This window comes from Pedobacter miscanthi, from assembly GCF_003315595.1.
GTDB classification, from domain to species: Bacteria; Bacteroidota; Bacteroidia; order Sphingobacteriales; family Sphingobacteriaceae; genus Pedobacter; species Pedobacter miscanthi.
The window spans coordinates 115,344-230,686 of record NZ_QNQU01000008.1 but is presented as its reverse complement, the minus strand read 5'-3'; the positions used below and the strand labels follow the sequence as shown (position 1 = coordinate 230,686).

Annotated in this window: 104 protein-coding genes and 1 other RNA gene (1 of these 105 only partly in view); 56 read left to right on the top strand and 49 right to left on the bottom strand. The window is 38.2% G+C overall.

Features of this window, described 5'->3' with window-relative positions:
* The 3 genes from DRW42_RS11345 to DRW42_RS11335 form a co-directional block, all read left to right on the top strand.
* On the top strand, positions 1-369 hold the 3' portion of the coding sequence (locus DRW42_RS11345) for a bifunctional nuclease family protein (RefSeq protein WP_113948946.1). It extends 246 nt beyond the left edge of the window; the window shows 369 of its 615 coding nt (coding positions 247-615); the start codon falls outside the window, past its left edge; it ends in the stop codon at positions 367-369.
* Positions 370-551: 182 nt separating this feature from the next.
* Complete coding sequence (locus DRW42_RS11340) at positions 552-1,931, top strand: nucleoside permease (RefSeq protein WP_113948945.1); 1,380 nt, start codon at positions 552-554, stop codon at positions 1,929-1,931.
* 17 nt (positions 1,932-1,948) lie between these two features.
* Positions 1,949-3,073 (top strand): DUF3667 domain-containing protein, encoded by a 1,125-nt coding sequence (locus tag DRW42_RS11335; protein ID WP_113948944.1) that lies wholly within the window; start codon positions 1,949-1,951, stop codon positions 3,071-3,073.
* A 232-nt stretch (positions 3,074-3,305) separates the two neighbouring features.
* Here DRW42_RS11335 and DRW42_RS11330 read toward each other — a convergent pair whose 3' ends face one another.
* The 12 genes from DRW42_RS11330 to DRW42_RS11275 form a co-directional block, all read right to left on the bottom strand.
* The gene (locus DRW42_RS11330) at positions 3,306-4,595 is read right to left on the bottom strand and encodes a citrate synthase (RefSeq protein WP_113948943.1); all 1,290 of its coding nucleotides are present in this window, start codon (positions 4,593-4,595) and stop codon (positions 3,306-3,308) included.
* A gap of 133 nt (positions 4,596-4,728) precedes the next feature.
* Positions 4,729-5,259, bottom strand: a complete 531-nt coding sequence (locus tag DRW42_RS11325; protein ID WP_113948942.1) for a DUF3347 domain-containing protein — start codon at positions 5,257-5,259, stop codon at positions 4,729-4,731.
* 434 nt (positions 5,260-5,693) lie between these two features.
* The gene (locus tag DRW42_RS11320; protein WP_113948941.1) at positions 5,694-6,245 is read right to left on the bottom strand and encodes a hypothetical protein; all 552 of its coding nucleotides are present in this window, start codon (positions 6,243-6,245) and stop codon (positions 5,694-5,696) included.
* Positions 6,246-6,394: 149 nt separating this feature from the next.
* Positions 6,395-6,916: an outer membrane beta-barrel protein gene (locus tag DRW42_RS11315; protein WP_113948940.1), complete on the bottom strand. Its 522-nt coding sequence runs from the start codon at positions 6,914-6,916 to the stop codon at positions 6,395-6,397.
* A gap of 116 nt (positions 6,917-7,032) precedes the next feature.
* On the bottom strand, positions 7,033-7,965 hold the full coding sequence (miaA, locus tag DRW42_RS11310) for a tRNA (adenosine(37)-N6)-dimethylallyltransferase MiaA (RefSeq protein ID WP_113948939.1): 933 nt from the start codon (positions 7,963-7,965) through the stop codon (positions 7,033-7,035).
* Positions 7,952-8,746 carry a PDDEXK family nuclease gene (locus DRW42_RS11305; RefSeq protein WP_113948938.1) on the bottom strand — a complete coding sequence of 265 codons (795 nt, stop codon included), beginning with the start codon at positions 8,744-8,746 and terminating at the stop codon, positions 7,952-7,954. The genes miaA and DRW42_RS11305 overlap by 14 nt, the downstream gene beginning before the upstream one ends.
* A 42-nt stretch (positions 8,747-8,788) precedes the next feature.
* Positions 8,789-9,151, bottom strand: a complete 363-nt coding sequence (locus tag DRW42_RS11300) for a hypothetical protein (protein ID WP_113948937.1) — start codon at positions 9,149-9,151, stop codon at positions 8,789-8,791.
* A 54-nt stretch (positions 9,152-9,205) separates the two neighbouring features.
* Entirely contained in the window at positions 9,206-10,300 is a 1,095-nt protein-coding gene (locus tag DRW42_RS11295) for an MBL fold metallo-hydrolase (protein ID WP_113948936.1), read from the bottom strand.
* 131 nt (positions 10,301-10,431) lie between these two features.
* Positions 10,432-11,988, bottom strand: coding sequence for a SusD/RagB family nutrient-binding outer membrane lipoprotein (locus DRW42_RS11290; protein WP_113948935.1), 1,557 nt, complete (start codon positions 11,986-11,988; stop codon positions 10,432-10,434).
* A 27-nt stretch (positions 11,989-12,015) separates the two neighbouring features.
* A complete protein-coding gene (locus DRW42_RS11285) occupies positions 12,016-15,315 on the bottom strand; it encodes a SusC/RagA family TonB-linked outer membrane protein (protein WP_158544329.1) in 3,300 nt (1,099 codons plus the stop codon).
* A 266-nt stretch (positions 15,316-15,581) separates the two neighbouring features.
* Entirely contained in the window at positions 15,582-16,736 is a 1,155-nt protein-coding gene (locus DRW42_RS11280) for a FecR family protein (RefSeq protein WP_113948933.1), read from the bottom strand.
* A 215-nt stretch (positions 16,737-16,951) separates the two neighbouring features.
* Positions 16,952-17,539 carry an RNA polymerase sigma factor gene (locus DRW42_RS11275; protein WP_113948932.1) on the bottom strand — a complete coding sequence of 196 codons (588 nt, stop codon included), beginning with the start codon at positions 17,537-17,539 and terminating at the stop codon, positions 16,952-16,954.
* A gap of 681 nt (positions 17,540-18,220) precedes the next feature.
* Between DRW42_RS11275 and DRW42_RS11270 the strand changes: the two genes are divergently transcribed.
* Complete coding sequence (locus tag DRW42_RS11270) at positions 18,221-19,237, top strand: LacI family DNA-binding transcriptional regulator (protein WP_113948931.1); 1,017 nt, start codon at positions 18,221-18,223, stop codon at positions 19,235-19,237.
* Between the two features lie 22 nt (positions 19,238-19,259).
* Here the strand turns inward: DRW42_RS11270 and DRW42_RS11265 are convergent, their stop codons facing one another.
* Complete coding sequence (locus DRW42_RS11265) at positions 19,260-20,177, bottom strand: helix-turn-helix domain-containing protein (protein WP_113948930.1); 918 nt, start codon at positions 20,175-20,177, stop codon at positions 19,260-19,262.
* 102 nt (positions 20,178-20,279) lie between these two features.
* Here DRW42_RS11265 and DRW42_RS11260 point away from each other — a divergent pair, with 102 nt between their 5' ends.
* Positions 20,280-22,349 carry a TonB-dependent receptor plug domain-containing protein gene (locus DRW42_RS11260; RefSeq protein WP_113948929.1) on the top strand — a complete coding sequence of 690 codons (2,070 nt, stop codon included), beginning with the start codon at positions 20,280-20,282 and terminating at the stop codon, positions 22,347-22,349.
* A gap of 28 nt (positions 22,350-22,377) precedes the next feature.
* On the top strand, positions 22,378-23,421 hold the full coding sequence (locus tag DRW42_RS11255) for an HmuY family protein (protein WP_113948928.1): 1,044 nt from the start codon (positions 22,378-22,380) through the stop codon (positions 23,419-23,421).
* Between the two features lie 306 nt (positions 23,422-23,727).
* On the opposite strand, the gene DRW42_RS11250 is transcribed toward DRW42_RS11255, so the two are convergent.
* From DRW42_RS11250 to DRW42_RS11235, 4 genes are all read right to left on the bottom strand, one after another.
* Entirely contained in the window at positions 23,728-23,907 is a 180-nt protein-coding gene (locus DRW42_RS11250) for a hypothetical protein (RefSeq protein WP_056096518.1), read from the bottom strand.
* A gap of 183 nt (positions 23,908-24,090) precedes the next feature.
* Positions 24,091-24,675: a biliverdin-producing heme oxygenase gene (locus DRW42_RS11245; protein ID WP_113948927.1), complete on the bottom strand. Its 585-nt coding sequence runs from the start codon at positions 24,673-24,675 to the stop codon at positions 24,091-24,093.
* An 89-nt stretch (positions 24,676-24,764) separates the two neighbouring features.
* Complete coding sequence (locus tag DRW42_RS11240) at positions 24,765-25,184, bottom strand: response regulator (protein WP_113948926.1); 420 nt, start codon at positions 25,182-25,184, stop codon at positions 24,765-24,767.
* Position 25,185: 1 nt separating this feature from the next.
* The gene (locus DRW42_RS11235) at positions 25,186-27,399 is read right to left on the bottom strand and encodes an ATP-binding protein (RefSeq protein ID WP_113948925.1); all 2,214 of its coding nucleotides are present in this window, start codon (positions 27,397-27,399) and stop codon (positions 25,186-25,188) included.
* Between the two features lie 145 nt (positions 27,400-27,544).
* On the opposite strand from DRW42_RS11235, the gene DRW42_RS11230 reads away from it, so the two are divergent.
* Positions 27,545-27,913, top strand: coding sequence for a response regulator transcription factor (locus DRW42_RS11230; RefSeq protein WP_113948924.1), 369 nt, complete (start codon positions 27,545-27,547; stop codon positions 27,911-27,913).
* Between the two features lie 3 nt (positions 27,914-27,916).
* Here the strand turns inward: DRW42_RS11230 and DRW42_RS11225 are convergent, their stop codons facing one another.
* Genes DRW42_RS11225 through DRW42_RS11220 form a run of 3 tightly spaced genes read right to left on the bottom strand, consistent with a single transcriptional unit; the run spans position 27,917 to position 29,279 of the window.
* Positions 27,917-28,723 (bottom strand): mechanosensitive ion channel family protein, encoded by an 807-nt coding sequence (locus tag DRW42_RS11225; RefSeq protein ID WP_113948923.1) that lies wholly within the window; start codon positions 28,721-28,723, stop codon positions 27,917-27,919.
* A gap of 23 nt (positions 28,724-28,746) precedes the next feature.
* Complete coding sequence (locus DRW42_RS28770; protein ID WP_158544328.1) at positions 28,747-28,899, bottom strand: hypothetical protein; 153 nt, start codon at positions 28,897-28,899, stop codon at positions 28,747-28,749.
* 11 nt (positions 28,900-28,910) lie between these two features.
* Complete coding sequence (locus DRW42_RS11220) at positions 28,911-29,279, bottom strand: SpoIIAA family protein (protein ID WP_113948922.1); 369 nt, start codon at positions 29,277-29,279, stop codon at positions 28,911-28,913.
* Between the two features lie 145 nt (positions 29,280-29,424).
* On the opposite strand from DRW42_RS11220, the gene DRW42_RS11215 reads away from it, so the two are divergent.
* Positions 29,425-30,543: an alpha/beta hydrolase gene (locus DRW42_RS11215; RefSeq protein WP_113948921.1), complete on the top strand. Its 1,119-nt coding sequence runs from the start codon at positions 29,425-29,427 to the stop codon at positions 30,541-30,543.
* Positions 30,544-30,649: 106 nt separating this feature from the next.
* Here DRW42_RS11215 and ku read toward each other — a convergent pair whose 3' ends face one another.
* Positions 30,650-31,420, bottom strand: coding sequence for a non-homologous end joining protein Ku (gene ku / locus DRW42_RS11210; RefSeq protein ID WP_113948920.1), 771 nt, complete (start codon positions 31,418-31,420; stop codon positions 30,650-30,652).
* A gap of 125 nt (positions 31,421-31,545) precedes the next feature.
* Between ku and DRW42_RS11205 the strand changes: the two genes are divergently transcribed.
* Positions 31,546-33,816 carry a glycosyltransferase family 4 protein gene (locus tag DRW42_RS11205; RefSeq protein WP_113948919.1) on the top strand — a complete coding sequence of 757 codons (2,271 nt, stop codon included), beginning with the start codon at positions 31,546-31,548 and terminating at the stop codon, positions 33,814-33,816.
* A gap of 360 nt (positions 33,817-34,176) precedes the next feature.
* Here DRW42_RS11205 and DRW42_RS11200 read toward each other — a convergent pair whose 3' ends face one another.
* Positions 34,177-35,643, bottom strand: a complete 1,467-nt coding sequence (locus DRW42_RS11200) for a glycoside hydrolase family 130 protein (protein WP_113948918.1) — start codon at positions 35,641-35,643, stop codon at positions 34,177-34,179.
* 158 nt (positions 35,644-35,801) lie between these two features.
* Between DRW42_RS11200 and DRW42_RS11195 the strand changes: the two genes are divergently transcribed.
* Positions 35,802-36,884: a sensor histidine kinase gene (locus tag DRW42_RS11195; RefSeq protein WP_113948917.1), complete on the top strand. Its 1,083-nt coding sequence runs from the start codon at positions 35,802-35,804 to the stop codon at positions 36,882-36,884.
* Here the strand turns inward: DRW42_RS11195 and DRW42_RS11190 are convergent.
* Positions 36,870-37,973: a metallophosphoesterase gene (locus tag DRW42_RS11190; protein WP_113948916.1), complete on the bottom strand. Its 1,104-nt coding sequence runs from the start codon at positions 37,971-37,973 to the stop codon at positions 36,870-36,872. The genes DRW42_RS11195 and DRW42_RS11190 overlap by 15 nt on opposite strands.
* 466 nt (positions 37,974-38,439) lie before the next feature.
* On the opposite strand from DRW42_RS11190, the gene DRW42_RS11185 reads away from it, so the two are divergent.
* Positions 38,440-39,642, top strand: a complete 1,203-nt coding sequence (locus DRW42_RS11185; RefSeq protein ID WP_113948915.1) for a DUF763 domain-containing protein — start codon at positions 38,440-38,442, stop codon at positions 39,640-39,642.
* 504 nt (positions 39,643-40,146) lie between these two features.
* On the opposite strand, the gene DRW42_RS11180 is transcribed toward DRW42_RS11185, so the two are convergent.
* Positions 40,147-41,145, bottom strand: a complete 999-nt coding sequence (locus DRW42_RS11180; protein ID WP_113948914.1) for a PorP/SprF family type IX secretion system membrane protein — start codon at positions 41,143-41,145, stop codon at positions 40,147-40,149.
* Positions 41,145-43,517: a gliding motility-associated C-terminal domain-containing protein gene (locus tag DRW42_RS11175; RefSeq protein ID WP_158544327.1), complete on the bottom strand. Its 2,373-nt coding sequence runs from the start codon at positions 43,515-43,517 to the stop codon at positions 41,145-41,147. Before DRW42_RS11175 ends, DRW42_RS11180 begins: the two co-directional genes overlap by 1 nt.
* A gap of 445 nt (positions 43,518-43,962) precedes the next feature.
* Between DRW42_RS11175 and DRW42_RS11170 the strand changes: the two genes are divergently transcribed.
* Positions 43,963-44,373, top strand: coding sequence for an organic hydroperoxide resistance protein (locus tag DRW42_RS11170; protein ID WP_113948912.1), 411 nt, complete (start codon positions 43,963-43,965; stop codon positions 44,371-44,373).
* Between the two features lie 125 nt (positions 44,374-44,498).
* Here DRW42_RS11170 and bioB read toward each other — a convergent pair whose 3' ends face one another.
* From bioB to DRW42_RS11145, 5 genes are all read right to left on the bottom strand, one after another.
* Complete coding sequence (bioB, locus tag DRW42_RS11165; RefSeq protein WP_113948911.1) at positions 44,499-45,500, bottom strand: biotin synthase BioB; 1,002 nt, start codon at positions 45,498-45,500, stop codon at positions 44,499-44,501.
* Between the two features lie 111 nt (positions 45,501-45,611).
* A complete protein-coding gene (gene mgtE / locus DRW42_RS11160) occupies positions 45,612-46,961 on the bottom strand; it encodes a magnesium transporter (protein ID WP_113948910.1) in 1,350 nt (449 codons plus the stop codon).
* Between the two features lie 83 nt (positions 46,962-47,044).
* Positions 47,045-47,296, bottom strand: a complete 252-nt coding sequence (locus DRW42_RS11155) for a type II toxin-antitoxin system ParD family antitoxin (RefSeq protein ID WP_113948909.1) — start codon at positions 47,294-47,296, stop codon at positions 47,045-47,047.
* 252 nt (positions 47,297-47,548) lie between these two features.
* Positions 47,549-48,670: a magnesium/cobalt transporter CorA gene (gene corA, locus DRW42_RS11150; protein WP_167437804.1), complete on the bottom strand. Its 1,122-nt coding sequence runs from the start codon at positions 48,668-48,670 to the stop codon at positions 47,549-47,551.
* A gap of 4 nt (positions 48,671-48,674) precedes the next feature.
* Complete coding sequence (locus DRW42_RS11145; protein ID WP_113948908.1) at positions 48,675-49,286, bottom strand: WbqC family protein; 612 nt, start codon at positions 49,284-49,286, stop codon at positions 48,675-48,677.
* Between the two features lie 55 nt (positions 49,287-49,341).
* On the opposite strand from DRW42_RS11145, the gene DRW42_RS11140 reads away from it, so the two are divergent.
* Positions 49,342-50,199 carry a lysophospholipid acyltransferase family protein gene (locus tag DRW42_RS11140; protein ID WP_341866229.1) on the top strand — a complete coding sequence of 286 codons (858 nt, stop codon included), beginning with the start codon at positions 49,342-49,344 and terminating at the stop codon, positions 50,197-50,199.
* Positions 50,200-50,203: 4 nt separating this feature from the next.
* Positions 50,204-51,217: a glycosyltransferase family 2 protein gene (locus tag DRW42_RS11135; RefSeq protein WP_113948906.1), complete on the top strand. Its 1,014-nt coding sequence runs from the start codon at positions 50,204-50,206 to the stop codon at positions 51,215-51,217.
* A gap of 147 nt (positions 51,218-51,364) precedes the next feature.
* Here the strand turns inward: DRW42_RS11135 and aroQ are convergent, their stop codons facing one another.
* A complete protein-coding gene (gene aroQ / locus DRW42_RS11130; RefSeq protein WP_113948905.1) occupies positions 51,365-51,781 on the bottom strand; it encodes a type II 3-dehydroquinate dehydratase in 417 nt (138 codons plus the stop codon).
* A gap of 60 nt (positions 51,782-51,841) precedes the next feature.
* Between aroQ and xerD the strand changes: the two genes are divergently transcribed.
* A complete protein-coding gene (gene xerD / locus DRW42_RS11125) occupies positions 51,842-52,741 on the top strand; it encodes a site-specific tyrosine recombinase XerD (protein WP_113948904.1) in 900 nt (299 codons plus the stop codon).
* A 427-nt stretch (positions 52,742-53,168) separates the two neighbouring features.
* Here the strand turns inward: xerD and prmC are convergent, their stop codons facing one another.
* Positions 53,169-54,020, bottom strand: coding sequence for a peptide chain release factor N(5)-glutamine methyltransferase (gene prmC, locus DRW42_RS11120; RefSeq protein WP_113948903.1), 852 nt, complete (start codon positions 54,018-54,020; stop codon positions 53,169-53,171).
* A gap of 81 nt (positions 54,021-54,101) precedes the next feature.
* Here prmC and ribD point away from each other — a divergent pair, with 81 nt between their 5' ends.
* From ribD to DRW42_RS11100, 4 genes are all read left to right on the top strand, one after another.
* The gene (gene ribD / locus DRW42_RS11115; protein ID WP_113948902.1) at positions 54,102-55,157 is read left to right on the top strand and encodes a bifunctional diaminohydroxyphosphoribosylaminopyrimidine deaminase/5-amino-6-(5-phosphoribosylamino)uracil reductase RibD; all 1,056 of its coding nucleotides are present in this window, start codon (positions 54,102-54,104) and stop codon (positions 55,155-55,157) included.
* Positions 55,154-56,020 (top strand): DMT family transporter, encoded by an 867-nt coding sequence (locus tag DRW42_RS11110; RefSeq protein WP_113948901.1) that lies wholly within the window; start codon positions 55,154-55,156, stop codon positions 56,018-56,020. Before ribD ends, DRW42_RS11110 begins: the two co-directional genes overlap by 4 nt.
* Positions 56,007-56,621 (top strand): IMPACT family protein, encoded by a 615-nt coding sequence (locus DRW42_RS11105; RefSeq protein ID WP_113948900.1) that lies wholly within the window; start codon positions 56,007-56,009, stop codon positions 56,619-56,621. Before DRW42_RS11110 ends, DRW42_RS11105 begins: the two co-directional genes overlap by 14 nt.
* A gap of 114 nt (positions 56,622-56,735) precedes the next feature.
* Entirely contained in the window at positions 56,736-57,596 is an 861-nt protein-coding gene (locus DRW42_RS11100; protein WP_113948899.1) for a nucleoside phosphorylase, read from the top strand.
* A 69-nt stretch (positions 57,597-57,665) separates the two neighbouring features.
* Here the strand turns inward: DRW42_RS11100 and DRW42_RS11095 are convergent, their stop codons facing one another.
* Both DRW42_RS11095 and DRW42_RS11090 read right to left on the bottom strand, forming a co-directional pair.
* The gene (locus tag DRW42_RS11095) at positions 57,666-58,061 is read right to left on the bottom strand and encodes a DUF1398 domain-containing protein (RefSeq protein ID WP_113948898.1); all 396 of its coding nucleotides are present in this window, start codon (positions 58,059-58,061) and stop codon (positions 57,666-57,668) included.
* Positions 58,062-58,063: 2 nt separating this feature from the next.
* Positions 58,064-59,113: an aldose epimerase family protein gene (locus tag DRW42_RS11090; protein ID WP_113948897.1), complete on the bottom strand. Its 1,050-nt coding sequence runs from the start codon at positions 59,111-59,113 to the stop codon at positions 58,064-58,066.
* A 76-nt stretch (positions 59,114-59,189) separates the two neighbouring features.
* Between DRW42_RS11090 and DRW42_RS11085 the strand changes: the two genes are divergently transcribed.
* The 4 genes from DRW42_RS11085 (at position 59,190) to DRW42_RS11070 (ending at position 63,379) form a co-directional block, all read left to right on the top strand.
* The gene (locus tag DRW42_RS11085) at positions 59,190-60,356 is read left to right on the top strand and encodes a galactokinase (RefSeq protein WP_113948896.1); all 1,167 of its coding nucleotides are present in this window, start codon (positions 59,190-59,192) and stop codon (positions 60,354-60,356) included.
* 64 nt (positions 60,357-60,420) lie between these two features.
* Positions 60,421-60,951: an RNA methyltransferase gene (locus DRW42_RS11080; protein ID WP_113948895.1), complete on the top strand. Its 531-nt coding sequence runs from the start codon at positions 60,421-60,423 to the stop codon at positions 60,949-60,951.
* A gap of 188 nt (positions 60,952-61,139) precedes the next feature.
* Positions 61,140-61,802: a YdeI/OmpD-associated family protein gene (locus tag DRW42_RS11075; protein WP_113948894.1), complete on the top strand. Its 663-nt coding sequence runs from the start codon at positions 61,140-61,142 to the stop codon at positions 61,800-61,802.
* A gap of 236 nt (positions 61,803-62,038) precedes the next feature.
* A complete protein-coding gene (locus DRW42_RS11070) occupies positions 62,039-63,379 on the top strand; it encodes an OmpA family protein (protein ID WP_113948893.1) in 1,341 nt (446 codons plus the stop codon).
* A gap of 177 nt (positions 63,380-63,556) precedes the next feature.
* On the opposite strand, the gene DRW42_RS11065 is transcribed toward DRW42_RS11070, so the two are convergent.
* The gene (locus tag DRW42_RS11065; RefSeq protein WP_113948892.1) at positions 63,557-64,855 is read right to left on the bottom strand and encodes a DEAD/DEAH box helicase; all 1,299 of its coding nucleotides are present in this window, start codon (positions 64,853-64,855) and stop codon (positions 63,557-63,559) included.
* 328 nt (positions 64,856-65,183) lie between these two features.
* On the opposite strand from DRW42_RS11065, the gene DRW42_RS28765 reads away from it, so the two are divergent.
* From DRW42_RS28765 to DRW42_RS11020, 10 genes are all read left to right on the top strand, one after another.
* Positions 65,184-65,345: a hypothetical protein gene (locus tag DRW42_RS28765; RefSeq protein ID WP_158544326.1), complete on the top strand. Its 162-nt coding sequence runs from the start codon at positions 65,184-65,186 to the stop codon at positions 65,343-65,345.
* Between the two features lie 611 nt (positions 65,346-65,956).
* A complete protein-coding gene (locus tag DRW42_RS11060; RefSeq protein WP_113948891.1) occupies positions 65,957-66,979 on the top strand; it encodes a S66 peptidase family protein in 1,023 nt (340 codons plus the stop codon).
* A gap of 385 nt (positions 66,980-67,364) precedes the next feature.
* Positions 67,365-68,660 carry a TolC family protein gene (locus DRW42_RS11055; RefSeq protein ID WP_113948890.1) on the top strand — a complete coding sequence of 432 codons (1,296 nt, stop codon included), beginning with the start codon at positions 67,365-67,367 and terminating at the stop codon, positions 68,658-68,660.
* Between the two features lie 45 nt (positions 68,661-68,705).
* A complete protein-coding gene (locus DRW42_RS11050; protein WP_167437803.1) occupies positions 68,706-69,899 on the top strand; it encodes an efflux RND transporter periplasmic adaptor subunit in 1,194 nt (397 codons plus the stop codon).
* Positions 69,899-70,645, top strand: a complete 747-nt coding sequence (locus tag DRW42_RS11045) for an ABC transporter ATP-binding protein (RefSeq protein WP_113948888.1) — start codon at positions 69,899-69,901, stop codon at positions 70,643-70,645. The genes DRW42_RS11050 and DRW42_RS11045 overlap by 1 nt, the downstream gene beginning before the upstream one ends.
* A gap of 12 nt (positions 70,646-70,657) precedes the next feature.
* Entirely contained in the window at positions 70,658-71,881 is a 1,224-nt protein-coding gene (locus DRW42_RS11040; RefSeq protein WP_113948887.1) for an ABC transporter permease, read from the top strand.
* Between the two features lie 45 nt (positions 71,882-71,926).
* Complete coding sequence (locus tag DRW42_RS11035) at positions 71,927-73,048, top strand: sensor histidine kinase (RefSeq protein WP_113948886.1); 1,122 nt, start codon at positions 71,927-71,929, stop codon at positions 73,046-73,048.
* The gene (locus tag DRW42_RS11030; protein WP_113948885.1) at positions 73,045-73,743 is read left to right on the top strand and encodes a LytR/AlgR family response regulator transcription factor; all 699 of its coding nucleotides are present in this window, start codon (positions 73,045-73,047) and stop codon (positions 73,741-73,743) included. Before DRW42_RS11035 ends, DRW42_RS11030 begins: the two co-directional genes overlap by 4 nt.
* Positions 73,744-73,773: 30 nt before the next feature.
* The gene (locus DRW42_RS11025; RefSeq protein ID WP_113948884.1) at positions 73,774-73,983 is read left to right on the top strand and encodes a DUF2683 family protein; all 210 of its coding nucleotides are present in this window, start codon (positions 73,774-73,776) and stop codon (positions 73,981-73,983) included.
* The gene (locus DRW42_RS11020; RefSeq protein WP_113948883.1) at positions 73,965-74,246 is read left to right on the top strand and encodes a Txe/YoeB family addiction module toxin; all 282 of its coding nucleotides are present in this window, start codon (positions 73,965-73,967) and stop codon (positions 74,244-74,246) included. The genes DRW42_RS11025 and DRW42_RS11020 overlap by 19 nt, the downstream gene beginning before the upstream one ends.
* Positions 74,247-74,506: 260 nt before the next feature.
* On the opposite strand, the gene DRW42_RS11015 is transcribed toward DRW42_RS11020, so the two are convergent.
* Together DRW42_RS11015 and DRW42_RS11010 are read right to left on the bottom strand one after the other, a co-directional pair.
* A complete protein-coding gene (locus DRW42_RS11015) occupies positions 74,507-75,823 on the bottom strand; it encodes a nicotinamide mononucleotide adenylyltransferase (RefSeq protein WP_113948882.1) in 1,317 nt (438 codons plus the stop codon).
* 374 nt (positions 75,824-76,197) lie between these two features.
* The gene (locus DRW42_RS11010; RefSeq protein WP_113948881.1) at positions 76,198-76,632 is read right to left on the bottom strand and encodes an Hsp20/alpha crystallin family protein; all 435 of its coding nucleotides are present in this window, start codon (positions 76,630-76,632) and stop codon (positions 76,198-76,200) included.
* 77 nt (positions 76,633-76,709) lie between these two features.
* Here DRW42_RS11010 and DRW42_RS11005 point away from each other — a divergent pair, with 77 nt between their 5' ends.
* Positions 76,710-77,192, top strand: a complete 483-nt coding sequence (locus DRW42_RS11005; protein WP_113948880.1) for an acyl-CoA thioesterase — start codon at positions 76,710-76,712, stop codon at positions 77,190-77,192.
* 89 nt (positions 77,193-77,281) lie between these two features.
* Here the strand turns inward: DRW42_RS11005 and DRW42_RS11000 are convergent, their stop codons facing one another.
* On the bottom strand, positions 77,282-78,685 hold the full coding sequence (locus tag DRW42_RS11000; protein ID WP_113948879.1) for an FAD-binding oxidoreductase: 1,404 nt from the start codon (positions 78,683-78,685) through the stop codon (positions 77,282-77,284).
* Between the two features lies 1 nt (position 78,686).
* Positions 78,687-79,055, bottom strand: a complete 369-nt coding sequence (gene folB / locus DRW42_RS10995; RefSeq protein ID WP_113948878.1) for a dihydroneopterin aldolase — start codon at positions 79,053-79,055, stop codon at positions 78,687-78,689.
* A 113-nt stretch (positions 79,056-79,168) separates the two neighbouring features.
* Here folB and DRW42_RS10990 point away from each other — a divergent pair, with 113 nt between their 5' ends.
* The 6 genes from DRW42_RS10990 (at position 79,169) to DRW42_RS10965 (ending at position 85,229) form a co-directional block, all read left to right on the top strand.
* Positions 79,169-80,359: an acyl-CoA dehydrogenase family protein gene (locus tag DRW42_RS10990; RefSeq protein ID WP_113948877.1), complete on the top strand. Its 1,191-nt coding sequence runs from the start codon at positions 79,169-79,171 to the stop codon at positions 80,357-80,359.
* Between the two features lie 2 nt (positions 80,360-80,361).
* Positions 80,362-83,010 (top strand): DUF3857 domain-containing protein, encoded by a 2,649-nt coding sequence (locus tag DRW42_RS10985; protein ID WP_113948876.1) that lies wholly within the window; start codon positions 80,362-80,364, stop codon positions 83,008-83,010.
* Positions 82,997-83,377: an SRPBCC domain-containing protein gene (locus DRW42_RS10980; RefSeq protein WP_113948875.1), complete on the top strand. Its 381-nt coding sequence runs from the start codon at positions 82,997-82,999 to the stop codon at positions 83,375-83,377. The genes DRW42_RS10985 and DRW42_RS10980 overlap by 14 nt, the downstream gene beginning before the upstream one ends.
* A 13-nt stretch (positions 83,378-83,390) precedes the next feature.
* A complete protein-coding gene (locus DRW42_RS10975; protein ID WP_113948874.1) occupies positions 83,391-84,203 on the top strand; it encodes a hypothetical protein in 813 nt (270 codons plus the stop codon).
* A 43-nt stretch (positions 84,204-84,246) separates the two neighbouring features.
* Complete coding sequence (locus DRW42_RS10970) at positions 84,247-84,462, top strand: hypothetical protein (RefSeq protein WP_113948873.1); 216 nt, start codon at positions 84,247-84,249, stop codon at positions 84,460-84,462.
* A 575-nt stretch (positions 84,463-85,037) separates the two neighbouring features.
* Entirely contained in the window at positions 85,038-85,229 is a 192-nt protein-coding gene (locus DRW42_RS10965; RefSeq protein ID WP_113948872.1) for a pinensin family lanthipeptide, read from the top strand.
* A gap of 103 nt (positions 85,230-85,332) precedes the next feature.
* Here DRW42_RS10965 and DRW42_RS10960 read toward each other — a convergent pair whose 3' ends face one another.
* The 4 genes from DRW42_RS10960 to DRW42_RS10945 are packed head-to-tail and all read right to left on the bottom strand — an operon-like array spanning position 85,333 to position 92,955.
* Positions 85,333-87,255 (bottom strand): lanthionine synthetase LanC family protein, encoded by a 1,923-nt coding sequence (locus DRW42_RS10960; protein WP_113948871.1) that lies wholly within the window; start codon positions 87,253-87,255, stop codon positions 85,333-85,335.
* A 2-nt stretch (positions 87,256-87,257) separates the two neighbouring features.
* Entirely contained in the window at positions 87,258-88,091 is an 834-nt protein-coding gene (locus DRW42_RS10955) for a thiopeptide-type bacteriocin biosynthesis protein (RefSeq protein WP_158544325.1), read from the bottom strand.
* Positions 88,092-88,098: 7 nt separating this feature from the next.
* Entirely contained in the window at positions 88,099-90,741 is a 2,643-nt protein-coding gene (locus DRW42_RS10950) for a lantibiotic dehydratase (protein WP_113948869.1), read from the bottom strand.
* 12 nt (positions 90,742-90,753) lie between these two features.
* Entirely contained in the window at positions 90,754-92,955 is a 2,202-nt protein-coding gene (locus DRW42_RS10945) for a peptidase domain-containing ABC transporter (RefSeq protein ID WP_113948868.1), read from the bottom strand.
* Positions 92,956-93,043: 88 nt separating this feature from the next.
* Between DRW42_RS10945 and DRW42_RS10940 the strand changes: the two genes are divergently transcribed.
* From DRW42_RS10940 to DRW42_RS10925, 4 genes are read left to right on the top strand one after another with little or no spacing between them, the layout of a single operon-like run.
* A complete protein-coding gene (locus DRW42_RS10940; protein ID WP_113948867.1) occupies positions 93,044-94,489 on the top strand; it encodes a DUF3526 domain-containing protein in 1,446 nt (481 codons plus the stop codon).
* The gene (locus DRW42_RS10935; protein WP_113948866.1) at positions 94,476-95,900 is read left to right on the top strand and encodes a DUF3526 domain-containing protein; all 1,425 of its coding nucleotides are present in this window, start codon (positions 94,476-94,478) and stop codon (positions 95,898-95,900) included. Before DRW42_RS10940 ends, DRW42_RS10935 begins: the two co-directional genes overlap by 14 nt.
* A gap of 36 nt (positions 95,901-95,936) precedes the next feature.
* Positions 95,937-98,192 (top strand): TonB-dependent siderophore receptor, encoded by a 2,256-nt coding sequence (locus DRW42_RS10930; RefSeq protein ID WP_113948865.1) that lies wholly within the window; start codon positions 95,937-95,939, stop codon positions 98,190-98,192.
* A 54-nt stretch (positions 98,193-98,246) separates the two neighbouring features.
* Positions 98,247-98,942, top strand: a complete 696-nt coding sequence (locus DRW42_RS10925; RefSeq protein ID WP_113948864.1) for an ABC transporter ATP-binding protein — start codon at positions 98,247-98,249, stop codon at positions 98,940-98,942.
* 140 nt (positions 98,943-99,082) lie between these two features.
* On the opposite strand, the gene lysA is transcribed toward DRW42_RS10925, so the two are convergent.
* Positions 99,083-100,255 (bottom strand): diaminopimelate decarboxylase, encoded by a 1,173-nt coding sequence (lysA, locus tag DRW42_RS10920; protein ID WP_113948863.1) that lies wholly within the window; start codon positions 100,253-100,255, stop codon positions 99,083-99,085.
* Positions 100,256-100,420: 165 nt separating this feature from the next.
* Here lysA and DRW42_RS28760 point away from each other — a divergent pair, with 165 nt between their 5' ends.
* A complete protein-coding gene (locus DRW42_RS28760; protein WP_158544324.1) occupies positions 100,421-100,585 on the top strand; it encodes a hypothetical protein in 165 nt (54 codons plus the stop codon).
* Between the two features lie 2 nt (positions 100,586-100,587).
* On the opposite strand, the gene DRW42_RS10915 is transcribed toward DRW42_RS28760, so the two are convergent.
* From DRW42_RS10915 to DRW42_RS10905, 3 genes are read right to left on the bottom strand one after another with little or no spacing between them, the layout of a single operon-like run.
* On the bottom strand, positions 100,588-100,821 hold the full coding sequence (locus tag DRW42_RS10915) for a type II toxin-antitoxin system HicA family toxin (RefSeq protein WP_113948862.1): 234 nt from the start codon (positions 100,819-100,821) through the stop codon (positions 100,588-100,590).
* Between the two features lie 17 nt (positions 100,822-100,838).
* A complete protein-coding gene (locus tag DRW42_RS10910; RefSeq protein WP_113948861.1) occupies positions 100,839-101,045 on the bottom strand; it encodes a 2-oxoisovalerate dehydrogenase in 207 nt (68 codons plus the stop codon).
* A gap of 19 nt (positions 101,046-101,064) precedes the next feature.
* Positions 101,065-102,378: an aspartate kinase gene (locus tag DRW42_RS10905; protein WP_113948860.1), complete on the bottom strand. Its 1,314-nt coding sequence runs from the start codon at positions 102,376-102,378 to the stop codon at positions 101,065-101,067.
* A gap of 261 nt (positions 102,379-102,639) precedes the next feature.
* Between DRW42_RS10905 and DRW42_RS10895 the strand changes: the two genes are divergently transcribed.
* Positions 102,640-104,376 (top strand): phospho-sugar mutase, encoded by a 1,737-nt coding sequence (locus DRW42_RS10895; RefSeq protein ID WP_113948858.1) that lies wholly within the window; start codon positions 102,640-102,642, stop codon positions 104,374-104,376.
* A gap of 171 nt (positions 104,377-104,547) precedes the next feature.
* On the opposite strand, the gene DRW42_RS10890 is transcribed toward DRW42_RS10895, so the two are convergent.
* Complete coding sequence (locus tag DRW42_RS10890) at positions 104,548-105,279, bottom strand: hypothetical protein (protein ID WP_147243724.1); 732 nt, start codon at positions 105,277-105,279, stop codon at positions 104,548-104,550.
* A gap of 397 nt (positions 105,280-105,676) precedes the next feature.
* Here DRW42_RS10890 and DRW42_RS10885 point away from each other — a divergent pair, with 397 nt between their 5' ends.
* From DRW42_RS10885 to rnpB, 9 genes are all read left to right on the top strand, one after another.
* A complete protein-coding gene (locus DRW42_RS10885) occupies positions 105,677-105,961 on the top strand; it encodes a hypothetical protein (protein WP_158544323.1) in 285 nt (94 codons plus the stop codon).
* Positions 105,962-106,200: 239 nt separating this feature from the next.
* Positions 106,201-106,971 (top strand): MbnP family protein, encoded by a 771-nt coding sequence (locus DRW42_RS10880; protein WP_113948855.1) that lies wholly within the window; start codon positions 106,201-106,203, stop codon positions 106,969-106,971.
* Positions 106,971-108,008: a cytochrome-c peroxidase gene (locus DRW42_RS10875; protein WP_244215245.1), complete on the top strand. Its 1,038-nt coding sequence runs from the start codon at positions 106,971-106,973 to the stop codon at positions 108,006-108,008. Before DRW42_RS10880 ends, DRW42_RS10875 begins: the two co-directional genes overlap by 1 nt.
* Positions 107,971-108,948 carry a transporter family protein gene (locus DRW42_RS10870; RefSeq protein WP_113948854.1) on the top strand — a complete coding sequence of 326 codons (978 nt, stop codon included), beginning with the start codon at positions 107,971-107,973 and terminating at the stop codon, positions 108,946-108,948. Before DRW42_RS10875 ends, DRW42_RS10870 begins: the two co-directional genes overlap by 38 nt.
* A gap of 11 nt (positions 108,949-108,959) precedes the next feature.
* Positions 108,960-109,391 (top strand): hypothetical protein, encoded by a 432-nt coding sequence (locus tag DRW42_RS10865; protein WP_113948853.1) that lies wholly within the window; start codon positions 108,960-108,962, stop codon positions 109,389-109,391.
* Positions 109,392-109,505: 114 nt separating this feature from the next.
* Entirely contained in the window at positions 109,506-109,766 is a 261-nt protein-coding gene (locus tag DRW42_RS10860) for a YHS domain-containing protein (protein WP_113948852.1), read from the top strand.
* A 200-nt stretch (positions 109,767-109,966) separates the two neighbouring features.
* Entirely contained in the window at positions 109,967-110,617 is a 651-nt protein-coding gene (locus DRW42_RS10855) for an SCO family protein (RefSeq protein WP_113948851.1), read from the top strand.
* 167 nt (positions 110,618-110,784) lie between these two features.
* Positions 110,785-111,207 carry a c-type cytochrome gene (locus DRW42_RS10850; RefSeq protein WP_113948850.1) on the top strand — a complete coding sequence of 141 codons (423 nt, stop codon included), beginning with the start codon at positions 110,785-110,787 and terminating at the stop codon, positions 111,205-111,207.
* Between the two features lie 170 nt (positions 111,208-111,377).
* Positions 111,378-111,774, top strand: an RNA gene (gene rnpB / locus DRW42_RS10845) — RNase P RNA component class A.
* Here the strand turns inward: rnpB and DRW42_RS10840 are convergent.
* Positions 111,774-112,652, bottom strand: a complete 879-nt coding sequence (locus DRW42_RS10840; RefSeq protein ID WP_113948849.1) for a polyphosphate kinase 2 family protein — start codon at positions 112,650-112,652, stop codon at positions 111,774-111,776. The two genes, rnpB and DRW42_RS10840, sit on opposite strands and share 1 nt — an antisense overlap.
* Before the next feature lie 143 nt (positions 112,653-112,795).
* Here DRW42_RS10840 and DRW42_RS10835 point away from each other — a divergent pair, with 143 nt between their 5' ends.
* The gene (locus tag DRW42_RS10835; RefSeq protein ID WP_113948848.1) at positions 112,796-115,252 is read left to right on the top strand and encodes a transglycosylase domain-containing protein; all 2,457 of its coding nucleotides are present in this window, start codon (positions 112,796-112,798) and stop codon (positions 115,250-115,252) included.
* Positions 115,253-115,343 lie beyond the last annotated feature (91 nt).

Below are 115,343 nucleotides of genomic sequence, written 5' to 3'. Positions count from 1 at the left end.
CTGGTTGACGGTGTTTTCTACGCAAAGCTGATTGCCAGTGATGGCAAAAACACCCACGAAATTGATGCCCGTACCTCTGATGCCATTGCATTGGCCGTTAGGTTTAATGCCATGATTTATACCTATGAATTTATCCTTGCTTCAGCAGGGATTGTAATCGAAGGAAATGATTTCCTTTTCCTTGAAAATATGGAATCTTTAACCAAAGAACCCGAAGCCGACGCGTTACCAAGTGCAAGCAAAGCCCAGGGATTTGGAGATCTTACTTTAGAAGAGTTACAGCAAAAACTGCAGGAAGCTATTGCCGAGGAAGCTTACGAGAAAGCAGCCAGGTTACGCGACGAGTTAAATAAACGCGGAACGTCTTAATTCCTCTTTAAAATATCCGGCAAAACAAATTCTATCAGATTTTTCCTAAAAAATCGACAAATAAAAAGCTAAATACCAAAATGGGCCAGATTGTGTAAAATAATTCATGCTCATTTTGGATTATCATTCAAAATAGTTCTATATTCAGCTTTTACTTTCAACAATCAAACTAAATTATTATTATGAATGTTAAGTTTCGCTTAACTATAATGAGTTTTATGCAATTCTTTGTATGGGCAGCCTGGTTAATTACGATTGCAAATTACTGGTTTGGTACCAAACAATGGGATGGCTCAAATTTTGGGGTTATATTCTCTACAATGGGCATCGCGTCGTTATTTATGCCAACCATAACCGGTATTATAGCCGATAAATGGATTAATGCAGAAAAACTCTATGCCATTTTACATATTCTTTATGCTGCAGCCATGTTCTATCTGCCACAGGTAGAAGATCCACATACTTTCTTTTGGGTAATATTAGTAGCCATGTGTTTTTATATGCCAACCATTGCGTTAAGTAACTCTATCAGCTATACCACTTTAAAAAATGGCAATTTCGATGTGGTAAAAAACTTCCCCCCCATCCGTGTATGGGGAACGGTAGGCTTTATCGCTGCCATGTGGCTCACCAATTTAACCGGTAATAAAGCCAGTGCAAATCAATTTTATATAGCAGGTATAAGTGCATTGTTGTTGGGTATATATTCTTTTACACTACCTGAATGCAAACCTTTAAATTTAATCAGCGAGAAAAAAACCTTTGCGCAAAAGCTGGGTTTAGAATCATTTAAACTTTTTGCCGATTATAAAATGGCGCTGTTTTTTATTTTCTCTATGTTTTTGGGCGCTGCTTTGCAGTTAACCAATGCCTACGGCGACGTTTTTTTAGATGAATTTAAATTATTCCCTGTTTTTGCCGAATCTTTTGTAATCAAATACTCTACTATTATTTTATCGATCTCGCAGATATCCGAAACACTTTTTATCCTTGCCATTCCATTCTTTTTAAAACGGTTTGGGATTAAATGGGTAATTGCAATTGCCATGTTTGCCTGGGTATTACGCTTTGGCTTATTCGCTTTTGGCGATCCATCAACCAATTTATGGATGATTATTACTTCCTGTATTGTTTATGGTATGGCTTTCGATTTCTTCAATATTTCGGGATCGTTGTTTGTTGAAACTTCTACCACGCCAAAAATACGTTCGTCAGCCCAGGGCTTATTTATGATGATGACCAATGGTTTTGGTGCCGTATTTGGAAGTTTAATATCAGGCTGGATGATCAGTAAATATTTTACCACCTATTATACCAATATCGGTTCCTTATCAAAATATGTAAATAGCGAGGCAGATAATGCACATTTGCTAAAATTTCTAAAAAACAAAGGAATCAGTGTATTGCAGAATGGTAACTTGAGCCGCGCCCTGGATGTAAAAGACTGGCACAATATCTGGCTGGCTTTTACCATTTATGTTTTAGTAATTGCGCTTGTTTTTGTGGTTATCTTTAAACACAAACATACCCGTGCAGAAGTAGAAGCCATAAACCATTTATAATTTCCGATTAACCTCTTATGTCAGCTGGTAAGTATAGAAAAGAACACAACTGTTTAAATTGCGGTTCTCACGTTGAGAAACATTATTGCAGCAACTGCGGTCAGCCCAATTTAGAATTAAAAGAAAGTTTCTGGACTTTTATTAGTCACAGCATTGCCCATTATTTTCATTTTGACAATAAATTTTTTCAAACACTTTCTCCCCTCCTCACCAAACCGGGCCAGGTTACGCTTGATTATTTAGCAGGTAAACGTGCAAGGTATATCAACCCGGTGAGCATGTATATCTTTGTATCCATCGTGTATTTTCTAGTCGTTTATTCCCCTAAAAAACATGTGGAAAAAGATGAAGAAGACGGTATAACTATAGAAAATAACGAAAAACACCAAAAAGTAGCCGACAGTGTAAAAAATGCACTTAAGCTCAATGGCGTATCTAAAGAAATTGCTGACCAGGCTACCAGATCAATCAACGATGCAATTAAGAAAAAAGAGTTTATAAAACTGGGCTTTGCCGATCAGGAAAAAGAGTTGAACAGACTTAGAGCTGAAAACACAAGGCTTAAATCTGATTCCATTGCCGATATGATTGAAGATTATAATGAGATCCATATCGAAAGGAACGATAGCACCTATTCGGCTTACCTGTTACGCCAAAAGAAACTTCCACCCGCTGAACAAGATAGTTGGTATGAAAAACTGATCAAAAAAAGAGCAATTACCATCGGCGAAAAATCGGAAGTTATCCAGGAAACCCTTGAACATAACCGGCCAAAACAATATTTCTTATTAATGCCTTTACTGGCCTGGTTTATTATGCTCAATTTCAGGAAAAACCACATTTATTATCTGGATCACCTGATTTTTACCATCCACGGGATGATGGTTTATTTTATCGTCTCAATTATTACCCAACCCATCATGAAACATATTTTTGGGGAGGATTCTGTAGTGAGTAGTATTATAGAAGTAGCTGTTACGGTATATTTGTTTTGGTATATGTTTAAAGCGCTTACCGTTTTTTATCAGCGTAAAACATGGAGCACTATCTTTAAAATATTCTGGATTTTAATTCTTTATGCAGTTGCATTTAAGTTATCGGAAATGGTAATGATCAATTTGATTTATTACGTAGCGACTTAATTCACAGTCGTAATCTCAACTTCATTAAATGAATCGTCATCTCGACTGAGAAGCAGCGAAACGGAGAGATCTATCTTGAATAGTCTCGTGATAGATTTCTCGACTGCGTTACACTCCGCTCGAAATGACGGCACGAGGAGAGCATCGCTACCAAAAAGAAAAATTAATAAAAATATACCCCACAAAAAAAACCACCCGATATTTTCGGGTGGTTTTTTTATGCTTAACTAAATTATTTTCTGTCTTTAAGCTCAACAAATTCTCTGTCTGTTTCGCCAACATAAATCTGGCGTGGACGACCGATTGGTTCTTTATTTTCATGCATTTCTTTCCATTGTGCAATCCATCCTGGTAAACGTCCTAAAGCAAACAGAACAGTAAACATTTCTGACGGGAAACCCAGTGCACGGTAAATAATACCTGAGTAGAAATCAACATTTGGATATAACTTACGATCGATGAAATACTGATCTGTTAAAGCGGCTTCTTCCAACTTTTTGGCAATTTCTAAAATCGGATCATCAATACCTAAGTTTTCTAAGATATCATCACATGCTTTTTTAATAATTTTAGCTCTTGGATCGAAGTTTTTATAAACACGGTGACCAAAACCCATCATGCGGAAAGGATCGTTTTTATCTTTTGCTTTTGCGATCCACTTCTCTGTATCACCACCATCGGCTTTAATCAGTTCGAGCATATCGATTACAGCCTGGTTAGCTCCACCATGTAGCGGACCCCATAATGCAGCGATACCGGCAGCAATAGAAGCATATAAATTACAGTCTGAAGAACCCACAATACGTACCGTTGATGCCGAACAGTTTTGTTCGTGATCTGCATGCAGGATCAACAGTTTGTTCATTGCATTTACAACAATCGGGTTTACATCATAATCTTCGGTACGCTGCCCAAATGTCATCCAAAGGAAATTGGTTACGTAATCGTATTTATTTTTTGGATAAATAAGCGGATGGCCCAATGATTTTTTATAAACAAAAGATACAATGGTCGGGAATTTAGCCAATAGTTTAATGATAGTTAAATCTTGCTCTTCTGCTGTTTGATTTGGCTTTAAACATTCAGGATAAAATGTAGATAAAGAGAAAATCAACGAACCTAACTGACCCATTGGATGAGACCTTGAAGGATAACCATCAAAGAATTTTTTCATATCCTCGTGGATCAGCGTATGTTTGCTGATATCAGCCTGTAAATCTTCCAGTTGTTTTGGCGTTGGCAGGTCGCCGTAAATAATCAGATAAATAACTTCTAAAAAACTCGATTTTGCGGCAAGTTCTTCAATAGAATAACCCCTGTATTTTAAAATGCCTTTTTCACCATCTAAAAAAGTGATTTTACTTTTTGTAGAACCCGTATTTTTAAAACCAGTATCTAAAGTTACAAAGCCTGTAAGATCTCTTAATTTCGAAATATCAATGGCCTTCTCGTCTTCTGTTCCTGTTATAACTGGCAATTCTATTGTCTTACCATCAACTTTAATCTCTGCAATATCTGACATATTATTGTATTGTGTTTATAGCTTTCTAAATTATATAAAATTAATATACATGCATAACAAATCTGTTAAATTAATATGAATAATTGGTCAAAATGACGTAACAATCATGCTTAATTTAACAAGCTTTAACATATTATTTCGCCTTGATCTCTTCGGCTACCCTACCACATTCGAGCATTTCGTTGCCATAGTAAGGATTACGGATTTCCTTTTCTGTTGATAACCAGTCTCCTCCGTCGCCTTTGTTCGCCATTGGACAGTGCTGAACATAAATAGTCCCTTTTTCAAGCTCTGCTCCTTTTAATAAGGCGATTAAATCAGCACTTAAAACCGTAAAATCTTTGCGCTGAGAAACCAGATCTTTGCTCGCTGCAATCTTACTGGCTACTGCCGCAGTTGGTTCGCAACCCTTATATGCAGCCAGGCTGTTTTGTAAGTGAACAGCTGATTTTTGGGCATTTGCCGCATCAGATTTTACAAGGGCATCTTTTAAAACCACATATTGGTTAAAAATTTCCGATTTCTGTTTATCCTTAATGGCAACCTCATTTTTAACGGCTACTGAATCTGTTTTTGTTGAATCTTTGCTTGTTGCAGTTTTTTGATTTGCCTGATTGCAGGCCATTAATGCGGTAAGTATGGCTATTCCGAATATTCTTTTCATCTTATTTGGTTTTCGGCTCAAAATAGCAATTTAAATGTTAAATCAATAAAAAAGTCCCGATTTTCATCAGGACTTTAAAAATATATGACAGAACACAGTTTTAACTAAATGTGATGTTAGATAAATAATTTAACCACAGATAAAATGGATACATCCGTGTTTATCTGTGTGCATCAGTGGCAAAAAAAACAGTTTCTACAGGAAGCAAAAAAAAGTCCCGGTTTCATCAGGACTTAAAAATATATGACAGAACACAGTTTTAACTAAATGTGATGTTAGATAAATAATTTAACCACAGATAAAATGAATACATGCAGATGTAAAATCCGTGTTTATCTGTGTGCATCTGTGGCAAAAAAGAAAAACATCTTCTACCTGAAGCAAAAAAAAGTCCCGATGAAAACCGGGACTTTTAAAATATTATGATGTGCTAATTATAATTTGAAATTATATCCCAGTCTGAGGTTAAACTGTCCTGTTTTCATGAAATATAGATCAGATGAACTATTGTTTACATAACCTTCGTATTTAATACCAAGATCTAAACCGTTTTTCCATTCATAACCTAAACCACCGGTGTAAATAAAATTCATATTAGCGCCTTCTTTAATGGCCAATCCTGAACCCAGTTCGGTTGCCAGGTACATTCTTTCGATCGGGAATACCCTAACACCACCCATTACTGGGATAAATTCGAATTTAAGCGGACTTCCTTTCCATTTTAAGCGGGTATAACCACCAGATGCCGTAACTGCCACAAACGGACTTAAATCATACTGAAGTTTTACATCTGCACCGTATCCATAATCCATTTCCGATTTGTCGGGGAATAAACCTCCGTTTACCCCAACACCTACTTTAAAAGCCATGTCGCTTCCGCTCGTCATAGGTTGCGTGGCATCCATTGTTTGTGCTTTTAAGTTTGATGTGGTTAAAATTGCAACTGCCGTTAAGCCGGTGGCAAAAAGTTTAGTAATTGTTTTCATTGTTAGATATTTTAAGTTATTAATTAAGGGTTTGATGTATATACGTTAAAATATCTTAACCGGATTTTTAAATTTTCATTTTTTTCAGAATGTTATGAAATAAAAAAGCCCCCTTAAAAGGAGGCTTTCAGTATTCAGGTGGATTAAGCTTACAAGCTAAATCCGTAAGCTAAACGCAGACCGAAAAATCCGGTGCTTGTTCCATTTTGTGCTAAACCTTCATATTTAACACCTAAGTCTAATCCGTTGCTCCATGCATAACCAACAGCCGGCGAATAAACGAATGAAGTTCCGCTACCTGATTTAGTACCAAAACCGGCACCTAACTCAGCTAAACCATAAACACCAGAACCAGAATCGTTAAAGAAATATTTAACACCTGCTTTAACCGGAATGTAACCATAATCTACACCATCAAAAGTTGTATTTCCAACGGTAAAATCTTTAGCAAATAAATGGGTATAACCTGCTGTAACCGGGATTGATAATTGTTTATCAATATCGAATTGATAGCGTAAATCAACTCCTCCTGCAAAATTGTAAGCGTCGCTGGTTGGGATACCTGCTGTTAGTCCTATTCCTAATTTTTGCGATTGTGCATTAGCATTAGTTGTAAAGAATAATGCCACTACAGCTGCTGAAGTAGCAATGATTTTAGTAATTGTTTTCATTTTAAGGATGATTTTGAGTTAAAACTAATATGCCACAACAAATACAAAGGTTGTGCCAAAAGGCCTTTTTCGAAGCTTTTTAACCTATAAACCAACTTTAATATGACCAAGGACAGTTAATTTTTCTGATCTGAAACTTTTTCTAAAATCCGCTGTTTTAAATGGTTCTGAGATAATGAGGCATTAAGCCAGATAATATGGGTACCGTCCTTTTCCATCTTCCTGAAAAATGTATTTTGCCTTTTGGCATACTGGCAAATGGCTATGCCAAGTTTAAGTTTCAACTCCTCTAAGGTGAGTTCTCCATCAAGATAATTTACGATAAACTTATATTCCAGTCCGTAGAAAACGAGCATTTCCTTACTGATCCCTTCTTTAAGTAGTTGTTCTACTTCTTCAATCAATCCTGATGCAAATCTTTCGTCCAGTCGCTTCAGGATTTTAGCCCTGGTAACCTCAACTTCATTCTTTAAACCAAAAATAATAGGTTTTATTTCTGGTCTTTCGATTGTTTCCAATTGATGGTCTTTTAAATAACCGGTTATTTCAATGGCCCTGATCAATCTTTTCTTAGAAGAAAGATCCACAACATGGTCAATAAGTTGACCATTGTTGTTTTGTAGCTTTAAAATCAGTTCCTCTTTCGATAGAAGATCCAGCTGCGCTCTTAATTCAAGATTCACCGGAACAGACGTAAAAGTTTGGTTCTGTAGCAGGCTATGGATGTACATCCCTGTTCCGCCACAGAGGATAGGGATTTTATTAAGAGCTGTAACCTTTTCAAAAGCCTGATAGAAATCATTTTTAAAAGCATCCACATGGTAACGTTCGCCGGGTTCTAAAATATCGATTAAGTGATAAGGGATACTTTTATTATTAACAGTATATTCCTGGAGGTCTTTTCCTGTACCAATATCCATGCGTTTAAAAATCTGGCGGCTATCGGCACTGATAATTTCTCCTTTTAAAGCTTCAGCAACCTGCACTGCAAGTTTTGTTTTGCCCGATGCAGTTGCCCCCATAATGATGATAAGGTTATGCTGTGCCATTAAATCTGAGAATGAATTTTAAACTTCCTGTATTAAATACTTCCTGACCCGCAACCTGATTATCTTTTTTAAGTCTACGATTTAAATTTACGTCCAAAATATAAACTTGTGGTTCTAAAACTGCGGTCTGTTCAAAACCTAGGGTAACATAAGCCTCTCCCGCCGACCAATCGCGGTCTGCATAGGTCATCACATCATTAGGCTTATGGGTTTCTGCGAAATAAGCAATTAACTTGCTTAATCCACCTGTGATAGAAAAACCAGCATTAACAGCGAAACGAATCAATTCTGCCGATCTGTAATTTTCGCTATGGTTCATTTTCCGTAAGGCTGAAAAGGTAGCTACGGCCACTAAATCTTCTTTTTCGAATAAACCTATTTTATACCGGCTGCTTACAGGCCCCTGCAGGTGGTTTTCTTCCAAAAAAGCATCGGCAACGGGTTTGGTTATTTTTGCAACTTTTGTTTTTCTGCCATGGATACGAATATTATTACCCATCAACGATTTTATCCTCGCTAAAACCTGGTCAGACCTGGTTTTCCATACATCTTCCCATAAATGAATGAGCTTAATCCCTTTTTGGAGGAATTTTTCCTGTAAATTAATCAGATCATCAGGTTTAAAGTGGTTTTGAACATCAACCAGATTAATAATCAAACTTTTACCGGTTTGAAGCAATTGAAAACCCTCTTCCAAAAAAAAATGGCATTCAATTTTTTGATTAGCGAGGGCTAAGCTTAATTGATGATGCCAGTTATGGTCAGGATTTAAAATATTCAATCGGAAGAAGGGTTATCTGCCACAAATTTAACCATCAGATTGTTAAATCCATTCTTTTTCTTTAAAGTTCGTATGAATAATCTCTACCAAAGTTTCTACTTCCTTTAATTTAGCATCATCCAAGCCGGTAATTTTTAATCCGGCAACATTTTCTCCGAACTGAACTAAATCCTGGTTTTTGGTTGTAAATTCGACAGTATTTACTTTAACTTCTACTTCGTTCCCATTAATGTAAACTCCTGTAAAATACCTTTCAGTCACTTTTTCACCATTCACTTCTACGTTTTTTTCACTGTAAAGATCATACCCGGTTTCTGAGTTTTCGTGCACAGTATAACCACGGGTTGCATATGGTTGTAAGCCTGCCCTAATGGTTTGAAAAATTTCTACAAGATCAGTTTTCATAATTCTTATTTGAGTTTAGAAATTAAACAGCATTAAGGCATTATTGTTTAGCTTTTATTTTATAAGCCACCAGTTTTCGGTCGGCAGATCGCCATCTAATTTTACAGTTTCGCCTAATTTTGGGGTAACCAGCGGAAGTTGTTTTGCTGAGGCAGCTAAAACGACACGTTTAATGGGTTCATCCCAGGGATGCATGGCCAGACTAAATTTACCCCAATGCACGGGCATCAGTACTTTTGCTTTTAAATCAATAGCGGCCTGTACGGTATCTTCGGGGAACATGTGGATGTAAGGCCAGTAGGCATTGTATTGCCCGCATTCTAATAAAGCAAGGTCGAAAGGGCCAAATTCTTCTCCAATTTTGGCAAAATGTGTATCGTAGCCTGAATCGCCACCTAAAAACAGTTTATAATTAGCCGTTTGCAATACAAAAGCCGACCAAAGTGTCTGGTTTCTTTTAAATTTTCTTCCCGTAAAATGCCTCGCGGGTACCGCAGTAAACTTCAAATGATCAGATAAGTTAATAGACTGGCTCCAGCTAAGTTCATTGATTTTCTCCGTTTTAATCCCCCATCTTTCCAAATGCGAGCCCACGCCGAGAGAGGTAACGATAGTTTTGGCCTGCGGGGCAATTTTTAAAATGCTCTGGTAATCCAGATGATCGTAATGATCGTGAGTGATGAGTAGTACATCAATATCTTTAAAATCTTCTGCTTTAACTACATCGGTTCCTTTGAAAGCTTTGCTGCCAATAAAAGAAAAGGGTGATGGTGTTTTGCTAAAAATGGGATCGACTAAAATCCTCGCCCCATCTACCTTGATCAGGTAAGATGAATGTCCGAACCAAATAATTTCAGGCGAAACGCTTTTAGAATTTCCGGCAATATCTGGTGTAACAAATGGAAGCGCTTTATCGGGCGATTTGTTTGGGTGTTGCTCAAAAAAGAAAGCCTTTAAAATTTTAAAAAAACTTACCCCTTCCGGCTGCATGGGGGTAAAAGACTGATTTTGTAATGCTCCATCACTATAAATGGGTAAATGGTGAATTCTATCCAGGCGCTGCCCCCTGGGCAAGCGGCCAAAAACAGGAAGGTTGGTGATGATCAAAAAAACGGTCACCAGAAAAATTACGATGTAAACTGCGGTCATTCAATTTATAATAAAGTAAAGGTTTGCCATTAAAAACGGCTTTCAAATATACATGACGTATGAACAGTTTTTTTACTTTAAATATTACAAAAAAAAATCCTTCCGGAAAAGGGAAGGATTTTTCAGTTCGATTATTTTAAAAGCCACATGGTGAGGTTCACATCATCGCTGCCACCGTACTGGCTGGCCACCGCAGCAGATAAATTTGCCGAATTATAACTCAGTTCGTTTGAAGGATAAAGCCATCTCAGCGGAAAATTGGTTGAGGGTGAATTTAAATTTGTTGATGAGTTAAGCTTGAATACGGGATAGCCTGTTCTTCTGTTTTCGAACCACCCCTGGTATTTATTACCCTGTAGAAAACTGGCAAGGTACTTCTGCGTAATTACCTGAGCAATTTGCTCTTCAGTTGTACCCGCTAAAGCTACCGTAGCCGGAAAAGCACTAATGTAAGCTGCATCCATCTTCATATTATGATTGTAATCAGAAAGATCGGGTGTGTACTGTGCTATAAATTTCATCGAATTGCTTATCCCGTTTGCGTAATACGTTTGTGCAGGGGTACCGGTTATCCAGCCGCGGATAGTGGCTTCGGCAAGTATAAACTGTAAATCCCAATAGTTAAAAACGCCAACAGGCTCGGCATTAACCAGGTTAACATACCTGAGGTTAATATCAGTATAATCTTTATTTACCCTCCTGGTTTGTAAGCTCGAAAAAGAATCGGAAGGCTCTACACTTGGATAAGCGGCAATATCGGATTGTGATATACCAGCGGCGATTTTAACCTGAGAAGGTTTAGCGTAATAAAAAAGCCTTCTGTCGTTTGTTGCTTTTAATGGCTCAAGCAACACGTTGGTTAACATGGTATAGTTAGATTTTACGAAGGAGTTGCCCGAACCTGCCGGAACATCGCTCCAGGGATAATTCTGACCTGCTGTGGCGTTATAAGCCAACGCAAAATTATCGTTATAATCCCTCATTAACGGCCGGTTAGCCACAATATCCTTAAAACGATCAATCACTTTTAAATCGGCATCACTTGTTTTTTTGTAAAGATTGATCAGTACATGCAATTCAAAACTATTGGTTAATCTTCTCCATTTATCGGTATTTCCGGCAAAAATAGGGTCGCCTTCGAAGTTCGAACCTGTTGCAAATAAATTATTCGCCTGGTCGAGTTCGTTTAAAATACCTATAAATACATTTTTCTGGGTATCGTACTTCGGTTGTAAAATGGCATCCGATTCACCTTTTACGGCATCGCTATAAGGAATATCGCCAACCTGCATCGTGGTCATAAAGAATTGCCAGGCACGAATAAAATGGCCCAATGCCTGATATGATTTTTTAAGTCCATCGTTAGTGGCATAATTTTCCATGGGTACGATATTGCGCAACAGGGTTATTCTGCTGAAATCGGTACGGCTGATTTTGTTATACTGAAAGTTCTCCTGCCCTTCTCCCCAGGTAAGATACTTGCTTAACAGGAAAGGTTGCATGAAAGATTTTGTAGAACTGATGTCGCTCCTGGTGATGTTTAATATCATACCGGTAGCCAACATGGCCGAGTTTACCTGTGTGGTTGCATTCGGATTGGTATTAATATCGTCGAACTTATTACAGCCATTGCTTATTAATGCTAAAGCTGGTAATAATAAGCTGTATTTTAAAAATTTACTTTTCATAAAATTCTCTTAAAAATCAATAAATAACTAGAAACCAACTTTTACATTAAAGCCAACCATGCGCATTGATGGTGAGTTTAGATTCTCGGTATCAACATCCGGATCAGAATATTTAAAATTGGTCCACATAAACAAATTCTGACCGGTTAAAGAGAAAGAAGCACTCTTTAAGCCTAAACTACTCGCCGTTTTTGACGATAAGCGGTATCCTACTGAAACTTCTCGGAGTTTAATGAAAGATTCATTCTGAACCCTTTTGTCGCCACCTCTATACCATTGTGCGTAATCCTGATAACCGATAGGTATGTCATTTACTGCGTATTTCCGGGTATCGCTGGTAATCTGTCCATATTTATCGTACGTAACCGTTCCCGATACCACTTTAACCCCCTGACTGATGTAATTATTCTGTCCCAAAACCACCTGGTTGTAACGGTAAATGTTATCGGTTTCGGGAGCAGTACCCGAATCGAACATCTTATCATAAACGTAGTTGTACATTAAGCCACCAATACGTCCGTCGATATTCAATCCTAACGACCAGTTTTTATAACTGAAATTATTGATAAAGCCAAAGCTGAAATCAGGATCTCCGTAACCCAGTTTTTTTACATAATCGCTCCAAACTGGTAGTCCGCTTTCGTTAATTACATTTCCCTGCGGATCTTTAAGCCAATAATTATCAGTATAGGTGTCTAACCTTTCTCCTTTCTTCACCCATAAATTATCAGCCGAATAAACCGGATCGAGGTTTACATAATAACGGTGCTGGTTAGACCAATTGAGGGTGGTGTACCATTCAAAATCCTTGTTTTTGATCACAGAACCATCAACGGTAATCTCAATTCCCCTTCTTTCATACGTTTCCTGGGTGTTAACTAATGTAGATGAGAAACCTGATGATGAGGGAATTGAGGTACTTACCTGTTGATTATAATAATATTTGTTAAAATATGCCACATCGAAATGCAACCGTTTTTTGAACATATAACCTGCTGCGCCGATTTCGTAGGTTCTTTGCGCGCTTGGTAATAAGCTGTTACCCAGTAATGAACCCGGATAACTGGCAGAATTTAGAGTGTTCCAGGCCGCAGTTGTGGTACTGTAAGTGCGGTTGTTTGCATACACTCCCAACGCGGTTTTAAATACGGCCCACGATCCGCGGATTTTGAACATATCGATTACTTTTGGCAGTTTAACCAATTCTGAAATCACGATACTCGAGCCGATTGAAGGATAAAAATAAGAGCGCGATTCTTTAGGCTGGGCCGAATTCCAGTCATTTCTCCCGGTAAAATCCACGAAAAATGCATCATTATAGCCTACTGAAGCCCTTCCGTACAAACTATTGATCTGCCTGGTACCATAACCCTGTGAAACAGTTGGCGCTTCTACCGATCCGGCCAGTGAATAAAACGTTGGTGAAATTAATCCGTTTTTTGTTGTTCCACTTAAAGATTCATCAATATAATAGTATACGGTTCCCCCTGCCAATGCATCGATTGAAAACTTATTTAATTTCTTTTTATAACTTAAAATTACATCATCGTTGGTACTAAAACCTTTTGAATCCTGTATCGAATACATACCTTTTGCATTCCAGCCGCTACCGTTTACGGCACCTCCCCTGGTAGAAAATATGTTCGCCGTTGGATTACGGAAGGTTGTTTTATTGTTATAGTTATCGTAACCTAAACGAACCAATAAGCTAAAATCATCGCTGATCTTATAATTTGCAGTAACATTGGCATTTACGGTATTGTTTTCTACACCATTTAGCTTTTCGTTGGCAATTAAATAAGGATTATCGTACCAGTTGGTATACATCCAGTTCTGGGTTTTGTAAGGTTCCTTCCAATAATCTTTGTAATCGCGGATATCGTATTCGGTACCGGTCCACATAATTAACTGATAAAGGTAACCCTGGTTGTTATAACCTCCTCCCCAGATCTGATCGGCCCAACGGCGGCTAACACCCATGTGACCTTCCAGTTTAAATTTATCACTCAGTTTCATCTCGCCCGACATGGTTAAGTTTACCATATTCAGGTTTTGGTTCGGAAACTGTCCTTTGTTATAGATATCATTTAAACCGATTCTGAAACTTCCGTTTTCACCTGATTGGGCAATGCTTAAATTATTGTTTAAGATCAATCCTGTTGACATAAAATTCTTCAGGTTATCCTTGCCTTTCGATGTTAGGAGCATATTATCTTCAAACTGTTTCGTAACGGGATTCCAATCTCTTGCAGTTTTGCCAACATCGAGCTTTGGTCCCCAAACATAATCGTTATCGATTACTCCATTTTGTCCTCGTCCATAAGAACTCTGCACCTCAGGTATGGCCAGATAACCTAACGAAGCCATAGTATTACTGTTTACATCAATGGTAAGTCCTTTGCCTGCAGCACCTTTTTTTGTGGTGATTAAAAGCACACCACCAGATGCCCTTGAACCATACAAAGCAGAGGCTGTTGGTCCTTTAAGGATATCCATACTTTCAATATCATCGGTAGGAATATCCCTCAAAGTAAGGTTTCCATAAGGTACCCCGTCTACTACCAGCAAAGCACTTTCGCCACGCAGTTCTACCGTTGGACGTGCATTAAATTCAGTCGAATTTTTGATTACCAGGCCAGAAACCCTGCCTGTTAACGAGGTAGCTATATCAACTCCTTTAACCGTTTGCAAATCTTTACCGGCAACTTTCTGTACGGCATAACCCAGCGATTTTTCGGAGCGCTTAATACCCAATGCTGTTACCACCACATCTGTTAGTTCGGTTGAAACGGGCTGTAGCGCAACATTGTAATCTCTGTTACTATCAATCGTAATTTCACGGGCATTATAACCCATGTAAGAAATTACCAAAGTAGTGCCGATATTGGCATTTACAGAAAATGAACCATTGGCATCAGTAGTGGCACCAACTTTTGTTCCCTTAACCATTATGCTTGCACCGATAATGGGCTGGCCATTTTCATCTACCACTTTTCCCCGGATGGTTTCGAAAAACAACTCCGCAACAGTTTCTGTATGCTTTTTGAGTACAATGGTTTTATCGAAAATTTTATAGCTCAGGGGCTGATCTTTGAAACACAGATTCAATACCTGCTCAATGGGCGCATTTTTTACATCAATGCTCACTTTTTGGGCATTTTGAAGTTCAAGATCATCATATAAAAAGACATATTTACTCTGTTTCTCTATCGACCTGAATATAACATCCATTGAAGCATTTTTCTGCTTCAGTGTAATGTTCTGGCTATAAACTCCTGCACTTACCTGGCAGAGGCCAGCCAATAAAAAAATTGCTGTTAGCTTCATCACCAATATCATTTGGTTTGATTTGCACCGCACCTTAAATACGGCGTTTAATAGGGTAAAAAAATTCATAAAACTGAATCTGGGTTTTAAACATTATAGCTTAGATAAATATTGTTTTCCTGTTGCGGATCTATCGGCACAGGTTGTGTCCTGAAAAGTCAGCTTAAAGTGGTACGAACACTTATGGCTTTTTTCGGGAATTTTAATTTGAATGGCTTTTAGTAATATTCTTTCATATTTTAATCGTTTATAGTTTGTGTTTGGTTTTATTTAGGGTTTACAGTGATCTGATTGTGTTCTACCTCGCAGTGAATGCCTGTATAAGAAAGCATCTCGATTAGTTTATCTACATTTACACTCCTCGGTATTTTGCCCGTATATTGTTTTGTTGGTATGGTACCATTGTAGCTAACGGTTGTATTATACCATCGCGAAACCTGCCGCATTACCGACCGGAGATCTGATTGTTCGAACTGGAAATAGCCGTTTTTCCATGCGATTATGGCATCCAGATCATTAATTTCCCTTATTTTGATTGCATCCCTTTTCCCGCCGATATTGGCCTGCTGACCTGGAGTGAGCAGTACTTTCTGGTTACCAGTTTTCATTTCAATACTTCCCTCCAGTAAGGTGGTGCGCTGGTATTCTTCGTCATCATAGGTATTTACATTAAAATGTGTACCTAAAACTTTTATGTCTGATTGATCGGTATGCACAATAAATGGTTTTGTTTTATTTTTACTTACTTCAAAATAAACCTCACCAGTAACCTCAACTTTACGCTCCTTGCCAACAAATGCAGCAGGAAATTTAACTGAAGAAGCTGCATTTAGCCATACCTCCGTTTCATCAGCCAGAATTAAATGATATTGTCCGCCTCGTGGTGTACTTACTGTATTCATGGCTGTTGCACTGACATTCGGATTACCAATAAAACGATAGAGCAGTTCGCCACTTTTTGTTTTAATGATCTTTACCCCCGATTGATCAGCAATCTGGCCATCAGCAGTTTTATTCAAAATCACTTTCGATCCATCGGCCAAAGAAAGTATGGCATTATCACCTCCAGGGATTATGTGAGTTTTAATTAGTTTGGAGCTAATTACCGGCGGATTTGATTCTGTTCTTTTTAAATAGAAATACAAACCAGCAGACAATGTAATTAAAACAACTGCTGCCCTAAAAAACCATGAAGAAAAAAGTTTTATTTGTTTTGGTTTGTTCACATCTGCCTGTACTTTAATTCTGGATTGAATATTACTGAAAGACTGGCTCTTAATTTCAGTCTCACTAAATGCCGATGGCAATAAATCTTCACCATTTACATGTTCATACCACTCCTCTACCAGTTTTTTTTCCTGAGGAGTAGCCGTTTGGTTGTTATACTTTTTGAGTAAATATTTGATTTCTTCTGTATTCAAAATACCTGCTTTTATAGGATTATACGTTTACCTGGTAAAAAGTACCATGCGAAAATTATTTTTTTTGAGTTTCCAATCGGAATCGTCATGCTGGCTCGATTTTACATCGGGATCAGCATCTTTCCTGCAAAATAGACCCTGAAATAAATTCAGGGTGACGACCTTAGACATTAAAAATATCTCTAGAGCGTACTTATAATTAAGAATACGGGGAATTATAAATGTTTGGCGATAAATAGTGTAAGCATTACCAACGAAGAATCGTAGGCTGTAACCCTTGTACGCAAACGTTTATAGGCCATTTGAAGCTGATTTTTTACAGTTTGTTCTGATAGTGATAAATCTTCGGCTATTTGTTTTATAGAAAGATCGTCTTCTTTTTTCATCAGGTAAATTTCCTGCATGCGCAATGGCATCCGGGCTATTTCGGCATCAATAACGGCTTTAAGTTCTTTTTCGAGGATACTGTTTTGCGAGTGCAAATCAGCAGGTACCACATCAGTTACAACACTTACCGCGTACCGTAAACGTACTTCGTCCTTTTCGTAAAGTTTTAATATTTTATTACGGAGAATGGCAAACAAATAAGCAAGTACACTGCCTTCGGCATCTAAAAGTTCCATTTTATCCCAAAGACCAACAAAGACATCCTGTACAAGATCCTGTGCAATATCCCTGCAGTGAACTTTTTTATAGGCCTGTTTATAAAGCGCATCCCAGTAAGCATCAAATACCAGCTTAAAAGCTTTATCTTTATTCAACTTTACCAAAAGAAAAAAATTACTTTCTAATTCTCCGTACATATACCCAGTTTGGAAACGACTAATAAGTTTTAAAAAAGGTGCAAATAAAGTGCATTAACATTAACCCTATATTAAGTTATCTATATCGGTTGGTTAAACTAAAAAAAGTCGCTTTAAGGTTAGAAGGGTTTCGGTTTGTACAGGGATCAGGATTGCGTTAAGGAATTTCGACTTTTATTCTTCTTTTTATATAATCATCAATTTGGTTAAAAAAATCTCTAAATCTAATTTTAACTATTTATCAGCACAATTAGATCAGTAAATGCGCACTTTAAAACAACTAAATTTATATCTTTGATATGGGTTAAACATATAGCTTAGATAACTTATTGTTTCCTGCCTGCAGGAAAAACCCATTTAACGGGAAGTGGTACGAACACTTCTCGTTTTTTTGTTTTAAAAACCCCTCAACCTGAGGGGAATTTTTGTTAATCATGGGGGGTGTTTCTTATCAATGCCTCATTATTTCTTTAAGTCCAGGTTCATTTTTAACCGTCAGGAATTGTTTTCTACCGATAAATTTGCTATTATTAATTTTCAGAATTTGGTATCGTTTTATGTCCCGAATGTATCGATATTTATAGGCTGGAGAAAAGAAATGAAGAAAAAAAACAACGCAAACGTTTGATTAATTTTGTATAAGTACAAGTTGAAGAAATTTAATGTAGTTTAGCAGTTAGAATGCAATCGAAACCAACAACCATAAAAGAAATCGCCAGAATTTTAAACATTTCTCCTTCGAGTGTTTCAAGGGGGCTGCACGATCATCCCAGTATTGGCGCGGTAACCAGGGAGAAAATCAAACAACTGGCAAAGTCTCTAAACTATGAGCCAAATAATGCTGCCATCCTTTTCCAGAAAGGAAAAACGTATACCATTGGCGTTATTCTGCCTGAACTATCGGAACATTTTTTCTCCATAGCCATTTCGGCCATTGAGGACGAGGCAATAAAAAAGAACTACACGGTTATTTTTGCACAATCGCACGATAATTATGAGCAGGAAGTTAAGCTCGTTGAAAAAATGAAAAATCAGCGTGTTGATGGATTACTGGTATCCATCAGTAAAGACACTTCCAAATTCGACCATTTTGAGAAACTGAACTCTTTTAATATCCCGGTTGTATTTTTCGACCGTATACCGCCTTTTAAAAATGTGCATTATGTGGCCTGTAGTTTAGAAAGTGCTACAATTAAAGCGGTTAATTACTTGCTTAAAAAAGGACACAGGAGCATTGGCATGATTAACGGACCAAATACACTCTATGCGAGTGAGGAACGTAAAGATGGTTACATGCAGGCCATTACCTTTAACCGTTTAAAATTCGATCCATCATTGGTGGTAAACTGCGATTTAACCGAACAGGGTACCATTGAGGCAGCAAACCAGTTTTTAAACCATAAAAGAAAACCTACTGCCATTGTTGCCTTTAACGATTATGTTGCACTTTTCCTGATCAAATATTTCAAAAAACTAAACGTAATTAATGATTTTGACGTAGTGAGTTACGCCAACCTACCGATTATCAGCTATTTGGATAATTCGCCAGTGGCATCTGTAGAGCAATATCCTTATTTACAAGGGCAAAAAGCTGCAAATATACTACTGGATCTAATCCATAGTCCGAATTCGGAAAACCAGGCTTATTACAACACTATCGTAGAATCAGACCTGATTGTAAATGAGGTGAAAGAGTAAAACAAACGTTTGCGCTAAGTTTTTAATTTTTATTTAAGCTTCCGGGCAAAATGTTGTACTTCTTTTTGAAGGCTGCAATAAAATGCTGTGCATTTTTATAACCAACTAAAAAAGCTACCTCATTAACGGTCTTTTTTTCCTTCGACAGGAAATAATGGGCCTTTTCCATCCTAATTTTATACAGGTAGCCAAATACGGTATGTCCAGTTAACTCTTTAAAACCTTTTTTCAGTTTATAGTCGTTAATTCCTGCTTTTCGCGAAAGTTCGATTAAGGAATTTGGCTTTTGCAAATCCTGCTCTACCAGCTGCTTGGCCAGCATAATTTTATTAATATCTTCCTGCTTAAAAGTAACCGCCTGCTTCTCTTCCCCCTGATGGAGGTATACAATAATCAGCTCAAATATCCTGGCTTCCAAAAAGAGGCGTTTTGCCCTTTCTTCGTGCCTATTATTAATGATATGCTGCAATATTGAATTGGTTTCGGGCTTGATTGATTGTACTCCATAAAGAATATTGGCCGTGGCATTTCCGGCGATCTTACTAAAATAGGTTTCGGTAAGTTGTATGTAAAGCAATTTTGCCGCTTCGGTTACCCTGAACTTAAAGGTATCAACACTACCCAGATTGAGATCTTGCTCGTTTGTAAGCAGTGGTGAATAATCCCCATGTTTATCGGCGTAATCGATTGCGCCGTTTAAGCAGAAAATAAATCCAATAGGCGCTTGCGAACATTCCAGTAAAAATACCTCAGTAGAAAGGGCATTAACATCTATTAAAACAATATGAATGCCTTTAAACCATTTTTCATTCAGCTGTAATGAAGCGGTTTCACTTTTCCACCGTACAACGTTTTCAGCAACAGCATCATTGCTATCGAAATTATCGGGATAAGTATTTTGGGAAATCAGCTTTCCACCTGCGGAGCATTTAAATTCCATATTGATTTAATCCGTTTAGCGGTATTAATTATCCGTTCAACGTTATCTGTTTTTGATGATTATGCACAAATTTGCACAATTATTTATAATTAGTCTAAATAAATGAGAATATATTTATTAATTGTCTTATCGCTTTGCGGATTTGTTACTGTAGCTCAGGAAAATAAAGTTGATACCACCAAGGCAAATGATTTGAAAGAGGTGGTGGTAACGGGTCAATACGGACCGCAAACTTTAAGAAATTCTGTTTACAACATCAGAACGATTAGTGCCGAAAGGATAAAACTAAGGGCTGCTACCAATGTACAGCAGATTTTGAGTACCGAACTGGGCTTTCGTTTCAGCAACGATTTGACATTAGGCACTACCGATGTTTCTTTAATGGGAATGACGGGCAGAAACATCAAGATTTTGCTTGATGGCGTGCCAATGGTAGACCGCTCGGATGCGAGAGAAAGTTTAAACCAGATCGATATCAATACCATCGATCATATCGAAATTGTAGAAGGACCAATGTCGGTGGTATATGGTACCGATGCTTTGGCTGGTGTAATCAATATCATTACGAAACGTGGTACCGGTAAATCCCTGTTAAATTTATCGGCAAGGGTGCAGGAAGAAACAGCCGGGAACGAATATGAAGCATTTTCGGGCAAAGGCAACCACATACAGCATATCAGCGCCAATTGGAAAAACAATAACTGGATCGTACTGGCAGGTTTTACACACAATGATTTCGGGGGCTGGAACCTGGCTTCGAAAACAGCTACCATTGCCGAAGTTAATGCCCTACCCAACCGCTGGAAACCAAAAGAACAATATTTGGGAAATACCAAAATTGCTTACCGGAATGATAATTTCAATATCTGGTATCGTTTAGACGGATTAAAAGAAGATATTGATGTGCGTTATGGCTTAAATCCGAATACTTATAAAGGTCTTTTACAAACCTATACCACTCACAGATATACCCAACAGCTTCAATCAGAATATAAAATCAGTAATAACCTTCAATTATCGGCCATTGCAGGCTTTACTAAACTCGACCGCGCAACTAAAACTGTGGTTCACGATTTTACCAATAATACGGAAGAATTATCAACCGGTGCAGGCGAACAGGATATTGCCAAGTTTAATTCAGCCATTTTTAGGGCAACAGCCGTTTATGTCCTCAATAATTCGATATCATTGCAACCGGGTTTTGAGTATAACCGCGATGCAGCCAGCGGACAAAGAATAAGCGGTTCGCCAGTAATTAACGATTATGCCGCGTTTATTTCATCAGAACTTAAACTAACCGATGGCATCAATATCAGACCAGGATTAAGGTTTATCAAAAACTCTATTTACGATGCTCCTCCGGTAATCCCCTCGTTAAACACCAAATTTACACTGACCAAAAACCTCGATCTGCGTTTGGCTTATGCAAGGGGTTTCCGCTCTCCTGCACTTAGGGAGTTGTACTACGATTTTGTTGATGCGAGTCATAACATTCTGGGCAACCCCAATTTAAAAGCAGAAGAATCGAACAGTTTTAACGGCTCTTTGGCATGGGCAGGCGTGCAGGTTAGGGATTTCCAGTTCCGTTCTACCCTATCGGCATTTTACAATGAGTTTAAAAACAGGATTGAATTTGGTTTTGATCCAACAAATCCGAGCATCACCACGCTGATCAACATTTCCAAATACAAAACAACGGGTGGCACACTGGAAAATACCTTAATCTTTAAAAACCTCCAGGCTACACTTGGAGTATCGTACATCGGAAGGTATAACGATTTGAACGAAAACGATAACCTGCAAACACCCGAATTTGCATGGGCTACAGAGGTAAACTCGAACATTACCTACACATTTACCAAACTGAATGGAAGCATAAGCCTGTTTTATAAATATACAGGCAGTTTACCAAGCTACCAGTTAAGCAGCAACAATACTGCGGCCACACTGGTAAAGGTTGGCGATTTCCATACGGCAGATTTAATGCTGAACAAAAACCTGTTCCGCTCTTTAACCATTAATGCAGGTGTTAAAAACCTGTTTAATGTTACACAATTAACCAATAGCTCAACAGCTTCGGGCGGTGCACATAGTACCGGCGGTGCAGCAGTACCCTACAGCTACGGACGCTCTTATGTACTGGGCTTAACTTATAACTGGGATAAACTATAATATTAAAACAACATTAATTACAATAAACATGAACAAATTAAACTCAATGATCGCTATCGCCCTTATAGCGGTAAGCTTTACAGCTTGTAAAAAAGATACAGATGAACCTATTGTGGTTGTTCCACCATCAGATGGCAGCACTTTAACGCTTAATGGTAAAACATCTGAATCTAACTATGCCAATATTGTATATGTGGACTTTAGCGCTGACAAACAAGTTACAGCTGACAGAAAGAGTTTTAATATAGGCTTAACTTCTGACGGAAAATTTAGGGTTGTACTTAATCCTTCGTATCAAACTACTGCCACAGCTACATCTAAAACGGATATTACAGCAGTAACAATAGCAGATCCAGGAACAGCGATTAACTTAAATCATGATATAACAGATCCACTTACCGTATCACTTGTTGATTATTGGGATGGAGACATTACCAAAACAGCTTTTGCTGAGGTGAGTGCTACAGATGCTGAAAACAAAGTGTACCTGTTAAGTTATGAAGGAAATAAAGATAAAGACAAATGGTTTAAATTAAAAGTTACCCGTAACGGTGCTGGCTATAAAATACAATATGCACGATTAGGTGAGACGACTATTAAGACTTTAGATGTACCTAAAAATTCTGACTATAACCTTGTTTTTGTATCCTTAGAAAATAACAAGATTATACAAGCTGAACCAGTTAAGGCCGGCTGGGATATCTCATGGAGTTACAGTACTTACAACTTTGGTTTAGGCTCTCCGTATTGGTTTCAGGATTATGTAGCAATCAATAACTTAGGTAACGTTACTGCTGCAAAAGTTTCTACTACTATAAAAACTTACGTTGCATTTTCTGAATCAGATATTACAGGATTAACCTTTTCAGCCCTAAGAGATGTTATCGGTTCTACCTGGAGAACTTCGCCCAGTCAAACCGGCGCAGGTGGAAGTGTTAAAACAGATGTTTTCTACATCGTAAAAGATTCTGCCGGCAACTATTATAAACTAAAATTCAACAGTTACATCGCAGGTGATGGTGGTGAACGTGGTAAACCGGTAATCGAATATAAATTGGTTAAAAAAGGATAATATCCTGAGAGACATCCGAAGTCTGATGCAATGTGCTTATTAGACTTCGGAAGTATGGATTAAAAAAATATGTTTTGTTAGTTGGATAAGAGCTCTCCGCGATGGGGAGCTTTATCTTTTTAGGGACTTTTGTGCGCTGCTTACTTACGAAGTCTGACGGGGCCAGAAGCCTGGTAGACTTCGTAAGTCTAGCCCGGGATAGATCTCTCTACTCCGCTATGCTCCGGTCGAGATGACGAACATTTATTATAAACGCAAAAAGGGCCCTGGCATACCAGAACCCTTTTTGTTTCTACTCGCGAAATATTATTTTCCAGAGTTTTTCTTTTCAGTTACTTCTGCACGGATTTCTTGTGCTAAAACTTTAAGATCTTGCATTGCTTTACGCACACGAGTACCAGCAGCTGCATTGCCAGCATTATAAAATTTTTCTACGTCTGCTTCAATAGCAGCAACAGCAGCTTTAACTTTTGAGAATTTTTCCATCGCTAATTGATGTTTTTAAGGTTTAAAAAATTTATTTTTTTCAATAATACATATTTACCTTGAATTAACAACAGAAAGCAAATATTTATTTGCAATAAGTTTTGCACATTTTCACAATCAAAAAAATGCCCTGACACTTATTACAGCCCCATTTTTTACAATTCAAAGATAAAATCTTATTACTTACACCAGCTGTTTAGACAACATGATCAGGTTATTGAAGGTTTGGTTTGCACTATTTATACAACGCTCATAATCAGCTTCCTCAACATGCTCATTTAACACAGAAATAAACTTTTTCCATTTTGTGCCCAGTTCCTCGCCGTAAACGCCATAATAATTCAGGCCATCTTCATGTGTTGCAAAATTCGGATTGGCCAAAATATGTCGTTTAATCATATTTCCGCCCAAGGTTGCACCTTCCAGCACATATAAAGCACCTAAAACCTCGGCTGTATTTTTTTGTGGAATGAACAATTCAAAATCCAAACCCGGCAGGGTTAAATTATCAATTCCCCAGTAGTTTAAATCTTTTTCCAGTGCCGAAAGTTTTAACCTGCTGTTCATTTCGAGCTCGGTAGCTATACCGGCATCGAGCATATTGGCCAGTTTGTTTTCTAATTTCTGGTGGATGATATAATTAACGGTTAATAGTTTTTTGTATTGATCGATGCTTAACGAATTGTTCATAATTTCATTTACAAACATCAAAGACTCGAGTGCTTTATGGTTTTCTGCAGTTTCTGTTTTTAATAAATTGGCAATCATACCGGGATAATATATTTTTTTAAAATTGATCTTAAAAAGAAAAGATCCGGATGTAATACCCGAATCTCTCTATAAATGTTTTATAAAATCTAATTTAGCCTTAAATGTTGGTTAAACCAAAAATCGTGAACGGAGTGCACACATTTCACCAGGTTTTCGTAACCGTCAGGTTTTGTTAAATAAGCATTCGCGCCAAATTCTATCGATGCCTTTACGTCATCCGGATTATCAGAGGTGGAAAATAAAATTACAGGTATAGTTTTTAAGTAAGGAATATCCCTGATAAACTTCAGCAAATCCAATCCTGATAAACCCGGAAGGTTTAAATCGAGCAGGATTAATTTAGGTTTAGTTTTACTATTGGCAAAATCCTGTAGTTTCTGCAAAGCTTCTGCCCCATCTTCAACAATGGTTAAATTTAAGGTGTCTTTTACTTCCTGTACGGCACTTTGCATAAAAAATGCATAGTCTACATCGTCTTCCACGTAAAATATATCTGGCGTTTTCATTTTATCTGTTTTTAAAAGCTACGTAAAAGGTAGAACCCACATTTAACTTACTCTCGAACCAAACCCTTCCGTCGTGTTTTTCAACAATCCTTTTTACAATAGCCAATCCTACTCCTGTCCCCTCAATATCCTTAACATTATCCATGCGTTTGAATAATTCAAACACCCTGTCGTAATAGCGGTTATCAATTCCTATACCATTATCCTTTATCACATAAACAATTTCTCCACCATCAATATACGCAGAAAGCTCTATTTTGGGTTTTTCTACCATTAAAGAGTATTTTACTGCATTACCGATCAGGTTGGTAAAAAGCTGCGTAATCATCGTTTTATCACCTTTTAAATTAGGCAAATGCCCTAAAATCAGTTCGGAGTTGTCTGCTTTAAAAGCCGTCCACACCTCATTGCTGATTTCCTTTAATAATGGTTCCATTTCTACCGTTTCAAAAACAATGTCCGAACGGCCAACACGGGCCAGGTTGAGGATTTCCTTAATCAGGAAATTCATTTTATCGGCCCCGTTTAAAATCCTGTCCAGCATCTTCCTGGCGCTTTCATCAATGCTTTTGTTTTTCAGCAGCAGTTCGGCATAGGTTTTTATAGAGGTTAAAGGTGTTTTTAAATCGTGCGAAATGGTATAACTAAAAGTGTCAAGTTCATCATAAGCAGCCTGCAATTTTTCGTTAAGCTGTCTGATTTCGTTCGCTTTTTTATTGATATCGGTAATAATAACCTCTCTGATCCTTAAAACGGATGAAATTTCTTCTGCCAGCCACTTTTCGGAAGTATTGTTTACCACCTGCGACCAGATTTCGAAAGATTTTCTCGGAGAAAGACTTAACAAACCATTTTCTGCCAGGGTTGCCGGTTTTTCGGGATTTCCGGCCCAGTTAACATTTGCAATCATTTCCGGCTTAAACCAGATAATCATTTCACCAAGCTCTTTATTTAGCGTGCAGGCTAAAATACCCGAAGCAATAGATTTATATTTTTTAGCTGGTGAGTGGATTTCGGGCAAACGATGGGTATAATAGATCGATTCGTCGCTGCTGTTTTTTAACCAACTGGTAAGTTCCCATATTTGATCATCTGACGGAACATTGCCCAGGGTTTTGAGTCCATTTTCAAAAATAATGGCTACACCCGAGGCCTTGGTTACATCTAAAATACTGGTTTTATGAGTGGTGAGGGCTTCAACTAGGTATTTATCACGGCTTAAATGCTCAGTAAGTAAACGGGCTGCATCTTTAAACTTTGCAATCACTTCGGCATCTTCCTCATCCTGCCTGTATTCTAATGCGGAAGAAAGAATCTGCCCGATTAATTTAGAGCCTTCCCGGGCTTTATAATCAATAAATTTTGGGCTGTAGTTGTGGCAGGCAATCAATCCCCATAACTCCCCATGGGAGATGAGTGAAATACTAAAACTGGATTGTACACCCATGTTTTTTAAATACTGGATGTGTATGGGCGATACAGCACGCAAACCGCCATTGGTTAAATCGAGCGGCTGATCTTTTTTAAACGTAACAATCGGCGAATCGCTGGTATTAACATCAGCAATTAACCTGGTTAAATTCAGTTTATAAAGCTCCCTTGCCTGTTTGGGGATATCTGATGCTGGATAGTGCAGACCAAAAAATGGCTCTAAACCTTCTTCCTTTTCTTCGGCTACCACCTCACCGTGACCATCATCTAAAAATTTATAGATCATGATTCTGTCGTAATTAATCAGTTTTTTTACTTCGAGTGCTGCTCCGCTCAATAAAGCAGAAATACTTTTACCCTGAAGCATGGTTGAAGCTGAACGGCCTATCGAACCCTGGATATCATATTGCAGGGTAACCGGCTCAAACTCCAAAATCCAATCGTTGCTTGAGGAAGAGATGATAAGGTAAAAGGGATTGCCATTTATTTCTAACGGGTGCGGACTAATGGCATCAAAGCTTTTGCGGATAATGCCCAGTTTTAACAGGTCTTCGATATTAAATTCAGGATCCTGCTGTTTGATAAATTTATTTATAATGGAAAGTGGTTTTTCCAATAAATTTTTAGCCTGCTCCTGTAAAAAATCCTCTGTATTTTCACTAATGTAAGTAATAGACAGGTTGTTCTTAGCAATTGCTAAAAGAAAACCATGTGATTGAATTTTGCCTGGTATGTGAATAGGTTCTTTATCACAATTGGTCAGGTCTACAGAAAATTTAGTCATATTATATCTCGAATTGCAAAAATATCAGATTTAATGGATTAACAAATATTAAGCCTTATTTTAGAATGTTCCTAATTTGACAAATTAGATTTTTGATTTTGTTTTTTATTATATATTTGTTTGAAATTATAATTAATCCCTGAGCTTGGCAAAGAAAAACATTTTGGTTATCGAAGATAACCACGCAATCCTGGATGTTATTACCCTTATTTTAGAAAGTGAAGCTTTTAATGTTGATGGACTAAACAAAGGTTCGGACTTTATCGACCATGTGCATCAACTTAAACCCGACGTGATTATCATGGATATCATGCTTCCTGATACCGATGGCAGGGTTTTGTTAAAGGAACTTAAAGATACCCCTACCACACAACATATTCCTGTTTTAATGATATCGGCCCGTTACAATGCCGGCAATTACGCCATTGATGATGTATTGGCTGATGATTTTATGGCAAAGCCTTTCAATATAGACGAGCTGATGGATAAAATTTATGCCCTGTTAAAGAAATAAAATTTAATCGGCCATACCGGGTAATTTTATTCCTCCTAGTTTTAAATTTTTCATTAACACTTCTAAAAAAGAAAGTTTAGTATCAGTAAAACCGTGTGCATTTACCCATAAATTTAAGCTGATTTTAAATCCGCTGTCTTCGAGGGATGAAACGCCAATCCTTCTTTCGGGCGTTTTAAGGCAATCTTTAAATTCATCAACAGTTTTATTGAAAATGGCCACTACCTTATCATAATCAATACCGTAACTGAATTTCATTTCGATATCCAATCTCCTGCTTCCTTCCCTGCTGATGTTAATGATGACTTCGTTAGAAAGTTTACTGTTTGGAATCACCACTGTACGGTTATCAAATGTTTTAACGATGGTATAAAATATCTGGATGGAGGTTACAGTGCCTTCCTGGCTTTGGGCAATAATATTATCGCCAACTACAAAAGGCTTTAACAGCAAAATCAATACACCACTGGCAAAGTTCTGTAAAGTTCCGGAAAGTGCGAGGCCCGCAGCAACACCAATACCTCCAATTAATACCGTTAAAAAGGTAAGCTGAATACCAATGATCTGCATTACGGTAAGTACGAGCAAAATCCTTAACGTAATCAGCAATAAACTGGTTAAAAAGGGCCTCAGTGATGGATTTACATCTCTACGGTGCATGCCACCCTGAATCCACCTACCAAGCAACTTAATCAGCCATAATCCTAATATGAGAATGGCTATACCCAAAATTAAGGATGGGCCTCTATCAATGATCCAACTATAGGCTTTATCATAAAAACGATCAACATTACTTGCATCTAGCTTCATAAAATGGGGATTTTCTTGAAATACTAAGGCTTCTTATTTTTTACGGGAGCATCTTTGGTTACACTTACTTTTTTGGCATCTTTTGCCGAAGTTACTTTGTCATCGGCACCTTTAGCCTTTGAATTTTTCGAAGCCGTAGCCTTGCTACTTTCTTCGGGGGTTTTAGAGTTTTTCATAGTACATTTAATTAATCTTCAGTATTTAACCATGCTTTTGCTTCTTCAAGTTCTTCCGGTTTAAAGCCTTTCGATTTTCCTGGTGTTACAACAGTAAAAACGTCGGTAAACCATTCAACACCTTTCTCGGCACTAACCACGGCAATCTTTTTCCACTTGGTAAAATTCTGCAGACCCGCTTTTATATCCTGAATCCATGCGCCCGCAGTAAAATTTTTAACATCGGTTTCAAGAACAAGCAGGTACCTGATTTCCTTAAACCGTTGCGCAGTTCTTTTTAGTCCGGTTAATAGCACATCCTTTATTTCATCACTGGTTACTTCTCCTGTGGCCCTTACGCCAAAAATATGATCTGGCAGTCCTGTTATTTCTGTTAACATATCTCTTGAGTTTATATAAGAACACGTTAATTCCTCAAGATGTTTGCTCCTTAGGTAAATTCTGAAAAGTTGTAAGCCTGATCAAACTCTTATCTGCCTGATAGTGTTATAAAAACATATTCAATAAAAACATAAAAACAACCCTATGAAAACCAATTTATTAAAACTTAGCGCACTGGTTTGTGGCGTAGCAGTTTCGCTCTCGGCCTGTACAGGAGGCACGAAAACAACAACGACAACAGATTCGACCATAATTGATTCTACAGCATCGGCAGGATTAAAACCTGCTGGTCCGGCACCGGATTGGGGCAAAACCATCAAACCGGAAATGCAAACGGTAATTGAAAAATTAGCAAGTTATGGCGATAAACCCATTGAAACGCTGAGCGCTACCGACTCCCGGAAAAACCATACCCCTACCGATGCGGTGATGGACCTGGTAAAACAGAATAATATTACCATACCAACACCCAAAGTTGATACAATGGGTAAAGACATTGATGTTAAAGGGGCAAAAATCCACTTGCGGATTTATACACCTAAAGAAGGAAGCGGACCATATCCTTTAATAGTATATTATCATGGCGGCGGTTTCGTAATTGCCAATCTGGACGTATATAACGCATCAGCCCAGGCTTTGGCTGAGCAGGTTGGTGCGATTGTGGTTTCGGTTGCCTACCGTTTAGCCCCGGAAAATAAATTTCCAACGGCACATAACGATGCTTTTGCAGCTTATGAATGGGCAGTAAAAAATGCTGTCGACTTAAAAGCCGATCCTGCAAAAATTGCTGTAGTTGGCGAAAGTGCGGGTGGAAATTTAGCTGCCAATGTTTCCATCATGGCCAGGGACAAACATATTATGGTTCCTGTGCACCAGGTGCTGGTTTATCCGATATCACAATCGAATATGGATACCGAATCGTATAAAGCTTACGAAAAGGCAAAACCTCTAAATAAAGCAATGATGGGCTGGTTTACTGAAAAATACCTGAACACGATGATTGAAGCACAGAACCCAAAAATATCGCTGGTTAATGCCAATTTAAAAGGTTTACCACCAACTACCATTATTACAGCAGAAATTGATCCCCTGCACGATGATGGCGTAATGCTTGCTGATAAATTAAAAGCATCCGGTGTTAAAGTGGATAGTAAAAATTATGAGGGTGTAACACACGAATTCTTCGGAATGGCTATTATAGTACCTGAGGCTAAAGCTGCACAGGCTTATGCTGCTGACCAGTTAAAAGCCGCTTTTAAGTAAGGAAACGAACTGGAGCGGTTTCGCTCCAGTTCGTTTTGTTTAGCGTTTGGCGCTAGGCGTTTAAAGGGCAATTGCCAAACTAAAAAACTTATTACTGCAAACTGTTCTAAGCCCCTTTTTTAGATCCCAGGCTCTGCATCAATTGATCGTAAAGATCATCGCTAGATGCTTTTTGAGGTTTCATCTTTTTAACGGTTGCGCGCTTACCTTTTGCTTTTGCACGAATAATTTTTAATAATTCGTTGCTGTAATCGTCTTTAAACGCACTTAAATCAAATTTTGAACTATATTGTTTAATTAAGGCCAAACCAACATCCATTTCTTTTTTGCTGATAGTAATATCATCAATTTTGTTGATTTCGGACAAACTCCTGATCTCCTGCTCAAATCTGATTTTGGTAATTACGATTACATGTTCCATCGGGTGAATTACACAAAGATTTTCGGTATTCCTTAATACAAAACGTGCTATGCCCGCTTTTCCTGATTTTTCTAATGCCTTCAACAATAAACCATAAGCTTTTTTGCCTTGTTTTTCGGGTTCAGTATAATAAGAGGTTTCATAATAAATTGGATTGATCTCTTTAAGGTCGACAAAATTCTCGAGTTCGATAATTTTTGTTTTTTCGGGTGCAGCTTCTTCAAAGTCGTGCTTATCCAATACAATGTATTTATCCTTTAAAAAATAGCCTTTTACTATCTTTTCGTAAGGCACTTCTTTATGGGTATTTTCGTTTACCCGTAAAAACTTAATTTTAGCATGATCGCGTTCATCGAGCATATCCAAATCGAGGTTACTGTTTTGCACCCCCGAAAACAGCTTAACCGGAATGTTTACCAAACCGAATCCGATAGCACCTTTCCATATTGATCTCATCGTTAAATATTTAATTACTAACAAGCACTGAAAAAGATTGTTTTGGCTTTATCCGTGTCAAATGCATCAAATTGGAAACTATTTAAGATATATAATGTTATTCTAATATCAACCTTATTTGAAATATGAAAATAGCCTATATATCTACCTATCCCCCACGCGAATGCGGACTGGCTACTTTTAACCATAACCTGGTTAATGCATTAAGTTTAGATCCCAATTATCATTCTGAAAGCAGTTTTGTGGTTGCTTTAAACGAATCGGACGATGTGAAAGAGCATGATTATCCAAAAGAAGTGAAATTTATTATTCGCCAGCAAAATCAGCAGGATTATATCGAAGCTGCAGATTTTATCAATAACAGTGATGTAGATAGCTGCATCATCGAACACGAATTCGGCATTTATGGCGGCAACAGCGGTGTATTTTTATTATCGCTGATCAACAGGTTAAAAAAACCTTTCATTACTATTTTACATACGGTTTTGAAGGAACCAAATTTTATGCAGCAAACCATTATTAAAGAGATTGCAGTTAAATCTTCTAAAATTGTGGTGATGAGCAAAAAAGCAGTCATGTTTTTAACCAGCATTTATCAGATTCCAAAGGCATCCATCAAATTGATTGAACATGGTGTGCCAGACCTGGAACCTATCCCTGATAATGAAATTGCACAAAGTGAACTTTTTAAAAACCGTAAAGTACTGTTTACTTTCGGCCTGATTAGCCGTAATAAAGGCTTAGAGACCGTAATTAAGGCTTTACCTGCAATTGTTGCAGAACACCCCGATGTTCTATATGTGATTTTGGGCAATACCCATCCGGGGGTGGTGAAACATAACGGAGAAGAATACCGCGATAGCTTAAAAGCTTTAGCCAAAGATTTAGGCGTAGAAAATAATATTGCTTTCGTTAATAAATTTGTTTCAGAACAAGAACTTCATCAGTATTTAACAGCCTGCACCGTTTACATTACACCTTATTTAAATGAAGCACAAATTACCAGCGGCACATTATCGTACGCCATTGGCGCAGGTGCAGCAGTAGTTTCTACCCCTTACTGGCACGCACAGGAATTGTTGGCCGATAACAGGGGAAAACTGTTCGACTTTAAGAATGATACACAATTGGCTGGCATTGTAAACGAATTGTTGAGCGATAAGGATAAGTATCAAAAACTTAGACAAAATGCCTACGAATATGGTTTAAACCTTCGCTGGCCTGCTATTGGTACCGTTTATCTTAACGTATTAAACGAAGCCATTGCAACAGGTAAAAAAGTAGAAAGGATTACGCCTCCTATTATAGATGTGGAAGCCATGCCTGTCCTTAACCTCAACCATATTGCTTTATTAACGGATGATACAGGAATTATACAACATGCCAGATTCGGTATCCCGAATTTAAAAGAAGGTTATTGTATAGATGATAACGCCAGGGCTTTGATTATGGCTTTAATGGCTACAGAGCAGGGCGAAAACCCTAAAGCATTAAAATTTATGCCGGTTTACCTGAGTTTTATCCAGTATATGCAAACTGATAATGGAAATTTCAGGAACTTTTTAAGTTTTAACCGTAATTACCTGGACGAAGTAGGCTCAGAGGATTCATTTGGCCGTACAATATGGTCATTGGGTTATCTCATATCCAGCGGGCCCAATAATTCATACCGGGAATTTGGTAAAGAATTATTCTCACATTCTATTCCGCATTTTGGTGCCTTAAACTACATCAGAGGTAAAGCAAATACCATTATTGGCCTGGCATATTATTTAAGCGCACACCCGGGCGATGAATTAATTATCAAAGAAATTAACAACCTGGCCGGCTCACTCATTGCATCCTATAAAGATAACAAAGATGGCGACTGGCATTGGTTTGAGGATATTTTAACGTATGATAATGCAATATTGCCTTTGGCCTTGCTCCATCATTATGAGGCCACCGGAAATACGACATCTTATAAAATTGCAATGGAAAGCATTGCCTTTTTAAATAGTTTTTCTTTCGAAAACGGCTACCTGAACCCTGTTGGAAATGCAGGCTGGATGAAAAAACATGGTAAGAATCCGATTTACGATCAGCAGGCTTTAGAAACAATGGCTATGGTTTTATTGTATGCCAAAGCTTTTGAAATTACTAAAGATGATCAGTACCTTAATTTAATGCACATTAGTTATCAATGGTTTCTGGGTAAAAATAGTCTGCACATTCCACTATATGATTTTGAAACACATGGTTGTGCCGATGGATTACAGTTTAACAGCGTAAACAGAAACCAGGGTGCAGAAAGTACATTGGCATATTTTATCTCGCACTTAGCTATTCTAAAAGCTGCAGAAGCAGAATACGAAACACTGTCTTCCCCCTTAGTGGAAGCCGATAAATATAGTTAGCATTATAATATTCTTAATAAGAAAGCCAGTTCAGAAATGAGCTGGCTCTTTTTGTAAATAAAAACCTCGCAGGTTTTAAAAACCTGCGAGGTTTTTCTTATCGTTTGTCAATTCAATACGTCATCCTGAATTTATTTCAGGATCTTTTTTTGCTAGTCTCTTCTGGTTGTAGCATCTCGCTACGACCTAAATAACAATAAACTTTATTTAAGTATTAACGAGACGCTAAGACCAGGAAGGTTGATATTGTCCTCGTTTGTAACGAGGATAAGTGAGAAAGGGTGATTTTATCGCCCCTTATTCTATAATTGCATTAAAATGCAAACCTCATAAATCCTCGTTGCAAACGAGGACTATTTTTTAATTATTCTCTAGCAATTTGTTTAGCAGCAATTCTAAATTCACAGTTGCAAACGACGAACTGTAATCAGATAATCCGTAAGGAATAATCAATTCGCCATTGCTGATGATTGATCCGCAGGAATATACCACATTGGGCACATAACCTTCGCGTTCATCATTATTTGGGATAATTAGGGGTTCTTTTAAATGGCCTATTTCTTTACTCGGATCTTCCAGATCTAATAAACTTACACCAATACAGTACCTGCGCATCGGGCCAACACCATGGGTAATCACAATCCAGCCTTTATCTGTTTCTATCGGAGAACCACAATTCCCGATCTGCACCAGTTCCCAATCATAACGGGGCTGTTTTAAAAGAATCGGGTTTTCCCAAACGTTTACTTTATCAGAAAACATCAGGTAATTGTTCCAGCCATCTATCCTGCTCATCATTACATATTTACCCTTTATTTTCCTTGGAAACAGCGCCAGGTTTTTATTTTGTGCGCCATCGCCATAAAGCGGGATCACCTTAAACTCATAAAAATCTTCTGTTTGTACCAGTTTAGGGATAATCAGTGAACCGTCGAATGCAGTGTAAGTGGCATAATACAATACTTTACCATCATCTTTAACAAATTTCACAAAACGGGCATCTTCAATGCCTTTACGTTCAAATTCGGAAATCGGGAAAATTACGCGGTCTGAAATGTCGGTATCTTTAGAAAAACTGATGGTGTGGTAAGTGTCAGATAACCAGAGTACTTTATCGTACTCAATCAATCTGGCAGGGTTTTCTTTATGCAGACTTTTAGAATCTTTAATGATGTTACTCAAACTGGTATATTCAAATTTATCGTCCAGTTTCGATTCAATCTCTTCCAATACCGAAGGATCAATCTGTGCGTAGGCCGCCTTTTTAAGAAATAGTTTTTTCACATAAATGGCGTTTTTAACCACTTCGGCCTCATCTACATAATTGCCAACCGGCAAAACCTGAATATTGTTGTTTTTATCAATCAAAGCACGTCGGAAAACGATAGAAGAAATATGTCCCTCACCCACGGCCCTGAAGCTGATAATAACACGTTTTTCTCCTTCTACCAGATCAGTCTGGTCGGGATCATCTACTATGCTGGGATTAAAAAAAGCGGCTGATTCAATTGAATATTCATGCGTAAAATAAGCCCCGATAAGTAACCGGGTGTACTCATCTATATCCTCAAATTCAGTACCCAATGCAATAAACTGTTTCTTTAACTTTTTGCAGTGGCGCATTAAAATTTTAGTAATGTTGCGGTGCCTTTTTGAATATTCCTGCAAAATGGGCGATACCAGTGAAAATACTTTATCGTCCGAAAACTCCAAAACCTTCCTAATTACTTCTAATGCTCTCTCCTCTCCGTTGAAAAAAAAACGGGCAATCACTCTTTTCGTATCCGGGTTAACTTTAACTGGTTTACGCTCTATGTATAATCTCATTTTTAAGCTGTTTTGATAGTAATTTTAAGCCTATACGCAATTTTGCTGCAAACTTTAATAACGGAATTTACGACATAATTGTTTATATTATTTACACTATTCATCATAATCTTTACCTTTAGAACTTTGTGATTACCCATTAATTAATCAGGCAACAAATGCATCAAGATCAATCAGAAAGTAAGTATCATCAAACCGAAACCCTGCGAACGGCAAAACTGGTCTATTATGATATTTTAGATACACCGGCAGAAAGCGCTTTTGATCAGATTGTACAACTGGCCGCAGCAAGTTTTGATGTCGCTAATGCGGGTATTTATTTTCATACAAACGATAGGATGTTTGTAAAGTCGCAGATTGGTTTAACACTGTCATTAGCACATCAACCTGCATTTTTTGCCAAAGCACCAGTTATATCACCTGATGGTTATACCATTGGGGAGATTTACGTTGCCGGTGATGAAGCCAAAGAAATAACTGAAAAACAGCTTAACATGTTAAAGTTACTGGCTGATGTGGTGATGGAAAAATTAGAATCGCGGATTGCGATCCGGAGAACTTTCAGGGCTTACGAAGATCGCTTACATGTGCTTATCCATGATCTTAAAAACCCTATGACTACGATCTTGCTTCAATCAGAACTTTTAAGCAGGATACCGGGTGTTGATGAAAAAGCCGCAATAATTGCAGGAAAAATCAATACACAATCGAAAAGGATGATTGATAACCTAAATGGCTTATTAACCAATGCAAGAAAAGAAACACACTCATTTAAACCTAAAAAAGAAAAAGTAGATCTTAAAAGCCTGCTTGAAGAGGTTAAAAATAGCCTGAATCTAATTGTTAAAGGCAAAAAACAAAACATTTTAATTGAAATCGAACATCCTGCGGAGATTTTTGGAGACCGGGATAAATTAACCCTGCTTTTTACTCAACTGATCGATAATGCCATCAAGTTTTCTCCAATTGGTAAAGAAATCAGGATATCAAACCAGATAGCCGAAAATGAGATCACGATTGTGATAAAAGATCAGGGTGTAGGGTTAACAGAAGATGACCTGGATAAAATTTTTCTGAAATTCCCGCGTTTAAGCACCTCAGCAACCAACCACGAAAATAATTATGGTTTGGGCTTGATTACCGCAAATGCACTGGTTGATATCCATAAAGGGAAATTATGGGTAGAAAGTGATGGCAAAAATTCAGGGACTACTTTTTTTGTATCGCTACCCATTAAATAGTTTAGAATCTGACAAATCGATTAATTTCATTTCTTCCAGCACTATTCTTTCAGGTAAATCAGTGCTATGGCACGACCATTTAATTAACCTGATCAAACCATTTTCAATTTCAATACCGGTAATATCACCATCGCTAAAACAACAACATCCGCTGTTAAAGTACCAGGGTTTATATTTGCCCAGGCGCGGTGGCTTATCTCCTTCTTTAATCCGCTTATGCAGTTCGTCGTTTAATGAAGCAATATCTTTTTCATTCTTCACTTTTTTAGCTTGTTTCAGTTTTACATAAATCCTTTCCAGATGTGTTAAAGAAGCAAAAACCGGCTGGTGGGTATGTCCGGTGATCAGAGCCATATTTTGCTGCTCCGCTACCCAGCTATACATCATGGTATTATGCACGGTTTTAAGCTGGTTATCGTAAGCCGGTGTATTAGGGTTAATCTGCAAGTAAGCCTGTAAAGGTGCCCATACCGTACTTACGAACCATTTGCTAAACCAGTTTCCATCGCTCTGTAAATCACCCTGATGGCCGTGGGTGAGAAAAATATCGAGTTTTCCCGCTGCGGTCGGCATCCTAAGAATAGCGCCTTCATAAATGGATATTTTTTTTCCATAAATCCTGTTGAGGTTAAAGCCCGCTAAAGGATCATTGTCCCAGTAAAGATCATGGTTTCCGAATATTTTGGTAAAGCGGTTTTCAGGGATAAAAGCCTTTTCTGCTTCGAACGTATCTTTATTGTGTTTAATAACCGATTCCAATAAATTCTCCCAGAGCTCTTCACTATCGCCTAAATTAATATAATGAAAGTGGTGTTGATGATAGTGATCGAGTGCTTTCAGGTAATTTTTTTCGGCTAAAGAGAAATCATCGGCAAAATCGCGTGCACCCTTATGCTGGTCAGACAGGATTATAAATTTATCGGCATCCGTAATTTCGAAAATCAGGCCACGTTTGCCCGGTTCGTTATTAATGGTTGTATATAGTTTGCTTAAAGCATCATGAATGCGTTTACGATCTGGACTGGAATTATACTTATTCGACATGCGGATAATCCAGGCACTGAGTAAACGTTGTAAGAATTTGCGCATGTAAAAAATGTGTTTTCGCTTCTGATATCGATTTAAGATAACAAAAAATATAGGTAATCGTTTTTTATCGTTTCATCATTTCTTCTACCACCTCGTCATTTCGACTGCCAGAGATCGTCATTTCGAGCGAAGTGCAACGCAGCCGAGAAATCTATTATCAATTAAGATTTTATCGTTTTTATTTACAGTAAACTTTATGCGATTCACATTTGGCTACAATATTAAAACAATTGTTTTTTGTTGACCATATAAGGCATGTAAGGCTCATATAAGAAAAAAGATTCTTCATTGTGTTCAGGATCACAGAATGGTTGTGTTTCTCCGTGTAAATCAGTGAGTCCGTGGCTAAAAAGTTCATTAGTCATTGGCCATTGGTTTATTGGTTCGCAAAATGCAGAAAGTTTACACGGTATTAATCAGTGCTAAAATTTTATTCCACCAATAATTTTTACTAAATTTGTTAGCATTGAAAAGATCAGGAAGCGCAGATTTACCATTACATTATGGTCATGTTCCCCCATGGCTGGCTAAACGCATGGCTGCACTCGGCCTTGCGATAACAGAAGCTATTATTTTAGAATATGGAAAAGCCGAAGTGATACGCCGTTTAAGCAGCCCTTTCTGGTTCCAGAGTTTGGGTGCGGTAATGGGTATGGACTGGCATTCGTCAGGAATAACCACTTCTGTAATTGGTGCTTTAAAAAAATCCATTAATCCGCTTTCAAAAGAACTCGGCATTTATATTTGTGGAGGAAAAGGTAAATACAGCAGGGAAACACCTCATGAACTTTTAAGAATCGCTGATAAAACCGGGCTTAATGGCACCGAACTGGTGCGCGCAAGTAAACTGAGTGCCAAAGTTGATAACACGGCCATACAAGATGGCTTTCAATTGTATCTGCACAGCTTTATTTTAAGCAGTGATGGCGATTGGGCAGTTGTACAGCAGGGCATGAGCGATAGCAGCTCTACCGCCAGACGATACCACTGGCATTCGGAAAACCTGAAATCCTTTATTGAAGAACCACATACCGGGATTTGCGGCATAAATCAGGGCAAGATTTTAAACCTTACCTCCAACGATGCGGATAAAACCAGGCAAAGTATGATGGGTATCACCACTGAATCGCCAACGCGCATGCTCGGTGAAATACAAAAACTGGTGCTCCCCAATCATCATGATGTAAGATCAAAAGATATAGATTTAAAACGTTTGGGCAGTATTTTGTGGCTGGCACAGGAAAAGAAACCAAGCGATTTTGAAGAATTATTATTGCTTGAAGGTATGGGGCCGCGCACATTGCAATCAATGGCTTTGGTGAGTGAAGTAATTTATGGTACGCCATCACGTTTTAACGATCCTGCACGTTATTCTTTCGCCAACGGTGGTAAGGATGGCCATCCATTCCCCGTTCCAGTAAATGTATTCGACGAAACGATAAAGGTTTTGAGAAATGCGGTAGAAAAAGCGAAAATCGGAAATTCAGACAAGCAGCAGGCCATAAAATCATTACACCTGATTGCGCAGAATGCAGAAAAAGATTTTGTACCAAATATGGATTTTGAAAAAGTGATTGCAAAAGAAAGAGCTGATAGCTGGAAATACGGTGGCAGAACTGTATTCGGAAAAGAAAAACCACCAGTTGATGCACAGTTGAAGCTTTTTTAGAGTTTAATGACAGGGGAATCAAATAACCAAAATTCAATTTTCAATAATCAATACCTACCGCATTAGGGTTCATCGATAATTTCTTAATGTTCTTAATTTATTAATAGTTAAGGTGTCCGAAAGCCAGAAGATACAGAGCAGAAAGAAATATTTAAACCCAACTTTGTGCTTTTGTGCCTTAGTGGTAAAAAAATAGCCACGGAGACTCAGAAAACACGGAAGATTAAATGCGTGGATGGTATTTAAAATAACCAAAGTTCAATGATCAATATCTACCGTAGGATTCACCAATAACCCCTTAATTTCTTAATGGTCAGGAAAATAGAATTAATTCAGGAGTCAGATGTCCGATAGCCAGAAGATGCAGAGCAAAAAGAAATATAAACCCAACTTTGTGCATTTGTGCCTTAGTGGTAAAAAAATAGCCACGAAAAATTCGAAATATTAAACGGTATAGCTATCACCTAATCAACCATGATACATCAACCTATAAAACATCAACCTCTAAAACCTAGGGCAAGGTACTTTAAAACCCTTGAAGTTATTGTGCCTGAAAATAAATGAAAGTTCGTAAGTGCGTGGTGTAGCGCTTAATAATTTACTCCCATAAACTGTATAATTCATTCCGGCACTAACATTTCCCATAGCTACACCGATATAAGGATAAAATGAAGCTTCGTTAAACTTGTACCACATGCCGAAGTTCAGTTTCATTTTGGTTTCATCGCCAGGTTTTAACCCCAAAACTGTTCCGAAAATCACGTCCCGGTTATTTTTCTGAGCATTATATACACCGGTTAAATTTAAATCAACATTATTGTTTAACAGGTAAAACAGACCAAAATTAACTGTTTTCCGTGCTGAAACAATATCAGTACTATTGCTCAGTAAAGTCTCCTGTGGTTTGGTAAGGTGATATTGAGCATAGCCGATTGCAAAACTCCAATAATCGAATGTGGCGGCAAAATTGGCACCAATATTCAAGTCAAAGTAAGAGGTTTTATCATTCTTTAAATCGAGGTAATTTGGCATCGCAGTATTAAAACCACCATCACCATTGTATTGGGATGCAAAAGTGAGTTTATTGTAATCGAGGTATTTTGACACGTACGATACCTGTGGTGCCAACCCAAATTTAAAACGGTGCTCCTCATCCATATATTGATAGTAGGAAATGCTGGCACTGATATATTGCGACTTTAAAGCTTTGTTTAACGATTCATCGAAAAGTCCGCTTAATCCCAAACTGAAATAGCTATTGATAAAATTTTCATCTTCTACCAGTTTTAAGTCACCTGAAACACTGTAGGTATTATAGGGATCGCCAAGATTGCCCCATTGTTGTCTGGTATTGGCCGCAATGCGGTAATCACCGTCAAAAAAACCTGTAAATGCCGGGTTTAGCGTTAATGGCGCCGCGAAGTATTGCGAAAACTTCGGATCCTGTGCCGAACAACATAAGGTAGCTAAGCACAAAAATAAAATAAGTAGCGGTTTGTGCATTATAGTATGAGTATGGTTTTTCCTTTTGACTGAAATTTATCCCCGAATGTATCTATGCCTTCAGCAAACCACGAAAATGTTTCTAAAGGTTGCATCTGGCTCTTAAATTGTCCATCCCAGCCACCGTTGGCCAAGGTATCGCTCTGATAAACTAAAATACCCCATTTGTTGTATACCTTAAAGCTGATCAGTTTTTGTATACTTACCAAAAACGGGTATAAACGGTTATTGGTTTCCTTTTGTGGTGTAAATGCGGTTGGAACAACGATTTTTGGCTGTGGTAAAACTTCCAGTTCAACCGGGGCCGAAGAAATGCAGCCACTTTCGTTCTGGATGGCAATATAATAAACCCCTGCCCTGTTTATCCTTTTGGGATCTGTTAACGGCCGTTTTAAATCTGCATCCTCAAAATATCCGGCTTTTACGTATACACTGCTTCCTTTGGTAATTTCGGGCGCTGTTAAATCGATAAACGAATTGTCAAAAACAGCTTTGGGCTTGTTAATCACAATGGTTGGCGCAGTATTAAATGTTACTTCAATTTTACCAGTTGTATAACAGCCGCCGTTATTAACCGCTCTTATATAATACGTTCCGGCTTTCGTAATTGCTTTGGGATAAGCAATTTTGTTCGTTAAGGCTTCATCATAAAAAAAAGTATAATTTAAATGATCTGTAGAGCCATTATAAAGTGCAGGATTAGTGAGATCAACTTGATCAGGATGGCAGGCAGCATCCGGATTTTTAACCACAAGAACAGGGATATCGTTAATAACCACCTCTATTTTATTGCTCACAGTACAACCATCAGCATTTATAGCTTTTACATAATACGTACCCGATTGATTGATGTGTGTAGGATCAACAACCAGGTTGTTTAACGCTTCATCGTTATAAAAACTGTATTTAAGATTCGCATCGCTACCCAAAAAATGATCGGCAGTGGTAATATCTACCTTCGCTGGAATGCAAACGGGTTTGGGGTTGCTTACTTTTAGCAAAGGTTTATCTTTGATGACCACATCTATAGCAATAATTTTGCTGCAGTGCATCTGGTTAGACAGCCTGACAAAATATTTTCCCGATTTACTGATATGTTTCGGATCGCCAAGCGGCTGATTGGCAGCCCCATCTTCAAAATAAGACCGGGCGATACCATTTAAATCACCACTGTAGAGGGCTTCGTTTGTAATATCAACACTTTCTGAATAGCAGACGGCATCAGGATTTTTAACACTGATATCTGCTGCATTAAATACCGAAATATCAATGGGTACCACACTTTCGCAGCCTTTGTTATTATTTCCTTTGATATAAAAGGTTTTATCGTCCGTTATTTTAACAGCTCCAGTTACAGGTCTGGTTAAATCTTTGTCTTCAAAAACCTGATAGGTAAAGCCATCTGTTTTATTTAAAATATATTTTGAGTCTAAAAGATCTATTTCGGCGTTTTGACAAACTACATCCTGCTTTAAAACCTTAAGTTCGTAATCTATGCCATGAATCTGGGTACTTACCGTGCCCGGGCAACCAAATCCCGGATAAGGAACCAGATCAAGCAAAATGCGTGAGTTATCAGCTGGTTTAGGTTTAATATTAATCGTTTGGCCAGATCCATATTTTATAGATCTGTCTGCATTGTACCAATTATAAGTCTGGTAACCACTCGGTCCTGTCAAGTCAATTGCCTCAGCGCTGGCGCAATAGGTATTACCGGTAACGGCTTCACCAAAAATATTATTGATATCTACATAAGCATACCCAAAATGTTGCCCCCTTGAGCAATCGGTACTGATAAATTCTATAAGCAGTTGCTTGCCCTGATAGCCAGACAGGTTGATGGTTACCGGCGACCAATCTTTATATATTACACTCTCATATTCTGTTGATTTTTTAAAACCAGGAAGTGAAGAGGTGGCCACATATTCGAATGATGCACATGGAATATACTCGTTTTTTTCCATGTCTTTTATTCGTGCAATAAACCTCGGCTGCTCAAAAGGTTCGTGATCGGGATCTTCTAAAACAACTGCGTACTGATAGGTTAACGTAAATTCAGGCCTGTCAGCCGGAACCGTTAATTGATACGATATTCCGTCAATCTGCGCACCGGTAACATTATTGCCCAGTTTAACTGAAAAATTCCCGCCCGAAGGTGCAACTACGGGGAAGCCACCATACGGATCGATCAGTTTTTTATTATTAATAATACTGATCCTGTTTGAAATCGGTTTAGCTAACTCATTCATCGTAACAACATTTTTGTTGTTTTCTATCGCTATCGAACCTGCATAAATCTTCCAGTTCTGAAAATTGCCATTTTCAAATCCAATATTCTCCGGAGAGGATTGCGCATGTAATTTAGATGGCATAGCAACACTGGCTATGAGCAACATCAAAAACAATCGGTATACCACGGGATGATTTAAACAGTTATGATATAAAAATATTGTTTTCGTATATTCAACGATGTTATGTCAGGGCAAAGTCATGGTTTTTTACACGAAATCCGGTACTGATAAATGAGTATAACAAAACAATACTTTCGCTGTATATACAGGCAAAAATCCACAATCGATTGATTTTTAAGCGCTTTCGAACTAACCTATCCTATCCTACAACAATGAACCAACTTATCTGACCGGTTTTTTTAGTGATTAGTTGCAGGGTAAAACCAGCTTTTTTTTACATGAAATGGCAAAAAATTATTTACACCGGAATCATTTATGCCCCTGGTGGTATGTTTAGGCAGGCTTAAAGCAGATGAAAACAAATACAACACTAATTTGTTAAACTAAATCAATTAAGAAAATTATTATGGAAAAGCTATATACGGCTGAAGTTACAGCAACTGGAGGAAGAGACGGACATATTAAATCGAGCGATGGAATTTTAGATTTTGATTTAAGAAAACCAAAAGAATTAGGCGGACAAGGTGGTGCAACAAATCCGGAAGAATTATTTGCAGCAGCCTGGGGACCTTGTTACTTAGGGGCATTAGGTTCGGTAGCAGAACGTGATGGCGTTGATGTTAGCGAAGCAAATGTTAAAGTATTAGTTTCGTTTAATAAAGATGGAAATTCATTTGTGCTTTCAGCAGATCTTGATGTACATATCCCTGGAATTTCGCATGAAGAAGCACAGGCTTTGGCAGACAAAGCACACCGTGCCTGTCCATATTCAAAAGCCACTAAAGGAAATATTGAGGTAAGGGTAACAGCGGTTTAATATCCTTCGACTACGCTCAGGATGCCAAAACAAGTGTTCCGAACGAAATAAAAAAGTCCCGATTAATTTTAATCAGGACTTTTTTGTTTTCAGATGATAACATCTTACAGCGCAGTTATTTCGGATTAAATAGCTTCTTCCACAATTCTTGTATTGGCCGGACGGCCATTTTTAAAGGCATCGCGGGTTTTTAAGCCCAAAAGTTCGAACATGGCCATATCATCTACAAAAGCAGGATTTGGTGTTGTTAATAATTTATCACCGGCGAAAATAGAACTTGCACCCGCCATAAAACAGAAAGCCTGCTCAAGCGTACTCATTTCATTCCTTCCTGCCGATAAACGTACTACCGAGTTTGGCATAACAATACGTGCCGTTGCAATCATTCTTACCATATCCCAGATCGGAACACGTGGTTGATTTTCTAATGGCGTTCCTTTTACCGGAACCAATGCATTAACCGGAACGGATTCAGGATGTGTTTCCATATTTGATAACGTCTGTAACATCGAAACACGGTCCTCAACTGTTTCGCCCAAACCAATAATACCACCGCTACAAACTGTTAATTTCGCTTTACGTACGTTTTTGATCGTATTTAAACGGTCATCATAAGTTCTGGTAGAAATAATGCGTTTATAATCATCTTCTGAGGTATCAATATTGTGGTTATAAGCATATAAACCGGCATCGGCTAAACGTTGTGCCTGATGTTCGGTAAGCATCCCCAAAGTACAGCAAACTTCCATATCCATATCGTTTACCGCCTTAACCATTTCAATTACGCGGTCGAAATCACGGTTATCACGTACTTCGCGCCAGGCAGCGCCCATGCACAAACGTGATGCACCGCCCTCTTTAGCTTTTACCGCAGCACTAACCACCTGGCTCACCTGCATCATCGGCTGTACCTCTACATCAGTATGGTAACGTGCAGCCTGCGGGCAATAAGAACAATCTTCTTTGCAACCGCCGGTTTTAATGGAAATTAATGAGCTTACCTGAACCTCGTTATAATCTTTATTTTCTCTGTGAATGCTTGCGGCTTCGTAAACGAGGTCTAAAAATGGCCTGTTATAAATTTCGTATATTTCTTCTTTTGTCCAATCGTGTCTTGTCGTTTGCATGTGGATCAGATTTTACAGATTTAATTTTTATGTAGTCTTAGTTAATTAACAGGATTAGGATTTGGTTTACAGACATCAATCCTGCCAACCTAAAATCATTAAATCCTGGATTTATAGTAAAAGTTTACTGGCCAATCCCAAAATTAAAAGGAAACCAAAAACGTCGGTAAAAGTAGTAATAATTATAGATGATGCAATGGCAGGATCGATACCAACCCTTTTTAAAATAAGTGGGATACCTGCTCCTGTAATACCTGCAATAACCAGATTACCCGTCATAGCCAGGAAGATAACTAAACCAAGCATCGGATTTCCGTCAAAAAAGAAAGCAAAAATAAATACGATTAATCCGTTAGATGCACCATTGATCAAGCCTACCGTAAACTCTTTTAAAACCGTCCTGTAAGCCTGTTTATCTGTTAAATCGTAAAGTGAAATACGCCTAACCGTTACCGCCAGGGCCTGTGTAGCCGCATTTCCTCCCATTCCGGCAATAATGGTCATATAAGCAGCCAAAGATGGAATCAGCTTTATAGTCGGATCAAAATAACGAACCACAGAAGAAGCTAAAAATGCCGTTCCGAGGTTGATAATCAGCCATGGTAAACGTGATTTTACCGCCTCTACCCAGTTACCGCTTAATTCCTCATCTTCTGATACCCCCGATATTTTAAGGATATCTTCGGTACTTTCTGCCTCCATTACGTCGATTACGTCATCGAAAGTTACGCGACCCAATAATTTCTGGTTTTCATCTATTACCGGGATACTGGTTAAATTGTATTGTGAAATCAGGTTGGCCACCTCTTCCTGATCTGTATCGGGATGAACATAAACGGCATCCTCTTTAACCAGCTCCGTTATTTTGGCGTTGTGTTTAGCCTTAATAATATCTTTTAACGAAACAATACCTTTAAAAATTTCCTCGTCATCTACCACATATATGGTGTAAAACTCCTCCATTTCTTCGCTCTGACGGATAATTTCGTCAATCGCGTCCTTTTTAGTCAGATTGATGTTCACACAGATCAGTTCTGTGTTCATCAAACCACCGGCGGTTTTTTCGTCGTAGGTTAAAAGATTACGGATTTCGGAAGCATGGTCTTCAGTAAGGTCTTCTAAAATCTCTTTCTGCTCATGGTCTTCCAGCTGGGAAATGATATCCGTAGCATCGTCATAATCCAGCTCCTCAACAATTTCGGTACGTTTATCGGGATGAAGTTCAAAAAGTAAATCCTCGGGATGGGATTCTTCATCCATTTCCGAGATGATTTCGGAGGCAATTTCTGCAGGAAGCAGATTGATGATATGCCGTTGTTCAGATTTATCCAAACGTTCGAACAAAATCGCGATTTCTGAGGCATGATATTCCTCTAAAACTATTTTTAAAGTTTCATCGCCGGCTAAAATTGCATTTTTAACCTTAAGTACGTCGCTTTTATCTATTTCGAATGACTGCATCTATAAACCTAACCAAAATGCCCTAAAGCTACTAAAATTAAAAACTGAATTTTACAAAATCCTGCATTATCTTTCCTGCATTATTAAACAGTAACTTTATTTTTCTTCTTCAACATTTCAAGGTGCTTTTTCGGATCAAAGTCTTTTACAAACTCGCTGTCAATTCCAACCTGAAGTGCATCTCTCAAAATTTTAATTTTATTCTCCTCATCTTCCAATAGTCTCAAACCTGCACGAATAACTTCACTCGCATTTTTAAATCTCCCTTCAACAATTTTTTGCTCAACAAAATTTTCAAAGTGATTTCCCAAGGCAACAGATGTATTTCTTCCCATGATATCAATTTAATTAGATAATTGAAGTTACCAAAAATTGGTACATTTTAAACTAAAGTTTCATTTAACTTAATCATTTCTTTAAAATGATAATAATTCTAATTTAATGTTTTTGCTGAGAGAATTCAATAAATACGTCGTCATTTCGAGCGGAGTGCAACGCAGCCGAGAAATCTGCCTCGAGATAGATCTCTCCGCTCCACTGCGTTCCGGTCGAGATGACGAAGTTTTTTATTGGGTTCAGAACAAATACTATTTAAACCAGCCCTTGCGCCAAAAATAAATCACCTGTATGATGGCAATCACGCCCATCACAATCCAGGTATATAAATAACCATGCGCCGCGTATAATTCGGGCATATTATCTTTTAATATTTTACCTGTTGCCGGGTCTTCCCTGCTGAAATTCATTCCATAAATACCTGCAATAAAGGTTAAAGGAATAAAAATGGACGAGATAATGGTCAGAACCTTCATAATTTCATTCATCCGGTTACTGATGATCGATAAATTCATATCAATGTTGGCCGAAGCAATCTCCTTTAACGATTCAATAAAATCAATAATCTGGATGCAATGATCGTAAGCATCTTTCATATAAGTTTTGGTGAGATCGGATATCAAAGGACTATCCGTACGGATAATATCGTTCAGCTTGTCTCTTTCCGGCCAGGCAACCTTCCTGATCATGATTAACGACCTTTTAATGGCCTGGGTATCGTACATAATCCGCTTATCGGGGTGATCATACAATCGGTCTTCAATCGCATCCAGTTCTTCGCCCCAGAAGTTTAAAAGGGTGAAATAATTATCAACAATCACATCCATAATGGCATACATTAAATAACTGCTGCCACCAATACGGATGTTGCCCTTCCCTACTTCTAAACGTTTCCTTACCGGATCGAAACAATCGGCATAAGTTTCCTGGAAAGTAATCAGGGTACGCTCAGATAGAATAAATGATATCTGATCGTTGCAAAGCGTATCATCATCGCCCAGGTAGAGGTGCCTGCTTACCGAAAAAATGTACTTATCGTTGTCGTATTCGTCTAACTTAGGCCGCTGGTAAGAACTGGTAATGTCCTCGAGCACCAACCTGCTGATATCTAATTTGGAATAAAGCGTTTCAAATATATTGGGATCTGCCAGGCCTTTAATATCGAACCAATAATAAAAAGCCTTATTTTCAACCAGTTTATCAATGTTATTGATATTATCCAGCTTTACACTTTTATAGGTTTTCTCATCGTAGGTATGAAGCGTGATAATCGGCTTTAAAGCTTCCTCATCAATGGCATACAAGCCCGGACTGGTGCCTGGCGCAGGTACCTTATAATGTTTATGGCGATGGCGTGGTTTGTTTTTTCCCATGATGTTATAAATATAGCCGGGCTTGCGGTCCCTGGTTAAATAACAGATCAACAATACTTAAGTTGGGTAAAAATTGATGTTTATCTTCAAAAACCTGATAATATGGCTTATTGTTTACAATATCTTCCTGTTTTTTAGGGTTCATCATTGAGCGGAAATCTAGCTCCGGTGTTACATCATCAAGGTATTCGGATGTTACACCAAAGGTTTTATTCAGCTTTAATTTTTTGTTCAGCCATTCCAACAGCTCGAGATTATAATCAAACAAAAATTCAAATTTGTGCTGATAAAAGCGTGATAGTTCATCTTCATAAAATTCGAAATAAGCAGAACTTCTGTAACAGGTTTCCAAACTTAGCCAATGTAAACGCTGCCAGTTAAAATCATAGCTAATCCGTACATCCTTCATTTTCGTATGTGTTTTAGCACCTTTAACCACCGGTACGGTTAAGTCTAACTTGCCATTAGGCGAATAAATACTGGCCCTGTTGCGATAAGTTTGCTTGGCTAAATGTTCATGTTTTTCGATTAAAAAATCTTCGCCCAGCTTTTGTAATAAACTGAAGTAACCAACAGGTGGAAGATAAAATAATGGAAGTATAGCTGTATTCTGCATTTGAAAATTTATGTTTGTAACTGAAACGTTTTAAAAATAATGATTAGAAGAGGGATTGCGCACGTTGGCGTATTTTTTTTATACATGCTGTCGCTACTTCCCCTGCCATTGCTGTTTTTTTTTTGCAAGATTACTATATTATCTGCTTTATTACATAACAGGCTATAGAAAAAAAGTAGTAAGGGATAATCTGACCCAATCTTTTCCCGAAAAATCTGCAGCTGAAATTAAGACCATCGAAAAGAAATTTTTTCTTTATCTGGCCAGGTTGATTTTTGAAATTATCAAAATGACCAGCATTTCTAAAGCCGAAACCTTACGCCGGGTAAAATTTACCGGTTTGGAGCAATTGGAGGCTCATTTTAAAGCCGGAGAAAGTGTATTGGCCTGTACTGGGCATTACGGTAACTGGGAATTGGGTACTTTAGCACTTGGATTAAGTATTTCGGCCAAAACAATGGTTATTTTTAAACCCATTAACAATAAGATTTTTGAAACCTGGTTCGATTGTATGCGTACCAAATACGGCAATGTTTTTATTGCCATGCGGCAAACCCTACGTGGAATGGCCGCGTATAAAAATGAACCTACACTTTTGTGTTTTGCAAGCGATCAATCTCCTACGCGCGAAGAAGCTAAATACTTTGTTGATTTTATGCACCAGCCTACCGCAGCACTTCTGGGTGTAGAAAAAATCGCAAAATCGACCAAAAGGCCAATATATTATTTTAAGGTTAACGTAATAAAAAAAGGCTACTATCATGTAGAAGTATTACCGATGTGCCTCGAACCCTGCAAAATGAATGAATTTGAAATCACCGATCTGCATTTTAAATTTTTAGAAGATATTATTAAAGAACAGCCCCAATATTGGCTCTGGAGCCATAAGCGCTGGAAGTTTAAACCCGAATAACAGAATGAACCCATCAGTAGCCATTGTAATTTTAAACTGGAATGGAAAAGCATATTTAAATCAGTTTTTGCCCGGAATTTTAAGTTCCGAATATGATAACCTGCAGATAATTGTGGGCGATAATGCCTCAACCGACGACTCGGTTGAATTTCTGGAGCAGAATTTTCCGACTGTTAAAATCATTAAGAACGATCAGAATTATGGTTTTGCCGGAGGTTATAATAAAGTTTTGGAACGTGTAGAAGCCGATTATTTTATCCTGCTCAATTCTGATGTGGAAGTAACGCCAAACTGGATCAAACCAGTGATTAGCCTGATGGAAAGCGATGCGCAGATTGCAGCGGCACAGCCAAAAATAAAATGGCAGCTCAATAAAAACCAGTTCGAATATGCCGGTGCTGCCGGTGGATACCTTGATATTTACTCCTTTCCGTTTTGCCGCGGCAGGCTTTTTAACGTTTATGAGCACGACAATGGCCAGTATAATGAGCAAAAAGAAGTTTTTTGGGCCAGTGGCGCAGCGTTTTTTATCAAAAGCAAATACTGGAAAGAAACCGGAGGATTAGATGCCGATCTTTTTGCCCACATGGAAGAAATAGATCTTTGCTGGCGTTTAAAAAACCTTGGTTATAAGATTATGTATTGTGCTGATGCTGAAGTTTATCATGTTGGCGGTGGCACTTTGCAAACCGAAAACCCTTTTAAAACTTATCTCAATTTCAGGAATAACCTCATCATTATGCAGAAAAACCTTCCTGCTGGTGATGCCGTTTTCAGGATTACCATCCGCATGTTTATTGATTTTATAGCCTGGTGGCATTTTTTACTCACAGGGAAGCCCAAATTCACTATGGCGGTAACAAAGGGACATTGGCATTTCCTGAAGTCCTTATCAAAAACAAACAAAAAACGAAAGGTAGTTCAAAAAACTTACTCCGAACATACCGGGGTATACCATAACAGTATTGTTTGGGCGTTTTTTATTAAGAAAATCAGATATTTTTCGCGATTGACATAGAAAGTGTAACGGAGTAAGCTTTGTGCAATTGATTAACTACAAGTTGTTATTGTAAATGGCTTTTTCAGCCGGCGAAGCATTCTTATTACGCTAGGTTTGTATGGCTGTCAGATGGTAGCATCTGACAGCTTCAGTATTAAAATTGAATTAAACCAACAAACTTTCAATAGCCAAACGGTAACCTTTTATACCGAAACCGGTTAAAACACCCTGGCAATTTTTTCCTGTCAACGAAACATGGCGGTATTCTTCGCGGGCATAAATATTCGAAATGTGAACTTCAACAACAGGCGTTTTAATGGCTGCAATGGCATCTGCAATGGCAACTGAAGTATGCGTATAACCACCGGCATTAAGCACAACACCATCATAACTGAAACCAACTTCGTGCAATTTATTAATGATTTCGCCTTCTACATTGCTTTGGTAATATTCAATTTCAATCTGGGGATAAACGGTTTTTAATTCCTTAATATAATCTTCAATACTGGTATTTCCGTAGATAGATGGTTCGCGAACGCCCAATAAGTTTAAGTTTGGCCCGTTAATAATTTGTATTTTCATGCTATGTAGTAACGTTAAATGTTGTAACGTTGCAATGTTATAAAAAATCTTAATAAAAGCATGCTTTGGCCATCATATATTAAAGGATTTAAGTCGTATTTAAAGCTGGAAAGGTCGTTATCAGGAAATTCTGTAGAAGCTTATCTGAATGATATCGAGAAACTCAGCCAGTATTTTGCGTCGTTAAATGAGGAGCCAAAACTAACCGATATCACCATAACCGACTTAAAATCTTTTATTTCGTGGTTAAATGAACTTGGTATGCTTGCCAGCACACAGGCCAGGGTAATTTCAGGACTGAAAGCTTTTTTCTCTTATTTACTGCTCGAAGATGTTATTTCCAACGATCCAACCGCTTTACTGGAAGCGCCTAAACTGAGCAGAAAATTACCAGATACGCTAAACATTTACGAAATTAATGAGCTCATTGCCGCAATTGATGCTTCGAAGTCCGAAGGAATGCGAAATAAAGCCATTATGGAAGTACTATACGGTTGTGGCTTACGTGTAACTGAATTAACCGAACTCAGGATTTCCAGTCTTTTCCCGCAAATTGAATTTATCAAAGTAATAGGAAAAGGTAATAAAGAACGTTTAGTACCCATCGGCAGTACAGCTTTAAAACTGCTCGATATTTACATTAAGGAAGTACGTGTGCATGCAAACATTAAAAAAGGAAATGAAGATTTTATATTCCTGAACCGCTTCGGGGCCAAACTTTCACGTATTTCTATCTTTAACCTGATCAAAAGTCTGGCAATGGCTATTGGGTTAAAGAAAACGATAAGTCCGCATACATTCAGGCATTCGTTTGCTACCCATTTAATTGAAGGTGGTGCCGATTTACGTGCCGTACAGGAAATGCTGGGGCATTCGAGTATTACCACAACGGAAATTTATACGCATATAGACAGGGATTATTTAAGGGAAGTAATCACGCAGTTCCATCCGAGGGCTTAGTATAATTTTTTTAACCACAAAGACACTAAAACACAAAGTTAGAACTGACCGTCTCGAGCGAAGTATAATGCAATAGAAAGATCTGCAAAGAGATAGATCTCTCCATTCCACTGCGTTTCAGTCGAGATGACGCCCCCCTGTACCTTATCTATTTGCCATCAAACATCTTACATTTATTGACCATTAAGAAATTAAGGGCATTAAGTTTTGTTTATCGAAAATTTTATGATGGCTGTTCTTGATCATTGAAAATTGATTATTGGTCATTTCATGTCTCATCCATTTTCCATCTTACATCTTTTGACCATTAAGAAATTAAGGACATTAAGAGCGCACTTTTTTAACCATCATATCTTCAGTCTTTCGGACATCCAACATCCGACTTTGGTCCATTTTCCATTTTACATCATCCATTTTACATCTTCGGTCAAATCCCCGCTTTAATCATCCTATCCTTACCCTGCATGTCTTTCCTTAATTCAATATCTATAAATTCTTTATCCTTTAACATTTCAACTGTTTCTTTACCTAAATACTCATTAATTTCGAAGAACAGATGTCCATTGGATTTTAAATTGGTTTTGGCAAAATCAGCTATGGCTTTATAAAATATCAGTGGATTATCATCGTTTACAAACAGCGCAAGATGTGGTTCGTGCAACAACACATTATCATGCATTTCTTTTTTTTCTAAATCTCTGATATATGGCGGATTACTCACTATTACATCAAATTTTTCTTTAGATTGAAATGTTAAAACATCAGCTGTTATAAAATCTATCTCAGCACCTATTCGCTGCGCATTTTGTTTAGCCACCGCTATGGCCTCAGAGGAAACATCCAATGTAGATAGCCCGGCATTTGGCAAATGCTTTTTGAGGGTAATTGGAATACAGCCCGATCCTGTTCCAATATCCAGAATTTTAAATTCTTTAGCTGTAAGCTGCGAACTGCAAACTGAAATAATCCAGTCGACCAATTCCTCTGTTTCAGGCCTTGGAATAAGTACATGTTCATTGACTTTAAAAACCAGACCATAAAAATGAGCTTCTTCTAATATATGCTGAATGGGTTTGCCGATCTGTAAATCATTCAGGATACTCAAAAGCTTTTGCTCGTTAATAAAACTGATTTCAGTATCTTTCTGCATCATCAGTTTATTTGGAGATAACAACAGTACCTGTTCGGCAGCTAAACTAAATAATGACTTAGCTTCTTCCCTGTCGTATAACGGCACTAATTCCAATTTATAATGCTCCTCGAGCGCTCCTATGTTCATGTAACACAAAATTACTTAATTGAGATGATAACAATCTTGTTTTGATAAGGGCATGACTCTTTTTTTACTACTTTTGCCCTAATGAGCGACGAATTTTACATCAAACGCTGTTTAGAGCTGGCCGCTTTGGGTATAGGCAACGTAAGTCCGAACCCAATGGTTGGTTGCGCAATTGTACTGAATGGCAAAATTATAGGCGAAGGTTATCATCAGGAATACGGAAAAGCCCATGCAGAACCAAACGCTGTAAAAGCGGTATTCGATCAATTCGGTGATGAAGCCGAAAACATGCTCAAACAGGCTACAGCTTACGTTAGTTTAGAACCCTGCGCACATTTTGGAAAAACCCCGCCCTGTGCCGATCTTTTTGTAAAACACCAGCTCAAAAAAGTAGTTATTGGCAACAGGGATCCTTTTTCGGGAGTGGATGGCAAAGGAATAGAAAAACTTAAAAATGCCGGTATTGAAGTGCTAAGTGGTATTTTAGATGATGAATGCCGCTATTTTAACCGAAGATTTTTCACCAGGATACAACAGCAAAGACCTTATATTATATTAAAATGGGCCGAAACGGCTAATGGTTATTTCGCAACAAGCGATGGACACCAGAAATGGATCAGCGGTACTTTGGCTAAACGTTTGGCCCATCAGTGGCGCTCGGAAGAAGATGCGATATTGATTGGTAAACAAACAGCCATAATGGACAATCCGCAGTTAACGGCAAGAGAATGGCCGGGCAAAAACCCGGTTCGCCTGGTGATCGATAAAAACCTGCAGGTTCCGCAATCCAATCATATTTTCAATAAAGAGGCAAAAACCATCATCTTTAACGAAATTAAAACTGATGTTGATGATAATATCCATTACATTCAAATGGAAGATATGCATTTCTACCTGGCCCAAAAAATTGCTTTCCAGCTTTATCTGATGGATATACAATCGGTAATTATAGAAGGTGGTGCAAATATCTTAAATCAGTTTTTATCTACCGATCTTTGGGATGAAGCACGTATCTTCACGTCTGCAAACAGCTGGTTAGATGGTATTCCTTCACCTTCCATAAACGGAAATCTGAAAGAAGAAACCCAGGTTGGAAGCGACAAACTCTCTATCTATATAAACGACATAACTAAATGATTTACATTGTTTTAAGCATTTGTTGTAGTGTTACAGTTGCTATCTTACTAAAATTAGCTAAACGGTACCAGATCAGCATTATACAAGCCGTAACCATAAATTACCTGGCCGCATTAACCTTATGTTTTTTCTTTTTTAAACCAGACGTAAAATTGGTTACCCAAAGCGCACCATGGCCAATCTATATTGCTTTGGCAGTGCTGTTACCCTCTATATTTTTACTCCTTGCTGCATCGGTTAAAAGCCTAGGCATAGTTAAAACCGATATTGCCCAACGGTTATCATTGTTCATTCCTATTTTAGCAGCTTATTTTATTTTTAAAGAAGATTTCAATAATTTTAAAATCATTGGTCTCATCATTGGTTTTGCAGCAATTATCTTAACTTTTATACGTAATTCAGCTAAAAAAACTGATAAAGGAAACCTGCTATATCCCATAATGGTTTTTGTCGGCTTCGGCGTAATTGATGTCCTTTTTAAACAAATTGCACTTTACAAAGAACTGCCTTATACCACCTCACTTTTTACTGTTTTTTGCCTTTCATTTGTGGTATCATTAATCATCGTAATCGCTATGGTAATTTCGGGCAAGATTAAATTACAGCTGGTAAATGTAGCCTGCGGACTGATTCTGGGTTTCTTTAACTTCGGGAATATCCTATTTTACATGAAAGCCCATAAAGCACTGGCAGAAAACCCCTCCACGGTATTTGCAGCAATGAATTTGGGGGTGATCATTGTAGGAACGCTGATTGGTGTAATCGCTTTTAAAGAGAAATTAAGCAAATTGAATTATGCAGGCATAGTTTTAGCTATTGCTGCCGTTATTTTCATTACATTATCGCAAAATGCTATTCGATGATTCATATAAAACCATCGAAAGTGCCTCAGAAGGCATATTTCGTGATAAGGGCAGCAAGTTTCTTGCTTATGCCTTTCCGATCCGTAGTGAAGAAGAAGTAAAACCAATTATCACTAAACTCCGTACAGAACACCCTAAAGCGAACCATTTTTGTTACGCTTACCGTTTAACTCCAAACCGTTCTGTTTTTAGGGTAAATGATGATGGAGAACCTTCTGGCACCGCCGGCAGACCAATCCTCAACTGTTTGCTATCGGAAGATATTACCAATATTTTGATCGTTGTGGTACGTTATTTCGGAGGTACCTTACTTGGTGTCCCAGGTTTAATTAATGCCTACAAAAATGCTAGTATTGAAGTCATTAAAGCGTCTAAAATTGTAAGTAAAACTGTTAATGATGTTTATGAAGCACATTTCGATTACCTGCAGATGAACGATGTAATGAAACTGAGCAAAGAGGAGAACCTGCAGATCCTGGCGCAACAGTTCGACACCAGTTGCATCTTAAAATTCGAAGTCAGAAAAGCACAACTCAATCAGGTTTTAAGTAAATTTGATAAAATTGAAGGGATAAAATTAAAATACCTGAACACCGTTTAACGAAACACTAACGGGTGTTAAAATCAACGACCACATGTGAAATACCGTGTGGAAGAATAAAAAATATAAAATCTGCGGCGATCAGCAAAATCTGCGGCAACAACAAAACCAAATATGAAAATATCCGAAAGCGACTTAATCATCAATCCTGATGGCAGTATATACCACTTAAATCTTTTGCCGGAAGATGTTGCCGAAACCGTAATTACCGTTGGCGATCCCGACCGCGTTGGCGAAGTGAGTAAATATTTCGATCAGATAGAATTTAAAAAAGGTAAGCGTGAATTTATTACGCATACAGGTTTTGTAGGTAAGAAACGGGTTACCGTACTCTCAACAGGCATTGGTACAGACAATATCGATATCGTTGTTAATGAGCTGGATGCTTTGGTAAACATTGATTTCGAAACCCGTGAAGTAAAAAAAGAGCTTAGCTCCTTAAATATTATCCGTATAGGTACATCTGGCGCGGTGCAGCCGGATATTCCCATGGGAACAATATTAGCCTCAACACATGGCCTGGGAATGGATGCCCTGATGAATTATTACCTCCAACAATTATCGGGAGATGAACAACTTTTAATGGCCGATGTAAAAGCTCATTTTGGACACCTTAAAAACATTAATCCTTATTTAACCGCAGCAGATGAAACCCTGTTAAACACCATCGGCAAGGATATGCACCAGGGCATTACGATTACCGCTCCTGGTTTTTATGCACCGCAAGGGCGAATAGTTAGGGCGAAAAATGCTGTTCCTGATTTTATAAGTTTGATCAACAGTTTTAGGAGCAACCAGCACCGCATTACCAACTTAGAGATGGAAACTGCAGGAATTTATGCTTTGGCCAAAGTTTTGGGACATAAAGCACTTTCTGTAAATGCCATCCTGGCAAGTCGCGTTAATTTTGAATTCAGCACCAACCCCAATAAAATCGTAGAAAAGGCAATCAAAACGATACTCGAAAGGATTTAACCAATGCCAGGTGCTAACTGGCTCATCAATACAATATAAAAAAGGCCCGATATTTCGGGCCTATATATTTTATGCAGTTGGTATAGTTTCTTTTACCAGTTCATTTCCTTCCGCATCCAGATAGGTGCAGCTCATTTCTTCCAAATCAGTTACCCATTTTTCTACACCGGCATCAGCTGCCTGTTTGCAAAAGGTAAAATAATTAGTTTCGCCCTGCTGGTGTATTTTTAAAGCATGTTCCAGTTTCCCGGCAGCAGATTCATCATTGATACTTAAAGCCGGATATCCTTCAGGACTTACCTGTAAAGCATTGTCTTCATCGTCAAAATAGATCGATAAACCGCTACTCACATAAACATCATTTCGCTTAACACCCAATTCCTTAATTTCTTTTATAAACTGAGGGAAATCTGCACCAGTTTTAATTTTCGATTCGGCGGCCTGGATGTTTTCGATGGTAAACATAATTATTTATTTAATGAAACTTTGTAAATGGTTGTTTGTGTATACAGATCTTCTGGTTTTAAAACCGTACTTGGAAACGCCGGAATATTAATGGCATTGGGATGATGTTGTGTTTCTACACAAAAAGCACCATAATTCCCATAATCCCTTCCACCCTTACCATTTTTTACATCTAAATATTTAGAGGTGTATAAATGTGCCACAGGTTCTGTTGTATATACGCTTAACACTAAACCGCTTTCTGTCTCAATTGTTTTCGTTGCAAGCGATAAATCGCCATAAATCTTATCAAGCACAAAGGTTTGGTCGTAACCTTCTTCCGGATCCCAGTCTTGCCCTATTGGTTTTAATTTGGTAAAATCAAGCGCTGTTCCTTCAACGGGAATTAATTTACCTGTTACCGAATAATTATCGTCCTGTTCCAGGTAATTCGATGCAAAAATCTGCTGTTTATGGTCTTTAATGTTGCCGCCGTTCGGTGCCAGGTTAAAATAACCATGATGCGTTAAATTAATCGCCGTAGCCTGATCGGTTTCTGCCTCGTAACTTAAAATCAACTCATCATTTTCAGTCAGTTCGAAAGTAAGGTCGATAATCAGGTTGCCCGGGAAATTTTCTTCACCATCAACGCTTTCGTATTGTAATGTAACCGATGATTGAGGTCCTTCGCCAACCTCAACAATATCCCAAACTTTTTTATCAAAACCTTCTATACCGCCATGTAAAGTATCCGTTCCGGCATTTTGTGCCAGTTGATAGTTTTCGCCATCAATAGTGAAATTTCCATTTTTAATACGATTGGCATAACGGCCAACCACTGCACCTAAATAAGGATAATGGGTTAAATAAGCCGGATCAAGATACTCTTCAAAAGTATCGAAACCAAGTACGATATCCTGTTTTTCACCTCTGGCATTTTCGACAATAAATTTATTGATGATTGCACCATAATTGAATATTTTAACATAAGTACCTTTACTATTAGTTAGTTCGATTGCGATAACTTCTTCGCCATCAATAATTTTTCCGGTAGGTATTTGCTGAACGCTCATAAATTGTAACTTAGTGCTTTTGTTTCCTAAACAAACATACTATTATTAATGATTTTAATAAATATATTTTAGCCAAATGAACATTAACCTCGAGGAAAAATTTGCTGCCCGTTACCATAAAAATGCCGATGCTGTTTATTTCACCCCCGGCCGGGTTAACCTCATTGGCGAACATATCGATTATAACGGCGGCTTAGTGATGCCCTGCGCCATTACCCTGGGAACCTGGGTGGCCATTGCCCCTAATAATGAAAATAAACTCAGGTTTAAAAGCTTAAATTTTGAAATTGAAACAGCAGTTGAAAGCAACCGCGTGAATCAAAAAGATGGTGGCCTTTGGACCAATTACCCCATTGGAGTAATTAACGAATTTATTAAAGATGGAAAGGAAATTCCCGGACTCGATTTCCTTTTTTATGGGAATATCCCGATCGGATCCGGCCTCTCCTCTTCAGCATCAATCGAAATTGCCACAGCTTATGCTCTGAATAATTATTTTAATCTGGGTTACGATAAACTGGAGCTGGTGAAAATTGCAAAACGTGTTGAAAATGATTTCATTGGTCTTAACTCCGGCATTATGGACCAGTTTGCAGTGGCTTTTGGAGAAAAAAATAAAGCCATTGTATTGGATTGCGAAACCTTAAAATATAAAATGGTAGATGTTGATCTGGGCAATTACGTTCTGGCTATTATTAATACCAATAAACCACGCGAGCTGGCCGATTCTAAATACAACGAACGTGTAGCCGAGTGCCAAACTGCATTGAAACAACTTAATGAAGAAATTACCCTCCATTACCTTTGCGAGCTAAATGCCGAAAAATTTGCACTGCATAGTCATTTAATTACCAATGAGGTGATTTTAAACCGTGCAACCCACGTGGTTAAAGAAAACGACCGTGTACATTTGGCTGCAAAAGCTTTAAACAGCGGAAACCTGGAAGAATTTGGTCGTTTGATGTATGCCTCGCACGAGTCGTTAAGAACTTTATACGAAGTAAGCGGAAAAGAGCTCGATGCGGTAGTCGATTTTTGTATAACTTATGAACATGTAATCGGTGCCCGTATGACCGGTGCCGGATTTGGTGGTTGCGCAATTGCTTTATTGGAAAAAGGTTACGAAGAAGACTTTGCTAAACACTTAACAGATTATTACATAGATAAAATTGGTTATCCAGCTGCAATTTACATCAGCGAGATTGGTAGCGGTCCATATTTAACCACAGATACGCACAGATAAACACAGATTCGACATTATGCCTCATCGGTGTATCTTCTTATCAGTGTAATCACTTTTAAAAATAATGAGAAAATTAAAATTAGACGAGTTAAACCGTCCGGATATTGAAGAATTTAAAGCACAGGAAAAATTACCTGTTGTAGTGGTTTTGGATAATGTGCGCAGTATGCACAATGTGGGTTCGATATTCCGTACCGCAGATGGCTTTGCTTTAGAAAAAGTAATCCTTTGTGGTATTACTGCACAACCGCCACACCGCGAAATAGAGAAAACAGCTTTAGGTGCTACACAGTCTGTTGATTGGATCCATTATACTGATACTTTACAGGCTGTTGATGCCCTAAGAGAGCTGGGCTATGAAATTGTTGCCATTGAACAAGCAGAAAACAGTACCATGCTGAATACTTTTCAACCAGACTTTGATAAAAAATATGCGCTCATCTTTGGAAACGAAGTTGATGGTGTAAGTGACGAAGTAATGGCGAAAATTGACGAGTGTATCGAAATTCCGCAATTTGGAACCAAACATTCTTTTAATATTGTTATTTCTGCAGGGATTGTTTTTTGGGACTTCTTTGCTAAATTGAGGTTGTAGGTCCGGGCAGTTTATCAACAGCAAAAAGCACGGAAACCGTTCGAATACGCTTAGGATGACAAAAGGCTCGACAATAAATCAATGGTTAATTCCATTAATCCTCTTACATCATTCCTATTAATCCATGTCGCTGTGAATCCGTGGGCTGATCTTTTACCTCAGAAACCGGACTATTTAAACAAATAAAAATGGAAAATCCACTTCTAAAAAAACTCCAGATAAAACCTGGGCATACTGTAAAGGTTATTGATGCGCCAAAGGATGCAGCTCTAATATTTGGTGATATCCCGGCTGATGTGATTTTAAAATACGATGGAGAAACCAATTTTAATGCATTGGTTACTTTTACGCTGAGCAAGGAACAACTTAATCAGCAAATTAAAAGCAACATCAGAAATTTAGATGCAAAAACGATTTTTTGGGTATTTTATCCAAAGAAAACTTCAAAGATTAAATCCGATCTCGATCTGATGAAAAGTTGGGAAGAACTTAATACTTTTGGCTTAACACCCTGCGCATCCGCAGCAGTTAATGAAACCTGGACAGGATTAAGATTAAAATTTATTTCTGAAGTAAAACCTTCCGGGATGAGAAACGACCATATTAAAACCAACGAATATGGCGGTTACATCGATCCGGTAAATAAAATAGTCAATCTCCCTGATGATTTAAAACTGCTTTTAGAAAATCATCCCGCTGCTTTAAACTATTTCAATCAACTCGCCTACAGCCACAGAAAGGAATATGTACTCTGGATATTATCTGCCAAACAGGAGAAAACCCGTGTTGCCCGGATTGAGAAAACTTTAGAGATGCTACTCAATAATAAGAAAAATCCGTCAGACAAGTAGAATTTAAGCTACGCAAACATTAACTCAAAACCAAATCTGTACTGAATACTATACAAAAAATACCCCCATTTTAATTCTTAAGTAACTTTTTTGTGAAATTATTTTAACCCGCTAAAACTCTGATAACATGCTATTTGAATGAAAAATATTGCTTTTGGCAAGATTTTTTCTTAGTCAGTGCAAAACAGTACGACATAAAAACTGTTAAGACACTAATATTTATAAAATAGAAGAACATGAATACGAGAATTACAAAATCAACAATGTTGGTTGCATTATTAGGGTTATCATCACAATTATTTGCACAGGAAACACCAACTACTACCAGTACAACAGGCCGTTTCTCTCCTACCGAATTCCGTACCTGGAGTATCGGTGTACACGGAGGTTTATTAACACCAAGAACAATTTTTGGCAATTCAAACCATCAGTTTCAAACTCCGGTTGAACATATCGGTTACGGTGGTTACATTAAAAAACAAATTTTACCTCAATTGGGTATCCAAGCTGATTTCTTAGCTGGTAAGGTTGAAGAATTAAGATTTGCTACCGGTGTTGATGCAGCAGGAAATACTACTTATGCACCAAACACAGGTTACAAAACAAACATGCAATGGTCTGGAGCTTTATCTGCGGTATGGAACGTTGCTAACATTAACATCAACCAGGAAAACGCAGTTTTAATTCCTTACTTAAAAGCAGGTGCTGGTTACATGTCATCAGGTGCTACTACAACTCCAACTAACACGGTAGATGCAGGTTATTACAGAGAAGGTTGGTTTGTGCCAGTTGGTGCCGGTGTTAAATTAGGAGTTGCCAAAGGTATCAACATCGATTTAGGTTACGACGTAAATTTTGTTAAATCGGCTAAATTTGATGGTGTTAACATTGGTGCAAATGATAGATTTGCTTATGCACACGCTGGTTTAGAATTTGCTTTAGGAAGTAAAGACAAACCTCAGTTACAAAACTACAGCTCATTAGCTAACTTGCGTAAACAAAGCGCTGAAGAAAGTTCTGAATTAAGAAGAGCATTATCGACAGCAGAGCAAAATGCACAACGCGATAGAGAGCAATATGCTAAAGATTTGGGCGATGATGATAATGATGGTGTAGCAAACAAATTCGACAAATGCCCTGGAACTGCTTCAGGAACAGTTGTTGATGGTTCTGGTTGCCCGATCAAAGTTCAACGTGAGGTGATTAAAGAAACAAGAGTTATTACCGAAGAAGACCGTAAAGTGGTTAAAGATGCGATTTCTAACTTAGAATTTGATTTAGGTAAATCGACTATCCGTTCTAAATCTTACGCTACTTTAAACCGTGTTGCAGCTTTATTAGTTGAGAAAAACTTTAGCTTGAAATTAGCTGGTCACACAGATAACACTGGTGGCAGAGAATTAAACTTACGTTTATCTAAAGACAGAGCTGAATCAGTAAAAGCTTACTTAGTATCTCAGGGTGCAAATGCATCACGTATTGAGGCTACAGGTTACGGACCTGACCAACCAATTGCAACTAACAAAACTGCAGCTGGTCGTCAACAAAACCGTCGTGTAGAGTTTACTTTATACTAATCGTAAATAACGGTTAACGAAAAAGCTCCCCAGATTAATTTCTGGGGAGCTTTTTTTGTATGATGATTTATAAAAACGCGTCCTCCTGAACTTGTTTCAGGATCTTCCTCGCTATATAGACCCTGAAACAAGTTCAGGGTGACGATGTGCAAGACAATTCGCGGGATAATATATTTCCTATGACAATCCTTTTTTCTTTTTATAGGTCATCTTTGCTTTTGTACCTGCGCTGTAATTGTAATTTTTTAAATTACTGGCTTTCTTTTCGTGAAAAGCTGCCCCGCGCTCACTTTCTTCATCATCTTCGCCCGCTTTCTTTTTCTTTGGTTTAGCAGCAGCATCAACCACCTTTAAATCTTCCGGCAGTTCCATTACTTCCAGTTTCTGCCCGATGGCCTGTTCGATTTTTTTCACTTCAATCAGTTCGATATCAGTAGAAAAAGTAATGGCCACCACTTCTTCTTCTCCATGTTTTACGATACGCTGGATTAGAGTTTCTTTCTGCTCAGGCAGCTCCAAGTGCAAAATAATCGGAATTCCATCAATATTTAAATCACCAAGATTTTCATTTGCTACGATTAAAACCCTTGCATCCGGATTATCTTTAAAGTCTTCAATATCATCATATCCCTTATCATCAAAAAACAATGAGCGGTAAATGCTAATCTCGCCTTCTTTATTATGATTGAAGTTTTTATATACTGTTTGTGCCGTTAGCCTCGTATTTACAAAAACCACTACTTTATCAAAAAGCTCGGTATCATTTAATAATAAGGTAAGCAGGTTTAGTTTTGTGCGGAAATTAGGCACCTGATATAACATCTGGGGATAAACCTCAGCCTGCTTTTCGCCAATTTCGTCTACTTCAACCATTGCTGCAGAATCTTTCATAAAAGGAGAAATCATGTGGTTTAATTTCTCATGAATTACTTCGGTAAATACCACATGCTGCGATTTGTAGGCACTATTTGCCAATTCTACAACCGGAAGCTGCAAACCTTTTTTTACGATCAGTTCGGCGTTATCAACAATAAACAACTGGATTTTATTGGTATTTAATGCCAACTTCAGGTATAATGCACGCGCCCTATCCGGAACCGCCACTATAATATCGCAGCCATCAGTAATTTCGTTCATCTGTGCATCAACCGCGCCACGGCTGTCTATTCCTAAAATCCTGAAGGTACTGTTGCGATTCAATAATTTAAACTGCTCCAAAACATGATCTACATGTTCGGCATCAGGTACTAAAATCAAGGCCCTTGGTGCTTCTTCAAAAGCGTACTTCAGTTTCATTAAAGTAGCTAAAACGTAGGTTGTTGTTTTTCCCGACCCCTCCGGCCCCACTGCTATAACATCCTGACCACCTAAAATACGCGACATGGTTTTGGCCTGGATTTCTTTTGGCGTCAAAAATCCGGCATCTGTCATGGCCGCCACAAGTGGTTTGCTAAGTTTTAATTTATCTAAAGACACAGTTCCTGTTTTAATGATTAAAATGCAAATATCCTTAAAATAATTAGCTTTTCTGAAATTGAATTTAAAGCTGGCCTGATGAATTCTTTTGGCTGTAGGAAATTTTAAACTATAGGGAGCATTATTTTGACAGCGATATCTACAATAATCAGCATTTTATACTATCAAATTACGATAATGATAAAAAATAATCAACTGAAAATGAATAAATTACAAATTTATCAAAAATAAATACTACTAAATCGATAGATATTATATACTTATTTCTATATTTGCTCAACATTAATCATAAAGAAAAACAATGTTGAACAATTAAAACGCTAAAATCATGTCAATCTATTTTCAATATCCCACTATAGATGAATATCAGGCACTTACTTACCCTGTAAAACAGGAAAAAGAAGAATACCCATATTTAAAAAACGAAGATAGTTTAATTAAAGAACAGATTTTAGAATTGAGGGATTATTTGGCATTAAAACAATTATAAAAACAAGGCCAGTTGACCGATTGGAAGGTTGGGGTTTCATAAACTCTTTACAATGGTTCGAATCCATTACTAGGCCGCAAAGTGTATCTCATAGCACTTTACCTGATTCTGCTCAATCAGGTAAGATTTGGTTATCTTATATTTGTTTTGTTGTTAGCAAAGGCTATCCGCGAGGGATAGCCTTTAACTTTTATAAAAAAGTTACCCGCCACTTCCCTACTTTTAAATTGTTTTAAAGCGCAATTTTTGTGCTCATGGTTTAGGTCTGTTCCTGCTGTGCACTCCAATCTTTTTGGCAAAAACCTTCCAAGAATACAAAAAAACGGGGCCAAAAAGTATTTCCGTTTCCATCAGGGCTATTTGGCAGGTATGGTGTTTTTCAAAACCCTATAAAAAATTAATTATGGCACATGAATATCACAACATTTTTTTTTACAATTCGAAAAACTTTTTATTTCAAACTTGGTTATTTATATAATTCACATTATACTAATCTTTTACAGATTAATTTGTTTGGTTTAAAAAAGGGATTTATGGATATAAATCCCTTTTCTTTTATGCCAGTATTTTAAATCATATATTAGCCTGATCAACACGACAACCACTTTTAAATGAACCGAAAACATTTTCTTTCCTCATTTATTGCTGCTGCAACAGTATTTCCTGCGTTTAAAACTTTGGCCAATACGGTAGAAAATGAAAGTTCATCATTTAAAATCCCTCCCTATTTAAAACCTGGTGATACCATCGGAATAACCAGTCCGGCAGGTTATATTACTTTAGAACAGGTTCAGCCTTCAGTTTTACAGATGCAAAGCTGGGGTTTTAACATTAAGATTGGTGATACCATCGGTAAACGCGATTTCACTTATGGCGGAACAGATGAAGAAAGATTGGTCGATTTTCAGAAAATGCTTGATGATCCCGATATTAAAGCGATCATGTGTGCACGTGGCGGTTATGGTTTTGTAAGGATTATCGATCAGCTTGATTTTTCTTCTTTCAAAAAGAACCCGAAATGGATCATCGGTTTTAGCGATATTACGGTTTTACATTGCCATTTGGCAAAAAACTATGGCATTGCATCCATTCATTCAAAAATGTGCAACAGTTTCCCCGATGATTGGAGCAAGGCCGAACCGATACAGATTGAAACCATACTCTCTATAAAAAATGTGCTGATTGGCGAACAGATGGGCTACACCGCTCCTGTCAATATCAATAACCGGTTGGGAAAAACAGATGGCATTTTGGTTGGCGGAAACCTAAGCATTATTGAAACACTTGCCGGCAGTAATTCTGATCTGAACACTAAAAATAAAATTCTTTTTATCGAAGATACAGGCGAATACCTTTATAGTATCGACCGGATGTTATGGAACTTAAAGCGCAGTGGAAAGCTTAAAAACCTGAAAGGCCTGATTGTGGGTGGCTTTAAAGTTAAACCCGACGATGCCGGTGAAGAATTTGGTAAAACCATCTATGAAATTGTGCTGGAAAAAGTAAAGGAATATAGCTATCCCATTGCCTTTGATTTCCCTGTAGGCCATCAACGGAATAATTTTGCTTTAAAGTGCGGGGTAAACCATACCTTAATTGTTAACGAAACCGGGTCGGTATTACGGACGGTTTAGTTTATTATACTATTTATACTATCATAGACAGACTTTAAATAAAAAAACGTCATCTCGACCGGAGCATTGCGGAGTGCCCGCCTGCTTCGGGCACGGAGAATTCCATCTCGAGATAGATTTAGCTCCGCTGAGCCTTTGGTTTCTCGGCTACATTGCACTCCGCTCGAAATGACGACCTTATTTTCTTTTATCTCCCATTAAACGTCCTCTAGCGTTCAAAATAACATACAAACTTACTCTTCCCGTTAAAATCCAAAATCAACTCATCTCAAAGTTTAGACCTTTCGTCGCAGCATTTTCTACCTTCGTCTCAATTGTTAAAAAACGGCTTCAACCGGATATATTTTTGTGTTCAATAGTTCTATAGACACAAAAATTATTCGCCATGAGCAGATACATTAAATATATTGTTTTACTCATTTTGCTTGTTGCAGCTTACGCAACCAAAGCACAGGATATCCCCCAGGTTTGGGATCTGAAAACCTGCATCGAGTACGCCAAAGAAAAAAACATCAGCATTAATACTTTAAAGCTGAGTTCTCAAACAGCCGAACAGAACCTAATTGCCTCAAAAGCGGCTGTACTTCCAAATTTAACCGGAAATGTATCGCAGGCCATTACCAATTATAAATCCGGTTTACAAAACACCAGCGGTTTTGGTTTAAGTTCAGATCTTACACTCTATAACGGAAGTTATTTAAAAAACGACATTAAAGCTAAAGAACTCAGCTTACAAACTGCTAACTTATCAGTAGAAGCCGCTAAAAACGATATCACCATTTCCATTACACAGGCTTATCTAAACATTTTACTTGCAAGAGAAAACATCACCTATTTAAAAGATCTGCTAACCACCAGCGAGGCGCAGGTTAAACAATCTGAGCAACAGTTTAAATTCGGAACCATTGCCAAAAAGGACCTTTTGCAATTACAGGCAACCTATGCCAACGACAAATATACTTTAGTTACCGCGCAAAATACCTTACAACAGAACATTTTAACCCTAAAACAACTGTTGCAGTTACCTACAGCAACTGCTTTTGAGGTAAGCACAACCGATACCGTTGCTGTTGCGCCGGCATTGGATAACCTGGCTTCGGCACAGGATCAGGCATTGCGTACCCGTCCGGAAGTTAAAAGTGGTGAATTGAATATCCAGCTTCAAACTACCGAACTCGCCAAAGCCAAATCAACTTTGCGTCCTACTTTAAGTTTAGGCGGGTCGCTCAATACAGGTTACAGTAACAATAACCTGGGCAGTTATAGCTATCAGCTGAACAACAGTTTTTATCAGAATCTCGGTTTAACACTTTCTATCCCCATTTTCGACAGAAAAGTAACCAAAACCAATGTGGCAAAGGCCAATATCGGTATTGAACAGGCCCGTTTAGCACTTTTGGATACTAAAACCACATTGACTCAAAATGTAGAACGTGCATATATTAATGTACAAAATGCCAATAGCCAGTATGCCGCTGCGCAGGAACAATTTAATTATACCGGCGAAGCTTTACGGATTTCGAATGCGGCTTTAAAAGAAGGCACCAACAACATCGTAGAAAACCTGCAACAGAAAAATTTATATGTACAGGCTTTACAGGCCTTTGTTCAGGCGAAATATACAGCCAGTTTATATACCAAAATCTATAATTTTTACACCGGAGTTCCTATTACCAATTAAAATACATGATGATGGCTACCGCCTAGTCTATTTAATATTTGAATCATGAAAAAGAAAACAATATTTATTATCATCGGTATCGCAGTTGCATTATTTGCAGTTTGGTACTTCGCCCTGCGCAAAAAAGAACAGGTGGTTGTGCTCGAGACCGAAAAATCTAAAATGGGTTACATTTCTGAAAATGTTACCGCCACAGGTAAAGTACAACCGGTAGATACCGTTGCTGTGGGTACACAGGTATCAGGAACCATTAAAACGCTTTATGCGGATTTTAACTCAAAGGTTAAAAAAGGACAGTTACTGGCCGAACTGGATAAAACCCTGTTCGAGGCTACTGTAAATCAATACCAAGCTAATCTGGTGAGTGCACAAAGTGCATTGGTTTATCAGCAGTGTAATTTTAGCCGCCAAAGCAACCTGTATAAAGTTGGTGCGGTTAGCAAAGCTGATTATGATAATGCGCTGTACACTTATAATGCTTCAAAAGCTTCGGTTAACAGCATCAAAGCACAATTGGCCTCGGCACAAAAGAACCTGTCGCTGGCCAGTATTTATTCTCCGATTGATGGAACCGTGCTTTCGAGAAGTGTAAGTGAAGGAACAACCGTTGCAGCGAGCTTTAGTACACCAACTATTTTCAGTATTGCAAAAGATTTAACCAAAATGCAGGTAGAAGCATCTGTAGATGAGGCAGATGTAGGCGATATCTCAAAAGGCGAAAGGGCAACTTTTACCGTTGATGCCTTTTTAAACGATACTTTTAAAGGTACCATCCAGGAGATTAGGTTAAGTCCGTCCATTTCATCGAATGTAGTTACCTATAAAACCATTATCAATACCTCAAACGATGCGAACAAGCTAAAACCGGGCATGACGGCGAACATTACCATATTTACCAAAGAGGTAAACAATGCTTTGCTTATCCCAACCAAGGCCATAAAATTTGCACCAGACTCAACTTTGGCAGGCAAATATAAAATGACCTGGGTTAATCCGGATAGAAAGCCAGCCGGAGCCGATGAAGCTTACGTTTGGGTACAAAAAAGTCAGAAAGAACTGGTACAGAAAAAAATTAAAACCGGTATAAATGACAATACCCACGTAGAAGTTTTATCAGGATTAGCAGTGGCAGATGTCGTAATTACAGGTTCACAAAGCATGGGCAAAAGTGCAGCGGCAAATCAGGGTCAATCAAGTCCTTTTATGCCAAAACGTCCAAATAGAAGCGGGAGGAAATAATGGAACAGAAAATATTGGACATCCACGACCTCAAACGTGAATTCGTAATGGGCGATCAAACCGTTAGGGCCTTGAAAGGGATTAATTTTGACATCAAAGCCGGTGAGTTTGTAACCATTATGGGCAGCAGCGGCTCGGGTAAAACCACGCTCTTAAACATACTGGGGTGCTTAGATAAACCCACAGAGGGCAGTTATCTGCTTGATGGTGTAGATGTTAAAAGTTTAAATCGCGATGAATTAGCGGGTTTGCGGAACACTAAAATTGGTTTTGTTTTTCAGGCTTATAACCTGTTGCCAAGAACATCGGCCCTGGAAAACGTAGAGCTACCTTTATTCTATAACAAAACCATCACTGCTGAAGAACGTAAAGAAAGGGCTATTAAATCGCTCGAATCTGTTAAACTGGCCGAGCGTTTCGATCATACCCCGAGCCAGCTTTCAGGCGGTCAGCAGCAGCGTGTAGCCATTGCACGGGCATTGGTTAATCACCCGGTAATGATTTTGGCAGATGAGGCGACGGGGAATTTAGACACCCGTACCTCTTACGAAATTATGGCTTTGATGCAGGAATTAAATGCAGAGGGGAAAACGATTGTTTTTGTAACCCACGAACCCGACATCGCCGCTTTCAGTACCAGAACAATCATGCTTAGGGATGGTAAAATCCAAAAAGACAGCATTAACCAAAATCAGCGCTCGGCCAAAGAGGCACTTGCCAATTTGCCCGAATCTGATGATTACTAATTTTGAAAGATCATGAGCATTATAAATTTATTGAAAATTGCTTTCAGGGCATTAAAAAGGAATAAGCTACGTGCTTTTTTAACCATGCTGGGTATCATTATCGGCGTGGCCGCAGTAATTGCCATGATGGCCATCGGCGAAGGCTCCAAACAAAGCATCAGGTCGTCGTTATCAGGTATGGGTTCGAACATGATTACCATTATGCCGCAAAGTAATGAGCCCGGAGGTGTGCGTTTGCAGGGAAGCAGCATCCAGACCTTGAAACTGGAAGACATTACCGCCATAAAAAAGCTGCAATCTAAAAATATCAATGGTTTATCCCCCGTGGTTTCTACCAGCGGACAGGCGATTAAAGGAGGTTATAACTGGCCCACCACCATTACCGGAGTTAGTCCGGATTATTTAAATATCCGCCAGTTAAAGCTTCAGGATGGCATTCTTTTTTCCGAAAATGATGTAAAAAGTTTTGCCAAGGTTTGCCTTTTGGGTAAAACTGTTATAGATAATTTATTTCCCGACGGGAGCAATCCGATCGGGCAGATCATCAGGTTTAAAAATATTCCATTTCAGGTCATTGGTGTTTTAGAACCTAAAGGACAAAGTAATTTTGGTCAGGATCAGGATGATATTATCCTCGCGCCTTTCACCACCGTACAAAAAAGGATTACCGCAACCAATTACCTGCAAAGTATTTACGCCTCGGCAACAACCGAAGCTTCGAGCGCGGCTGCAACTACCGAAATTTCGGAGGCCATAAGGGAAAGTCACAGGTTAACTGCCGCCGAAACCGACGATTTTCAGGTGCGTACACAAGCCGAACTCATTAGTACCATTAGTTCAACCAGTAGTATGCTTACCGTTCTTTTAACCGCTATTGCAGGCATTTCGCTGTTTATTGGCGGCATTGGCATTATGAATATTATGTATGTTTCTGTTACCGAACGTACCCGCGAAATCGGTTTGCGTATGTCGATAGGTGCCCGGGGCCAGGACGTTTTAATGCAATTTTTAATAGAGGCCATTTTAATCAGTATTACCGGTGGTATAATCGGGGTGATTTTGGGTGTAAGTTCTGCTTATCTCATCTCCTACTTCTTAAACTGGCCAATTTTGATAGCCGAATCATCAATCATTATTTCCTTTGTTGTATGTGCCATTACAGGTGTTTTCTTTGGTTATTACCCGGCAAAAAAAGCTTCCAATTTAGATCCGATTGATGCATTAAGATACGAATAACACTAGCATCCCGGCTCAGGCCGGGATCTTCAGTCATTTAACACAATGTCTTTGATAAATCAAAGCGATGAAAACACTTTAAAAAACAATAACTTAGCGATGCAAAGCGCCAAAGAAAAAATAATGACGATTAATTTCTCCAAAAAGTGGATAAAAATCACCCTGCACATCCTGGTATGGGTAGTTTTGATCACTTTACCCTATATTATTAATGCTAACAGGAGCCGGCCACCACACCACCTCAGTAATTATGAAGAAAATCAGTTTCTGAGGTTAAATTTCATTAGCTATTTCTATTGGATTGCTATATTTTACCTGAATAACAAGGTTTTAATGTATTTTTTCTTCTATCAGAAAAAATATTTCTGGTACGGGTTATCACTCTTAGGTTGTTTACTTCTGGCCATTTCCATTCATTCTACGTTATTTAAAATTCTGTTACCCGATTTCGATTTTAACCTTGGCCGTACACTTTGGTTCAATACACCCACATTTCTGCTCACTATTGCAGCCAGTACCGCTTTTACCATGATATCAGACCGGATCAGGGAAGAAAAAAGATCTTTACAACGCGAACAGGAAAACATGAAAACCGAGCTTTCATTTTTACGTTCACAAATCAGTCCGCATTTTATTTTCAATGTTTTGAACAACATTGTGGCTTTGGTAAGGCTAAAAAGTAATGAACTGGAACCTACAGTAATGAAATTATCGGGTTTGATGCAATATATGCTTTATGAAACTGACGAAGAAAAAGTATCGATCAAAACTGAAACTGAATACCTGCAGGCTTATATCGACCTGCAAAAACAGCGTTTTGGCAAAAAAGTAATCATAGAAACGAACATCGACATTGAAAGTGAATTTGATGAAATAGAACCGATGTTATTGATCCCTTTTATCGAAAACGCTTTTAAACATGGTGTTGGGATGATCGAAAACCCACAGATTTTTGTTGATCTAAAAACAGAAAACGAACTTTTAACGTTTACTGTTCGAAATAAGTTTAACGAAGATGAGAATGAAATAAAAGATGCGGCATCGGGTATTGGTCTTGCAAATGTAAGCAGACGCTTAAACCTGCTGTATGGTAAAGAACACCAATTAAAAATAGATAAAAAGGACGGTTGGTTTAATGTAAACCTCACTTTAAAATTAACGGTATGATAAAATGTTTAGCCATTGATGATGAGCCTTTAGCCCTGCAATTACTGGCTGATAACATTAGCCGCATTCCATTTTTAGATTTAGTGGCCAGTTGCGATGACGCCTTTGCAGCCAATAAGATGATGCAGGAACAGTCGATCGATCTCATTTTTATTGATATCCAAATGCCCGGCATTACCGGATTGCAGTTTATACAAAGTTTGGTTAAAAAACCAATGGTGATTATTGTAACCGCCTATAAGCAATATGCTTTAGATGGTTTTGCACTTGATGTGGTTGATTATTTAATGAAACCGGTATCGCTAGACCGTTTTATGAAAGCCTGCAACAAGGCGAAAGATCTTTACGAACTTAAACAATCTGCCGAACACAGTAACCTGCCCAAACAGGATTATATGTTTGTAAACGTGGGTTATAGTTTAATGAAAATCAGTTTTGATGACATAACTTATGTTGAAGGGCTTAAAGATTACATCCAGATCCATACTTCATCAAGCCCAAAAGCTGCCGTAGTGCGCATGGGCATGAAAAATGTGGAAGATCAGTTGCCCATATATTTCGAACGGATCCATAAATCATTTATCGTAAATATCAACAAAGTAACTGCTATCCGGAAAAATGCATTATTTATAGCGGATAAGGAATTGCCGGTAAGCGACAGCTATAAACAGGTAATTGAAAAGTTGATTAAATAATTTCGTATTTTTGATTATACAACAATTGTTATGACCATAATCGCACATCCTAAAAACAAAAAACAAGAAGCTGCAATTGAAGCTGTTTTAAAAGCTTTAGATGTAACTTTTCAGAAAGAAGAAGAAAGTCCTTACAATCCTGAATTTGTGGCCAAGATAAAAAAGAGCCTGTATGATGTTAAGAAAGGGAATTACATCACTTTAGATCCTAGTAAATCAATATGGGAAAATTTAAAGTAGTTGTATCAGAAAGAGCTCAAAAGAATTTACTTGCCATTGAGAAATCAGGAGATAAAGGTTCTATCAAAAAGGTTAATCAAATTATTGAAGAACTTTATGAACATCCTGAAACTGGAGTAGGAAATCCAGAAAAATTAAAATATGATTTATCCGGATTTTGGTCGAGGCAAATTAACAGAAAAGATAGGCTTATTTATCTAATTGAAGACGAAATCGTTACCGTAACTATAATCTCCGCGCTAGGTCATTACGGTGACAAATAACCTCCATTCTTCTTTGTCATTCTGAACGCAGCGAAGAATCTTTTTAAAAGACTTAAATAAAAATAGTCGTCATCTCGATTGAAGCGCAGCGAAATGCCCGCCTGCATCGGGCAGGGAGAGATCTGCCTCAGAATAGATTTCTCGACTACGCTCGAAATGACGGTAACCAATTGGAAGTTAGTTCGGTGTTAACACCATAAAGATCCTTCACCTGCGCTCAGGATGACAGCTTTAATAAAGAAGCACGCAGCAAAAACCTCTTAAACCGTTTTCACTTCATCTTCACTATAATCTTTAATATCGGTAATATAACCGTTAATCAAAAGGAAATCGAATAAAGGTTTTGCTTCGGGGGTAACCGGCATATTTGCTGTTGTAATCACCTGATTAGTCTTCTTATCCAGGAAAGGATAGGCAAATAAGCGTACATTGGTATTGAACATATCGTTCACATAACTCAATAACTGGCCTGAATAGTTTTCGCCGCTAAAGTTTTTAGAGTTGAATACAAATTTCAGGTTATTGATGTTCGTGGCCAAACCAACACTTTTCGGCTTGCACCTGGCCAAATATTTCGCCAAACGGTTATGCCGCGTAAAATTAGAAACAATTACAATATTTCCTGTATCGCACATTTCCTGGGCACGTTTGGCAACCGACTCCAAATCAATATCATCAGGCGTTTCCTGGGCATCAGTTAACACATTGGTAAGCAAAACCTCGATCATCACCGCCAAATTCCCTTCCTCTACTTTGTTGGTGCGTTTAAACTGATCTGTGGCTTTATTAAATAAGTTAAAGTTGGGTAACGATTTCTGTCCGTATTTAGTCCGAAGGATCATGATATCTTTCTTATACAAAAGATCTTTAGCCTGGCGCGGGTGTGCATCTGCATCAAAAATAGCCGCAGCAGAGAAATCTTTCATAATCATATACAGATTAAGCAAAATATTATCCACTTCGGGAAAAGCCGGACCTTTAACTGAAATCAGATCAATTTCTACCGATCCAATGGTTAAATTATCGGCCAACGATTCGACCATTAATTTTGGATCCTGATAATGATAAAAAGCAGCATAAAGTAAGTTTACACCGATTATACCCAAAACACGCTGTTGCATATTTACATCGGTATCCAACAAACGTACATGGAAAAATATTTCGTTTGGAGAGCCTCCCGGTTCGCTTTGAAAACGGAGTCCAACCCAGCCATGCGGTTCGTTTGTACGTTTATAGTTCAGGGTGGTAACGGTATCGGCAAAGGCAAAAAAAGTACGACTTTCGTATTTTTCGCCCGATAAACGTTCGTTAAGCAAACCAAATTCGTGATCGAGCATCTGCAAAAGGCGGTTCTGACTTACGTAACGGCCATTGCTTTCTGCTCCGTAGATGGCGTCGCTAAAAGTCATATCATAAGCCGACATTGTTTTGGCCACCGTTCCGGATGCTGCCCCAGCATTAAAAAAGTTCCGTGAAACTTCCTGCCCCGCCCCGATCTCGGCAAAAGTACCGTAAATTCGTGGGTCAAGGTTTATTTTTAGTGCTTTACGCTTTGTATCCAGAATTTCTCGCTCCATGCCGCAAAAGTACAAAAAATGAGATTAAGGTGATTTTAAGAATGTAACTTAAAATCAATCTAAATACTGTCCCATCAGTCATCTCCACCGAGTCGTCCTCTCGACTGGAGCGCAGCGGAATGGAGAGATCTATCTAGAGATAGATTTCTCGACTGCCTGCGTTGCACTCCGCTCGAAATGACGAACCGCAGGAGTGGTGTATAAAAAATAAGGTTAATGCCATCCGGCATTAACCTTATAAAACCTAAACCTAAATGATTATGATAACCTGCACCGGCTTTTCAATCGCATCTACCCAACTCTCGGGCCAGATGCAAGCCTCATAACCCTTAAACCAAACTATTATGAAAAATCCTCTTACGAGAATATCTTTATTACGATACTACAATTTCTTTATGTTGTAACTTAGCATCGTCTTTTTTTGCAATGTTGATCGATAAAATACCGTCTTTATATTCAGCAGTAATGTTATCGCCATCAGCGCTATCAGGTAAATTAAATGATCTGGCGAATGAGCTATAATCAAATTCTTTACGTGTAAAATCTTTAGCTACCTGGGTTTCGTCTTTTTTAACTTCTGCCCAAACAGAAAGGGTATCTTTTTTTAAATTAATCTGGAAATCTTCTTTTTTTAAGCCCGGTGCAGCCAATTCGATCACGTAAGCAGTTTCATTTTCGTGGATGTTTACATTTGGCGATTTGTCAACCGATTTGTTTTTAGTTATTGCATCGCTAAACAATGAATCAAAAACATTGTTAAAGTAAGGAGCTGTGTTACGGGTTCTGTTGTTAAAATTTACTAGTGTCATATCGCTTATTCTTTATTTTTTTTAATTTTTAAATTGATAATTCATCTTATTCAACTTACATACCAAACCAAATATTTATGAATTTTAAGACATTTTGGCAAAACAAATCAAAAAATAAAGACAAATTGACAGAAATCAAGTCTTTTTCAGACAAATTCAACTATAAAACCAATATTCATTTACGTTTTATCGATTTTGATATGATGGGACACGTAAACAATTCGATCTATTTTACGTACCTCGAAATTGCCAGAACGAAGTATTGGGAAGAAATTATAAAGTGGGACTGGAAAAAAACGGGGATTGTGATTGCCCATGCCGAAATTGATTATATTTTACCGATTGTAGCAAACGATAAAATTGCCATACACGTCAAAACATCGAGAATTGGCACAACAAGTTTCGACCTGGATTATCAGATTGTTAAGCTAAAAGGAAGCGAAGAAGTGATATGCAGTAAAGGAAAAACGGTTTGTATTGCAGTTGATTATGTTACGGGAAAACCAACCGCTATTCCGGAAGAAGAGAAACAAAAGATGTTGGGGTTTGAACAATTATAAAAATGCTAGTCGTCATGCTGAATTTATTTCAGCATCTTAATATAAAAAGCTAACATTAAGACCCTGAAACAAGTTCAGGGTGACGAATATTAATCAGGCATAATTTTTCCGGGGTTTAAAATCCCATTAGGATCGAAAACATTTTTAATCCCACGCATTAAATTAAGGTGGATTTCGGAATATTTAATTGGCATAAACTCTTTTTGAACCAAACCAATTCCGTGTTCGCCAGATAGCGTTCCACCTAAAGCCGTGGTTAATTCGAATATTTCGGAGATACCGAATTTAAGTTTGTTTTTCCAGTCTTCATCGCTCATTCCGGCTTTGATGATGTTTACATGCAGGTTTCCATCTCCGGCGTGCCCATAACAAACACTTTCGAAACCATATTTCGCACCAATTTCTTTAATGCCTTTAACCAGTTTTGGTAAGGCTGCACGCGGCACAACGGTATCTTCTTCCTTATAAACCGAATTTGACTTTACCGACTCGGCCATGGTTCTGCGCATGCGCCAGAGTTCTTCTTTTTGAGCCGCGGTATCTGCAAATAAAACTTCCGTGCAATTGTGCTCTTCTAAAACGAGATTGGTTTTCTCGCAGTTTTTAAAAATATCATCCAGATCGTCGCCATCAAATTCAATCATTAGTAATGCAGCAACATCATCTTTTAAATCAAATTTAATGTCGTCGAATTTAATTACCCACTCCACTCCTTTCCGCTCCATAAATTCTAATGCCGATGGTGTAACCCCGGCTCTAAAAATCGCTGAAACAGCAGCGCAGGCATCTTCATTATTACTAAAGGAGCCCATCATTAAAACCGACTGGCTTGGTTTAGGCAAAAGTTTGGTCACAATTTTAGTCACCACACCCAGAGTACCTTCCGAACCGATCATTAATTGGGTTAAATTATAACCCGATGCATATTTCAAGGTATTTGCCCCCGTCCAGATGATATCGCCATTAGGCAATACCACTTCCAGGTTCAGGATATATTCGCGGATTGTTCCGTATTTTACTACTCTTGGTCCACCAGAGCCATGCGCTACATTACCACCGATAAAGCAGGATCCTTTACTGCTCGGATCAACCGGATATAAAAGTCCTTTTTCTCCAACAGCGTTTATAAATTCCTCTGTAATCACACCAGGTTCAACAATGGCCTGCAGGTTTTCGGTATCGATACCTATAATCGCTTTAAACTTCTCCATTGATAAGGAAACACCACCATAAACAGGTAAAGCAGCACCGCTCAACCCCGTACCACCTCCCCGGGGCGTTACCGGCACATGATGTTCATTACAGATTTTAAGCAATGCAGAAACTTCGTCGGGAGAAGTTGGTTTTACTACAATTTCGGGCTGATAACGTAAATCTTCGGTCTCATCGTGACTATACTGATCTAAACTTTCAGCATCAGTAAAAACTTTATCAGCGCCTATCGCTGCTTTAATTGCTGCTAAAATTTCAGGGTTTATCTTGGTGAAGTTCATTTTACTTAGCTGATGTATAGGATAGTTTAACAAAAGAATGCCCGATTTGGCCAGGCATGGGTGGATTTAATTTTTTCACGCTAACATTAACCGTATCAACAAAAGGATACAGCGCAATTACTTTAGAAATGATATTATTTAAAACGGTTTCTAAAAGCTTCTGTGTATGTTTCATTTCCGCGAGGATGATATTGTTCAGTTCTTCGTAATTTACTGTTTGTGCCAGTTCATCATCAAAACCCTGCGGCGTAAATTCTGTTTCCAGATCTACAACAAAATGATTTCCGGTTAATTGCTCTTCGGGATAATAGCCATGAAGGGCAAAACATTTTACATCTTTAAGTGCTACGGTTTGTTTTAAATGACTCATGTATGTTTTGTAAGCTGCAAAATTAATTTTTTATTCACGAATATAATGCCCCTTGCCGTAAATTGTTACCTTTGAAATTAACGCGATTTCTTAACCAGATAACACGAAATTACATGAGCAAATCAGCAAAAAAGGACCTTTATGAGGCACCAGACTATTATTTATTAGACGAACTGTTAACCGATGAGCATAAATTAATCCGCGCAACGGCCAGAGATTGGGTAAAAAAAGAAGTCAGCCCCATCATTGAAGATTATGCACAAAAAGCAGAATTTCCAAAACATTTAATAAAGGGCCTTGCTGATATCGGTGCTTTCGGCCCCACCATCCCTGTAAAATACGGTGGCGCAGGCTTAGATTATACTGCTTATGGGATTTTGATGCAGGAAATTGAACGTGGTGATTCTGGCATTCGTTCTACCGCTTCGGTGCAGGGATCGCTGGTGATGTACCCGATTTATGCTTATGGCACAGAAGAACAGCGTAAAAAATATCTTCCGAAACTGGCCAGCGGCGAAATGATGGGCTGCTTTGGTTTAACAGAACCTGATCACGGCTCTAACCCGGGCGGAATGGTAACAAACATTAAAGATGCAGGGAACCACTATATATTAAATGGTGCCAAAATGTGGATCAGCAACGCTCCGTTTGCAGATATTGCCGTGGTTTGGGCAAAAGACGAATCAGGCAAAATCAGGGGGATGGTGGTAGAACGTGGCATGGAGGGATTTTCGACGCCAGAAACACATAATAAATGGAGTTTACGTGCTTCGGCAACCGGCGAGTTGGTTTTCGACAATGTTAAAGTGCCCAAAGAAAATATTTTCCCCGAAATAAGCGGATTAAAAGGTCCATTAGGTTGTTTAAACCAGGCCCGTTATGGCATTGCCTGGGGTGCATTGGGCGCTGCAATGGATTGCTATGACACCGCTTTACGTTATTCAAAAGAACGCGTGCAATTCGGAAAACCTATTGGGGGTTTCCAGTTACAGCAAAAAAAACTGGCCGAAATGGTGACTGAAATTACCAAAGGTCAACTATTAGTTTGGAGACTGGGCGTACTAAAAAGCGAAAACAGGGCTTCGGCGGAGCAGATATCAATGGCCAAAAGAAACAGTGTCGAAATTGCATTGGATATTGCCCGCAATGCCCGCCAGATGCTGGGTGGAATGGGAATTACCGGTGAATATTCGATTATGCGACACATGATGAACTTAGAATCGGTAGTAACCTATGAAGGTACACACGATATACATTTACTGATTACCGGAATGGACGTAACGGGATTAAACGCTTTTAAATAAAAATGATTAAAAAACTTACGCTCTCAATTTGCCTTCTCTTAATAATGGTGGGCTTTGCCATTGCACAGAAAGGAAAAGTAACCATTAACCCGCAACTGCCGAATTGGTTACAGAAAGTAAATGTTGTGAATAATAAGCCTGCTTATAAAAATATTCAGGACGGGTATTATCTTTTCCTTATCGAAAAGCAAAACAACCTCGAAAGTAAAGAACAATATTCGCATATCATCAGAGAAATCAGTAACAGTACCGGGGTTCAAAATGGATCTGAAATATCGGTTTCCTATGATCCTAGCTACGAGAAACTTGTTTTTCATCAACTCACTGTATGGCGCAACAATCAACCAATAAATAAACTCAGTTTACAAAATTTCAAAATCCTTCAGAACGAAAAAGAGCTTTCAAGGTTTATATACAGCGGCTTATATACAGCTTACCTGATTTTGGATGACATTAGAAAAGGCGACCGCATAGAATATGCCTATACCATCCAAGGCAGCAATCCGGTGTTTCCTAAATATTCCAATACCATTTATTTCGAGGGAAACAGCCAGATTGTTAATGTATACAATAATCTCATTTTTAAACCAAACAGGACTATACGGACAAAGAATTTTAATGCTGTTCCTCCCCTTAAAAAATCGGTTGCTAATGGCTTAAATGTTTTTGAATGGCAAAACTCCATGACAAAAACCTACCCTGCAAACGATTTTGAGCCATCTGATTACGATCCTTTAGCAAGAGTGCAGGTGTCGGAATACAACAGCTGGCAGGAAATTGTTGACTGGGGATTAAGTTTACAACAAAATTATTCGAAAAACTCAGCCATCATAAACGAAAAAGTTGCAGAACTAAAGCTCAAAGCAAAAGGAAATAAGGAAAAATACCTTGAGCTGGCAACCAGGTTTGTACAGGATGAAATCAGGTATATGGGCATCGAAATTGGCGAGTATTCACATCGGCCAAACAGCCCCGAAAAAATATTAAAACAACGTTACGGCGATTGCAAGGATAAATCTACCCTATTGTGCCAATTGTTAAAAGCAAATGGTATTAATGCTTATTCGGTATTTTTAAATACCTACCTTAAAAAGGAAACAGCTTCATTATTGCCCAGCCCCAGTGTATTTAACCACGAAACGATAGTTGTAGAGCTTGACGACAGAAAAATATACATCGACCCTACTGTTTCAAATCAGCGCGGTCCAATTTTGAATACCTGTTATCCTTATACGGCAAAGGTATTAGTTGTAAAAGAAGGTAATAAAGAGTTAAGCGAAACCAAACAGGAAAATCTTGGTAAATTAAAATCGTTGGTGGTTTTTAATGTGGAAGATACTTCATCGACGAGTAAATCAACACTCACCATTACCAGCGAGTACTCCAATAATTATGCTGATAATTTCAGGGAAGAGTTAAATAACAGCGGTGCTGATAACATTGAAAAATCGTACATAAAATATTATTCAAATCTTTATCCAGGCTTAATGATAAAGGAGCCCATAGAAATTGATGATAATGAGGTTGAAAATATTGTTAAGGTAACTGAACGTTATGAGATAGACAGTTTATGGACACGTGGCGAAAGCGATCAGTCGAAACGGATAGCTTACTTTTATGGCGACCTGATTAATGATCAGGTGATATCAATCAAGAAATTTAGAAATGCTCCGCTCCTATTAAAATTTCCCTGTACCATCGAACAGGAGGTGAGGATTATCCTGCCAGAAGTTTGGAATTTTGAAGATGAAAATATTAAAATAGACAATGATAACTATAGGTTTTTATACACAGCTAACGCGAAGTTCAATACTTTAACACTAACCTATTATTACCAAAATTTTAACGATTCGTTGCAGCCAACCAGCATAAACGATTATATAAAAGACAGTAAAGAGATTATCAACACCTTAACTTACGGCATCTATTGGAAGGGCAATGCTAATATTGCAACCGGTGGGCTAAATCTTAAACTGCTCGCTGTTGCATTTCTAATACTTTTATTAACCACCTTTATTGCTTTTTATCTCTACACCAGAAAAACAGCTTTCGACATCGAATCTATCAAAAACGCATGGAAATTAGGCGGTTGGCTGGCTATACCCGGCATCGGAATTACTCTTAACCCAATTATTATTCTGGTTTCTACAGTAAAAGAAAACATCTATTCAGATAAGATTTGGGAAGGAATTCAATCAAACCCACACTCGTTCCTGCTTCACGCCAGTGTAATCTTTACCATCGTATTTAATGTGATTTTATTTGTTTTTAGCATTTTTATATTGGTTTCCTTCTATAAAAGGAGAGATTTTTTCCCGAAATACTATATTATTTTCCTTATTTTTTCATTCGTTGTAACCTTATTAGATACTGTTGGAAGTATTTACATCCATAAACTGATAAATAATGAAGCTTTAAATCCTTCAGAATTTAATTCTGTAATAAGAATTGGTATTTTTGCAGCCATTTGGATTACCTATTTCTTAAAATCAGAGCGTGTTAAACAAACCTTTGTGTTTTCTTATCCCGATGCTGCCTGGAGAAATGCTGTAATTAAGGATTTAAATGAAAACTTCAGGATTAACAATCTCGAAAACAATATTACTAATAAGCAAGAAACAACAGATACAGACGATCATGAAAGACTTTAAAAAATATACCTACATACCTGCCCCTCCCGAAGAAGTTTATTTAGCACTGACCAAAGATATTAGCATAAAACTATGGACAGGTGCCGAAGTGGAGTTTGAAGAAGTGCCGGGAACCGAGTTTTCTTTCTGGGATGGTGATATTACCGGCAAAAACATCGAATTTACTTACGGTAAACAGATTGTGCAGCAATGGTATTTTGGCGAAGAAAATGAAGCTTCTATCGTAACCATCAAATTGCACGAAGATAAAAAAGGAACCTCACTGGAATTCAGACAAACAAATATCCCGGATGAAGATTATGAAGATTTTACTGAAGGTATCCAGGAATATTTCCTCGGCGGACTGGTTGATTTCTTTGACGAATAAACCAAAATAAAAAATGAAACCTAAAATTATCGCTCTTTCTTCTTTACTTTTCCTTACTGCTTTTACTTCCTGTACATCCTATCTTACCCCGGCAATTATGGGTAACAACATGGGATATATACCAAAGGCAATGGGTGCAGATAGTATTAAAACATTAACAACCATATCAGCAAGTTATGCTGGTTCAATTTCGCCCAGTGCTGGTACTGATTTCTCATTCGGAATGGCGAATATAAGCCAGTCGCACACTTTCGAAAAATGGAACATTTCTTATGGCGCTTTCGGTTATGCAGGAAAGGCATCGGGTGGAGATATTGATAACAGTGCAGAAAATTTAAAAAATTATCTCCCGTCATTTAAGAAATCCATCAGTGGCGCCGGGTTAAGATTTTCTACAGGACTTCACAATACTTCGGCTAACGGGAATACAGACTTTAGATACATTAATTTTGAAAATGCCCTTAGCTTTGAGGGTGGTGATTATACCAAATTCAGACAAGAGGTTTATAGCAACCATATCCCCGATTATGTATCGGTTAGCAATAAAAAAACCATTTGGGCAACGGGATTATCTACAGAAGTGATTTGGAGAGCCAGGCGTGATCATGAAATCCGACATGCTTTTAGGCTTTTCATTGGCGGTACGCCAAATTTCGCAAATAGCTTCAGATCTGGTTCCAAAACAATTGATGTCATAAGAGGAAAAAATTCGATGGGCTGGGTTTTTAACTATTTCCTCTATATACATCGATTTTCGCTTTCGTACGAAATGGCTGATAATGTAAATTATGCCCAGAAAATAAGTTTTGGTTATTCGTTTCGATAAAACATAATGACAGTAATACTGTTCTGATATAAATTAAATAATCATGAACAAAACAGTAGGACTAGTATTAATTGTGATTGGCATAGCCATGTTAATATGGACTGGCTTTAGTTATACCAAAAAAGAAAAAATTGTTGATGCAGGCCCTATCCAGATCTCTGCCGATAAGGAAAAATCTGTTAATTGGCCTCCCTATGCCGGTGGTATCATTTTAGTTGCAGGCGTAATTGTGTTTGTTGCAGCTAAAAATAAGAAGTAATTTATCCTGGCATTAATATACTTTAATAAAAAGACCCGTCATTGCGAGGAGGTACGACGAAGCAATCTTTCCTGCCAGCGATTATAGCGAGAAAGATTGCTTCGTCGGCTGAAAAAGCCTTCTCGCAATGACGAGTCTTGGAGACTTACACATCGCCCTGGAATTTCTCTGTCAGTAATATTGATTTTTATGCAATAAATTATTCCTCGAAATGACGACAGCGCAGGAGCTGGCTGTTGTCTACAAATCATTAAAAAAAGCACCGTTATCAACCTCGCTGCACTCCGCTCGAATTACAGTATTATGAGCGATTTATTTACCCCTATTCCTTTACCTATGCCTTTATTGCAGGTATTTTCATGTATTTCCTAAAATACAATGCCTAATTATTAATAAGCAAAACTCTGACAATCAACAACTTAATTTAAACTCAAATAATTTTCGCAACATAGTTGCAAAAATATCAATCTTTATTTTGCAACATAGTTGCAATTAACTAACTTAGTGCTGTTGCAACCGGGGATAAGCCGAAAACCCGTAACCACCAGTAGGCATCAACAGTAATCAATTATTTTATGAAAAATCAATCAGAAAAAATCACTTTGAGTTTGGAAGACCTTCAATTAGAGAGTTTCGTAACCAGTATCGATAGCGAAGTGGCTATGCGTTTATCAGGCGGTTTGGGTAATGTATCAGAGCCTACCCACACCGAGCAAACAGATGACCATCATACGCCACCTGTTAAATGTACCACTGTTATTTGTTAGTTAATAACGGGTGTTTTCATCTCAAGGCGCTTTAGGGCGCCTTGTTTGGTTAAACGATAGGCGTAATGCGGTTGGCGATTGGCGCTAAGCGATTTGAGTTCGGCTAACCAGTTAACCCCCTGAGCGTAGTCGAAGGGTAACCAGTTAACCCAAAAACCTCCACAAATCCCGCTTTAATTAATAACCGGATCTGCTGAACCACTTTATTTTGTAATTCAACTAAACACTTTTCAGTTGGATTCTCGTCAAAAAGAATAGATTGAATCAATTTCACAAGCTCCACTCCTTTTATGCACTCCTTCTCCATCCCATTTAAAATCATTGCTGCAAATACACCAATCTGTAATTCTTTTATTCCATTTCCTTCGCTGATCAGTAAAAGGGTATTTTGATCATTTACCTCGTACCGGAAAAGTTCTACATGCCCGCTTAACCCAAAAGATTTTTCCATCAAAGCCTGATCAGTTATCAATAAGCTATCGTTGGCCATTTTTCGCATATACTTATGCTTTTGTTCGAAACTGAAATAACCTTTATGCCTTTTCCATAAATCAATCAAATCACTTTCCAAATCGAATACCTTTTGAATTTCTTTACTGTTAATCTTTGATATTTCTGATTGAAGTTTTACTTTAAATTCATTAATGTCTTTGACATCAAAAAATGTTGAATCAACAGCATTTAATTTTTCTAATACTCTCTTATAATACCTGGAAAAAACTGCTTGTTTAACCAGCTTTCTACTGAATCTATCTTCAAAAATGGATTTTTCATTGTTTTCGGGCAATTTTGGAGCCAATATGCTATTCATTTGTTCTCCCCTCAAAACGTTGATGATAATATAACCAATACCTGATTTCCCCGAGAGCAATCCATAATCATCACACCCGCACGATACGTAGGTATTATAACTATTTGTTTTTTGATGTAGTCTCTTTGCCTCATCCAGTATGGAAATGATTTGGGCTTCCATATTACGGTTTAATAAAAATGGGATCATACCGCAATAACCACTAACTAATGTAAAATCAGTCCGGTCGAGTTTTTCAAAATCACCGATACAGCGCTTCAAAACATTGTTACAATCTATTTTATATTGTTTCTCTTTTGTGAACTGATATGCTTTTTGCCTTGTAATTCCTATTCCGGCAGCACCGTGTGCCCAGGCATTTACATCGGTCATTTCGGACAAAAAAGTTTGTAGTTTCCATTTATGCACATCGGGTTTATTTAAGCGATGCGGTCCCAGGCGCAGATCAAGCCAGTTTTTCGCAGGCTCATCATAATATTGCATCTCATATTTTAAGGCCTCTTGTGCAAGATAGATCAATCCATCAGATTTAAAATATCCGCCAACCTGCATTAAAACCCAGCCAATGCCCGATGCACCATGAGAAAAACCGGTCATACTATCATAAGCTTTTTTCGAGCTGGAGTAATCCCACTTTAGGCCCTGTTCTGAGATCCGTGCTTCTGTAATCAGTCTTTCAATTAGGAAATTGACCATATTTAGTACTTTAGCATGATGCGTGTGATGATAAAGCAAGGTCAACAGCAATAAATTACCACTATAACCGCTTAAAAGATCGGCTTTCAATAAAACTTCCGTTAATTCCTTTTGATTAGACAAAGTAAGTTCGAGTGCTTTTTCTTTGTAAAAAGTTTCGCCTGTAGCCTCGAAAGCTTTTAAACAGGTATAAATTACACCACCCAATCCGGTATAAAGTGCAAAAAATTTCGGATGCACTACTTCATCGTCATTTAAAATGCGACGCATCCCTTTATCCACTACCTTTAAAAGCTTAATATCCCCATCAAATTGAAATAATTCCAAAAAGAACAGGATAATACCACAGTTACCATTAAAAAGATCATAACTTTCCCTAAACTCATATTCATCGGGATTAACATAAAACGGTGTCGGCCACCAGATTTCATACTCATTTTCTCTAAGGGTGGAAATTAATTCTCTATGGATTTCATAGAGCTGTTCTTTCAGTTTATCGGTCTCTTCCGTGCTAAACATATTCAGGATCGCTGGATAGAATTTTCATGTATAACTTGCAAACAGGCTATCATAACGTGCATAATGTAGGCCTCTTCATAGTTAGAAATGCCCAAACGGTTATTGTTCATGTGCATAAAGCTGGAGATTACCTGGAATAATATATCTTTTTTGAAACCAGCATTTTGATACAAGCGTATCACTTGATTAGTGTTTGATAAATAATCCATTAAATTATCTTCCGCAATACCTTGGTTAAGCTCCTGCCAAAAATGATATGCGGCCAGAGCTGTCTGGTTTTTCTGAGATGCAAAAACTTGTTCAAACTGGTTTAACCAAAAAATGCGTTGTTCTTCTCCTGGATCAGTCGGATTGTACAACTTTGGCAGCCAGCCTTCTAAAAAGAAATTACACAACTCTGTTAACGCTTCTTTTTCCCATTTTAAAGTATGCAATAAAGCCAGGTGTAATTTTATCGCCTGAATGGCAGGCTGTTGATTTATTTCTTTTTTAGTAATCCAATTCAATACATAGTTAGAAGAGCATTCAAAATATTGCTCAGCCCATTTTATACTTTCGCGATTTCCATAGCGGTCGATTTCCGGTTCATATTGAGCGATTTGAAGAGATTTAATACCTGTATTTCCTAATTTTAACCTCTTAATGATCTCATCGTGCTCAATTTTTGGAGTTTTTAACCTTAAACGGATATGATCTCCGCCTTCCCAATAGCGGATAAAAAACCAGGGATTATGCCATTGCCGGATAAAAGGATGTACAACCTGTTTTAAAATTTCGTCGGCATTTTCTTGATAAAAAATATACAACGACAACCATTTTTCTTCTTGTTTCTTCATCAGCCGATCAGTTATTGTACCATTGGATGAGGTATTCGCGCACCGTATGCTCATCAGGTTTTGGGAAAACCTCTTCTAGAGTGATATATTCTCCTGCTCTTAAAAGGAGTTTTTTGAACATCCCTACTAGCAAAGGACTATCAAAAGAAAGATATTGTGGTTTATAATCATCGTGCAGGCCCTCCCGTTTTCCATCTGACTTTGCCTGATAGGCACGTTTTCGCAGAAAAATAAAAAATGCTGTTGGTATTTTATTCCTACCAAGCCAGTTATTTAACCTGATAAAATAAGTGAAGTCTGACTCAGCAGGCCCCTGAACAGGGATAATTTCGGTTTTGATCCGCCATGTTTTACGCCTGATGATCACATTTTCGGCATAAACAATCCTCGGTAGCACAAATATATCCGGCGCCCGAACAGGGTGTTTATCTATATAAAACTGATCAACCAATTGAATAAAGGGCTGTAACGATACACGGGCATCCGGATTGAAATGTGCAAGTAGCTGGTAAAGATTAGAGCGGTTATAAAAAGACTCCAAACTTAAATCGTAACTAAACAATTCTGAATCGCCAGCATGTAATGTAAGAACTTTCTTTTTTTTATTATACCGAACCTGTAAGTTGCGGATATTAAATCGTTGAGCTAATGGATAGATATTATTTCCGCCGGGAAGCTCTAGTTCATGCGCCAGAAGTGGTGGATGAATGTTAGCATTAAATGTTGAGGCATCATTAAGCTCTACTTTAATCTGATCGGGAAAAAGCTTTTCGTTATGCTGAACAAAACTTTTCTTAACCTTTTCATCAAATAATGATAAAAACCTCCCGCTTACCTTACCCATACCAGGCAAAAGCGCATTGATCACCCCCGAAAATCCATCTTTATGATCAGAAAACTGCACAAAAATGCCCAATGACGATTTATGCGCTAAAGACTCACTATTTGGCAGATCTGCGAAAAAATCAGAATTAAATTGCAGCAGCGCTTCATTGGCATCATTTAATTGAGCAAGTTTTGATAAAACAGCGACTTTCCAATGACTGAGGGCTAAAAAATCAGCTTCTTCCTGTAATTTACCCTCTTTTTCGGGCTTTTTAACGTGAAAATAATAGTCTTTATAAAAAGTAGTTAAAGCTACGGCTTCATCATTTGGATAATGCTGCAAAAAGAAATCAAGCATTTTTTCGCGTTCTTTCCTCATTACATCAAGTGGAAGCAAATACCCTATCAATTCATCTGTTTTTGATGTAAAATCTTTAACAGGCTGCTCAGGAAGCGCTAAATTTTCTGAAGTAAAACAGTCTTCGTAAAAAATATGCCTGGCCGAAAAATAATAGGGAATAAACTTATTTATTAAAAACGTATTTGCTTCAGGACTCCTGGCCACCAATTTCTGATCAGATGCAGCGGTGTAGAAAGGAAGTCCGGCTTCTTGCTGTAATATCGCAAAAACGGCATTTAGCTCCTTCTCCGCTTTCTGAAGAATATGATACCTAGCAAGAGGACCAGCCAATTGATATTCCACCCCATAATTTTTCAAGTGTTCAAAAAGCGAAATAATTGGTAAAACTGAAGGTTCTTTGTCTTTTAAGGCCGTAAGAAAAACCAACAGTTTATCATCCCATTGCTCATCCATTCCTGAAAATCCCAGGTTCATTTCGAGCATTCCCGCCTCCATCAACTTAATCAGGTAAATTTTTATGCTTTCGTACTCGCCATTCTCCAAATATCCGGCACAATAATGAATTAATTTTTCCAGGGTAACCAAATCGCGACCACTATTAAAATACTCATAAACAAGCAATTGCAAACCATTTGCATTGATCTGCTGAAAAGATTCTATATTATTATAATTGCTCAAAAAACAGATCTTATCGTTCTTAATTTTTGCAGTTAAATTCAGTTTAACCAACAAATGCTCATTTAATAAGGGGTGTTTTTTGATAATGGCTTTAAGATATTCGAATAAGGTGTTGTTTAATTTTAACCGGCTTTTTACCTGAGGAACAGTTCCCGGGCGCTCAAACGAATCTCCCTGATCCAAAGTCATTAGACCCGTATAGGTAAAACTGCTAAATGGCGAAGTTTTAAAAGCCATTCTGCTGAGGTATCTCAACAAACTGAATAGAATGCGTTGCTCCTTTTGTTTAAAGTTTTTGCTATCTTTTTTAACGAAACTGTTTAGCTGTTCGTAAAGTAAAGGACTGGATAATAAAAGTCCATTCTGCAATTCAGGATTTAGCGCCAATTGTTGCAAATATTTACGCTGAAGATTTTGTACCTCCTCGAATTTTTTCGCATTTTCATCAAGGAAAAACGCCAACTCTCCTGCTTTATCAAGATAACTTCTCAAGTCATTTCTTATGCTTTCGGGTAAGTGAACAATATGCTCATTATTGATCTTTTTATCATTGAATACCTGTCTTTTAATGTTAATTAACTGCTGTCTTACTTTATCATCCTGCTGCTGAGTGATGATGGGATATAGTGCCTCGCAAAAGTTATTTTTTAACTGTTCTTTTTCATTAATGTGCTTTTCTAAAGATTTAAGCAAATGTTCGGTTTCTTTTAACTTCAAATTGTCGAAATGTTGATGGTGTAATCCGGTATAACGCACCAATGAATAAGGAAAAATCTGTAAGCTCATATTGATAGATATTTATTTGCCCAGTTCAAGTTGATTTTTGATCAGGTTGTAATAGCTGCCTTTTTTAAGGAGCAAACTTTCGTGGGTACCCTGCTCCCGGATTTCACCCTGATGCAGCACCACAATCTGATCGGCATGTTTAACAGTACTCAGCCTATGGGCTACAATGAGTACCGTTTTGCCTTTAAAAAAAGTATTCAGATTATTTACAATTGATCGTTCGTTCTGCGCATCGAGGGCATTGGTTGCTTCATCCAGAAACACATAATCAGGATTTCGGTAAATCATCCTGGCGATTAACAGACGCTGTTTTTGTCCTTCGCTGAGTCCGTAACCATCCCTGCCAACCACAGTATCGTAACCAAAAGGCATCGACGAGAAAAATTCGTGCATATTGGCCATTTTAGCAGCCTCATAAAGCCGATCGAAGTCTTTTACCTCAGCACCGGCAAAAATATTATTGGCGATAGAATCCATAAACACATAGCCGTCCTGCATCACCACACCACAATGTTTCCGCCATGACTTCGCATTAACCTGGCTGATATTTTGACCACCGAGACTGATTTCACCATCGGTTAGCCCGTAAAATTTCAATAAGAGTTTGATGAGCGTTGTTTTACCACTACCGCTCATGCCCACAATTGCGGTAACTTTTCGGGCTGGAATTAACAGGTCGATATCCTTTAAAACAAAAGGAGAATGCCTGCTTCCATACTGAAAAGAAACCTTACTTAGCGAAATATCAACGGGTCCCGAATCTTTTAGTTCTTCTTTTATTTCCAGATCCTCTTCTTCTTCCTGCTGTACTTCGTCCATCCGCATCAAACTGAATTTGGTGTTTTGTGATACCCTCGAAAATTCGACCAGCTGATTAACCGGCGCATTAAGCTGTCCACATACATAAGTAACAGCCAGCATTCCACCAAGCGTAATCTGATCGTTAATCACCAGCATGGCCGCAGCATAAGTAATGAGTACATTTTTAACCTCGTTGATAAAAGAACCAACTCCCTGCATACGCTGATCGAGCTGAAGTGCTTCGAGTTTCAGGTCGAACGACTGATCCTGCAAACTTTCCCAAAGTTCTTTTTTATCCTCTTCGCTACCTGTGAGTTTGATTTCCTGCATGGCATAAAAAATCTCCAAAAGCAATTGCTGATTGGCAGAAAGCACCTTAAACTTTTTTTGATCGATGATTTTACGTTTCTGTTGAAAAGAGTTAGACCAGATGATACTAATGCCTGCCCCAATGATGAAAAGCAGGAATATTTGCCAGTTATAATAAAATAATACCCCGCCAAGTACCAATAAAGTAATGGCCGAAAGGATAAAATTAATCAGAAAATTGGTTAAAAACTCTTCTATCCGCTGGTTATCGTTTACGCGTTGCATATTGTCGCCTGCCTGGCGGTTATCAAAAAAAGAAAAAGGCAGTTTCATCAGTTTTGCCAGAAAATCTTTCAGCATAATGATACTCGTTCTGGCACCAATGCGGAACAAGATCCTCGCCCGCATAAAATCCATCAGCATCCGGCCCGAAAAGAGCATTAACTGACCTAAACAGATTAATAAAAGCAGGTTGGTATTCTTTGCACTGATGCCTTTATCAACCACCATTTGGGTAAGCAGTGGAATAATAAGTGAAAAACCACTGGCCAGCATTAAACTCACCAATACCGGCAGCCAACCTTTTCGGTGCATTTTAAGATAAGGCAATAAAGACCATAGTGAGGTTTTATGTTCGGGGATTTCCTTTAAATCAATAAAAGCCTGACCGGGCTGCAACAATAAAACCCTGCCTGATTTCTTTTCTCTATTGATTGCCCAGCCAGCCAAAAAATCCTCAATATTAAGTTTAATCTTACTGTTTAAAGCTGGATCGGCCAAATATACATATTGATCATTTACTTCATAAAGCACAACATAATGTTCTTTCTGCCAATGTAATATGCAAGGCATCGGAACATTGGCAAGTTTACTAAAAGGCAATTCTACGGCAAGGGTTTTAAATCCAAGATTATCAGCAGCATCGATTAAATCGAACATGGTTGTACCCTGTTTGCCGATCCGGCACAATTTCCTCAAATGCTGCATCGAAAGATTTTTACCATGATAAGCCGCCACCATTTTTAAACATACGGGGCCACAATCCATCGCATCGGGCTGCTTATAAAACGGGTACTTATTTCTACGGATAAAATCTTTAAACATGGACAAAAGAAAATTAGTAAATGCAATGTAGTTGCAAATATGTAAAATATAATGCAACTTTGATGCATTAAAAAACCAAAATTTTCAGATGGATAAAAAGGGTTTTGCCTCCAGGCAGATGCTGATCAAAAAAGAATTATTGCTGAATTACCGTAATAAAACGGTTCTGATTTCGGCCATCACGATATGGTTGCTCTTCATTGCCGCTACAGTGTGCACAATTTTAAACTACCAAACCAGTCATAAACAGCGTTTGGCTGCAAATGCGCTTTTCAGACAGCAATGGGAACATCAGCAGCGTAACCCACATGATGCAGGCCATTTTGGCACCTACCTGTTTAAACCAGTTAACCTGCTCAACGTTTTTGACACGGGCATAAATGATTATACGGGTAACACCTATCAGATAGAAGCACATATACAGCATGAAATGAGCGATAGCGAAGCTGAGAACAACGATGCAGCCATGCGTTTCGGAAAACTCACCTTTGCCCTGATTTTACAATTGCTTATTCCCTTATTTCTGTTATTCAATACTTCTACCAGTATTACCAGTGAAAAAGAAAGTGGTACGCTTAAAATGCTTTTGGCACAAGGTTTAAGCAGCCGGAAGCTTATCTGGGCAAAGATTTGGGCAAATTACCTGCTCATTGTAACCATTGTGCTGCCTGCTTTTATATTAATAACTATAGCGGTTTTATGTTCAACCGATTCTGCTCTGCTTCTACCCAGATTTGGATGGATCATGATAACTTTTTTATTGTATTTCTTGCTTGTCACACTGGCAGGCACCCTGATTTCGGCAATCAGTAGCCATTCTGGAAAGGCATTATTAACGGCGCTATGCCTCTGGATTTTTACCGGGATCATTTTCCCTAAAGCAATTACAGGCGTTGCAAACCGCAGCTATCCGTTAATGTCGCGTGCTACTTTTAGCGATCTGGTTGAGCAGGGTTATCGGAAAGGCATTGATGGAAACGATCCTTATGCCGTTCGTGGTGAGCGCTATATCAATAGTTTATTAAAAAAATATCATGTAGATAGTACATCTGCGCTGCCCTTTAATGTTGATGGCTTAACGCTCCAATACAATGAAGATTACCGCACCATGGCTTTTAATCATTACTTTAAATCAGTTGAAAAGAGCTTTGATCAGCAACAGCAGTTTCTCAGCATCGCAGGTATTTTTGATCCTTTCGTATCCACCAAACGTTTAGCGATGGCTTTGGCAGGATCAGATTTTTACCATCACGAACATTTTTTTAAACAGGCTCAAACTTATCGCAACCAACTCATCAGGCAACTGAACATGCAATTGGCCATGCATGGTAAGGCTGTTAAAGGTGAATACATCGTTGGACCAAAATATTTTAGCCAGCTTAAAGATTTTGAGTATCGGTTACCTGCGCTTAAACAAGTGTTAAACTTAAGAATTACCGCTTTTTTATCCCTCTTAGGCTGGATTTTGATCCTTGTATTATTTCTTCAATTTATTGCTTCACGTTATTTAGCCCTTCATTATGCAGCTGTTTAAAACCATTTTTCTATTTGAACTCCGATTGCTCGCAAGGCAAAAATTCATCCTTTTACTGATCGGTTTTTTCTTCCTGACCGGGATCTACAGCATTTACTACGGTTATCATTTTACAAAAAAGCAGTTAGCAGCTATCGACAGTCTGGAAAGTGGATATCAAAAAAAGTACAAGGAATTAGAAGCCGGTTTTTCAGCAGATACCACTACTGCCGCAGGTAAAACCCTATTTCATCAGGCTGGTATTCCTTCTGTAATCGAATACAAAAATCCTTTAAATGCCATTCATAAACCACAATCAATTAGCATTTTATCAATCGGACAGCGCGATATACAACCTTATTATGATGTGATTACCCGAAGACGCAATTTTGTGCAGGGTGCTAATGCCGAAATCTCCAATCCAGAAATGCTGGCATCCGGTAATTTTGACCTGGCTTATGTAGTGATCTACCTCATACCGGTATTGGCTATTGCATTAACCTACAATACCTGGTCGAAAGAGAAAGAGCAACAAACCGATAAGCTATTATCGCTACAAGGAATTTATTTCGGGAAGATTATTGGCTACAAACTTACTTTCCGATTTCTTTTAATTGGTTTAATGGTGTGGCTGTTGAGTATCATCGGATTTATATGTTCAGCCGCACTCATCCCATTTGATCTTACCGCCGCTATATTATGGCTGATGGGCGCCAGCGCTTATATTTTCTTCTGGTTTGCCATTACCTTTTTCATTATCAGGCTAGGCAAAAGTTCAGTGCACAGTGCTCTGTATCTTTTGGGCTTATGGTGTGGCCTGTTGATCTTATTACCTGCTTTATGCAATACAATTGTGCGGTTATATTATCCTATTCCCTTAAAAACCGATGCTGCTGTAGCGTTAAGGGAAAATAGTGAGGCGGTTTGGGCGATGCCACGTAAATTATTGATTGATACTTTTTACCTGAATAACCCAAAATACAAGCATTTAAGGGAAGCTACAGACACAAGCGAAACCAGCAATAAACGTTTTGCGGCTTATTACGATCTTTTGGGCAGACGTATGACGCGGAGCATCGAGCACTACAATCAATATCCGGCAGCACAAAATAAAGCAATGTCTGGATTAAACTGGATCAATCCGGCAACTAAAACACAATACTTATTAAATGAAATAGCCGGAACAGGCCTTAACGATTACCTTTCTTACCAGGAGCAGGTAAATGCTTTTCAAAAAACATGGGTTGATTTTATGTCAGGTTATATTATATCAGATAAAAAACTAAGCTTAAACGACTTAAGAAATTTATCTCAATTTAAACTTAAATCAATAAAAAACAAAAACCAGAATATTATTGGGGGTATTTTATATCTCTTGGGTATCAGTTTCTGCATCATTTTCCTTTCCAAAAAGATCACAGTTAAAATTTAATATAAACGATAACATACATATCAATCACACAAAAAAATGAAGAAAACTCTTTACTTAATTTTACTTCTATTTATTTCCGTACAACAGGTTTTTGCACAACACGAGAAGCGGAACAGAACATCACAGGATTCAACTGCAAAAATACGGCAGCTTAACGAAGTACGGATTGATGGACAGAAAGCCATTAAACTTAAAAAGGATACTTTGTCGAATACCTTAAGGATGCAAGTTCCTTTGTTGCAGATGCCGCAGAATATCATCAGCATATCTTCTGCCCTGATACAACAACAAGGCGGATTACAGTTAAAAGATATGGCCCGGAATGCCAGTGGCGTATATTTCGGTTATAATAGTTCTCCCTTTGATAATTCGGCATCGATAAAAGTGAGGGGATTTAATGCCGCTACCACCATAAACGGGATGCCGAATCGATTGGTTTTGGGTGCTACACTGGATGATGAATCTATAATCGAAAACCTTGAGTTTATTAAAGGTCCGGCAGGTTTTATAAGTGCTTTAGGCGAACCCGGGGGAACATTGAATATTGTAACGAAATCGCCAAAAGAAAAACTACTTAATGTACAGGTTACCGGCGGCAATTATAATCTTTTCCGTGCTACTGCAGATATTGGGAGCGCTTTAAAAAGCAAGGGCTTTTCTTACCGTTTCAATACGGCTTTCCAGCATCAGGATTCGTATCTCAACTACATGAAAACCACCAAATATGTAATTGCACCGGTGTTACAATACAATTTCAGTCCATGCACTTACCTGATTGCCGAATACAATTACATTCGCGGAGAGGTTAAAAACGGATCATCAATTAATAAATTACGTCAGGATAAAGATGTACTGCAGGATCCCATCAGCTTAAATTTCAGCGCGGGCATTGGTTTGCCTCTGAGTGTTTCGCAAACGCATACATTCAGATTTAGTGCTGTTCATAAATTTAACGAAAACTGGCAGCTAACTTCCCAATCCAATTTTGTGAAGTCGCCGGCCAATCAATGGTATATGGTATCTGCAAATAACAGAACATCGATCAGTTTTAACGACCAGGGTAAAACCAACCGCATTGCCAGCAACTCGAACCTGTTGGGCGAAACCTACAATACCAACCTGTTTTTATCGGGAAAATTTAAAATAGGCCCATTTAAACATACTTTGTTGGTCGGAAGTGATTATACCACGGGTAACGACTCATTATCTACCTATTATGGCACCATTTCTACCCCATTTGATCGGAATAACGCTAATTTTTATGTAGATCCGAATGCAGTAAATATTACCAAAAGATCAATCAGACAAGAAAACCACATCCACTATTCTGCAGCTTATGTTTATGATAATATTACGCTCGATAAGTTTTTACTAACCGTTGGTGCACGTTATACCGATTACCGCAACCGCAATATTTTAACCACAACGAAAGGCCCGCGTACGCCTGATTATTATAAACAACATGCATTTTCGCCGCGTGCTGCGCTAAGTTTTATGCCTGACTCCACCTCTTCTATTTATTTCCTCTTTGATCAATCATTTGTACCTAAAACCGGCCAGGTAGTTACTGAAACCGTGGATGGTCCACAGGCCGGACAAAAAACCGTTACCGCATCAAAACCTGTTGAACCAGAATTGGGGAATAATCTTGAGCTCGGTCTTAAAAAGAATTGGTTTAATGGCCGTTTATTAACCACTGTAAATGCTTTCCATTCGGTAAAAAGAAATGTTGCAGCGAGGGATTTTAGGAGTTACTCGGCTGCCGGAGGTGCAATTGCCTATTACCTGCAGTTGGGAGAGGTAGTAAGCAATGGTTTTGAAGTGGATGTAATCGGGAATATTACCGATCGCCTGTCACTGATCACCAATTATACTTATGTAGATGCCAAAGTTACTAAAGATAATAACCTGAACCCTACAGCGGATGATCCATCGATTGTGGGGCAAAAAATGCCTGATGTGCCTCAACAGATTTTTAATACCTGGTTGCAGTATAGTATCCCACTAAAAGGTTATAACAAAATTTCGATCAGCGCAGGTCAAACCACCATTACCAAACTTTCGGCCATTAGTCAGCGCGATACTTATTTACCCAATTACACCAAATTTGATGCTGGCTTAAGTTTCAGCAATCCCAAATACATGTTGAGATTAATTGCCGATAATTTAACCAATAAACGTTATATGGCTTCGGGAGATATTACCACCGATTTCCCTTATGCAGGCAACAATTACTTCTTTATCGAGGGCGAGCCTTTTACCATCAGACTTTCTTTGGGTGTAAAATTTTAATTTTTAAGCGGTCTGTTTAGCGATAATCAGACCGCACATTTATTCTATTCGTATATGTTAGAAGCAATCGGATTAACCAAAAAATATCAGGAGCATGTTGCCCTGAATAACCTGAATTTAAAGGTAGAAGCCGGAGAAGTATTTTGTTTGCTGGGGCAAAACGGCGCCGGCAAAACCACTACCATCAACCTTTTTCTTGGTTTTACTGCTGCCAGTAGCGGCGAGGCAAAGGTAAATGGCCTGGTGGTTAGCCCAAATAACGAGCAAACGAAGCAGTTTTTGGCCTACATCCCCGAAGTGGTGATGCTTTATGGTCATTTAAGCAGTATAGAAAACCTCGATTTTTTTAGCCGTATCGCAGGATACGCCTATAAAAAAGATGAGCTTGAAGCATTTTTATTGCAGGCAGGTTTGCAACCTGAAGCTTTTTACAAAAGAGTGGGCAGTTACAGCAAAGGCATGCGCCAAAAAGTTGGGATTGCCATCGCTGTAGCTAAAAATGCCAGGGTAATTTTAATGGATGAGCCCACAAGCGGCCTCGACCCTAAAGCTACTGATGAGTTTAGTGAAATTGTAAAACAGCTTTCGCAGGATGGCCGGAGTATTTTTATGGCCACGCACGATATTTTTAATGCAGTAAATGTGGGTACAAGGATTGGGATTATGCGGCAGGGAGAACTTGTGCATACTTTGGATGCGAAGGATATTTCGGCTGTTGATTTACAGAAATTGTATTTAGAGACGATTTAAACAAAAGCCGTCATTGAGATACACTTACAATAAAAAAACGTCATCTCGAGCGGAGTGTAACGTAGTCGAGAGATCTATTTCGAGATAGATCTCTCCGCTTCACTGCGTTGCGGTCGAGATGACGGTTTCTGAAAGATCAATTATATCTCGTAACTATAAACCGATCTTATAGCATCTCTTAAATTGTATTTCGAAGCCATTACCTCTCCATAAGCGCCGGCACTGCGGATGGCAAAGATATCACCCCTGAACGATTCAGGTTGCTCTACTTCTTTGCCAAAACAGTCGGTACTTTCACAGATTGGTCCTACTATATCATATTTTACGGCTGTTGACTCCGGACTTCCGACTTCGGACTTCCGACTTAAATTCTCTATTTTATGATACGCCTGATATAAAGCCGGACGCATTAATTCGGTCATACCGGCATCTAAAACCACAAAGTTTTTCTTTTTACCGTTTTTGATGTAGAGCACCCGAGTAATCAATGAAGCAGATTGGCCCACTAAAGCCCTGCCCAATTCGAAATGTACTTCCTGACCAGGTTTAACGGTTAAAAATTCGTTAAAAATCTTAAAGTATGATTCGAAATCAGGAATCTGGTGATCAGGATTGTAATAATCGATTCCTAAACCGCCACCAACGTTTAATACCTGAAGATTAAAACCTTTATCTTCAAACCAGGCTGCAAATTCGTTAACACGTACGCAAAGGTTTTTATAAACATCCAGATTGGTAATCTGCGAACCGATATGGAAGTGGATACCGATAAATTTTAGGTTAGGCGAAGCTTTTAAAGTTTCGGCACATTCTGGTAGGTCCCATGAGTTAATTCCGAATTTATTTTCATCTAAACCTGTGGTAATGTTGTGGTGGGTATGTGCATCAACATTTGGGTTAATGCGGATGGCTACCTGTGCGGTTTTGCCTTTTTTGGCGGCAAGTTCATTTAGGACTTCCAGTTCCTGGATAGATTCTACGTTAAAGCAGAAAATATCAAGATCAAGGGCCTCGTTTATTTCTTTATCAGATTTACCTACCCCGGCAAAAACTATTTTTTTGTTGTCGAAACCAACCTCAACAGCTCTTCTTACCTCTCCTGCGCTCACACAATCGGCACCAAAACCAATTTCTTTGATCTGGTTTAACAGCACAGCATTGAAATTTGCCTTTAGGGCATAGTGGATATGAAATTGATACGGAGCTGCTGCATCTGCACAGGTGCGCAAGGTTTTTTGCAACAAATCGGTATCATAGTAGTAAAAAGGCGTTTCAATATTGTTAAACTTTGATATATCTTTATCGGCGAACATGTTCAGATTCCTTATTATAATTTTAATTTTATTCTTTGGGCTAATTTATTTGGGTAACTACCTGGATTTAAAGCACGGAAGAATTACCCAGAAACAGTACAACGGAAAAATCCGGTTTTTTATCGTGTTGCTCTTTATTGTACTTTTCCTTTTATTTATCAAAAAATGAAGATAGCAGCAGCCGTATTTATCATCCTTATTCTTTCTGCAGGGTTATATAACTCTTACAAAAAACATAAAAACGGATTGCTACCGGCAAGCTTTCTGGCTTTTCATTTCCTAATCGGCTTGCTGGTAGCTATCGGTGCTTTTTTCCTCTTATTCGAATAATTTTACTTTAAAATTTCAGTTTTTGGGATTTTTAAAAAATCACTTACATCGTTAACTATTGATAATAATGTTCCTAATTTTAAAGGATTGTGGTTGGGAATGGTAACATGATGTGTTATTTCTCCAACGGTAATCGATAACCGAAGATGACTTCCTTTCTGACGGGTAACCTCATAACCAAATTTCTTCAGTATCTTGATTAAATCTGTAGCAGATAGATCACGCGGTGTTTTCATAAAAAAGGAAACAACTTTTACACAGTCAAAAGTTCCTCTTTAACAGAATGAATTCGGATAATTTTTGGCAGCTTATCTTCATCAAAATGACAAAGTACGGCCTCTTTGATATTGATTCTCAATTCATCCATACTCTCTGCCTCAGTAAAAATAGATTCACCTAAGGCTTTGGCTACATAGCCCCCTTCTAAACTTTCTTCTACCAAAAAAAACACCTCATTCATAATGCTAATATAAGATTTTTTATTCGAATAATCTATTGTGTAAACTTCTTAAAGCTTCAGTTTTATACTCGCTTAAAATCAAAAGCGAAACGTTATAGTTACTTCCACCGTAAGAAATCATACGGATTGGGATGTGTTTTAACCCTTCTAAAACCCTGCTGGCAAAACCATGTTTTTCTGAACCAAAGTCGCCTACCACACAAACAATGCTATGATCGGTATCCACTTCAACCGTCCCAAAACTTTCCAGTTCCTCGATAATCTGCGGTAAATGCGCTGTTTCATCAATGGTTAACGATACGGCAACCTCAGAAGTGGTAATCATATCGATTGGAGTTTTGTAACGTTCGAAAACCTCAAAAACTCGGCGTAAGAAACCATAAGCCAACAACATCCTGCTCGATTGGATACGGATAGCCGTAATGCCATCTTTAGCGGCAATCGATTTAATTTTACCCCTTTCGCTATCATGCGTAATCAAAGTACCAGCTGCAGAAGGTTCCATAGTATTTAGCAAGCGGACCGGGATTTTGTATTTCTGTGCCGGGAAAACCGATTGCGGATGCAGAATCTTCGCACCGAAATAAGCCAGCTCGGCTGCTTCGTCGAATGATAACTGCGCAATTGGTTTAGTGCCTTTAACAATACGTGGATCGTTATTATGCATCCCGTCGATATCCGTCCAGATTTGAACTTCTTCGGCCAGAATTGCTGCACCTAAAAGAGATGCAGTATAATCGCTACCGCCACGGCGCAGGTTATCTACTTCGCCAAAACTGTTTCTGCAGATGTATCCTTGCGTAATGAATAATTTATTGTCTTTATGTTGTTCCAGTAACGGTGTTAAATGTTTGGTGGTAAAAGGGATATCAGGTTCATTATCCTCATCTGTTTTCATAAAATCCAGCGCCGGCAACAATACTGATGGTACGCCGATAGATTTCAGATAAATGTGATATAAAGTTGTAGATAATAACTCGCCTTGAGCTAATACCACTTTTTCTTCAATTGAAGTAAAAATATCGTTTGCCAATCCGGCCAAAAAGCCAAAATGATAATCGATTACTTCATTTCCCTGCTCCTGAAACTCGGCAGCAGGCAATAATTCAACAACAAAAGTTTTATATTTTTGATATAGATTTTCGACGCACTCGCTTCCCTTCTTCTTATCCCCAGCTAAAAAATGATTTGCAATTTCCACTAAACTATTTGTAGTACCAGACACGGCTGATAAAACTACAATCTGCTCTTCATTTGGATTAATGATATCCAACAATTTCGTCATGCGCTCGGGACTACCTACAGAAGTACCCCCAAATTTTAATATTTTCATCTTAATCAATTGGTTTTTATCCGGGATGAAACGACGGTAACGCTGCAAGTTTTACAACTATTTTAAAAAAGTTACAATCGCCCACCATTAATACTGGATTTTCTTTATTATTGTATCGGGGCGTGAAAATAAGCAAAAGCAGCTTAAAAGCAACACCCTCAACAAAATAAAATTTGGATGGATTGAAATAAATGGTTTTTAACCAAACATCATCCGTTAAAATTTGTTCAACACCAGATATTAAATTAAAAAAACAGCTCAATGCAGGCAATTGACCAATCAACACAAGCTACAATCAATCAGTGGCTAAGTGGAAATTATGATGAAAATACCAAGGCAGAAATACAAGCCCTTGTAGATAAAGATGCAACCACCGAATTAACCGATGCATTTTACAGAAGTTTAGAATTTGGAACGGGTGGTTTACGTGGTATTATGGGCGCAGGCTCTAACCGTATCAACAAATATACCATTGGTACCGCTACCCAGGGGTTAGCAAATTACCTGAACAATAAATATCCTGGCGAAGAAATCCGCGTAGCCATTGCACACGATAGCCGCAATAATTCTGATTATTTTGCAAAAATTACTGCAGATGTTTTCTCTGCCAACGGCATTAAAGTTTATTTCTTTTCTGCTTTAAGGCCAACACCTGAATTATCTTTCGCAGTACGTCATTTTGGTTGCAAAAGCGGTGTGATGTTAACGGCATCGCATAACCCTAAAGAATACAACGGTTACAAAGCTTATGGTGCTGATGGTGGTCAGTTTACCTCTCCTGATGACAAACTGGTAATTGATGAAGTAAATAAAATTAAAAGCATCGACGAAGTTAAATTTGACCGTGTTGAGGCAAACATTCAATTAATCGGCGAAGATGTTGATAAATTGTATTTAGATGGCATCACTGCACTTTCTATTTCTCCGGAAGCCATAAAGAGACAGCACGATCTAAAAATTGTGTACTCTCCTATACATGGTACGGGAATTACCTTAGTTCCTAAAGCTTTAGAACAGTTTGGTTTTACAAATGTAACCATTGTTGAAGAGCAAAGCACACCAGATGGAAATTTCCCAACAGTAGTTTATCCTAACCCTGAAGAAAAAGAAGCTTTAACCCTTGCCATGAATAAAGCAAAGGAAATTGATGCTGATTTAGTATTGGCCACAGATCCTGATGCCGACCGTGTAGGTATTGCGGTTAAAGACAATGATGGAGAATGGGTTTTGCTTAATGGTAACCAAACCGGTAGTTTATTGATCAATTATTTATTGTCGGCCTGGCAAGACAGCGGCAAATTAGATGGCAACCAGTTCATTGTAAAAACCATTGTTACTTCTAACCTGATCGAAGAAATTGCCAAAAAGAAAAATGTAACCTATTATAATACTTTAACAGGATTTAAGTACATCGGTCAGTTAATGACAGAACTGGAAGGTAAAAAATATTTTATTGGTGGTGGTGAAGAAAGTTATGGCTACCTGATCGGTGATCTGGTACGTGATAAGGATGCAGTGGTTTCTGCGGCGTTCATCTCTGAAATGACAGCTTACTACAAAGATAAAGGTGCAAGTTTATACAACGCCTTATTAGATATGTATGTAGAATATGGCCTTTATAAAGAAGATTTAGTTTCATTAACCAAAAAAGGTAAATCAGGTGCCGAAGAAATTAAGGCCATGATGGTTAAATTCAGGGAAAATCCGCCTGCATCATTAGGCGGATCGAAAGTTTCGGTACTGAAAGATTACGAACTAAGCCAGGAAACTGATTTAGCAACAGGCAAAGTAACCAAATTAGACTACCCAACTTCTGATGTTTTACAGTTTATTACCGAAGATGGAAGTATTGTTTCGGCCCGTCCGAGTGGTACAGAACCAAAAATTAAGTTCTATTGCAGTGTTAATGCACCTTTAGCCGATAGAAAGGATTTTGATGCGGTTAATGCACAACTTGGAGAAAAGATTAAAGCAGTAATGGCTGATTTGCAGGCATAGTTTTAATCACTGATACCACAATTTATCCCGACAATTCGGGAGATAAAAAAGATAAACACAGATGAATGAGCTTCATCTGTGTTTTTTGTTTAGTGCCATCACTCATTTGTTTTGCTACATCTTATTTTATTTGCCACGGAGGCACGGATTAGCACGGAGGATTTGCGATTATTAATTAATTAACTCCTTTACGTTTTTCTTAGAAATATAAATAATAGCAGGTTGATTTTTTTCAGATGAAACAGACTTTCCTGTTTTTTTATCGTGGATACTCTGCGTGGCTGAGACATACAATCTTCCCATCTCATCTACATGTAGATTGGTGATTTGGTTATCAAAAGGAACAGGAAGTATCTTTGAAAATCCATGTTCGAAAATTTCAATATCACGTTTTAAGATATAATTATGATCCGGATTACCATTAATGGGTTCTAAATTTTCTTTTAGTTTAATTTTCACCTGATTATCCAGAGCAATCGTTGCAAATTCCTGCGATCTTTCTTCAGAAACATTATATTGAGTACATCTTTTCCAGGTAAATCCTTTATCGAGTGTAAAAAACTGACTAAATGTGGCAAGCAATTGATTGTCTTTGTTTTTAAGGCTATTGGCCTGCAATGCGAAAACCGTATCCTTAACTGATAAAAAACCGTAGATAGGTTGATGATTTACCTTTGTTCTTTGCCACGTTTTGCCCTTATTGGTAGTTTGGTAGATTTCGGTAAGGGTTGATACCATTAGCGTATCATCAATATTTCCGTAAATGGCATGGGCTTCTTTCCCATCTGCAATTTCGATTCTGGTCCAATTGGGATCATTAAACGTAGGCGGTACATCTGGCATCTCTTTTTTGGCGCATGATGACAGTACCATCATCATCGCGATAGTTTTAAGTAATTTCATAGGTTTCATTTTTGTGTAGGGCAAGATAAGTAAAATTTATTTTAAACTAAAAATACAGGTAATTTGTAGGCACGGAGTTTTTAATCACAGATCTATTTCTGGTCTTAGCGTCGCGCTAAGACCTTTCGTTTTGCCATATCCTTTTTATTTGCCACGGAGACACAGATAGCACAGAGAAGTTATAGCTAAGAATGCATAAGAAAGTATTCCGTGACCTCCGTGAATCCGTGGCAAAAAACATTGTACAACCATCAAATTCATTTTTTCTTTGCTGCAATCAATTTCTTTAATACTTTTGCAGCGCAATACCATGTTCAAAAAAATCCTTATATATCTTATCATCACATGCACCGTTAGCAACGGTTTTATGCAATTGGTCATTTATTCGGGTTATAAAATGAACAAAGAATACATTACCAGTGTATTTTGTATCAATAAAGAACATCCTGAACTGCATTGCGATGGACAGTGTTTCCTGGCCAAAAAACTAAAAGACCTCGAAGGTAAAAATAAACAGGCGCAGGAAAACCTAAAGAGAGTTACTGAAGCTGAACCCAGATTTCAGACGGTAGCTTTAAATCATCAGATTCCTTATTTTATCATCACTTCAGAAAATCTTTATATCGAAAAACCGGTTAAAGATCTTTCAATTTCTATTTTTCATCCGCCGAAAACGGTTTAAGTAATTCTTAGTTTTTATGTGTTAGTATGGCTACTGCACTGTTTGGCTATTTGCCATGCGGAGCACAGCGAAGAATCACTTTCATAAAAACAGTCGTCATCTCGACTGAAGCACAGTCCCGAATATCCGGGAGAGAGATCTATTAAAATAGATTTCTCGACCACACTGCGTTCCGCTCGAAATGACGGCCAAGCGTAGGCTAACAACAAATTATTTTTTACTTATTCAATTTTCTTAAAATGAAATTATCACAATACTTATTGGCATTAGTATGTCCTATTATACTATTATCTTCATGCAAAAAAAGCACCGAAGAAGTTACCCCTGATGCTAAATCTACCTTTTCCATCGAGTTCGAAAACCAGGTAAACGGAAGTCCGCTGGTTTTAAATACCACTACTTATAAAAATGCAAAAGGCGAAGATTTTAAAATCAACATCTTTAAATATTATGTAAGTAACATCAAGTTAAGCAAAGCTGACGGAACCACTTACCTGATACCGGAAAGCTATTTTTTAATTGATGCTTCGAAAGCTGAATCGACAAACATTACCTTAAAAGACGTTCCTACGGGCGATTATACTAAAATCGAATACACCATTGGTGTAGATTACGCCCGTAACTTTGCTGGTGCACAAACCGGCGCTTTAGATCCTATAAACGGTATGTTCTGGACCTGGAACAGTGGTTACATCTTTGTTAAGCTCGAAGGAACTTCACCACAATCAACAGATACAGGCAACAAGCTTACCTTCCATATTGGCGGTGTTACCGATCCAAATAACACCATCAGAACATTTGCTACGGAAATTAATTCGGCAAATCCGCTCCGCGTACGCACCGATGGCAAACCGAATATGCACTTTATTGTTAACGCAGCTGCATTATTTACAGGTAAAACGGATATCAGCTTTGCCTCGCTAAATTTCACTATGGGTGGTGCAAACTCTGTAATTGTAGCCAACAACTATACAAATGGTTTATTCCGTTTAGATCATATCCATAACTAATGTTGAGGAAAATAACCGTTATCGCAGTGCTTTTATTAAGCACTGCGATGATGTATGCCTGTAGCAAAAATGAAGATGAAATAACACCCGAAGAAAAGAAGATTACCTTTTCTATTCCGGCTAACTTTCCTGCTCCGGCATACAATTTCGAAGACAATAAATTAACCAATGCAGGTTTTGCACTAGGCAAGAAATTATTTTATGAAGCCCGGTTATCGGCCGATAAAAGCGTTTCGTGCGGAAGCTGCCACCAGCAATTTGCCGCTTTTACACAACTCGATCATAAAGTGAGCCACGGTGTAAACAACTGTCAGGGAAAGCGGAATACACCTCCCCTTGTTAACCTGGCCTGGCAAAAAGCTTTTTTTTGGGATGGTGGTGTAAAAAACATCGAAACTTCGCCACTTAATGCGATTACCGATGCCTGCGAAATGGGGACGGATATAGAAACCATTGTTGCATTCCTGAAAAGTACAGCACCTTATCCAGATTTATTTAAACAGGCTTTTGGCTCAACCGAAATCAATTCTCAGCTTATTTTAAAGTCAATTACGCAATTTACAGCAGTATTGGTTTCGGGCAATTCTAAATACGATAAGGTAACGCGCAAAGAAGGTGGCATTTCTTTCAGTGCAGCAGAACTGGCTGGATACAATCTTTTTAAAGAAAAATGTAGCTCCTGCCATGCAGAGCCATTTTTTACCGATTTTTCGTACCGGAGCAACGGATTGGATCTGGTAAGTACAGACGAAGGTCGTTCTCACATAACAGGTGTATCTTCAGATTTTGGCAAATTCCGTGTACCTACCTTGCGCAACATCGAATATACCAGTCCCTACATGCACGATGGCCGCTTTTATAGTTTAGACGAGGTTTTGGAACACTATAATTCTGGCGTTAAATCCTCAGCCAATCTCGATCCTCAGTTAAAAAACGGCATCCCGTTAAGCTCAACGGAAAAAGAGCAGATCAAAGCATTTTTAAAAACATTAACAGACAATGAATTTATCAAAAATACATTATACAGCGAGTCGTAAACTATTAATTCTGGTTTTCGTAGTTATGAGCAGTCAGGCTTTTGCCTGCGATATCTGCGGTTGTTTTATGGGCATTACCCCTTATTATAACCGTAATAGTATCAGTCTTTTATACCGTTACCGTTCTTTTAATGGTTACGAAGGTCAATCGCACTCGCTGTTTCCTAATGGAGGAAATTTCTTTATACCCGCGCGGAGTCAGGATTCGCCTATTACTAATCACGCAGGTAATCCAGGAGATTATGAATTATACCGTTCTTTAGAAATCAGGGGAAAGTATTTTATCAACAGTAAAATCGAAATCAATGCCATTTTGCCTTATGTTTCGAACAGTGACCGTTATAATGGCTATACTTCGTCTATTTCTGGTGTAGGCGATATCAATCTGTATGCAGGCTATCACCTTGTCCAAAAACTCGAAGATAACTTTAAACAGCAATTGATTGCCGGTGCAGGCATAAAATTACCTACCGGGAAAAACGATTTCAAAAATACTGCTGGCATCCGCTATTCTTCCCTAATGCAGGCTGGAACCGGCAGCACTGACGGTTTTGTATACCTGAACTATATGGTTGGCCTGGGCAAATTTGGGGCAAGTTTAAATACCTCTTATAAAGTTAACGGCACCAATAGCCGCGATGAAGGCATTGCCAACAGCACCACCAGTTTCCTGAATATTTTTTACAAGCAAAGTATCGGCAAGGATGTGCAGCTAATGCCATCAGCACAATTCTTTTACGAATATTCTGCAGGAGAAAAATACAAAGGTCAGAAAACCGGTGAACATGTGATGAATAACCTGATGGGCGGTGCAGGCGTGGATGTTTTTTATAAAAATATAGCTTTGAATGCCGGTATTCAGAAAAATATCTGGGAAGCAAAAACCGACCACCCAATGAGCGCCGGTAAGGTTTATGTTGGAATTACCTATAATTTTTAAATCATAATTATATGAACAGATTAAACATTACAATATTCAGTTTGATAACGCTTTTATTTTTCGCGTGTAAAACAGAACCTGACTCGAAAGCAGTACGCAAAGAGGTGCTTAATATCCATGATAAACTCATGATTGATGGAGAAAAAGTAGTGAAGAATAAAATGAAACTCGATAAGATATTGATTTCTGATCAGGTTAAAATGGCAACAGATTCCACTCAGCAAAAACAAAAAATTAGCGATTTAATCAACAGGTTAAACGCTGCCGATGAAAAAATGATGGATTGGATGCATTTCTTCAAAGATGATTTTAAAGGAAAAACCGAACAGGAAGATCTTGATTATTATAAAGCAGAAATGGTTAAAATCAGGGCCGTGGAAGACGCTTATATTAAGGTTACAAGAGAATCGGATTCGTTAATTAAGGTATACCAAGTAAAATAAATAGTTAGATAGTCAGAGGTCCGAAGACCGAAGTCGGAGGTTTAGAAGCATACCTCTAATCATCTAAACTTCGGTCTTCGGACGGCCGACTTCGGACTTAAAAGAAAATTCAAAATGAAAAAAATAATTTTAGCTACAATTCTAATTGGAGCAGCAATAATAGCTTTAAAATCGAATGCAAACACCATAGTTGGCAGAACAATAACAAACCCAATCGATTCAGCAAAAAAGGTAATAATAGATCCCGTTTGTAAAATGAAAATTAAGGCAAACACTTCTAAAACCACAGTTTATAATAAAATCACTTATAATTTTTGTTCGGAAAGCTGTAAGCAGAAGTTTTTGGCAGAACCGGCAAAGTACGTGAAGAAATAGGTCGGAAGACCGAAGTCCATGTAGGAGGAGCGCCAGTCGTCACCCTAAATTTATTTCAGGGTCAATCATGCTAGATAGATGCTGACCACGAAGTAGATATTAGACTTTTAAAAACATCAAAAAAGCTAATAAAATAAATTCAGCATGACGATATCTCCCCAAAGAATTACCTCGTATATTTACATTTTTAAATTAAAATCATGAATAAAATCACAGCTTATCTGGCAACATCCCTGCTGGCCATTTCCATATTTACCGCTTGCAAACAAGAACGAAAACTTCCTTTTTATGGCGAACGCCATGCCGAAACCGTTAAAGATGCCGCCGGTGCAGAAAAAATCGATACCGTTTACCAAACCATTCCAGATTGGTCTTTCCTGAATCAGGATAGCGTAGTAACCACCAATAAAGCAACTGATGGAAAGATTTATGTAGCCGATTTCTTCTTCACTTCCTGCACCACCATCTGCCCAACCATGCACCGCAATTTAATGACGATTTATAACGATTTTAAAACCAACCCTGATGTGATGTTCGTATCGCATACCATCGATTTTAAATACGACAAACCTCATGTTTTAAAGAAATATGCTCAAAAATTAGGCGTTGATGGCCCCAAATGGCAATTTCTTTATGGCACAAAAGATAGTGTTTATACCTTGGCCGAAAAGAACTATTTAGTAGCTGTTGGTGAAGACAGTACTGCTAAAGATGGTTATATTCACCAGGGTTACCTCGTATTAATCGATAAAGACAGGCGTATCCGTGGCGCTTATGATGGCACTAAAGAAGACCAGGTAGAACAATTGAAAAAAGATATTCCTGTTTTATTGGCGGAGTATAAAAAGTAAGATCAGCCACGGAGGCACGGATTAACATGGAATAATGCTATTTTATTTCATACTTCCGGCATTACATAAACAATATTTTAACCACAGATATAGAGGATGAACATAGATAAATAACTAAAATCTGTGTCCATCTGTGCTTATCTGTGGTAAAAAACTAACAGACATACATGCGCAATTACATCATTAATTCTATCTTTTTTCTTTCAATTATCACCATTATTGTTTCTTGCCAGAACCAGGAGACGATCGATCTTCAAAATTACATGTCGAACGGTAAAGACATTTATAAAGCTAAATGCCAGAACTGCCACGGCGAAAATGGTGAAGGTTTAGGTCAGCTTGCGCCACCCCTAACCGATTCCGTTTTTCTAAAAGCAAATAAAACGCGTTTGGCCTGTTTTATCAAAAATGGTGCGAACGAAACTTTGGTCATTCATGGAAAAGAATACAAGGAAAAAATGCCTGCTTTTCCCGAACTGGCTGATATTGATGTAGCGCAGGTAATGGTTTTTGTAACCAATTCATTCGGGAACAAGCAGGGTTTTGTGCCTTACACAAAGGTTTCGAAAGATTTGCAGAATTGTAAGTAAATCCGTTATTAAAAAAACTCGTCATCTCGACCGGAACGCAGTGGAGCGGAGAGATCTATCTCGAGATAGATTTCTCGACTTCGTTGCACTCCGCTCGAAATGACGGCAACTTTCGAGAAATTTAATCATCAATTGTATCTTTCTGATCAAAAAACCCCATCTTTGCGCAAAATGCAGGTTGTTCTATCGCTGTTCCGATTTATCGGGAGAGAGGAAAGTCCGGGCAACGCAGGGCATCCCGCTTTCTAACGGAAAGGGGTTCAGGAATGAAAACCTGGGCCACGGATTAGTGCAGCAGAAAATATACCGCCCCGGCTTTATGTTGTGGTAAGGGTGAAAACGTGTGGTAAGAGCGCACGAGCATTGCAGGCGACTGCAGTGGTTTGTAAACCCCGGGAGTTGAAAGACCAAATAGGCTAACGTCCCGATTTCACATCGGGATAAAGGGCTGCCCGTCCGATGTTAGTGGGTAGGTCGTTAGAGATAAACGGCAACGTTTATAGTGGATAAATGATAGAAGCCTGAGCAATCAGGAAACAGAACCCGGCTTACAGACCTGCATTTTTTTATTCACTTAACAGGATATTCTTCGTTTCGCCGAGTTTGGCCACCTCCTCTTCACCCAAAACAGGAAATTTAAGATCCAGACTTTTCAGTTTGTCGGTAATAATCTCGCTAATCGCTAAACGGGCAAACCATTTTTTGTCTGCCGGAATGATGTGCCACGGTGCATCCGCCGTACTGGTTTCATTAATGGCATGTTCGTAGGCATCCATATATTTATCCCATAAAGCCCTTTCTTTGATGTCGCCCGAAGAGAATTTCCAGTTTTTGGCAGGATCTTCTATCCTATCCAAAAAGCGCTGTTTCTGTTCATCCCTGCTTACGTTCAAAAAGAATTTCAAAATAACAGTTCCGTTGGCGGTTAAATGCTCCTCAAAATTTTTAATGCTTTTATAACGTTGCTGCCAGAAGTTCTTATTGATTTTTTTTACGTCGGCAAAACCCGGAATGTTTTCGCTCAGTATATATTCGGGATGAACCTTACAAACCAGTACATTTTCGTAATGCGAACGGTTATGAATCCCAATCCGGCCACGCTCGGGAAGGGCTTTATAATGTCTCCATAAAAAATCATGTTCATATTCTTCAGAAGTGGGCACTTTAAAGCTGTAAACCTGGCACCCCTGCGGATTTAAACCACTCATTACATGTTCTATAGCACTATCCTTGCCGGCAGCATCCATCGCCTGAAAAATTATCAGTACCGAATGTTTTCCGGAAGCATATAATTTCTCCTGAAGATGGTTCAGTTCTATTTTCGAATTTACAAGTGCATCTTTCGCTTTTTGCTTATTATACCCTCCGGTAAAGTCCGTTTTATGGTTTTTTAATGAAAATTTCTTATCTCCCTGTACAATTAAGCCTTTAAATTCGTTCTTCATACTTGTAAATTCTTTTAGGTAAAGCAATGCGTTAACAATTTAAATATAGAACTAAAAAATAAGTAAATTAAATACGTTAATTTGCATACAGAGTTTTTTATATTTAACGCCACGGCTTTTACCTAAAGATCATCTTATTCAATATGTTTAAAGAGATAAAAAACAAGTACTTACGTTATTCTACAATAGTTTTATTTTTTATAATAATTTTCTTTTCTGCGCTTCAATTAAACTTTTTGTGGCTTTTTGGCTATTCTCCAAGTGTACGCGATATCAAAGCACCTACCCTTCGCGTGGGTTCGGAGCTATATACTGCTGATGGAAAACTGATAGGCCGATACTTCAAAGAGAACAGAACACCGGTAAATTACGAAGATATTGCGCCAAGTGTAATACAAGCCCTGGTAGCTACTGAGGATGTTCGTTTTTACAAACATTGGGGCATTGATGCACAGGCAGTAGGCCGCGCTGTTGTTGGTTTAGGTAAAGATGGTGGCGCCAGTACCATTACACAGCAACTGGCAAAAAACCTTTACCGCACGCGCTACAATAAATCGCAGGGTTTATTGATCAAAATCCCTTTGGTAAGAACTTTGATCGTTAAATTAAAAGAATGGATGACGGCGGTAAAACTCGAATCCAATTATTCTAAGAACGATATCATTACGATGTATCTCAATACCGTTTCGTTCGGTAATAATGCTTATGGAATAAAAACAGCCAGCCGTATTTATTTTGATAAAGAAGCAAAAGAACTATCTACAACCGATGCAGCTATGCTCGTGGGTATGTTGAAGGGTACTACGATGTATAATCCGACCAAAAACCCTGAAAAAGCACTTGTAAGAAGAAATGTGGTTTTGGCCCAGATGAATAAATACAATTATCTGAGTAAAGATAGTTTAGCCGAATTATCAAAAGAACCAATCAAATTAAAAGAAGGTAAAATGCAGGATGGCAGCGATGGTGATTCTTATTTAAGGGCTGCCGTAGCAAAATATCTTGAAAAATGGTGTACCGATAATGGTTACGACCTTTACGAAGATGGTTTAAAAATTTACACCACCATTGATTCAAGACTTCAAAAATATGCCGAAGAAGCGGTTGCTGATGAAATGAGGATTTTGCAGCGCAGGTTTTATAGCGTTTGGGGTAACGAAGACCCCTGGTACGATTCAGAAAAACAAAAGGTAGATTATCCCGATAGGGCGATGAAAAACCTGCCGATTTACGCCCTTTTACAAAAGAAATTCCCGAATAACCCTGATTCTGTTAAAGCCTATTTCAATAAAAAGAAAAGGATGCAGATTTTCACATACAAAGGCGACCGCGATACCTTGTTCTCAACCATGGATTCGATCCGTTACTATGGAAAAATCATGAACACGGGGATGATGACCATGGAACCTGCAAGTGGAAAAATCAAAGTTTGGGTAGGCGGCATCGACCATAAATTTTTCAAATACGACCACGTTAACCAGGCTAAACGCCAGGCCGGTTCTACCTTTAAACCTTTTGCTTATTTAACCGCATTGGCACAAGGAATGAGTCCTTGTGATAAATTTACCGATAAACCGGTTAAAATTGCCTACCAGGATAAAGGAGAAACCAAATACTGGGAGCCTAAAAATGCCGATTACAGCGTTTCTTACCGCGAAATGAGCTTACGGTGGGCCATGGCAAAATCAGTAAATACCATTACCGCACAGGTTACTGAAAAAGTGGGCTGGGATAATGTGGTGAAATATGCCCACGAGTGCGGTATTGATAGCCATCTGGAATCCGTTCCATCGGTAAGTTTAGGTTCAAACGATGTTACCGTTTACGAAATGGTAAAGGCTTATTCTACTTTCATGAATAAAGGGGTTAAAACCGATCCTATTTTAGTAGAAAAAGTGACCGATCAGGATAATAATGTAATTGAAGAATTTAAACCGAAAACCAAACGTGTTTTAACAGAAGAAATTGCCTGGTTAATGACCTATATGTTCCGTGGTGGTATGGAGGAGCCTGAAGGTACTTCGCAAGCTTTGTGGGAATGGCCTAACCTATTTAAGAAAAATAATCAGATTGGCGGCAAAACAGGTACTTCTTCTGATTATGTTGATGCCTGGTATATGGGCTTAACCAAAGATCTGGTAACTGGTGTTTGGGTAGGCTGCGATGAAAGAACCGCACACTTTAAAAATGGAGAGCAGGGAGAAGGATCAAGAACCGCTTTGCCTATTTTTGCCAAATTTATGGAGAAAGTATACCTCGATCCTAATTCGGGCTATACTTACGGACCATTTCCTAAAGCAACAGTTGATATTACCCGTACCTACAACTGCCCTAGTCCGAGGATTGTAAGGGATACAACCTCTACAGATAGTGTAACGGTTGATTCTACAGACTTTAATGTTCCTGCCGAAGTGCCCGTAACAGAAGTACCTGCAACTCCTGAACCGGAAGTTAAAAAGGAGGAGAAAAAAACTGAACCGGCACAAACCCCGGTTACGCCAACAGTGCCTTTAACCAGAAAAGAAGAACGCGAACTGAGAAGAAAACAGCGTCAGGAAGAAAAGGAAAGAAAGAAAAATGAAAACAACAATCAACAATAGTTTTTTTAGGATCTGAATAAACTAAAACAGCCTGATGCCTGTGCAAACCGGCATTAAAACTTTAAAAAGTGTTAAAATTTTAATAGTTTTT

Excerpts from the sequence above, each read along its gene's own strand:
- DRW42_RS10985 (WP_113948876.1), top strand. The coding sequence starts at position 80,362 with ATGATTAAAAAACTTACGCTCTCAATTTGCCTTCTCTTAATAATGGTG.
- DRW42_RS11290 (WP_113948935.1), bottom strand. The coding sequence starts at position 11,988 with ATGAAAAGTAAATTTTTAAAATACAGCTTATTATTACCAGCTTTAGCA.
- DRW42_RS10990 (WP_113948877.1), top strand. The coding sequence starts at position 79,169 with ATGAGCAAATCAGCAAAAAAGGACCTTTATGAGGCACCAGACTATTAT.
- DRW42_RS11180 (WP_113948914.1), bottom strand. The coding sequence starts at position 41,145 with ATGCACAAACCGCTACTTATTTTATTTTTGTGCTTAGCTACCTTATGT.
- DRW42_RS10895 (WP_113948858.1), top strand. The coding sequence starts at position 102,640 with ATGCAGGCAATTGACCAATCAACACAAGCTACAATCAATCAGTGGCTA.
- ku (WP_113948920.1), bottom strand. The coding sequence starts at position 31,420 with ATGAGATCAATATGGAAAGGTGCTATCGGATTCGGTTTGGTAAACATT.
- mgtE (WP_113948910.1), bottom strand. The coding sequence starts at position 46,961 with ATGCAGTCATTCGAAATAGATAAAAGCGACGTACTTAAGGTTAAAAAT.
- DRW42_RS11220 (WP_113948922.1), bottom strand. The coding sequence starts at position 29,279 with ATGTTAACAGAAATAACAGGACTGCCAGATCATATTTTTGGCGTAAGG.
- DRW42_RS28765 (WP_158544326.1), top strand. The coding sequence starts at position 65,184 with ATGTCAATCTATTTTCAATATCCCACTATAGATGAATATCAGGCACTT.
- DRW42_RS11340 (WP_113948945.1), top strand. The coding sequence starts at position 552 with ATGAATGTTAAGTTTCGCTTAACTATAATGAGTTTTATGCAATTCTTT.
- DRW42_RS11170 (WP_113948912.1), top strand. The coding sequence starts at position 43,963 with ATGGAAAAGCTATATACGGCTGAAGTTACAGCAACTGGAGGAAGAGAC.
- DRW42_RS10835 (WP_113948848.1), top strand. The coding sequence starts at position 112,796 with ATGTTTAAAGAGATAAAAAACAAGTACTTACGTTATTCTACAATAGTT.
- DRW42_RS11265 (WP_113948930.1), bottom strand. The coding sequence starts at position 20,177 with ATGGAATTTAAATGCTCCGCAGGTGGAAAGCTGATTTCCCAAAATACT.
- DRW42_RS11010 (WP_113948881.1), bottom strand. The coding sequence starts at position 76,632 with ATGACACTAGTAAATTTTAACAACAGAACCCGTAACACAGCTCCTTAC.
- DRW42_RS11235 (WP_113948925.1), bottom strand. The coding sequence starts at position 27,399 with ATGACTAAATTTTCTGTAGACCTGACCAATTGTGATAAAGAACCTATT.
- DRW42_RS10915 (WP_113948862.1), bottom strand. The coding sequence starts at position 100,821 with ATGAAAACACCGCGTGATCTATCTGCTACAGATTTAATCAAGATACTG.
- DRW42_RS10975 (WP_113948874.1), top strand. The coding sequence starts at position 83,391 with ATGAAACCTAAAATTATCGCTCTTTCTTCTTTACTTTTCCTTACTGCT.
- folB (WP_113948878.1), bottom strand. The coding sequence starts at position 79,055 with ATGAGTCATTTAAAACAAACCGTAGCACTTAAAGATGTAAAATGTTTT.
- DRW42_RS10935 (WP_113948866.1), top strand. The coding sequence starts at position 94,476 with ATGCAGCTGTTTAAAACCATTTTTCTATTTGAACTCCGATTGCTCGCA.
- DRW42_RS11015 (WP_113948882.1), bottom strand. The coding sequence starts at position 75,823 with ATGGAGCGAGAAATTCTGGATACAAAGCGTAAAGCACTAAAAATAAAC.
- DRW42_RS11320 (WP_113948941.1), bottom strand. The coding sequence starts at position 6,245 with ATGAAAACAATTACTAAACTTTTTGCCACCGGCTTAACGGCAGTTGCA.
- DRW42_RS10890 (WP_147243724.1), bottom strand. The coding sequence starts at position 105,279 with ATGAAATTACTTAAAACTATCGCGATGATGATGGTACTGTCATCATGC.
- DRW42_RS11190 (WP_113948916.1), bottom strand. The coding sequence starts at position 37,973 with ATGCGCAAATTCTTACAACGTTTACTCAGTGCCTGGATTATCCGCATG.
- DRW42_RS11260 (WP_113948929.1), top strand. The coding sequence starts at position 20,280 with ATGAGAATATATTTATTAATTGTCTTATCGCTTTGCGGATTTGTTACT.
- DRW42_RS10865 (WP_113948853.1), top strand. The coding sequence starts at position 108,960 with ATGAACAGATTAAACATTACAATATTCAGTTTGATAACGCTTTTATTT.
- DRW42_RS10945 (WP_113948868.1), bottom strand. The coding sequence starts at position 92,955 with ATGTTTAAAGATTTTATCCGTAGAAATAAGTACCCGTTTTATAAGCAG.
- DRW42_RS11275 (WP_113948932.1), bottom strand. The coding sequence starts at position 17,539 with ATGTACGGAGAATTAGAAAGTAATTTTTTTCTTTTGGTAAAGTTGAAT.
- DRW42_RS10980 (WP_113948875.1), top strand. The coding sequence starts at position 82,997 with ATGAAAGACTTTAAAAAATATACCTACATACCTGCCCCTCCCGAAGAA.
- DRW42_RS10955 (WP_158544325.1), bottom strand. The coding sequence starts at position 88,091 with ATGAAGAAACAAGAAGAAAAATGGTTGTCGTTGTATATTTTTTATCAA.
- aroQ (WP_113948905.1), bottom strand. The coding sequence starts at position 51,781 with ATGAAAATACAAATTATTAACGGGCCAAACTTAAACTTATTGGGCGTT.
- DRW42_RS11025 (WP_113948884.1), top strand. The coding sequence starts at position 73,774 with ATGACCATAATCGCACATCCTAAAAACAAAAAACAAGAAGCTGCAATT.
- DRW42_RS10950 (WP_113948869.1), bottom strand. The coding sequence starts at position 90,741 with ATGAGCTTACAGATTTTTCCTTATTCATTGGTGCGTTATACCGGATTA.
- DRW42_RS11200 (WP_113948918.1), bottom strand. The coding sequence starts at position 35,643 with ATGAGATTATACATAGAGCGTAAACCAGTTAAAGTTAACCCGGATACG.
- DRW42_RS11135 (WP_113948906.1), top strand. The coding sequence starts at position 50,204 with ATGAACCCATCAGTAGCCATTGTAATTTTAAACTGGAATGGAAAAGCA.
- DRW42_RS11315 (WP_113948940.1), bottom strand. The coding sequence starts at position 6,916 with ATGAAAACAATTACTAAAATCATTGCTACTTCAGCAGCTGTAGTGGCA.
- DRW42_RS11105 (WP_113948900.1), top strand. The coding sequence starts at position 56,007 with ATGCTATTCGATGATTCATATAAAACCATCGAAAGTGCCTCAGAAGGC.
- DRW42_RS11225 (WP_113948923.1), bottom strand. The coding sequence starts at position 28,723 with ATGAAGCTAGATGCAAGTAATGTTGATCGTTTTTATGATAAAGCCTAT.
- DRW42_RS11335 (WP_113948944.1), top strand. The coding sequence starts at position 1,949 with ATGTCAGCTGGTAAGTATAGAAAAGAACACAACTGTTTAAATTGCGGT.
- DRW42_RS28770 (WP_158544328.1), bottom strand. The coding sequence starts at position 28,899 with ATGAAAAACTCTAAAACCCCCGAAGAAAGTAGCAAGGCTACGGCTTCG.
- DRW42_RS11110 (WP_113948901.1), top strand. The coding sequence starts at position 55,154 with ATGATTTACATTGTTTTAAGCATTTGTTGTAGTGTTACAGTTGCTATC.
- DRW42_RS11215 (WP_113948921.1), top strand. The coding sequence starts at position 29,425 with ATGAAAACCAATTTATTAAAACTTAGCGCACTGGTTTGTGGCGTAGCA.
- DRW42_RS11145 (WP_113948908.1), bottom strand. The coding sequence starts at position 49,286 with ATGCAGAATACAGCTATACTTCCATTATTTTATCTTCCACCTGTTGGT.
- DRW42_RS11245 (WP_113948927.1), bottom strand. The coding sequence starts at position 24,675 with ATGATTGCCAATTTATTAAAAACAGAAACTGCAGAAAACCATAAAGCA.
- DRW42_RS10875 (WP_244215245.1), top strand. The coding sequence starts at position 106,971 with ATGTTGAGGAAAATAACCGTTATCGCAGTGCTTTTATTAAGCACTGCG.
- DRW42_RS10965 (WP_113948872.1), top strand. The coding sequence starts at position 85,038 with ATGAAAAATCAATCAGAAAAAATCACTTTGAGTTTGGAAGACCTTCAA.
- DRW42_RS11255 (WP_113948928.1), top strand. The coding sequence starts at position 22,378 with ATGAACAAATTAAACTCAATGATCGCTATCGCCCTTATAGCGGTAAGC.
- DRW42_RS10905 (WP_113948860.1), bottom strand. The coding sequence starts at position 102,378 with ATGAAAATATTAAAATTTGGGGGTACTTCTGTAGGTAGTCCCGAGCGC.
- miaA (WP_113948939.1), bottom strand. The coding sequence starts at position 7,965 with ATGGCACAGCATAACCTTATCATCATTATGGGGGCAACTGCATCGGGC.
- DRW42_RS10925 (WP_113948864.1), top strand. The coding sequence starts at position 98,247 with ATGTTAGAAGCAATCGGATTAACCAAAAAATATCAGGAGCATGTTGCC.
- xerD (WP_113948904.1), top strand. The coding sequence starts at position 51,842 with ATGCTTTGGCCATCATATATTAAAGGATTTAAGTCGTATTTAAAGCTG.
- DRW42_RS11240 (WP_113948926.1), bottom strand. The coding sequence starts at position 25,184 with ATGAAAACGCCAGATATATTTTACGTGGAAGACGATGTAGACTATGCA.
- DRW42_RS11060 (WP_113948891.1), top strand. The coding sequence starts at position 65,957 with ATGAACCGAAAACATTTTCTTTCCTCATTTATTGCTGCTGCAACAGTA.
- DRW42_RS11330 (WP_113948943.1), bottom strand. The coding sequence starts at position 4,595 with ATGTCAGATATTGCAGAGATTAAAGTTGATGGTAAGACAATAGAATTG.
- DRW42_RS11270 (WP_113948931.1), top strand. The coding sequence starts at position 18,221 with ATGCAATCGAAACCAACAACCATAAAAGAAATCGCCAGAATTTTAAAC.
- DRW42_RS11085 (WP_113948896.1), top strand. The coding sequence starts at position 59,190 with ATGAACATTAACCTCGAGGAAAAATTTGCTGCCCGTTACCATAAAAAT.
- DRW42_RS10885 (WP_158544323.1), top strand. The coding sequence starts at position 105,677 with ATGAACAAAGAATACATTACCAGTGTATTTTGTATCAATAAAGAACAT.
- DRW42_RS11095 (WP_113948898.1), bottom strand. The coding sequence starts at position 58,061 with ATGTTTACCATCGAAAACATCCAGGCCGCCGAATCGAAAATTAAAACT.
- DRW42_RS11205 (WP_113948919.1), top strand. The coding sequence starts at position 31,546 with ATGAAAATAGCCTATATATCTACCTATCCCCCACGCGAATGCGGACTG.
- DRW42_RS11000 (WP_113948879.1), bottom strand. The coding sequence starts at position 78,685 with ATGAACTTCACCAAGATAAACCCTGAAATTTTAGCAGCAATTAAAGCA.
- DRW42_RS11295 (WP_113948936.1), bottom strand. The coding sequence starts at position 10,300 with ATGACCGCAGTTTACATCGTAATTTTTCTGGTGACCGTTTTTTTGATC.
- DRW42_RS11055 (WP_113948890.1), top strand. The coding sequence starts at position 67,365 with ATGAGCAGATACATTAAATATATTGTTTTACTCATTTTGCTTGTTGCA.
- DRW42_RS10940 (WP_113948867.1), top strand. The coding sequence starts at position 93,044 with ATGGATAAAAAGGGTTTTGCCTCCAGGCAGATGCTGATCAAAAAAGAA.
- ribD (WP_113948902.1), top strand. The coding sequence starts at position 54,102 with ATGAGCGACGAATTTTACATCAAACGCTGTTTAGAGCTGGCCGCTTTG.
- DRW42_RS11325 (WP_113948942.1), bottom strand. The coding sequence starts at position 5,259 with ATGAAAAGAATATTCGGAATAGCCATACTTACCGCATTAATGGCCTGC.
- DRW42_RS11285 (WP_158544329.1), bottom strand. The coding sequence starts at position 15,315 with ATGAAGCTAACAGCAATTTTTTTATTGGCTGGCCTCTGCCAGGTAAGT.
- DRW42_RS11250 (WP_056096518.1), bottom strand. The coding sequence starts at position 23,907 with ATGGAAAAATTCTCAAAAGTTAAAGCTGCTGTTGCTGCTATTGAAGCA.
- DRW42_RS11080 (WP_113948895.1), top strand. The coding sequence starts at position 60,421 with ATGAGAAAATTAAAATTAGACGAGTTAAACCGTCCGGATATTGAAGAA.
- DRW42_RS10840 (WP_113948849.1), bottom strand. The coding sequence starts at position 112,652 with ATGAAGAACGAATTTAAAGGCTTAATTGTACAGGGAGATAAGAAATTT.
- DRW42_RS11050 (WP_167437803.1), top strand. The coding sequence starts at position 68,706 with ATGAAAAAGAAAACAATATTTATTATCATCGGTATCGCAGTTGCATTA.
- DRW42_RS28760 (WP_158544324.1), top strand. The coding sequence starts at position 100,421 with ATGAAGATAGCAGCAGCCGTATTTATCATCCTTATTCTTTCTGCAGGG.
- DRW42_RS10855 (WP_113948851.1), top strand. The coding sequence starts at position 109,967 with ATGAATAAAATCACAGCTTATCTGGCAACATCCCTGCTGGCCATTTCC.
- corA (WP_167437804.1), bottom strand. The coding sequence starts at position 48,670 with ATGGGAAAAAACAAACCACGCCATCGCCATAAACATTATAAGGTACCT.
- DRW42_RS11195 (WP_113948917.1), top strand. The coding sequence starts at position 35,802 with ATGCATCAAGATCAATCAGAAAGTAAGTATCATCAAACCGAAACCCTG.
- DRW42_RS10970 (WP_113948873.1), top strand. The coding sequence starts at position 84,247 with ATGAACAAAACAGTAGGACTAGTATTAATTGTGATTGGCATAGCCATG.
- DRW42_RS11045 (WP_113948888.1), top strand. The coding sequence starts at position 69,899 with ATGGAACAGAAAATATTGGACATCCACGACCTCAAACGTGAATTCGTA.
- DRW42_RS11100 (WP_113948899.1), top strand. The coding sequence starts at position 56,736 with ATGAAAATATCCGAAAGCGACTTAATCATCAATCCTGATGGCAGTATA.
- DRW42_RS11155 (WP_113948909.1), bottom strand. The coding sequence starts at position 47,296 with ATGGGAAGAAATACATCTGTTGCCTTGGGAAATCACTTTGAAAATTTT.
- DRW42_RS10860 (WP_113948852.1), top strand. The coding sequence starts at position 109,506 with ATGAAAAAAATAATTTTAGCTACAATTCTAATTGGAGCAGCAATAATA.
- DRW42_RS10910 (WP_113948861.1), bottom strand. The coding sequence starts at position 101,045 with ATGAATGAGGTGTTTTTTTTGGTAGAAGAAAGTTTAGAAGGGGGCTAT.
- DRW42_RS11300 (WP_113948937.1), bottom strand. The coding sequence starts at position 9,151 with ATGAAAACTGATCTTGTAGAAATTTTTCAAACCATTAGGGCAGGCTTA.
- DRW42_RS11175 (WP_158544327.1), bottom strand. The coding sequence starts at position 43,517 with ATGCCATCTAAATTACATGCGCAATCCTCTCCGGAGAATATTGGATTT.
- DRW42_RS10870 (WP_113948854.1), top strand. The coding sequence starts at position 107,971 with ATGAATTTATCAAAAATACATTATACAGCGAGTCGTAAACTATTAATT.
- lysA (WP_113948863.1), bottom strand. The coding sequence starts at position 100,255 with ATGTTCGCCGATAAAGATATATCAAAGTTTAACAATATTGAAACGCCT.
- prmC (WP_113948903.1), bottom strand. The coding sequence starts at position 54,020 with ATGAACATAGGAGCGCTCGAGGAGCATTATAAATTGGAATTAGTGCCG.
- DRW42_RS11070 (WP_113948893.1), top strand. The coding sequence starts at position 62,039 with ATGAATACGAGAATTACAAAATCAACAATGTTGGTTGCATTATTAGGG.
- DRW42_RS10930 (WP_113948865.1), top strand. The coding sequence starts at position 95,937 with ATGAAGAAAACTCTTTACTTAATTTTACTTCTATTTATTTCCGTACAA.
- DRW42_RS11040 (WP_113948887.1), top strand. The coding sequence starts at position 70,658 with ATGAGCATTATAAATTTATTGAAAATTGCTTTCAGGGCATTAAAAAGG.
- DRW42_RS11020 (WP_113948883.1), top strand. The coding sequence starts at position 73,965 with ATGGGAAAATTTAAAGTAGTTGTATCAGAAAGAGCTCAAAAGAATTTA.
- DRW42_RS11005 (WP_113948880.1), top strand. The coding sequence starts at position 76,710 with ATGAATTTTAAGACATTTTGGCAAAACAAATCAAAAAATAAAGACAAA.
- DRW42_RS10850 (WP_113948850.1), top strand. The coding sequence starts at position 110,785 with ATGCGCAATTACATCATTAATTCTATCTTTTTTCTTTCAATTATCACC.
- DRW42_RS10960 (WP_113948871.1), bottom strand. The coding sequence starts at position 87,255 with ATGTTTAGCACGGAAGAGACCGATAAACTGAAAGAACAGCTCTATGAA.
- DRW42_RS11030 (WP_113948885.1), top strand. The coding sequence starts at position 73,045 with ATGATAAAATGTTTAGCCATTGATGATGAGCCTTTAGCCCTGCAATTA.
- bioB (WP_113948911.1), bottom strand. The coding sequence starts at position 45,500 with ATGCAAACGACAAGACACGATTGGACAAAAGAAGAAATATACGAAATT.
- DRW42_RS11090 (WP_113948897.1), bottom strand. The coding sequence starts at position 59,113 with ATGAGCGTTCAGCAAATACCTACCGGAAAAATTATTGATGGCGAAGAA.
- DRW42_RS10880 (WP_113948855.1), top strand. The coding sequence starts at position 106,201 with ATGAAATTATCACAATACTTATTGGCATTAGTATGTCCTATTATACTA.
- DRW42_RS11035 (WP_113948886.1), top strand. The coding sequence starts at position 71,927 with ATGTCTTTGATAAATCAAAGCGATGAAAACACTTTAAAAAACAATAAC.
- DRW42_RS11075 (WP_113948894.1), top strand. The coding sequence starts at position 61,140 with ATGGAAAATCCACTTCTAAAAAAACTCCAGATAAAACCTGGGCATACT.